The 111,063-nt window shown below is 71.6% G+C and carries 113 protein-coding genes and 1 pseudogene (2 of these 114 running past the window's edge); 48 read left to right on the forward strand and 66 right to left on the reverse strand.

Annotation, left to right across the window (positions count from 1 at the left end; all coding sequences use genetic code 11):
- Nucleotides 1–1,663, reverse strand: the 5' portion of a protein-coding gene (locus IF55_RS11450) for an ATP-dependent Clp protease ATP-binding subunit (RefSeq protein ID WP_030880440.1). The gene continues 863 nt to the left of window position 1, outside the view; 1,663 of the gene's 2,526 nt are visible here — the first part of the coding sequence; the start codon lies at nt 1,661–1,663; its stop codon lies off the left edge, out of view.
- A gap of 452 nt (nt 1,664–2,115) precedes the next feature.
- Here IF55_RS11450 and IF55_RS11455 point away from each other — a divergent pair, with 452 nt between their 5' ends.
- Nucleotides 2,116–2,727, forward strand: a complete 612-nt coding sequence (locus IF55_RS11455; protein ID WP_030880443.1) for an SCO3374 family protein — start codon at nt 2,116–2,118, stop codon at nt 2,725–2,727.
- On the opposite strand, the gene IF55_RS11460 is transcribed toward IF55_RS11455, so the two are convergent.
- From IF55_RS11460 to IF55_RS40020, 12 genes are all read right to left on the reverse strand, one after another.
- Nucleotides 2,706–3,041: a histone-like nucleoid-structuring protein Lsr2 gene (locus IF55_RS11460; protein ID WP_030880446.1), complete on the reverse strand. Its 336-nt coding sequence runs from the start codon at nt 3,039–3,041 to the stop codon at nt 2,706–2,708. The two genes, IF55_RS11455 and IF55_RS11460, sit on opposite strands and share 22 nt — an antisense overlap.
- Nucleotides 3,042–3,250: 209 nt before the next feature.
- A complete protein-coding gene (locus IF55_RS37055) occupies nt 3,251–3,925 on the reverse strand; it encodes an amino-acid N-acetyltransferase (protein ID WP_037964068.1) in 675 nt (224 codons plus the stop codon).
- A 9-nt stretch (nt 3,926–3,934) separates the two neighbouring features.
- Entirely contained in the window at nt 3,935–4,327 is a 393-nt protein-coding gene (locus IF55_RS11470) for a BlaI/MecI/CopY family transcriptional regulator (RefSeq protein WP_030880451.1), read from the reverse strand.
- Nucleotides 4,328–4,563: 236 nt separating this feature from the next.
- The gene (locus IF55_RS11475; protein WP_030880453.1) at nt 4,564–4,743 is read right to left on the reverse strand and encodes a hypothetical protein; all 180 of its coding nucleotides are present in this window, start codon (nt 4,741–4,743) and stop codon (nt 4,564–4,566) included.
- Between the two features lie 400 nt (nt 4,744–5,143).
- Entirely contained in the window at nt 5,144–5,935 is a 792-nt protein-coding gene (locus IF55_RS11480; protein ID WP_245661159.1) for a hypothetical protein, read from the reverse strand.
- Nucleotides 5,936–6,123: 188 nt separating this feature from the next.
- Complete coding sequence (locus tag IF55_RS39305) at nt 6,124–6,951, reverse strand: hypothetical protein (protein WP_030880459.1); 828 nt, start codon at nt 6,949–6,951, stop codon at nt 6,124–6,126.
- Nucleotides 6,952–7,068: 117 nt separating this feature from the next.
- Entirely contained in the window at nt 7,069–7,866 is a 798-nt protein-coding gene (locus IF55_RS11490; RefSeq protein ID WP_030880461.1) for a type III pantothenate kinase, read from the reverse strand.
- On the reverse strand, nt 7,866–8,984 hold the full coding sequence (nadC, locus tag IF55_RS11495; RefSeq protein WP_078644176.1) for a carboxylating nicotinate-nucleotide diphosphorylase: 1,119 nt from the start codon (nt 8,982–8,984) through the stop codon (nt 7,866–7,868). Before nadC ends, IF55_RS11490 begins: the two co-directional genes overlap by 1 nt.
- Entirely contained in the window at nt 8,981–10,930 is a 1,950-nt protein-coding gene (locus IF55_RS11500) for an L-aspartate oxidase (protein WP_030880465.1), read from the reverse strand. Before IF55_RS11500 ends, nadC begins: the two co-directional genes overlap by 4 nt.
- A complete protein-coding gene (gene panC / locus IF55_RS11505) occupies nt 10,927–12,102 on the reverse strand; it encodes a pantoate--beta-alanine ligase (protein ID WP_106980368.1) in 1,176 nt (391 codons plus the stop codon). The genes IF55_RS11500 and panC overlap by 4 nt, the downstream gene beginning before the upstream one ends.
- Before the next feature lie 116 nt (nt 12,103–12,218).
- Nucleotides 12,219–13,175: a Rossmann-like and DUF2520 domain-containing protein gene (locus IF55_RS11510; RefSeq protein ID WP_037964077.1), complete on the reverse strand. Its 957-nt coding sequence runs from the start codon at nt 13,173–13,175 to the stop codon at nt 12,219–12,221.
- Nucleotides 13,176–13,419: 244 nt separating this feature from the next.
- Complete coding sequence (locus tag IF55_RS40020; RefSeq protein WP_048831872.1) at nt 13,420–13,725, reverse strand: hypothetical protein; 306 nt, start codon at nt 13,723–13,725, stop codon at nt 13,420–13,422.
- 155 nt (nt 13,726–13,880) lie between these two features.
- On the opposite strand from IF55_RS40020, the gene IF55_RS11520 reads away from it, so the two are divergent.
- Together IF55_RS11520 and IF55_RS11525 are read left to right on the forward strand one after the other, a co-directional pair.
- The gene (locus tag IF55_RS11520; protein ID WP_030880476.1) at nt 13,881–14,963 is read left to right on the forward strand and encodes a DUF5937 family protein; all 1,083 of its coding nucleotides are present in this window, start codon (nt 13,881–13,883) and stop codon (nt 14,961–14,963) included.
- 85 nt (nt 14,964–15,048) lie between these two features.
- A complete protein-coding gene (locus IF55_RS11525) occupies nt 15,049–15,666 on the forward strand; it encodes a Uma2 family endonuclease (protein WP_030880480.1) in 618 nt (205 codons plus the stop codon).
- A gap of 26 nt (nt 15,667–15,692) precedes the next feature.
- Here IF55_RS11525 and IF55_RS11530 read toward each other — a convergent pair whose 3' ends face one another.
- Both IF55_RS11530 and IF55_RS11535 read right to left on the reverse strand, forming a co-directional pair.
- Entirely contained in the window at nt 15,693–16,367 is a 675-nt protein-coding gene (locus tag IF55_RS11530; RefSeq protein ID WP_030880483.1) for a response regulator transcription factor, read from the reverse strand.
- Between the two features lie 77 nt (nt 16,368–16,444).
- On the reverse strand, nt 16,445–17,641 hold the full coding sequence (locus IF55_RS11535) for a sensor histidine kinase (RefSeq protein ID WP_030880486.1): 1,197 nt from the start codon (nt 17,639–17,641) through the stop codon (nt 16,445–16,447).
- Nucleotides 17,642–17,897: 256 nt separating this feature from the next.
- Between IF55_RS11535 and IF55_RS11540 the strand changes: the two genes are divergently transcribed.
- Together IF55_RS11540 and IF55_RS11545 are read left to right on the forward strand one after the other, a co-directional pair.
- Nucleotides 17,898–18,938, forward strand: a complete 1,041-nt coding sequence (locus IF55_RS11540) for an SAM-dependent methyltransferase (RefSeq protein WP_030880489.1) — start codon at nt 17,898–17,900, stop codon at nt 18,936–18,938.
- 272 nt (nt 18,939–19,210) lie between these two features.
- Nucleotides 19,211–20,353 (forward strand): NADH-quinone oxidoreductase subunit D, encoded by a 1,143-nt coding sequence (locus IF55_RS11545; RefSeq protein ID WP_030880492.1) that lies wholly within the window; start codon nt 19,211–19,213, stop codon nt 20,351–20,353.
- Nucleotides 20,354–20,460: 107 nt separating this feature from the next.
- Here the strand turns inward: IF55_RS11545 and IF55_RS11550 are convergent, their stop codons facing one another.
- The 4 genes from IF55_RS11550 to IF55_RS11565 form a co-directional block, all read right to left on the reverse strand.
- The gene (locus tag IF55_RS11550; RefSeq protein ID WP_030880496.1) at nt 20,461–21,636 is read right to left on the reverse strand and encodes a hypothetical protein; all 1,176 of its coding nucleotides are present in this window, start codon (nt 21,634–21,636) and stop codon (nt 20,461–20,463) included.
- 74 nt (nt 21,637–21,710) lie between these two features.
- Nucleotides 21,711–22,679 carry an ABC transporter substrate-binding protein gene (locus IF55_RS11555; RefSeq protein WP_030880497.1) on the reverse strand — a complete coding sequence of 323 codons (969 nt, stop codon included), beginning with the start codon at nt 22,677–22,679 and terminating at the stop codon, nt 21,711–21,713.
- 193 nt (nt 22,680–22,872) lie between these two features.
- Complete coding sequence (locus IF55_RS11560; protein ID WP_030880500.1) at nt 22,873–23,616, reverse strand: ABC transporter permease; 744 nt, start codon at nt 23,614–23,616, stop codon at nt 22,873–22,875.
- Complete coding sequence (locus IF55_RS11565; RefSeq protein WP_030880503.1) at nt 23,616–24,299, reverse strand: ABC transporter permease; 684 nt, start codon at nt 24,297–24,299, stop codon at nt 23,616–23,618. Before IF55_RS11565 ends, IF55_RS11560 begins: the two co-directional genes overlap by 1 nt.
- A gap of 128 nt (nt 24,300–24,427) precedes the next feature.
- Between IF55_RS11565 and IF55_RS11570 the strand changes: the two genes are divergently transcribed.
- Complete coding sequence (locus IF55_RS11570; protein ID WP_030880505.1) at nt 24,428–25,597, forward strand: betaine/proline/choline family ABC transporter ATP-binding protein; 1,170 nt, start codon at nt 24,428–24,430, stop codon at nt 25,595–25,597.
- 310 nt (nt 25,598–25,907) lie between these two features.
- Here IF55_RS11570 and IF55_RS11575 read toward each other — a convergent pair whose 3' ends face one another.
- The 6 genes from IF55_RS11575 to IF55_RS11600 form a co-directional block, all read right to left on the reverse strand.
- A complete protein-coding gene (locus tag IF55_RS11575) occupies nt 25,908–26,399 on the reverse strand; it encodes a DUF3180 domain-containing protein (protein ID WP_030880507.1) in 492 nt (163 codons plus the stop codon).
- A gap of 110 nt (nt 26,400–26,509) precedes the next feature.
- Nucleotides 26,510–27,103 carry a 2-amino-4-hydroxy-6-hydroxymethyldihydropteridine diphosphokinase gene (gene folK, locus IF55_RS11580; RefSeq protein ID WP_030880509.1) on the reverse strand — a complete coding sequence of 198 codons (594 nt, stop codon included), beginning with the start codon at nt 27,101–27,103 and terminating at the stop codon, nt 26,510–26,512.
- Nucleotides 27,100–27,459, reverse strand: a complete 360-nt coding sequence (gene folB, locus IF55_RS11585) for a dihydroneopterin aldolase (RefSeq protein WP_030880511.1) — start codon at nt 27,457–27,459, stop codon at nt 27,100–27,102. The genes folK and folB overlap by 4 nt, the downstream gene beginning before the upstream one ends.
- Nucleotides 27,460–27,870: 411 nt before the next feature.
- Complete coding sequence (locus IF55_RS11590) at nt 27,871–28,419, reverse strand: nuclear transport factor 2 family protein (RefSeq protein ID WP_106980369.1); 549 nt, start codon at nt 28,417–28,419, stop codon at nt 27,871–27,873.
- Entirely contained in the window at nt 28,416–29,330 is a 915-nt protein-coding gene (folP, locus tag IF55_RS11595) for a dihydropteroate synthase (protein ID WP_078644185.1), read from the reverse strand. The genes IF55_RS11590 and folP overlap by 4 nt, the downstream gene beginning before the upstream one ends.
- A gap of 29 nt (nt 29,331–29,359) precedes the next feature.
- Nucleotides 29,360–31,231, reverse strand: a complete 1,872-nt coding sequence (locus tag IF55_RS11600; protein WP_030880515.1) for a phosphatidylglycerol lysyltransferase domain-containing protein — start codon at nt 31,229–31,231, stop codon at nt 29,360–29,362.
- Nucleotides 31,232–31,405: 174 nt separating this feature from the next.
- On the opposite strand from IF55_RS11600, the gene IF55_RS11605 reads away from it, so the two are divergent.
- Complete coding sequence (locus tag IF55_RS11605; protein WP_030880517.1) at nt 31,406–32,521, forward strand: alpha/beta hydrolase; 1,116 nt, start codon at nt 31,406–31,408, stop codon at nt 32,519–32,521.
- A gap of 99 nt (nt 32,522–32,620) precedes the next feature.
- Here IF55_RS11605 and folE read toward each other — a convergent pair whose 3' ends face one another.
- From folE to dacB, 6 genes are all read right to left on the reverse strand, one after another.
- On the reverse strand, nt 32,621–33,226 hold the full coding sequence (gene folE / locus IF55_RS11610; RefSeq protein ID WP_030880518.1) for a GTP cyclohydrolase I FolE: 606 nt from the start codon (nt 33,224–33,226) through the stop codon (nt 32,621–32,623).
- Between the two features lie 112 nt (nt 33,227–33,338).
- Nucleotides 33,339–35,336, reverse strand: coding sequence for an ATP-dependent zinc metalloprotease FtsH (gene ftsH, locus IF55_RS11615; protein ID WP_030880519.1), 1,998 nt, complete (start codon nt 35,334–35,336; stop codon nt 33,339–33,341).
- Between the two features lie 254 nt (nt 35,337–35,590).
- Nucleotides 35,591–36,130, reverse strand: a complete 540-nt coding sequence (gene hpt / locus IF55_RS11620; RefSeq protein WP_030880520.1) for a hypoxanthine phosphoribosyltransferase — start codon at nt 36,128–36,130, stop codon at nt 35,591–35,593.
- A 79-nt stretch (nt 36,131–36,209) separates the two neighbouring features.
- Nucleotides 36,210–37,352 carry a tRNA lysidine(34) synthetase TilS gene (gene tilS, locus IF55_RS11625; protein ID WP_030880521.1) on the reverse strand — a complete coding sequence of 381 codons (1,143 nt, stop codon included), beginning with the start codon at nt 37,350–37,352 and terminating at the stop codon, nt 36,210–36,212.
- A 185-nt stretch (nt 37,353–37,537) separates the two neighbouring features.
- A complete protein-coding gene (locus IF55_RS11630; protein ID WP_030880523.1) occupies nt 37,538–38,668 on the reverse strand; it encodes a zinc-dependent metalloprotease in 1,131 nt (376 codons plus the stop codon).
- Nucleotides 38,669–38,764: 96 nt separating this feature from the next.
- Nucleotides 38,765–40,234: a D-alanyl-D-alanine carboxypeptidase/D-alanyl-D-alanine endopeptidase gene (gene dacB / locus IF55_RS11635; protein ID WP_048831874.1), complete on the reverse strand. Its 1,470-nt coding sequence runs from the start codon at nt 40,232–40,234 to the stop codon at nt 38,765–38,767.
- An 86-nt stretch (nt 40,235–40,320) separates the two neighbouring features.
- Here dacB and IF55_RS11640 point away from each other — a divergent pair, with 86 nt between their 5' ends.
- Nucleotides 40,321–40,818: an inorganic diphosphatase gene (locus IF55_RS11640; RefSeq protein ID WP_030880529.1), complete on the forward strand. Its 498-nt coding sequence runs from the start codon at nt 40,321–40,323 to the stop codon at nt 40,816–40,818.
- A 328-nt stretch (nt 40,819–41,146) separates the two neighbouring features.
- Here the strand turns inward: IF55_RS11640 and IF55_RS11645 are convergent, their stop codons facing one another.
- Nucleotides 41,147–42,844, reverse strand: a complete 1,698-nt coding sequence (locus IF55_RS11645) for a threonine/serine exporter family protein (RefSeq protein WP_398243640.1) — start codon at nt 42,842–42,844, stop codon at nt 41,147–41,149.
- Nucleotides 42,845–43,147: 303 nt separating this feature from the next.
- Nucleotides 43,148–43,885 carry a DedA family protein gene (locus IF55_RS11650; protein WP_030880534.1) on the reverse strand — a complete coding sequence of 246 codons (738 nt, stop codon included), beginning with the start codon at nt 43,883–43,885 and terminating at the stop codon, nt 43,148–43,150.
- Between the two features lie 242 nt (nt 43,886–44,127).
- On the opposite strand from IF55_RS11650, the gene IF55_RS11655 reads away from it, so the two are divergent.
- From IF55_RS11655 to IF55_RS11670, 4 genes and pseudogenes are all read left to right on the forward strand, one after another.
- A complete protein-coding gene (locus IF55_RS11655) occupies nt 44,128–44,496 on the forward strand; it encodes a YbjQ family protein (protein WP_030880537.1) in 369 nt (122 codons plus the stop codon).
- Nucleotides 44,497–44,682: 186 nt separating this feature from the next.
- Nucleotides 44,683–45,639 (forward strand): NAD(P)/FAD-dependent oxidoreductase, encoded by a 957-nt coding sequence (locus tag IF55_RS11660; RefSeq protein ID WP_048831875.1) that lies wholly within the window; start codon nt 44,683–44,685, stop codon nt 45,637–45,639.
- Between the two features lie 200 nt (nt 45,640–45,839).
- Nucleotides 45,840–46,547 (forward strand): annotated as a pseudogene (locus IF55_RS11665) (pyridoxal-dependent decarboxylase); the annotation flags it as partial.
- 214 nt (nt 46,548–46,761) lie between these two features.
- Complete coding sequence (locus IF55_RS11670; RefSeq protein ID WP_245661160.1) at nt 46,762–47,388, forward strand: Uma2 family endonuclease; 627 nt, start codon at nt 46,762–46,764, stop codon at nt 47,386–47,388.
- Between the two features lie 16 nt (nt 47,389–47,404).
- On the opposite strand, the gene IF55_RS11675 is transcribed toward IF55_RS11670, so the two are convergent.
- The 5 genes from IF55_RS11675 to IF55_RS11695 all read right to left on the reverse strand — a co-directional run bounded on the left by IF55_RS11675 (nt 47,405) and on the right by IF55_RS11695 (nt 51,706).
- Nucleotides 47,405–48,190: an ABC transporter permease gene (locus tag IF55_RS11675; protein WP_030880547.1), complete on the reverse strand. Its 786-nt coding sequence runs from the start codon at nt 48,188–48,190 to the stop codon at nt 47,405–47,407.
- Nucleotides 48,187–49,158 carry a daunorubicin resistance protein DrrA family ABC transporter ATP-binding protein gene (locus IF55_RS11680; RefSeq protein WP_037964088.1) on the reverse strand — a complete coding sequence of 324 codons (972 nt, stop codon included), beginning with the start codon at nt 49,156–49,158 and terminating at the stop codon, nt 48,187–48,189. The genes IF55_RS11675 and IF55_RS11680 overlap by 4 nt, the downstream gene beginning before the upstream one ends.
- Before the next feature lie 134 nt (nt 49,159–49,292).
- Nucleotides 49,293–49,940, reverse strand: a complete 648-nt coding sequence (locus tag IF55_RS11685) for a PadR family transcriptional regulator (protein ID WP_048831876.1) — start codon at nt 49,938–49,940, stop codon at nt 49,293–49,295.
- A 175-nt stretch (nt 49,941–50,115) separates the two neighbouring features.
- On the reverse strand, nt 50,116–50,712 hold the full coding sequence (locus tag IF55_RS11690; protein ID WP_048831895.1) for a DinB family protein: 597 nt from the start codon (nt 50,710–50,712) through the stop codon (nt 50,116–50,118).
- A 100-nt stretch (nt 50,713–50,812) separates the two neighbouring features.
- Nucleotides 50,813–51,706 (reverse strand): ketopantoate reductase family protein, encoded by an 894-nt coding sequence (locus tag IF55_RS11695; protein WP_030880556.1) that lies wholly within the window; start codon nt 51,704–51,706, stop codon nt 50,813–50,815.
- Nucleotides 51,707–51,765: 59 nt separating this feature from the next.
- Between IF55_RS11695 and IF55_RS11700 the strand changes: the two genes are divergently transcribed.
- Nucleotides 51,766–52,560, forward strand: a complete 795-nt coding sequence (locus IF55_RS11700) for a TetR/AcrR family transcriptional regulator (protein WP_030880559.1) — start codon at nt 51,766–51,768, stop codon at nt 52,558–52,560.
- Nucleotides 52,561–52,664: 104 nt separating this feature from the next.
- On the opposite strand, the gene IF55_RS11705 is transcribed toward IF55_RS11700, so the two are convergent.
- Both IF55_RS11705 and IF55_RS11710 read right to left on the reverse strand, forming a co-directional pair.
- Nucleotides 52,665–54,131, reverse strand: coding sequence for an aldehyde dehydrogenase family protein (locus IF55_RS11705; RefSeq protein WP_030880562.1), 1,467 nt, complete (start codon nt 54,129–54,131; stop codon nt 52,665–52,667).
- Nucleotides 54,132–54,231: 100 nt separating this feature from the next.
- The gene (locus IF55_RS11710) at nt 54,232–55,095 is read right to left on the reverse strand and encodes a helix-turn-helix domain-containing protein (RefSeq protein WP_030880565.1); all 864 of its coding nucleotides are present in this window, start codon (nt 55,093–55,095) and stop codon (nt 54,232–54,234) included.
- Between the two features lie 289 nt (nt 55,096–55,384).
- Here IF55_RS11710 and IF55_RS11715 point away from each other — a divergent pair, with 289 nt between their 5' ends.
- On the forward strand, nt 55,385–55,903 hold the full coding sequence (locus tag IF55_RS11715; RefSeq protein WP_030880568.1) for an ATP-binding protein: 519 nt from the start codon (nt 55,385–55,387) through the stop codon (nt 55,901–55,903).
- 252 nt (nt 55,904–56,155) lie between these two features.
- On the opposite strand, the gene IF55_RS11720 is transcribed toward IF55_RS11715, so the two are convergent.
- The 7 genes from IF55_RS11720 to rpmG form a co-directional block, all read right to left on the reverse strand.
- A complete protein-coding gene (locus tag IF55_RS11720; protein ID WP_030880571.1) occupies nt 56,156–56,608 on the reverse strand; it encodes an SRPBCC family protein in 453 nt (150 codons plus the stop codon).
- 9 nt (nt 56,609–56,617) lie between these two features.
- Nucleotides 56,618–57,583, reverse strand: a complete 966-nt coding sequence (locus IF55_RS11725) for a helix-turn-helix domain-containing protein (protein ID WP_030880574.1) — start codon at nt 57,581–57,583, stop codon at nt 56,618–56,620.
- A gap of 84 nt (nt 57,584–57,667) precedes the next feature.
- Nucleotides 57,668–57,907, reverse strand: coding sequence for a DUF397 domain-containing protein (locus IF55_RS11730; RefSeq protein WP_030880580.1), 240 nt, complete (start codon nt 57,905–57,907; stop codon nt 57,668–57,670).
- Between the two features lie 110 nt (nt 57,908–58,017).
- Nucleotides 58,018–58,260, reverse strand: a complete 243-nt coding sequence (gene rpsR, locus IF55_RS37065; protein ID WP_078644228.1) for a 30S ribosomal protein S18 — start codon at nt 58,258–58,260, stop codon at nt 58,018–58,020.
- Nucleotides 58,261–58,340: 80 nt separating this feature from the next.
- Complete coding sequence (locus IF55_RS11735) at nt 58,341–59,495, reverse strand: CobW family GTP-binding protein (protein ID WP_030880584.1); 1,155 nt, start codon at nt 59,493–59,495, stop codon at nt 58,341–58,343.
- Nucleotides 59,496–59,515: 20 nt separating this feature from the next.
- Nucleotides 59,516–59,773 (reverse strand): type B 50S ribosomal protein L31, encoded by a 258-nt coding sequence (locus tag IF55_RS11740; protein ID WP_030880586.1) that lies wholly within the window; start codon nt 59,771–59,773, stop codon nt 59,516–59,518.
- Between the two features lie 5 nt (nt 59,774–59,778).
- Nucleotides 59,779–59,943, reverse strand: coding sequence for a 50S ribosomal protein L33 (gene rpmG / locus IF55_RS11745; RefSeq protein WP_030880589.1), 165 nt, complete (start codon nt 59,941–59,943; stop codon nt 59,779–59,781).
- Nucleotides 59,944–59,994: 51 nt separating this feature from the next.
- Here rpmG and rpmB point away from each other — a divergent pair, with 51 nt between their 5' ends.
- From rpmB to IF55_RS11775, 6 genes are all read left to right on the forward strand, one after another.
- On the forward strand, nt 59,995–60,231 hold the full coding sequence (gene rpmB / locus IF55_RS11750) for a 50S ribosomal protein L28 (RefSeq protein WP_030880592.1): 237 nt from the start codon (nt 59,995–59,997) through the stop codon (nt 60,229–60,231).
- The gene (gene rpsN, locus IF55_RS11755; protein ID WP_030880594.1) at nt 60,231–60,536 is read left to right on the forward strand and encodes a 30S ribosomal protein S14; all 306 of its coding nucleotides are present in this window, start codon (nt 60,231–60,233) and stop codon (nt 60,534–60,536) included. Before rpmB ends, rpsN begins: the two co-directional genes overlap by 1 nt.
- Before the next feature lie 307 nt (nt 60,537–60,843).
- Nucleotides 60,844–62,529 carry a bifunctional 3'-5' exonuclease/DNA polymerase gene (locus IF55_RS11760; protein ID WP_030880597.1) on the forward strand — a complete coding sequence of 562 codons (1,686 nt, stop codon included), beginning with the start codon at nt 60,844–60,846 and terminating at the stop codon, nt 62,527–62,529.
- Between the two features lie 161 nt (nt 62,530–62,690).
- A complete protein-coding gene (locus IF55_RS11765) occupies nt 62,691–63,110 on the forward strand; it encodes a hypothetical protein (RefSeq protein WP_048831877.1) in 420 nt (139 codons plus the stop codon).
- An 854-nt stretch (nt 63,111–63,964) separates the two neighbouring features.
- The gene (locus tag IF55_RS11770) at nt 63,965–64,996 is read left to right on the forward strand and encodes a rod shape-determining protein (RefSeq protein ID WP_030880603.1); all 1,032 of its coding nucleotides are present in this window, start codon (nt 63,965–63,967) and stop codon (nt 64,994–64,996) included.
- Between the two features lie 87 nt (nt 64,997–65,083).
- Nucleotides 65,084–65,539: a tellurite resistance TerB family protein gene (locus IF55_RS11775; protein ID WP_030880606.1), complete on the forward strand. Its 456-nt coding sequence runs from the start codon at nt 65,084–65,086 to the stop codon at nt 65,537–65,539.
- Between the two features lie 169 nt (nt 65,540–65,708).
- Here IF55_RS11775 and IF55_RS11780 read toward each other — a convergent pair whose 3' ends face one another.
- The 3 genes from IF55_RS11780 to IF55_RS11790 all read right to left on the reverse strand — a co-directional run bounded on the left by IF55_RS11780 (nt 65,709) and on the right by IF55_RS11790 (nt 68,355).
- The gene (locus IF55_RS11780) at nt 65,709–66,992 is read right to left on the reverse strand and encodes a hypothetical protein (protein ID WP_030880610.1); all 1,284 of its coding nucleotides are present in this window, start codon (nt 66,990–66,992) and stop codon (nt 65,709–65,711) included.
- A gap of 29 nt (nt 66,993–67,021) precedes the next feature.
- Nucleotides 67,022–67,531 (reverse strand): SigE family RNA polymerase sigma factor, encoded by a 510-nt coding sequence (locus IF55_RS11785; protein ID WP_030880612.1) that lies wholly within the window; start codon nt 67,529–67,531, stop codon nt 67,022–67,024.
- Nucleotides 67,532–67,731: 200 nt separating this feature from the next.
- Nucleotides 67,732–68,355 carry a TetR/AcrR family transcriptional regulator gene (locus tag IF55_RS11790; RefSeq protein WP_211269976.1) on the reverse strand — a complete coding sequence of 208 codons (624 nt, stop codon included), beginning with the start codon at nt 68,353–68,355 and terminating at the stop codon, nt 67,732–67,734.
- Nucleotides 68,356–68,579: 224 nt separating this feature from the next.
- Here IF55_RS11790 and IF55_RS11795 point away from each other — a divergent pair, with 224 nt between their 5' ends.
- The 5 genes from IF55_RS11795 (at nt 68,580) to IF55_RS11815 (ending at nt 75,412) form a co-directional block, all read left to right on the forward strand.
- Nucleotides 68,580–69,452 (forward strand): SDR family oxidoreductase, encoded by an 873-nt coding sequence (locus IF55_RS11795; protein ID WP_106980371.1) that lies wholly within the window; start codon nt 68,580–68,582, stop codon nt 69,450–69,452.
- Nucleotides 69,449–71,725, forward strand: coding sequence for an acetate--CoA ligase family protein (locus IF55_RS40510; protein WP_037964093.1), 2,277 nt, complete (start codon nt 69,449–69,451; stop codon nt 71,723–71,725). The genes IF55_RS11795 and IF55_RS40510 overlap by 4 nt, the downstream gene beginning before the upstream one ends.
- 64 nt (nt 71,726–71,789) lie before the next feature.
- Nucleotides 71,790–72,998, forward strand: a complete 1,209-nt coding sequence (locus IF55_RS11805) for an acyl-CoA dehydrogenase family protein (RefSeq protein ID WP_030880625.1) — start codon at nt 71,790–71,792, stop codon at nt 72,996–72,998.
- Nucleotides 72,999–73,736, forward strand: coding sequence for an enoyl-CoA hydratase/isomerase family protein (locus tag IF55_RS11810; RefSeq protein ID WP_030880628.1), 738 nt, complete (start codon nt 72,999–73,001; stop codon nt 73,734–73,736).
- Between the two features lie 173 nt (nt 73,737–73,909).
- Nucleotides 73,910–75,412 carry a purine-cytosine permease family protein gene (locus tag IF55_RS11815; RefSeq protein ID WP_078644193.1) on the forward strand — a complete coding sequence of 501 codons (1,503 nt, stop codon included), beginning with the start codon at nt 73,910–73,912 and terminating at the stop codon, nt 75,410–75,412.
- 102 nt (nt 75,413–75,514) lie between these two features.
- Here the strand turns inward: IF55_RS11815 and IF55_RS11820 are convergent, their stop codons facing one another.
- Nucleotides 75,515–76,411 carry an RNA polymerase sigma-70 factor gene (locus tag IF55_RS11820; protein WP_030880631.1) on the reverse strand — a complete coding sequence of 299 codons (897 nt, stop codon included), beginning with the start codon at nt 76,409–76,411 and terminating at the stop codon, nt 75,515–75,517.
- Between the two features lie 210 nt (nt 76,412–76,621).
- Between IF55_RS11820 and IF55_RS11825 the strand changes: the two genes are divergently transcribed.
- Together IF55_RS11825 and IF55_RS11830 are read left to right on the forward strand one after the other, a co-directional pair.
- On the forward strand, nt 76,622–77,098 hold the full coding sequence (locus IF55_RS11825; protein WP_030880633.1) for a carboxymuconolactone decarboxylase family protein: 477 nt from the start codon (nt 76,622–76,624) through the stop codon (nt 77,096–77,098).
- A 318-nt stretch (nt 77,099–77,416) separates the two neighbouring features.
- Nucleotides 77,417–77,917, forward strand: coding sequence for an STAS domain-containing protein (locus tag IF55_RS11830; RefSeq protein ID WP_048831878.1), 501 nt, complete (start codon nt 77,417–77,419; stop codon nt 77,915–77,917).
- Here the strand turns inward: IF55_RS11830 and IF55_RS11835 are convergent.
- A complete protein-coding gene (locus tag IF55_RS11835) occupies nt 77,827–78,546 on the reverse strand; it encodes a GAF and ANTAR domain-containing protein (protein ID WP_030880638.1) in 720 nt (239 codons plus the stop codon). The two genes, IF55_RS11830 and IF55_RS11835, sit on opposite strands and share 91 nt — an antisense overlap.
- Before the next feature lie 389 nt (nt 78,547–78,935).
- On the opposite strand from IF55_RS11835, the gene IF55_RS11840 reads away from it, so the two are divergent.
- Nucleotides 78,936–79,316: a VOC family protein gene (locus IF55_RS11840; RefSeq protein ID WP_030880640.1), complete on the forward strand. Its 381-nt coding sequence runs from the start codon at nt 78,936–78,938 to the stop codon at nt 79,314–79,316.
- A gap of 174 nt (nt 79,317–79,490) precedes the next feature.
- On the opposite strand, the gene IF55_RS11845 is transcribed toward IF55_RS11840, so the two are convergent.
- Nucleotides 79,491–80,045 (reverse strand): hemerythrin domain-containing protein, encoded by a 555-nt coding sequence (locus tag IF55_RS11845; protein WP_030880642.1) that lies wholly within the window; start codon nt 80,043–80,045, stop codon nt 79,491–79,493.
- A gap of 182 nt (nt 80,046–80,227) precedes the next feature.
- Nucleotides 80,228–81,331, reverse strand: a complete 1,104-nt coding sequence (locus tag IF55_RS11850; RefSeq protein WP_030880644.1) for an enolase C-terminal domain-like protein — start codon at nt 81,329–81,331, stop codon at nt 80,228–80,230.
- A 528-nt stretch (nt 81,332–81,859) separates the two neighbouring features.
- Here IF55_RS11850 and IF55_RS11855 point away from each other — a divergent pair.
- The 8 genes from IF55_RS11855 (at nt 81,860) to IF55_RS11890 (ending at nt 86,975) form a co-directional block, all read left to right on the forward strand.
- Nucleotides 81,860–82,303, forward strand: a complete 444-nt coding sequence (locus IF55_RS11855) for a gas vesicle structural protein GvpA (RefSeq protein ID WP_030880646.1) — start codon at nt 81,860–81,862, stop codon at nt 82,301–82,303.
- Nucleotides 82,300–83,016, forward strand: a complete 717-nt coding sequence (locus IF55_RS11860; RefSeq protein WP_030880648.1) for a GvpL/GvpF family gas vesicle protein — start codon at nt 82,300–82,302, stop codon at nt 83,014–83,016. The genes IF55_RS11855 and IF55_RS11860 overlap by 4 nt, the downstream gene beginning before the upstream one ends.
- A 4-nt stretch (nt 83,017–83,020) precedes the next feature.
- Nucleotides 83,021–83,263, forward strand: coding sequence for a gas vesicle protein GvpG (locus tag IF55_RS11865; RefSeq protein WP_030880651.1), 243 nt, complete (start codon nt 83,021–83,023; stop codon nt 83,261–83,263).
- A gap of 71 nt (nt 83,264–83,334) precedes the next feature.
- On the forward strand, nt 83,335–84,108 hold the full coding sequence (locus tag IF55_RS38450) for a hypothetical protein (RefSeq protein WP_106980372.1): 774 nt from the start codon (nt 83,335–83,337) through the stop codon (nt 84,106–84,108).
- A complete protein-coding gene (locus IF55_RS38455) occupies nt 84,101–85,429 on the forward strand; it encodes an SRPBCC family protein (RefSeq protein ID WP_245661161.1) in 1,329 nt (442 codons plus the stop codon). Before IF55_RS38450 ends, IF55_RS38455 begins: the two co-directional genes overlap by 8 nt.
- Nucleotides 85,426–85,746 (forward strand): gas vesicle protein, encoded by a 321-nt coding sequence (locus IF55_RS11880; RefSeq protein ID WP_030880660.1) that lies wholly within the window; start codon nt 85,426–85,428, stop codon nt 85,744–85,746. The genes IF55_RS38455 and IF55_RS11880 overlap by 4 nt, the downstream gene beginning before the upstream one ends.
- Before the next feature lie 15 nt (nt 85,747–85,761).
- Nucleotides 85,762–86,718, forward strand: coding sequence for a cation diffusion facilitator family transporter (locus IF55_RS11885; protein ID WP_030880664.1), 957 nt, complete (start codon nt 85,762–85,764; stop codon nt 86,716–86,718).
- Nucleotides 86,719–86,792: 74 nt separating this feature from the next.
- Entirely contained in the window at nt 86,793–86,975 is a 183-nt protein-coding gene (locus IF55_RS11890; protein ID WP_030880667.1) for a hypothetical protein, read from the forward strand.
- 9 nt (nt 86,976–86,984) lie between these two features.
- Here the strand turns inward: IF55_RS11890 and IF55_RS11895 are convergent, their stop codons facing one another.
- Nucleotides 86,985–87,497, reverse strand: coding sequence for an ATP-binding protein (locus tag IF55_RS11895; RefSeq protein ID WP_169767197.1), 513 nt, complete (start codon nt 87,495–87,497; stop codon nt 86,985–86,987).
- Nucleotides 87,498–87,737: 240 nt separating this feature from the next.
- Here IF55_RS11895 and IF55_RS11900 point away from each other — a divergent pair, with 240 nt between their 5' ends.
- From IF55_RS11900 to IF55_RS11925, 7 genes are all read left to right on the forward strand, one after another.
- Complete coding sequence (locus IF55_RS11900) at nt 87,738–88,592, forward strand: DUF5753 domain-containing protein (RefSeq protein ID WP_030880671.1); 855 nt, start codon at nt 87,738–87,740, stop codon at nt 88,590–88,592.
- An 11-nt stretch (nt 88,593–88,603) separates the two neighbouring features.
- A complete protein-coding gene (locus IF55_RS11905; protein ID WP_030880674.1) occupies nt 88,604–88,798 on the forward strand; it encodes a DUF397 domain-containing protein in 195 nt (64 codons plus the stop codon).
- A 684-nt stretch (nt 88,799–89,482) separates the two neighbouring features.
- The gene (locus IF55_RS11910) at nt 89,483–90,556 is read left to right on the forward strand and encodes a D-alanyl-D-alanine carboxypeptidase family protein (RefSeq protein ID WP_078644197.1); all 1,074 of its coding nucleotides are present in this window, start codon (nt 89,483–89,485) and stop codon (nt 90,554–90,556) included.
- Entirely contained in the window at nt 90,553–91,797 is a 1,245-nt protein-coding gene (gene alr / locus IF55_RS11915; protein ID WP_063763956.1) for an alanine racemase, read from the forward strand. Before IF55_RS11910 ends, alr begins: the two co-directional genes overlap by 4 nt.
- On the forward strand, nt 91,794–92,765 hold the full coding sequence (locus IF55_RS11920) for a D-alanine--D-alanine ligase family protein (RefSeq protein ID WP_030880685.1): 972 nt from the start codon (nt 91,794–91,796) through the stop codon (nt 92,763–92,765). Before alr ends, IF55_RS11920 begins: the two co-directional genes overlap by 4 nt.
- Before the next feature lie 160 nt (nt 92,766–92,925).
- Nucleotides 92,926–93,102: a hypothetical protein gene (locus IF55_RS39310; RefSeq protein ID WP_157854323.1), complete on the forward strand. Its 177-nt coding sequence runs from the start codon at nt 92,926–92,928 to the stop codon at nt 93,100–93,102.
- A gap of 34 nt (nt 93,103–93,136) precedes the next feature.
- Complete coding sequence (locus IF55_RS11925) at nt 93,137–94,693, forward strand: serine/threonine-protein kinase (protein WP_037964096.1); 1,557 nt, start codon at nt 93,137–93,139, stop codon at nt 94,691–94,693.
- A gap of 42 nt (nt 94,694–94,735) precedes the next feature.
- Here the strand turns inward: IF55_RS11925 and IF55_RS11930 are convergent, their stop codons facing one another.
- Both IF55_RS11930 and IF55_RS11935 read right to left on the reverse strand, forming a co-directional pair.
- Complete coding sequence (locus IF55_RS11930) at nt 94,736–94,945, reverse strand: hypothetical protein (protein WP_030880693.1); 210 nt, start codon at nt 94,943–94,945, stop codon at nt 94,736–94,738.
- Between the two features lie 391 nt (nt 94,946–95,336).
- The gene (locus IF55_RS11935; protein WP_157854325.1) at nt 95,337–96,104 is read right to left on the reverse strand and encodes a hypothetical protein; all 768 of its coding nucleotides are present in this window, start codon (nt 96,102–96,104) and stop codon (nt 95,337–95,339) included.
- Nucleotides 96,105–96,313: 209 nt separating this feature from the next.
- Here IF55_RS11935 and IF55_RS11940 point away from each other — a divergent pair, with 209 nt between their 5' ends.
- Nucleotides 96,314–96,577, forward strand: coding sequence for a hypothetical protein (locus IF55_RS11940; RefSeq protein ID WP_030880699.1), 264 nt, complete (start codon nt 96,314–96,316; stop codon nt 96,575–96,577).
- A 747-nt stretch (nt 96,578–97,324) separates the two neighbouring features.
- Here the strand turns inward: IF55_RS11940 and IF55_RS11950 are convergent.
- Nucleotides 97,325–98,164, reverse strand: a complete 840-nt coding sequence (locus IF55_RS11950; protein WP_030880706.1) for a GIY-YIG nuclease family protein — start codon at nt 98,162–98,164, stop codon at nt 97,325–97,327.
- Between the two features lie 116 nt (nt 98,165–98,280).
- Between IF55_RS11950 and IF55_RS11955 the strand changes: the two genes are divergently transcribed.
- From IF55_RS11955 to gltX, 4 genes are all read left to right on the forward strand, one after another.
- Nucleotides 98,281–99,600: a DNA cytosine methyltransferase gene (locus tag IF55_RS11955; RefSeq protein WP_030880709.1), complete on the forward strand. Its 1,320-nt coding sequence runs from the start codon at nt 98,281–98,283 to the stop codon at nt 99,598–99,600.
- Between the two features lie 395 nt (nt 99,601–99,995).
- Nucleotides 99,996–100,391 (forward strand): very short patch repair endonuclease, encoded by a 396-nt coding sequence (locus IF55_RS37075; protein WP_078644199.1) that lies wholly within the window; start codon nt 99,996–99,998, stop codon nt 100,389–100,391.
- 116 nt (nt 100,392–100,507) lie between these two features.
- On the forward strand, nt 100,508–101,359 hold the full coding sequence (locus tag IF55_RS37080) for an Eco29kI family restriction endonuclease (protein WP_078644201.1): 852 nt from the start codon (nt 100,508–100,510) through the stop codon (nt 101,357–101,359).
- A gap of 213 nt (nt 101,360–101,572) precedes the next feature.
- Nucleotides 101,573–102,949 (forward strand): glutamate--tRNA ligase, encoded by a 1,377-nt coding sequence (gene gltX / locus IF55_RS11960; RefSeq protein WP_030880711.1) that lies wholly within the window; start codon nt 101,573–101,575, stop codon nt 102,947–102,949.
- A gap of 7 nt (nt 102,950–102,956) precedes the next feature.
- On the opposite strand, the gene IF55_RS11965 is transcribed toward gltX, so the two are convergent.
- The 8 genes in view from IF55_RS11965 to IF55_RS12000 are tightly spaced (at most 23 nt apart) and all read right to left on the reverse strand, a layout consistent with a single transcriptional unit that may run on beyond the window.
- Complete coding sequence (locus IF55_RS11965) at nt 102,957–103,943, reverse strand: glycosyltransferase (RefSeq protein WP_030880715.1); 987 nt, start codon at nt 103,941–103,943, stop codon at nt 102,957–102,959.
- Nucleotides 103,940–104,554 (reverse strand): HD domain-containing protein, encoded by a 615-nt coding sequence (locus IF55_RS11970; protein ID WP_030880718.1) that lies wholly within the window; start codon nt 104,552–104,554, stop codon nt 103,940–103,942. The genes IF55_RS11965 and IF55_RS11970 overlap by 4 nt, the downstream gene beginning before the upstream one ends.
- 5 nt (nt 104,555–104,559) lie before the next feature.
- Complete coding sequence (locus IF55_RS11975; RefSeq protein ID WP_030880719.1) at nt 104,560–106,275, reverse strand: carbamoyltransferase C-terminal domain-containing protein; 1,716 nt, start codon at nt 106,273–106,275, stop codon at nt 104,560–104,562.
- Between the two features lie 23 nt (nt 106,276–106,298).
- Nucleotides 106,299–107,096 carry a radical SAM protein gene (locus IF55_RS11980; RefSeq protein ID WP_030880722.1) on the reverse strand — a complete coding sequence of 266 codons (798 nt, stop codon included), beginning with the start codon at nt 107,094–107,096 and terminating at the stop codon, nt 106,299–106,301.
- Nucleotides 107,097–107,112: 16 nt separating this feature from the next.
- Nucleotides 107,113–108,228, reverse strand: coding sequence for a hypothetical protein (locus IF55_RS11985; protein WP_030880726.1), 1,116 nt, complete (start codon nt 108,226–108,228; stop codon nt 107,113–107,115).
- On the reverse strand, nt 108,228–109,337 hold the full coding sequence (locus IF55_RS11990) for a radical SAM protein (protein ID WP_030880729.1): 1,110 nt from the start codon (nt 109,335–109,337) through the stop codon (nt 108,228–108,230). The genes IF55_RS11985 and IF55_RS11990 overlap by 1 nt, the downstream gene beginning before the upstream one ends.
- A gap of 3 nt (nt 109,338–109,340) precedes the next feature.
- Nucleotides 109,341–110,339 carry a D-2-hydroxyacid dehydrogenase gene (locus IF55_RS11995; protein ID WP_030880731.1) on the reverse strand — a complete coding sequence of 333 codons (999 nt, stop codon included), beginning with the start codon at nt 110,337–110,339 and terminating at the stop codon, nt 109,341–109,343.
- A protein-coding gene (locus tag IF55_RS12000; protein ID WP_030880734.1) for a glycosyltransferase crosses the window boundary here: on the reverse strand, nt 110,336–111,063 show its 3' portion. 583 nt of this gene lie beyond the right edge of the window; 728 of the gene's 1,311 nt are visible here — the last part of the coding sequence; the start codon falls outside the window, past its right edge; it ends in the stop codon at nt 110,336–110,338. Before IF55_RS12000 ends, IF55_RS11995 begins: the two co-directional genes overlap by 4 nt.

Raw genomic sequence — 111,063 nt, forward strand, 5'->3', positions numbered from 1 at the left:
TACCGACGCCGGACGGGCCCGCGAAGATGAACGAGCCGCCGGGGCGCTTCGGGTCCTTCAGGCCCGCACGCGTGCGCCGGATGGCCTGGGAGAGCGCCTTGATGGCGTCCTTCTGGCCGATGACGCGCTTGTGCAGCTCGTCCTCCATGCGCAGCAGCCGCGAGGACTCCTCCTCGGTCAGCTTGAAGACCGGGATGCCGGTGGCCGTGGCCAGGACCTCGGCGATCAGCTCGCCGTCGACCTCGGCGACGACGTCCATGTCGCCGGCCTTCCACTCCTTCTCCCGCTTCGCCTTGCCCGCGAGGAGCTGCTTCTCCTTGTCGCGCAGCGAGGCGGCCTTCTCGAAGTCCTGCGAGTCGATCGCGGACTCCTTGTCCCGGCGCACGTCGGCGATCTTCTCGTCGAACTCGCGGAGGTCCGGCGGAGCGGTCATCCGGCGGATGCGCATCCGGGAGCCGGCCTCGTCGATCAGGTCGATCGCCTTGTCCGGCAGGAAGCGGTCGGAGATGTACCGGTCGGCCAGGGTGGCGGCCTGGACCAGCGCCTCGTCCGTGATGGAGACCCGGTGGTGGGCCTCGTAACGGTCGCGCAGCCCCTTGAGGATCTCGATGGTGTGCGGCAGCGACGGCTCCGCGACCTGGATGGGCTGGAAGCGGCGCTCCAGGGCGGCGTCCTTCTCCAGGTGCTTGCGGTACTCGTCGAGCGTCGTGGCGCCGATCGTCTGGAGCTCACCCCGGGCCAGCATCGGCTTCAGGATGGAGGCCGCGTCGATCGCGCCCTCGGCGGCGCCCGCGCCCACGAGGGTGTGCAGCTCGTCGATGAACAGGATGATGTCGCCGCGGGTGCGGATCTCCTTGAGGACCTTCTTCAGGCGCTCCTCGAAGTCACCGCGGTAGCGGGAGCCGGCGACGAGCGCGCCGAGGTCCAGGGTGTAGAGGTGCTTGTCCTTGAGGGTCTCGGGCACCTCGCCCTTGACGATGGCCTGCGCCAGGCCCTCGACGACCGCCGTCTTGCCGACGCCGGGCTCGCCGATGAGGACCGGGTTGTTCTTGGTACGGCGGGACAGCACCTGCATGACCCGCTCGATCTCCTTCTCGCGCCCGATGACCGGGTCGAGCTTGGATTCGCGGGCGGCCTGGGTCAGGTTGCGGCCGAACTGGTCCAGGACGAGGGAGGTCGAGGGCGTGCCCTCGGCCGGGCCGCCTGCCGTGGCGGCCTCCTTGCCCTGGTAGCCGGAGAGCAACTGGATGACCTGCTGCCGCACCCGGTTCAGATCGGCGCCCAGCTTCACGAGGACCTGGGCGGCGACGCCCTCGCCCTCGCGGATCAGGCCGAGCAGGATGTGCTCCGTACCGATGTAGTTGTGGCCGAGCTGAAGGGCCTCGCGGAGCGACAGCTCCAGGACCTTCTTCGCACGGGGGGTGAAGGGGATGTGCCCGGACGGGGCCTGCTGGCCCTGCCCGATGATCTCCTCCACCTGCTGGCGGACCGCCTCGAGCGAAATCCCGAGGCTCTCCAGGGCCTTAGCGGCGACACCCTCACCCTCGTGGATCAGGCCCAGGAGGATGTGCTCGGTGCCGATGTAGTTGTGGTTGAGCATCCGGGCTTCTTCCTGAGCCAGGACGACAACCCGCCGCGCGCGGTCGGTGAACCTCTCGAACATCGTTAATCGCTCCTCAGAGCGGTCAGGCAGATCGGGGACGGTCCCCTCCCTGTCCTTCCGCATGCTAGTCCCGTAGGACGGGACAGCTCATTCCAACTGCCGACATCCGTCCGGATCACCCCCACCGCAGCGGGGAAACCAATTTGGCGAACAGCCGACATCTGCTCCAACCCGATGGTGCGAGACGATGTTCCCGCAGGCCAGGCATATACGCCCGTCACCAGTACGCCGATGGCGAACGCCGAGCCTCCTGACACGCGGACCGCCCCTCTCCACTAGGGATGTCTTACCCGTCAGCACTGACAGTCCATGCCGCGCGGGCGGATTCCATCCGCTACGGGCGAACACCCGCGCGCCCCCTCGAAGCCTCCGAACCCCCCTTGCCGATCACGGTTCGCTTCGGGGTATGGACCGAGCGTAACCTCTGTCGGTTCGCGCCAGTTGCAGCAGACATGACTCCCGCCGCCCCCGTGCCCCGCCCCCGGGCGCCGCTCGACGCCGTTCGGCGGTGGTACGAGCGCGAGCTGGGCTGGCCCGCCGCCGGCGGCACGGCCGGGGAGCCCGTACAGCTTCTCACCGGGGTGCGGTTCGACGTGCTGGAGCTGCCCTCGGACGCCGGGTTCGCGGTGCTGCGGCGGGTGGCGCGGACCGGTCCGGTCGCGTACGACCCTGCCGCGGGCGCCGTGCGGCTGCTGGTCGCCGCGGGCAGCGCGGACGAGCTGCCGGGGCTGCTCGACTGGCTGGAGTGGGGCGGCATCGCCCTCGATCTCACCGCGCTCGGAGCGGGCGGCCGGATCGCCGCGCCGACGCCGGACGCGGTCGCCGGTTCGCGGGAGGCCGTGCGGGTCGGCTCGCGGGAGACCGTGTGGGTACGGCCTCCCGAACCGGGGTGCGAGGTCGAGCCGACGCTGCCGGTCACCGGCCTCGGGGGCGGTGGGGGCGCCCCCGATCTCGTACGGCTCGTGGGCGCGGCGGCCACGGAGTGCCACCGGGCCCGGTTGCTGCGCGCCTCGCGGGCTCGCAGCGGTCGGCCCTCGGGGGTTCAGCCGTTGGCCTTCTCGTAAGCCTCACGCACCGTCGCGGGCACGCGGCCGCGGTCGTTCACCTCAAAGCCGTTCGCCTTCGCCCACGCGCGGATCTTCGCGGTGTCCTGGCTGCTGCCCGCGCCGGCGCGGGCCTTGCCGCGGCTGGCCGCGGCGCGACCGCCGGTGCGACGGCCACTCTTCGTGTACGGCTCAAGGAGGCCACGCAGCTTGTCGGCGTTGGCCGTGGTGAGGTCGATCTCGTAGGTCTTGCCGTCCAGCGCGAACGTGACGGTCTCGTCGGCCTCGCCACCGTCGAGGTCATCGACAAGAAGGACCTGAACCTTCTGTGCCACGGGGGATTCCTTTCACAGAAAAGGGGGTCTGGGGTCCACGGCGATAGCAGCGCATGTCGCTGCCCCAGTAATTACACTACGAGGGAATAGCAAACCGCCTTTCCCGGAAAAACACAAACCCCCGGGGAAGGTTCGCCTCGGCTTCCGCGTGGGAACCACGCGTTCCAGAGCCATGTGATAGGGGCGCGATTCGGACATAGGGCCCGCGATCACAGATGCAGAAGCATCCGGCTGTTGCCAAGGGTGTTCGGCTTCACCCGTTCGAGACCTAGGAACTCGGCAACGCCCTCGTCATAGGAACGCAGCAGCTCACTGTAGACATCACCATCGACCGGTGTCTCGCCGATCTCCACGAAGCCGTGCTTGGCGAAGAAGTCGACTTCGAAGGTGAGGCAGAAAATTCGGCGCACCCCCAGCCACCGAGCCGTCTCCAACAGCTTGTCCAGAACCAGATGACCGACGCCGAGCCCCTTGACGCTCTTGTCGACGGCGAGAGTACGCACCTCGGCCAGGTCTTCCCACATCACATGGAGCGCGCCGCAGCCGATGACCTCGGCGGGCGTCTCTTCGGCTCCAGTCGCTTCGCGGGCTTCGGCGACTTCGAGGGCTTCGCCGACATCGGCGACTTCGGCGACTCGGGCGACTTCGGCGGTCTCGGCTTCGATGGCCGTACGGGCTTCAGCGGCTTCGATGGCCGTAGTGGCTTCAGCGGCTTCGACGGCACGCTCGGCGACCCAGAACTCCTGGATGTCCTCGTAAAGCGTCACCATGGCTTTGTCGAGGAGGATGCCGTCGGGTACGTACGAGTCGATGAGCCGGCGGAGCGCCGGTACATCGCTGGTCCTGGCCCGGCGGACGGTGACGACATTCGATAGTGCGGCCATGGCCGGACGCTATCGCCCCGCCTCGTCGGAGCTGTCATCGGGCCTGAGTTGCACCACTCGCATCGCATCCCGCAGGGCGTCCCGCTCTTCGGCGGACATCATCCCGAAGAACGCCACCAGAGCGGCCGCCCGGTTGTCGCTGACGGACCACGCGTCGTTCATCAGTGCGGCCGAGTAGGCGGCTCGCGTGGAGACCGCGGCATATCTATAGGCGCGGCCTTCCACTTCCCGGCGTACCCAACCCTTCTGATACAGGTTGTCCATCACGGTTATGACTGTCGTGTAGGCGATGGAGCGTTCCCGCTGAAGGTCTTCCAGGACTTCTCGAACAGTGACGGGACGGTTCCACTCCCACACGCGCGTCATGACGGCGTCTTCCAGATCACCCAGTCGTCGAGGCACACGCGAATAATAGTGGGAGATGTCTCCAATGCCGGTTTATTTGAGCGACATAAAGAGGCGCGCGGGCCGCGATTTGTGATCGCGGCCCGCGCGCCTCCGCGTAACGAGGCCGCTGCCTTACTGGTCCCATAGCGGGGCGGTGGCGGCGGACGACGGGCGCCTACGGGATGCCGGAAGAAACTCTGGGCAGAACCTTGGCGAGTCTCGAAGGGGCCTTGAACGAGCCTTGGGCGAAATCAGGCCCCGGAACCCTTGGGCGTCTGCTGGGCGGATTCGACGCGGTTGAGCACGGCATCGACCGCGGCGTCTTCCTTGCTCTTGTTCGCGCCGCCCTGGCTTTTGACGATCGTCACGATCAGGGCGATGAAGGCCACCGCCATCACGAGGGGCGGGACCAGCGCGGAGACGTAGTCCATGGCCGTCGGCCTCCTTCTGCGGCTGCCGCCGCGATTGCTGCGCGAGACATCCAGATTAGCGACTCGCGCCCGGGGCGCTCGGGCCGGGTGGCGGAATCGGCGCGCGCCGCCCCGGCCCGCCCCCGTACGCCCGGCGCCTTACGACCGCGCGCGTTCGGCCGGTATCCGGCCGCGCGCTTCCGTCCGCGTCCGGCGGCGTGTGTTCGGTTCGCGTCCCCGGCGGCGCGTGTTGTTCGGTCCGTATCCGGCGGCGTGTGCTGTCCGGTCCGTATCCGGCGGCGCGTGTTGTTCGGTCCGTATCCGGCGGCGCGCGTTGTTCGCTCCGTCCCCGGCGGCGTGTGCTGTCCGGTCCGTATCCGGCGGCGTGTGCTGTCCGGTTCGTACGGGCCTCCTCGCCCGTTCAGGCCGTACGGGCCTCCTCGCCCGGACGCGGCGCGGGGGCCGGCGCCGAATTCGGGGCCGTATTCGGGGCCGTTCCCGGAACGGGGCCCGGAGAGGATTTCGGGGCCGTCGGCGGGCCGGGGCGGTGGCGGCGCGGCGGGAAGACCTCGGCCGGGGTGGGCGCGGGCCGTTTGGGCTGCGGCGCGCCGGGCTTCGCGGGAGCGGCGGGCCGGGGCGCCGGGCGGGGCGCGGGGCGCGGCTCGCCCCCGCCGGCCCCGTGGGCGGGCCGCGCGCCGCGCCCGCCGGGCAGGGCGAGGAGCTGCGCCCGCCGCGAGTTCGGCAGCAGGGGCGGCACCGGCTCGGCGGGGCGCTCCGCGAGGCGGGCCCGTACGGAGCGCTCGGCGATGCGTTCGCAGCGGTGCAGCAGGGCGCGGCGGCGGTCGGCCTCGGCGTCGCCGGCCGGGGCGGCGCAGAGCGAGCGGAGGGCGGTGAGGTCGTCCGGGCGGGGCAGATAGCCGGCCGCCAGGGCGCCCTGGAGCTGTTCCAGGTAGCCGGGGGCGGAGCCGGGGAGGGCGGCGCGGTAGCGGGCGAGGTCGGCGAGGAGGAAGGCCCGCAGCCGGCCTCCCTCGCGGACCGCCTCGTCCACGGCCTCGGCGAGCCGGAGGCAGTCCTGGACCTCCTCGGCCCGCGCGGGGCCGATCGGGGCGGGGACGGGGTGGGGCTGGAGGGCGATGGCGAGGGCGCGGCGGAGCACACGCAGCTCGTCCGCGCTGAACGCCATTCCGCCGCGGGGTCCATAGGGCGTGGGCATGGAGCGACTTTAAGTGCTTACCGGACAAAAATGGTTTAGGAGGTATGAGTCCGGCGTGGTCGAATGTCGCGGCGCTGTGGAAGAGAGGGCAGGGGGTGGGCGGCAGGCAGCGGCCGTGGGGCCCTCTGCTGGGGCCGGGGGAGGTGCCCTTGATCGCCGGGCAGGCCGCGCGCCGCCGAGCCCGGCGGCTACGGGTGAGGGTGGCGGCGGCGAGGCGGGATCGTGGTGGCGGTGATGCCGAGCGCCAGCGCGCCCGTCGCCAGCGCCAGGAGCAGCGGGGCGTTCCCCGGCCCTGTCTCGGCCAGGGTCGCCGCCGGGTGCGACGGCTTGGCGGTGACCGTCACGGCGTCGGCGCCCGGCGCGTCCGCCGGGTCCTCGATGTCCGTGCGGATCGGGGCCGCGTCGTTCTCCGGATGTGGATCGCGGGGCGCGTCCTCGCGGTCCAGGACGCGGATCTCCCCCTCCGCGCCCTCGACCTTCTTGTCGATACGGACGTCGAAGCGGAGCGTATCCGTGTCGCCGGGCCACAGCGGGGCTCCGATGGCGCATACGTACGTCCGCGCGCCCTTCACCCCGCAGGAACCGGCGCCGGAGGTGATGGTGGTGCCCTCCGGCGGCGTGACCTCGTACGCGTCCGCGCCGCGCCCCGTCCTGCCGTCGAGGCGCGCCACGCCCGGCCCGGCGTTTCTGACGCCCAGTTCGACGGGGACGGTCTGCCCGACCCGGCCCGCGACGACGTGCCCGACCGCCTGGTAGTCGACGGTCGCGTACGCGCCGGGGCCCCGTTCCGGCGGGCGGACACCGGGCGAACGGACGACGTCGTGAACGCGGGTGGCATCGGGGACGCGGACGGTGCCGGGGGCGTCCGCGATGTCGGGGGCGCCCGCGGCGTCGGTGGCGCCCGCGGCGTCGGTGGCGCCCGCGGCGTCGGCCTGGCCCATCGCCAGGACCGCTCCGGCCGCCGCCGTCGCCGCCACGGCCACCGCCGCGCGGCATAACTTCCGCTTCACGCCCATACGTCCCACGCTCCTCGCCCGCTCCCGCAACTCCCCCCGCCCGCAGGACCGTTCACGCGCCGAGCGGGTTGCCCGGCCGGGCCCGCCGGGGCCCGACCAAGATCGACGGGGACGATGTTAAGCGCGTGCGACGTTGCGTTCGTAGACGAGCCGCAGCCCGATGAGCGTGAGCCACGGTTCGTGCTCGTCGATGACCGACGACTCGCCGAGCACCATCGGCGAGAGGCCGCCCGTCGCGATGACGGTGACGTCCTCCGGGTCGTCGGCCAGCTCGGCCGCCATGCGCGTGACGACGCCGTCGACCTGGCCGGCGAAGCCGTAGAGGATGCCGGACTGCATCGCCTCGACGGTGTTCTTGCCGATGACGCTGCGCGGCCGGGCAAGTTCGATCTTGCGGAGCTGGGCGCCCTTGACGCCCAGCGCCTCCACGGAGATCTCGATGCCGGGCGCGATGACGCCGCCCGCGTACTCGCCGCGCGCGCTGACGGCGTCGAAGGTGGTGGCCGTGCCGAAGTCCACGACGACACAGGGCCCGCCGTACAGCTCGACGGCCGCGACCGCGTTGATGATGCGGTCGGCGCCGACCTCCTTCGGGTTGTCCATCAGGATCGGCACGCCCGTCTTGACGCCGGGCTCCACGAGGATCGCGGGCACGTCCCCGTAGTAGCGGCGGGTCACCTCGCGCAGTTCCTGGAGGACGGAGGGGACGGTGGAGCAGATGGCGATGCCCTCGATGCCGTCGCTCAGCTCCTCGCCGAGCAGCGGGTGCATGCCCATCAGGCCCTGGAGGAGCACGGCGAGTTCGTCGGCGGTGCGGCGGGCGTCCGTGGAGATCCGCCAGTGCTCGACGATCTCCTCGCCGTCGAAGAGGCCGAGGACGGTGTGGGTGTTTCCGACGTCGATGGTGAGCAGCATCAGGCCCGCCCGCCCTCGGTGGTGTCGGCGCCGCTCTGGTCGTCCCGGTCGCTCTGACCGCCGCTCCGACCGCTGAGGTCGCCCGCGTCATCCGCGTCGTCCTCCCGCAGGTCCAGGCCGATGTCCAGGATCGGGGAGGAGTGCGTGAGGCCGCCGACGGAGAGGTAGTCGACGCCGGCGTCCGCGTAGGCGCGGGCGTTGTCGAGGGTGAGGCGGCCGGAGGATTCGAGGGTGGCGCGGCCCGCGACGAGCCGCACGGCCTCGCGGGTCTGCTCGGGGGTGAAGTTGTCGAGCAGGATGAGGTCCGCGCCCTCGGCGAGGATCGGCGGGATCTGGTCCAGGGTGTCCACCTCGACCTCGATCGGCACGTCCGGGAACTCCGTCCGTACCGCCTTGAACGCCTCGGCCACCCCGCCCGCCGCGACGACGTGGTTGTCCTTGACGAGCGCCGCGTCGGACAGCGACATGCGGTGGTTGACGCCGCCGCCGCAGCGGACCGCGTACTTCTCCAGGGCGCGCAGGCCGGGCGTGGTCTTGCGGGTGTCGCGGACCTCGGCCCGCGTCCCGTCCAACGCGTCGGCCCAGGCGCGGGTCGCGGTCGCGATGCCGGAGAGGCGGCACAGGAGGTTGAGCGCGCTGCGCTCGCCGGTGAGCAGATCGCGGGTGCGGGCCCGTACGGACAGCAGTTTCTGACCGGCGCTCACCCGGTCGCCGTCCGCCACGTGCCGGTCCACCTCGAACGCGTCCCTGCACACCACGGACAGGACCGCCTCGGCGACGCGCAGCCCGGCGACGGTGCCGCTCTCGCGCGCGGTGAAGTCGCCGATGGCCACGGCTTCCTCGGGGACGGTGGCGACGGTCGTGACGTCCACGCCCTGGTCGAGGTCCTCCTCGATGGCCAGGTGCGCGATGTCCTCGACCTGGACGGGGTCGAGCCCCGCTTCCGCCAGCAGTTGGGCGAGGGCGGGGTCGAGGCCGCACTCCAGCGGGTCGGCGTCGTACGGCTCGCCGCCGCCACCGCAGCCGCACGCGTCACCGCAGCCGCCGCCGGAACCCGCGTCGACGGGCTCCTGGCCGGCGCGGCCGATCTGGAGCAGGGGGAGGTCGGGGGTGCTCACTGATACGACTCCGTCTCGGGGAGGGGTGCGATGGTCGCGGGGAAGGCGGGGGTGTCCGTCGTACGGACGCCGAGGGTGCGGTCCGGGCGCAGCGACACGAGGAGGTGGCGCCGCCAGGCCGCGTCGTCGCGCTCCGGGTGGTCCTCGCGCCAGTGGCAGCCGCGGGTCTCCGCACGGCGCTGGGCGGCGGCGACGAGCACGCGGGCGACGAGCAGGAGGTTGGTCGTCTCCCACGTCTCCACGGAGGGCTCGGCGGTCTTGCCCTCGCGCGCCAGCGCGTCGACCGCCCCACTGTGCAGCCGCGCCAGCCGCGCCGCCGCCTCCGCCAGGCTGGCGGCGGAACGCAGGACTCCGGCGCCGGTGGTCATCGCCCGCTGAATGGCGAACCGCGCCTCGGGGGCGACGAGGGCCGCTATGGCATCGGGGGCGGTGGCGGTCTCGGGGGCGGTGGCGGTCTCGGGGGCGGCCATGGCTTCGGGGGCGGGCGCGATGTCGGAGGCCGTCGCTGCGGTGTCGGGGGCGGGCGCGGCTTCGGGAGCCATCTCGGCCTCGGGGGCCGTCGCAGCTTCGGGAGCGGTCGTGGTCTCGGCGGCTGTCGCGGTCTCGGGGAGCGGCGGGGCCGCCGCGGCGTCCGTGGGCATGGGTGCCGCTGGGGCGTCGGGAGTCGCTGCGGCGTCAGGGGCCGCGCCGGGCGCCGCCGGGCACGATGTCACGTCGTCCGCGATGCGTTCCGCGAAGACCAGGCCCTCCAGGAGGGAGTTCGACGCCAGTCGATTGGCTCCGTGGACGCCGGTGCAGGCGACCTCGCCGCACGCGTAGAGGCCGGGCACCGTGGTGCGGCCGCGCAGGTCGGTCCGTACGCCGCCCGAGGCGTAGTGGGCGGCGGGGGCCACCGGGATCGGCTCGGTGACCGGGTCGATGCCGTGGGCGCGGCAGGCGGCGAGGATGGTCGGGAAGCGCGTCTCCCACATGCGGGCGCCGAAATGGCGGGCGTCGAGGTACATGTGCTCGGCGTCCCGCTCGCGCATCCGCCGCGTGATGGCCTTGGTGACGATGTCACGGGGCGCCAGCTCGGCGAGTTCGTGCTGCCCGAGCATGAAGCGGACGCCGTCCGCGTCGACGAGGTGGGCGCCCTCGCCCCGTACCGCCTCGGACACCAGGGGCTGCTGCCCCTCCGCGTCGGGTCCCAGCCACAGCACGGTGGGGTGGAACTGGACGAATTCGAGGTCGGAGACCTCCGCACCGGCGCGCAGCGCGAGCGCGACGCCGTCGCCCGTGGAGACGGGCGGGTTGGTGGTGGCGGAGAAGACCTGGCCCATGCCGCCGGTGGCCAGGACGACCGCCGGGGCGCGCACGGCTCCGACGCCGTCGCGCCGGCCCTCCCCCATGACGTGCAGGGTGACTCCCGCGGCGCGCCCGTCGGCGTCCTTGAGCAGGTCGAGGACGAGCGCGTTCTCGACGGTCTCGATGCCCGCCGCCCGTACCGCCGCGACCAGCGCGCGGGAGATCTCGGCGCCGGTCGCGTCGCCGCCCGCGTGGGCGATGCGGCGACGGTGGTGGCCGCCCTCGCGGGTCAGCAGGATCTCGCCGGTGTCGGCCGACGTGTCGAAGCGCGCGCCGGTCTCCATGAGCCGCCGGACCGCGGCGGGGCCCTCGGTGACCAGCGAGCGTACGGCCGCCTCGGCGCAGAGCCCCGCGCCCGCCACGAGGGTGTCGTCGAGGTGCTGGTCGGGCGTGTCGCCGTCGCCGAGCGCGGCCGCTATGCCGCCCTGCGCCCAGCGGGTGGAGCCGTCGTCGAGGCGCGCCTTGGTGACGACGGTGACCTTGACCCCGGCGGCGGCGCAGCGCAGGGCCGCGGTGAGCCCCGCGACGCCGGAGCCGATGACGACGACGTCGGCTTCGAGCGCCCAGCCGGGCGCGGGGGCGTGGAGGCGTATGGCGGTCATCGTTCCGCTCCGAACTCCAGGAGGACATTGTCGATCAGACGCGTCGTCCCGACCTTCGCGGCGACGGCCAGCACGGCCTCGCCCCTGTAGTCGTCGGGGACCTCGGTGAAGTCGGCGGGATCGACGAGAGCGAGGTAGTCGAGCACGAGCGACGGCCCGCCGCGCACCGCCGACGCGTCGGAAGCACCGGGGCCGTCCGGGGCGCCGGGATCGGCCGGAGCACCAGAGCCGTCCGGGGTGCCGGGGCCATCCGAGGCGCAGGGGCCGTCGGGACCACCGAAGCCGTCCGGGGTGCCGGTGCTGTCCGGAGTGCCGGGGGCATCGAGGTCGCTCGGGGCGCCGGGGCCACCGAGCGCACCGCCCGCGCTGCGAGCGGCTCGTGCGGCGAGGGTCTCGCGGGCCGCCTTGCGGGCGGCGGCCGGGCCGAGGGGGGCCGCCTCGCGGGCGGCGAACAGGGCCCGGGACAGCCCCAGCGCGGCAGCGCGATCGGCGGCGGAGAGGTAGCGGTTGCGGCTGGAGAGGGCGAGCCCGTCGGCCTCTCGTACGGTCTCCACGCCGACGATCTCGACGGGGAAGTCGAGGTCCCGGACCATGCGGCGGATCAGCGCCAACTGCTGGGCGTCCTTCTGCCCGTAGAGGGCGAGGTCCGGCGCGGTGAGGTGGAGGAGCTTGGCGACGACGGTGAGCATGCCGTCGAAGTGGCCGGGCCGGTGGGCGCCTTCCAGGCGCTCGCCCATGGGGCCGGCGGAGATGCGGACCTGGGGCTCGCCACCGGGGTAGACCTCCTCCGCGGCCGGGGCGAACACGGCGTCCGCGCCCGCCTCCCACGCGGTCTCCAGGTCCGCTTCGAGGGTGCGCGGATAGCGGTCGAGGTCCTCCCCCGCGCCGAACTGGAGCGGATTGACGAAGACCGTGACGACGACCTGCCCGTACGGCCCGACGCGATCCCGCGCGGCGCGGATGAGCGTCGCGTGCCCCTCGTGGAGCGCGCCCATGGTCATCACGACGGCGCGCCGCTCCCCCGGCGCCCGGGACAGGGCCCGCAGCTCGGCGGCCGTACGGAGCGGGGCCGCGGGGCCGTCGGCGGCCGCACGGGGCGGGGCCCCGAGCTCGTCGGCGCCCGTACGGACCGGGGTCGCGGAGGCCGGCGCCCCGGAAGCGTCGGCCGCCATCCGGAACGGGACCGCGGCACCAGGCCGTCCAGGCCCCGCCTCGTTCGAGGGCTCGGGCCCCGGCCCGCGCCCTGAGTTACTTGCGGGGACGTTCACCGGCGCGTTGTCGGATGCGCTCATCGGTCCGCCTCCCCGTCCCGGCGGGCTCCGCCGTCCGCGAGGACGCCGAGCAGGTCCTCCGCCAGCTCCGGTTTCAGCAGCCCGTGGGCGAGGGCGCGGTCGGCGGTCGTACGGGCCATCGCCAGGTAACCGGCGAGGGACTGCGGCGCGTGCGCGCGCAACTCGGCGACATGGGCGGCGACGGTGCCGGCGTCGCCGCGGGCCACGGGGCCCGTCAGCGCGTCGTCGCCGCTGCGCAGCGCGTTGTCGAGGGCCGCGCCGAGGAGGGGACCGAGCATCCGGTCGGGGGCCTCGACCCCGGCGGCGCGCAGCAGCTCCAGGGACTGGGCGACCAGGGTGACCAGGTGGTTCGCGCCGATGGCGAGGGCCGCGTGGTAGAGCGGGCGGGCGGCCTCCTCGACCCACTCGGGTTCGCCGCCCATCTCGATGACCAGGGCCTCGGCGGCGAGCCGGAGCTCGTCGGGGGCGGTGACGCCGAAGGAGCAGCCCGCGAGGCGCTGCACATCGACCGGCGTGCCGGTGAACGTCATCGCGGGGTGCAGGGCCAGCGGCAGCGCCCCGGCCCGGCGGGCGGGGTCGAGCACGGCCGTGCCGAACCGCCCGGAGGTGTGCACCAGGAGCTGCCCCGGGCGGACGGCGCCGGTTTCGACGATGCCCGCGACCAGGCCGGGCAGGGCGTCGTCGGGGACGGTGAGGAGCACGAGATCGGCGCGGGCGAGGACTTCGCCGGGCGGCACCAGCGGTACGTCCGGGAGCAGGGCGGCGGCGCGCCTGACGGAGGCGTCGGAGACTCCGGAGACGGCGACGGGGCGGTGCCCGGCGAGGCTCAGGGCGGCGGCGAGCGCGGGGCCGACGCGGCCCGCGCCGACGACGCCGACGGTGAGGCGGGCGGGTCGGTCCTTCGGGTTGGTCTGCTCCGAGGGGCCCGTGGGGTCGGGGTGGGGTGCGTTCACGCGGCGACGGCCTTCCGTTCCAGTCCGCGGGGGGTACCGGACGATTTCCCCGTCATGCTACGCGAGTACTTCCGGGCTGCGGCGGCACCGTCCACCGCCTGTGGATAACTTCACGGAAGCGCTGCTCACGACCGTATGTACCCGCCCGAAGCCCGGCCCGCACACGGCTCCCGCCCGTACCGTCCCGCAGCCGCGCACCCCGCCACCCGGCCCGCGCACGGCCCCCGCCCCTCGCGCTCCCCCCTCACGCCCGGCGCCCCGCTCTCGGCAGTCCGGAAGGAAGAAGCCGGTGGCCGACGCCCGAACGGGCCCGCCGCCCCGGCGCGCGTCCATCGGCCACGGCCCCCGCTCGCGGCCGCAGGAACCGCGTCAGCGCCGCGCGGCGGGCGCGCCGGGCCGCGGCCCGTTCGTCGACGACGGCCATGAACTCCCGCCACTGGCGCACTTCGCGCATCGCGCGCAGGTCCCCGGCGCCGGGGGCGGGCGGGGCGGCCTCGCCGCGGCGGGCGGCGCGGTAGGCGTCGAGCATGTGCTGCTGGAAGGCGTCCACGGTTCTCTCCTCGTGCGTCCTCGGAACGAGTGCTCGGCCGGTACGAGACCGGCCTGGAGGCCACCGTGCGCCGCGCCGTCGGCCCGCGGCGCGACGATTGACGAGGACCGTCAATCGACGCGCCGGTCGGCGCTCGCGACCGGCACGATAAACGTATGAGCGTGGACATCGACATCACGGGGCTGCCCCTGGAGCGCATCAGCTTCAGCCCGTCGCCGCTGGCCGAACTGGGGGCGATGCTGCACGCCCTCTCGGAGCCGGGGCACCACCCGGGCCTGCACGGCTGGGCCACCGCGACCGCCGCCTCGCTCAAGCCGGACCTGGCCGACCGGCTGACGGAGGCGGACTTCCTGTGGCGGTCGGCGCGCTCGGACATCCTGCTGCCGTCCGAACCGGGGGCGACGCTCGCCGAGGAACTGGACGCGCTCGACCGGATCGACGACGAGACGTTCGTCTCCGCGGCCTTCGAGATCACGTGCTCGACCACGTACGGGGCCGACGTGCCATCGCCGCTGGTCGACGCCGCTCAGCGGGCCCGGGTGCGCGAGCTGTCGGCCGCGCGCGGCCCCAGGCAGGCGAACTTCACGGACCGGATGCTGGAGGACCCGCTCGCGCTGCGGGCATGGCTGCGCCGGCTGCTGGAGGACTGCGAGCAGGCGTTCTTCGCGGACACCTGGGCGCGCGTGCAGGTCCAGTTGGCGGCCGACGCCCGCCATAAGGCGGACCTGCTCCAGCGCAAGGGCCTCACCGAGGCGCTTGCCGCGGTCTCACCGGCGGTGACGCTCTCCGAGGACGGCTCGCGGATCATGGTGGACAAGCTCGCCAGCTCCTGCTCCAGCGCGTACGGCAACTCCCTGACCTTCGTCCCGACCGCCTTCGGCTGGCCGCACCTCTTCGTGCTGCACCGCCCGGGCTGGGCCCCGGTCATCCAGTACCCGATCGCCTCCCCCGAGCTGCCGGAGGTGATGGCCCTCCAGGTGGTCCAGCGCCGCATGGAAGCCCTCGCCCACCCGACCCGCATGCGCCTGTGCCGCACCCTCGCCCGCGGCCCCCACACCACCGGCGAACTGGCCGCCGCCTACGGCCTGACCCCACCAGAGGTCTCCCGCCACATAGCCACCCTCAAAAAAGCCGGCCTCCTCTCCACCCGCCGCCGCGGCCGCTACGTCCTCCACCAACTCGACCTCACCACCGTGGCCCGCATCGGCAGCGACTTCCTCCAAACCATCCTCCGCTGACGGGCCGCACCGCGGGGGGCGAGGCAGGGGTAGCTGTCAGTGGGTGGGGCTACTCTGCGACTCCCCGGCACAAGGAGGCCGCCAAATGGCAGTCCTGGACGAGAGGCCACGGCCGCACCCCCAGATGCTGCCCGAACAGTTCGAAGCCCTCGCCGCCGCGGCGGCGAGGGAGGCCGACGGCCTGCGCCTGGAATTCATCGGGGGAAGGCTGTGGGTCAAGGCCGTGCCGGACGGGCTCCACCGGACGATCATCATGTGGCTGATACGGCAGTGCCTCCAGCAGGCACCCGCGCTGGACCTCCACACCGGCCAAGGGCTCAGGATCGAGACGTACCGCAAGGGCAGGGCACGCCCCGACGGCGCCCTCGCCCCGACGGCTCACTTCGTCCGGGCCGGGGAGTGGGCCGACCCCGCCGGCGTGCTCATGACCGTCGAAATCACCTCCCACGACCATGACACCAATCAGCGCGACCGGGTCGAGAAACCCCGCGCCTTCGCCGAGAGCGGCATCCCCGTCTACCTGCTGATCGACCGCGAAGCCGACGAGGTCACCGTCTACAGCGAACCGGCGGACGGCTCGTACCAAGAGCGCCACTCCGCCGCCTTCGGCAAGACCGTCGCCCTGCCGGACCCGGTGGGCATCACCCTCGACACCGAGCCGCTCAAGTCATGGAGCGCCACAGCCCAAGACGCCAGTGCGTAAAGCCGGGGCGTAAACGGAGCGGTCCTCTATTGAGCGCCGCCGCCCGCGCGTACCAGGCCTGATTCGTAGGCGAGGACGACGACCTGGACGCGGTCCCTGAGGCCCAGTTTGGTGAGGATGCGGCCCACGTGGGTCTTGACGGTGGCTTCGGAGAGAACGAGGCGGGCGGCGATCTCGCCGTTGGACATGCCTTGGGCGACGAGGAGCATGACCTCGCGTTCGCGGCCGGTCAGGCGGTCGAGTTCGGAGTTGGAGGGGTCCTTGGAGGTGCTGGGGAGCATCGGGGTGAAGCGGTCGAGGAGGCGGCGGGTGGTGCTGGGGGCGACCACGGCGTCGCCGCTGTGCACGGCGCGGATCGCGCCGAGGAGTTCCCCGGGCGGCACGTCCTTGAGCATGAATCCGCTGGCCCCGACCTTCAGCGCCGAGAAGGCGTACTCGTCGAGGTCGAAGGTGGTCAGTATCAGCACCTTCGGCGGGTCCGTCTGCGCGCAGATGCGACGGGTGGCCTCCACGCCGTCCAGTCTCGGCATGCGCACATCCATCAGCACCACGTCCACCGCTGTGGCGCGCAGCACCTCCAGCGCCTCCACGCCGTCCCCGGCCTCGGCGACGACCTCCATGTCGGGCTGGGCCGCCAGCACCATGCGGAAGCCCGTACGGAGCAGGACCTGATCGTCGACGAGCATGACCCGGATCGACATGCGGCGTTACCTTTCCTCAGCGGTTTCGTGAGCGTACGCGCCGGAAGCGCCCACCGGCGAACGTTGGGGCGGGGTTGTCAACGGCCGGCCTTCAGCGGCAGCAGCGCGCTGATCCGGAACCCGCCGCCCGGCCGCGGGCCCGCGTCCAGCGTCCCCCCGACCATGCCGACGCGCTCGCGCATGCCGATCAGGCCGTGCCCCATGCCGTCCGCGCCGCCCTCCTCGTACAGCTCGTGCTGCGCGCCCCGCCCGTCGTCCTCCACCAGCAGCCCCAGCCCGTCGTCGAAGAACGTGAGCCGGACGCTGGCGCCGACGTTCGGGCCGCCGTGCTTACGGGTATTGGTGAGCGCTTCCTGCACGATGCGGTAGGCCGTCAGCTCGACACCGCTCGGCAGCGGCCGCGGCGCCCCCTCGACCTGGAAGTCGACGGCCATCCCGGCGGTGCGCACCTGCTCCACGAGGTCGTTGATCTGCTCCACGTCCGGCTGCGGCACATACTCGCCGCCCTCGCCGCTCTCGTCCGTGCGCAGCACGCCCAGCAGCCGCCGCATCTCCGCGAGCGCCTGCCGCCCGGTCCCGGAGATCGTCTCCAGCGCCTGTTTGGCCTGCTCCGGAGAGCCGTCCAGGACGTACGCGGCGCCGTCGGCCTGCACCACCATCACCGACACGTTGTGCGCGACCACGTCGTGCAGCTCACGGGCGATGCGCGCCCGCTCCGCGGCCACCGCCATCCGCGCCTGCGCCTCGCGCTCCTTCTCCAGCCGGTCGGCGCGCTCCTGGAGCTGCGCCCAGTACGCGCGGCGGGTGCGCACGGAGTCGCCCAGCACCCAGGCGAGCGCGAACGGCACGGTGAGGAAGGCGACGCCGACCAGGTTCTGCCAGCCGCCGGTCGGATTCCCCGGCCAGCGCACGTTGTTGACCGTCGGCGCGAGCAGCCCGCAGGCCAGCGCCAGCCGGGACGCCCACCGCTTCCCGTCCGCGGCCACGGTGTAGATGATCACCAGCAGCGCGAAGTCCGCGGGGTTGATGTACACGTCCCCCGCGAGCTGGAGCACCCCGCACCCCAGCGCCACGAGCAGCATCTGCTCCGGCCACCGGCGGCGCAGCGCGACCACGGTGCAGAGCGCGACGACGGCCAGCGTCGCCAGGCCCTGCTGCACCGCGCCCTCCGGCGCCTGCAGGAGCCAGATCCCGCTGACCCCGAACAGCAGGAGAGCCCAGAAGCTGTCCACACCGGTCGGGTGCCTGCGGAAGAAGTCGTAGAGGCGCTGCACGTAACCCAGCGTAGGGACCGCAAGCACGTGCCGGGGTCAGCCGGACGATCGATCCATGCACCTCCGGTCTACTCCCCAAGGTGGATACGGGCTCGGCGCGAAGGAGACGCGAAGGAGACGCGAAGGAGAGGGGCACACTCTGAACGGGCCCCTCCGCCCCTCCGCTGTGCCGGCCCGGCCCCGCTCCCCGGCCCGCCCGCACCGAGTTATCCACAGGCCCGAACCGCCCGCGCCCCGCCTCGCATACCGTTCTCGCATGACGCGCACAGCGAGCGGAGCACGGACCTGGCGGGCGGCGACCGAGGCCGCGCTGTACGGGCCGCACGGCTTCTACCGCAGGCCCGGCGGCCCCGGCCCGGCGGGCCACTTCCGTACGTCCGTACACGCCTCCTCCCAGTACGCGGCGGCCGTCGCCGAGCTGCTGCGCCGCGTCGACGAAGCCCTCGCCCGCCCGCCGCACCTGGCGTTCGTCGACGTCGGCGCGGGACGCGGCGAGCTGACGGCGGGTGTCCTCGCGCGGGTCCCGGAGGACGTGGCCGCACGGCTGCGCCCGTACGCCGTCGAGCGCGCCCCCCGGCCCGCCGGCCTCGACCCGCGCGTCGAGTGGCTCGCCGGGCTCGACGCGGCCCCGGCCGGGCTGACGGGCCTGCTCTTCGCCAACGAATGGCTCGACAACGTGCCGGTCGATGTCGCCGAGACCGACGACGAGGGCACCGCCCGCCGCGTCCTCGTACGGGCCGACGGCGAGGAGGCGCCCGGCCCGCCCGTCGACGGCGCCGACGCCGCCTGGCTGGCCCGCTGGTGGCCGCTGGACGGCGCGCCGCCCGGCACCCGCGCCGAGATCGGACTGCCGCGCGACCTCGCGTGGGCGGGCGCCGTGCGCGCCCTCGGCGCGGGCCTCGCCGTCGCCGTCGACTACGCCCACGAGCACGGCGCCCGGCCGCCGCTGGGCACCTTGACGGGCTTCCGGGACGGCAGGGAAGTGCGGCCGGTGCCGGACGGCTCGTGCGACATCACGGCGCATGTGGCCCTCGACGCGTGCGCCGCGGCCGGATCGGGCGACGGCCCGGCCCCGGCCCCGCGCACCCAGCGCGAGGTCCTGCGAGCGCTCGGCGTCGACGGGCGGCGCCCGCCGGCCTCCCTCGCGTCGAGCGATCCGATCGGGTACATACGGGCCCTCGGCGCGGCCGGAGAGGCCGCCGAGCTGACCGACCCCGCCGGTCTGGGCGGCTTCGGCTGGCTCATCCAGCCCGTCGGCCCCGCCTGCGCCGGCCTCCCGGCGGCCCTCGCCACCTGACGGCCTGTGCCGTGCCGCCGACCGCCCTCGCCAACTGACCGGCTGACCGGCTGACCGGCCGGCCAGGTCCGAGCGGTCGGCCGACCGGGCCGAGCAGCCCTACGCCCGTACCGCCGCCCCACCGTCCAGCCCCCAGCCCCGCACCCGCACCCGCACCCGCACCCGCACCCGCACCGGAAGGATCACGGCGTACGGGCCAAGGCCCCGTCCCGTTCCCCTCGGGCGTCCCCACGCCCGTACCGCCGTCCACGCGAGCTGAGAGACTACCCACCATGACGGAGACGACAGTCGGCATCGGCGGCGCGGCGGAGAGCACCGACATGGTGCTCAACATCGGCCCGCAGCACCCGTCCACGCACGGAGTGCTGCGCCTGCGCCTGGTCCTCGACGGCGAGCGCGTCCAGCACGCCGAGCCCGTCATCGGCTATATGCACCGCGGCGCGGAGAAGCTGTTCGAGGCGCGCGACTACCGCCAGATCATCATGCTCGCCAACCGGCACGACTGGCTCTCCGCCTTCTCCAACGAGCTCGGCGTCGTGCTGGCCGTCGAGCGGATGCTCGGCATGGAGGTCCCCGAGCGCGCCGTGTGGACGCGCACGCTCCTCGCCGAGCTCAACCGGGTGCTGAACCACCTGATGTTCCTCGGCTCGTACCCGCTGGAACTGGGCGGCATCACGCCCGTCTTCCACGCCTTCCGGGAGCGCGAGGAGCTCCAGGCCGTGATGGAGGAGGTCTCCGGCGGCCGGATGCACTACATGTTCAATCGGGTCGGCGGCCTCAAGGAGGACCTGCCGGCGGGCTGGCTCGGCCGGGCCCGGCACGCGGTCGCCGATGTGCGCTCGCGCATGGACGTGTACGACCGGCTCGTGCTCGGCAACGAGATCTTCCGGGGCCGTACGCGCGGCGTCGGCGTGCTCTCCCGCGAGGCCGTGCACGGCTACGGCGTCTCGGGGCCGATCGCCCGCGCCTCCGGCGTCGACTTCGACCTGCGCCGCGACGAGCCGTACCTCGCGTACGGCGAGCTCCAGAACACCCTCAAGGTCGTCACCCGCGCCGAGGGCGACTGCCTGGCCCGGTTCGAGTGTCTGCTGGAGCAGACCCACAACGCGCTGGATCTGGCCGACGCGTGCCTCGACCGGATCGCGGAGCTCGCGCCGGGGCCGATCAACCAGCGGCTCCCGAAGGTGCTCAAGGCCCCCGAGGGCGCCACCTACGCCTGGACCGAGAACCCGCTGGGCGTCAACGGCTACTACCTCGTCTCCAAGGGCGAGAAGACGCCGTACCGCCTCAAGCTCCGCTCCGCCTCGTTCAACAACATCCAGGCGCTGACGGAGCTGCTGCCCGGGACGCTCGTCGCGGACATGGTCGCGATCCTGGGCTCGCTGTTCTTCGTCGTCGGCGACATCGACAAGTAGCCCGGAAACAGCCCGGCGGGCGGCGGGCAGGCGGCGGACGCCGCCGCCTGAGCCCCTACGAAGCCGCCCTGCGAAACCGCCCTGCGAAACCGCCCTACCAGAACGCTCTACGAGATAGCCGTGCGCAGTTCCGCGACGTCGATCTGCTCGGTCTCGTCGTGCGCGGTCAGGTCGATGACCTCGCCCGAGTCGCCCTTGCGGAGCTCCTGCTCGGCGACCGCCTCGTCGCCGACGACGTCCGCGAGGTCCGCCCCGGCCAGTTCGTCGTCGTCCGGCTTCCCGGCCGCCGGCGGAGCCGCGATAGCCTTCGGCGCACTCGCGCCCGCCCCGGCGGCCGAGCCGCCCTTCGCGAAGACGGAACCCGCGCCCGTACCGGAGCCCGAGCCCGCGCCCGTACCAGAACCCGTGCCCGTACCCGTGCCGAAGAAGTCGAAGCCGCCCTGCGCGCGGGACGCGGCCCGGCGGGCGGCCGGGAGCTGCGGCACGACGGCCGCGGCGGCGGGCACGGTGTGGTGCTCGCGAGCCTCGCGGACCAGGCCCCCGCCCGCGGCGGCCGTACGGGCGTCGCCCGCCGGCTTGGCCGGCCCTCCCGAGCCGGCCGTGCCGTCGGCCGTGCCGTCCCGGTCCAGCCGCGCGGCGGCCTCCCTGCGGCGGGCCTCGTCGACGGTGCGCTTGATCTCCTGGCGCGCCGCGTTGCGCACGAGGTCGCGCAGGGCCGCGTCCGCCTTGCGGTAGTCGGCGGAGGTGGGCCGCCGCGCGTCCGTACGGGCCTCCGTACGGTCCTCCGGGCCGGCGGCCGCCCCCGCGAGGGCCTTGGCGGCCGGGTCCGCGGCCTCCAGGGAGAGCTTGCGGCGGACCTCCAGGGCGCTGGCCCGCTCGGTCTCGGCGGTGGCGTAGCGGCGCAGCAGGTCGGCGTGTTCGGTGCGCAGCCGGGCCAGCTCGGCGCGCTTGGCGCGCAGCTTCGTGTCGAGGGCGGCGCGCTTCTCGCGCGCTTCCTCGGCCTCGTTCTCCAGCTCCGCTACGCGCTCGTCGGTCTTCCACTCCTCACGGGCGAGGGCGGTGGTGAGCTCGGTGACCCGCTTGCCGGCGCCCCGGTCCCAGTGGCGCATGAGGAACGCGCCGACGACCGCGGCGGCCCCGGCCGCGGCGGCCAGCGAGCGGATCACCAGTGTTTCGCCCACCACCCAAGAACCGGCGGCGCAGACGACTGATGTCGCGGCGACCGTCGTCGGAGCGAGCAGCTTGTGCAGGGGTTGCGAATGACGGTGGCGTCCACGTGGCATGGCCTGAAACTTACCGTGCGTCGTGCGCCGAGTGGGACCCCACCGCCCAAACTGTTCCACCGCGGTTACTTCTCCTACTTCGTCAGCAGCCCCTTCTCCTTCAGATACCGCTCCGCGACGTCCGCCGGCTTCAGTCGTTCGGCGTCCACTTTTTTGTTGAGTTCGGTCAGATCAGCGGTGGTCAGCACCCTGGTGATCTTGTTGAGAGCGTCCGTGATCTTCTTCGAACCGGCCTTCTTCGCATTCACCACCGGCAGCACGTTGTCGGAGTTCTGGAGCTTCTTGTCGTCCTCCAACAGCGCCAGGCCGAACTGATCGAGCGTCGCGTCGGTGGTCGTGGTGAGGACCATCTGGTCCTTGCCGTCCTTGACCGCCTGCTTCGCCTGGACGCTGCCGACGTCGAGCGGGTCTATGCCCGTGATGTCGATGCCGTAGGTCTTCTCCAGGCCGGGCTGGCAGAAGGGCCGGTCCGGGCATTCGTCGCCGGCCGCGAGCTTGACCTTCTGCTTCGACTTTCCAAGATCGGAAAGCGTCTTGAGGTGGTGCTTGTCGGCGAACTCCTTGGTCACCGCGAACGCGTTCTGGTCGACGGCCTTGCCGGGGTCGAGGACCTTCAGCCCGCGCGGCTCGGCGAGCTTGCGCAGCGCTTTGACCGTGGCATCGGCGTCGGGCGAGGCGACCGTGGGCGCGTTCTTCCCGTTCGCCTTCTTGTTGAGGAATTCGGCGAGCGTCGCCGCGTACTCCGGTACGACGTCCATCTGGCCCTGTTCGAGGGCGGGTTCATAAAGCTCACGGGCGTCGACCGTCTTGATCGACGTCGAATAGCCGGCGTCCGACAGGACCCGCGCGTACATCTCGGCGAGCACCTTGGACTCGGTGAACGACGCCGACCCGACCACCAGCGAGCCCGCGCCCCCGCCCGGCTCGGTGGAGGCGTCGCCGCCCTTGGTCTTCTCCAGGCTGTCGCCCCCGCAGGCGGCCAGGCTCGCCGCGAGCGCGACGGCGGCGGCCGCCGCGCCGGCCGTCCGGTAGATCCTGTTCATGGTGTCCCCATCCGTCGTCGTACGTGGTTGTTCTTCATCGGCCGTCCGCCGGCCGCGAGTCCGCGGGAGGCCGCGCGCCCACCCGCACGGCGCACAGCTCGGGCCAGGTCGGCTCGGGCCAGGTCGGCTCGGGTCGGCCCCGGCCCGGTCAGGCCGGCTCAGGCCCGGTCGGTTAAGGCCCGGCCAGGTCCAGTCAGGTCAGTTCGAGGCTCTTCGGGGCGGTCGGCGCCTGGTCCGCCGGCGGCCGCTCCGCCGGGCCCCGGGCGCGCCCGCCGCGCCGCCGCATCGGGTCCAGGGCCTTCGTCAGCACCACGAACACGCCCTCGACCAGCAGCGCCAGGGCCGCCACGAGCACCGCGCCGGCCACCACCTGCGGGGTGTCGGTCAGCCGGAACCCGGCCGTGATGATCCGGCCCAGCCCGCCGCCGCCGGGCAGCGCGGCGAGCGTCGCCGTGGCCACCACCTGCACGGCCGCGGTCCGTACGCCCGTCATGATCAGCGGAAAGGCGAGCGGCAGCTCCACTCGGCCGACAAGCTGACGCCCCGACATGCCCATGCCGCGGGCCGCCTCGACCACATCGCGGTCCACCTCGCGCATGCCCACGTACGCGTTGGTCAGCAGCGGCGGGATGGCGAACAGCACCAAGGCGATGATCGTCGGCCAGGAGCCGTGCGTGCCCAGCGGGCTGAGCAGCAGCAGGACCAGCACGGCGAAGGTGGGCACCGCGCGCCCCGCGTTGGAGATGTTCACCGCGAGGGCGCCGCCGCGGCCCAGGTGCCCCAGCACCAGGGCGATGGGCAGCGCGATGGCGCACGAGATCACCAGGCAGGCCGCGGTCAGGAAGAGGTGCTGGCCGAGCCGGTGCCACACGCCGTCCGCGCCGCTCCAGTGCTCCCCGGTGACGAGCCAGGTCCACGCGTCCCCGATGACGCCCATCAGGTCTTCACCTTCCGCCGCTTACGCGTCCAGGGGGTCAGCAGCCGCTGCGCTCCGAGCAGCGTGAGATCGGCCACGATCGCGAGCGCCACGCACAGCACGGACGCGGTGAGCACCTGCGCCTTGAAGAAGCTGCGCATGCCTTCGTAAATGAGATTTCCGAGGCCGCCGTATCCGATGATGGCGCCGACCGTGGTCAGCGAGACGGTGGAAACCGTGGTGATCCGCAGCCCCGCCATCACCGCGGGAAGTGCGAGGGGCAGTTCCACTTCGAAGAGCAACCGCGCCGGCCCGTAACCCATGCCGCGGGCCGCTTCCCGCGCCTCTTCCGGCACCGAGGCCAGCCCGGCCAATATGTTGCGGACGAGAATCGTCAGGGAATACAGCACAAGCCCCGTCACCACGACCGCCACGGATACCCCGAAAACGGGCAGCAACAGCGAGAACATCGCCAATGACGGCACCGTATACAAAATCGTGGTCAGCCCGAGCACCGGCCCCGCCACCGCCCGCCACCTGCGCGCCAGCAGTGCCAGCGGAAATGCCAGGAGCAGCCCGATGGCCACCGATCCGAGCGTGATGCCGATGTGCTGGAGCGTCGCGTCCGTCAGCTCCGCCCCGCGTGTCCGTACATATTCCCCGCAGATCCACTCATTGGCGATAAGGCAGTTCTGGTCGGCCATGCGCTCTCACCCCCTCTGGCCGTCGGCCATCGATTCCTGGCGACCCTATCCCCGAGCACTGACAATCGCCTCCGGCCGCCACACAACGGCAACAATGTCTGTCAGGAGTACGGACACAATGGGGAGCCATGATCCGATTCGAGCACGTCACCAAGCGCTATGCCGACGGCACGACCGCCGTGGACGATCTGTCCTTCGAGGTCGCGGAGGGCGAGCTGGTCACGCTCGTCGGGCCGTCCGGCTGTGGCAAGACCACCACCATGAAAATGGTCAACCGCCTCATCGAGCCGACCAGTGGCCAGATCTATCTGGACGGCAGCGACATCTCGACGGTCGACCCCGTCGAACTGCGCCGCCGCATCGGATATGTCATCCAGCAGGTCGGCCTCTTCCCCCACAAGACGGTCCTCGACAACACCGCGACCGTGCCGCACCTGCTGGGCTGGCAGCGGAAGAAGGCGCGGGCCCGCGCCGCCGAGCTGCTGGACCTCGTCGGCCTCGACCCGTCCGTATTCGGCGACCGCTATCCGGACCAGCTCTCCGGCGGCCAGCGGCAGCGCGTCGGCGTGGCCCGCGCGCTCGCCGCCGACCCGCCCGTCCTGCTGATGGACGAGCCCTTCGGCGCGGTCGACCCGGTCGTCCGCGAGCACCTGCAGAACGAGTTCCTGCGGCTCCAGTCCCAGGTGCACAAGACCGTGTTGTTCGTCACCCATGACATCGAGGAGGCGGTGCGGCTCGGCGACCGCATCGCCGTGTACGGGGAGGGGCGCATCGAGCAGTTCGACCCGCCGACGGCGGTGCTGGGGGCGCCCGCGACGCCGTACGTGGCCGACTTCGTCGGCGCGGACCGCGGCCTCAAGCGGCTGTCCGTCACCCCGATCGAGCCCGGCGACCTCGTGCAGCCGCCGATCGTCCACCTGGACGACCCGCTGCCGGACGCCGCGGCCCGGCTCGCCGTCGACGACCCGGAGGCCCGCTGGGCGGTCGTCCTGGACGACGCGGAGCACCTGCACGGCTGGGTCTCCGCGGACGCCCTCGCCGGCGGCGGCACGGTCCGCGACCACTCCCGCCGGATGGCCGCCTGGCTGCCGGTGGGCGCGTCCCTGAAGCAGGCGTTCAGCACGATGCTCCAGCACGACGCGGGCTGGATCGCCGTCCTCGACGGCGAGCACGCCGACCACTTCCTGGGCGTCCTCACCCCGGCCCGCCTCCACGAGGCCCTGCGCCGCTCCATCGACGCGGACGCCAAGGGGGGCGCCCGGGAGGACGTGGAACTGGAGACGGTCTCGGAGGCGTAGCGGTACGGGCGCACGCGCGGCTGTACGGGCGTCCGTGCCGCGCGGCCGTGCGGGGGCCGCCCCCGCAGGCCCCGCCGCGTCCCCGTACGGGCCAGAGCGGCTCTCCGTACGCCCGCCGCCGCGTGACCGTGGCCGTACGGTCGCGGAGCCGCGCGCACCGCGTGGCCGCGAGCGTACGGGCCTGCTGGCTGTACGTCCGTGCCGCGGGCCGTACAGGGGCCGCCCCGCAGGGCGCGCGTACGCCGCGCCCGTGACCGTACGGAGGGGACCAGGACGGCCGTGACCGTACGGAGGGCCGGGGCGGGCGTTCCTACGCTCGGGCCGTCCCGCCGCCCTCGTCGTCGTCATCGTCGTCCGGGAGGCGGCACACCCGCTCCAGGAAGAACGCCGCCGCCACCACGCAGAGCCCGGCCACCACCGAGGCACCGGCGTAGATCGCCTGGTCGCGGCGGGCCGTCACGTCCAGACCATCCATCCACAAGAACACGCCCGTGCCGCCGTACATCCCCGCGACCAGGGCCGCCACCAGCGCGCTCGCCTGGCCGAAGACGACCGCCCGGGCGGCCACCAGCGGGTCGACGCCCTTGGCGCCGGCGCGCCGCTCGCGCTGGGCGCGCAGCCGCGCGCGGAGCGACAGGGCCGTCGCCGCCAGCACCACGGCGATCACCGCGAGCACGATCGGCGCCGCCACCGGCACCTTCGGCAGCGTCCCGACCGAGTCCCACAACCGGGCGCCGGCCCACGACAGCACTCCGGCCGCGGCGAACAGCCCGACCAGCACACTCACCCGTAGTTGCTTCACCGAGCGGTCGACCCCTCATGTCCTCTTGCGTACGTACGTCAGCGCGCGGAGCCTCCGGAGCGCCGGCGGCCGCCGCCCCTCGCCCCCCGCGCCTCACAACCGGCCAACGCCTACTCCGGCAGCCTGAGTTCCAGGTCCGCCCGGGGCTCGACGCCGGCCCGGCCGACCTCGGCCAGCAGCTCCGCCACCGCGCCACGGCCCGGAACAACCGCCTCCGGATCCACGTCGTACCACGGCACCAGCACGAACGCCCGCTCGTGCGCGCGCGGGTGGGGCAGCGTCAGCAGCGGATCGTCCGAGACGACCTCCTGATACGACACGATGTCCACATCGATCGTCCGCGGCCCCCACCGCTCGTCGCGCACCCGCTCGAAGGCCTCTTCGATGGCGTGCCCGCGCTCCAACAGCGACGAGGGCGGCAGCGTCGTCTTGATCAGCACGACCGCGTTGTAATACGAGGACTGCGTGCCCGGCTCGACGCCCCACGGCTCGGTCTCGTACACCGGGGAGACGGCCTTGACCCGCAGGCCCGGCGTGTCCCCCAGCGCGTCGACGGCGCCCTGCAGCGTCTCCAGGCGGTTGCCCAGATTGCTGCCCAGCGAGACCACGGCCCATTTGGGATTGCTCAACGTCACATCGGCGGCGTCCACCCGCTCCACCACGGAGGTGGGCACCGGCTGCACCGTCGGATCGCTCTTGCTCATACTCGGCTCCGGGAGATCGTGATCGTCACGTCGTCGAACGGCACGGTGATCGGGGCGTCCGGCTTGTGGACGACTACCTCCACCTCCCGCACCACGTCGTGCTTGAGGCACTGCTGGGCGATGCGCTCGGCGAGCGTCTCGATGAGGTCGACCGGGTCGCCCTCGACGACCGCCACGACCTCCTCCGCCACCACGCCGTAGTGCACGGTCTTCGTCAGGTCGTCGTCGGCCGCGGCGGGCCGGGTGTCCAGGCTCAGCACCAGGTCCACGATGAAGGTCTGCCCCTCCTCGCGCTCCCGGGGGAACACCCCGTGGTGCCCGCGGGCCTTCAAGCCGCGCAGCGCGACACGATCCACACGAATCACTCCTGCTGGTCGTCGGTATGCGGGCGGCGGACCGGCTGCCGCCGACCCGCTCCCACCGTTCGAATCTACCTGCGAGCACTGACAGCACCCGCCCGCGGGTGCTATGGACAGGCGGCCCCCACGCTGCTAGCGCCCCTGACCTACAAGGCTCCCGCCGCGCTTACCCCAGTGCCCCGAATCCCACCCCTACCCCGCCGCCAAGCACCTCGAACGAGTGGCCACAGCACCCTCACACTGACGCGCCACGCTGACCGGTCACACCGGCTCCCACCTGGCCGAACAGGGGACGGCGCCAGCGGTGGAACCAGGCCGGGCGGACGTACCCGGGGACGGAACCAGGTCGGGCCGACGTACCCGAAGACGGAACCAGGCGGGGCAGGCAGCCCCCAGGACGGGCCCGCATCAGGCAGACGGCCGAGCCGGCCCCCCAGGCCCCCCAGGGCCCCCAAGTCCTCCAGAGCCCCCGGGCCCGTCCGACTCGCCGTCCCCGGCCCCGGCCCCTTCGTCGTTCTCGTCCTCCCCGCTCCCCGCCAGCACCGGCGAGCCGTGGTGCGACCAGACCTTCCAGCCGTCGGCGGCGCGTCTGAAGACATTCGTCGCCACGACCAACTGCCCCACCAGCGGCCCCAGCGCCCCGTCCTCCTCCGCCGGCCCGCCGCTGAGGATGTTCTCCGTGCACGTCACCAGCGCCGTATCGCCGGCCACCTGCACATCGACGTCCGTGAGGAAGAACTGGATGTACTCGGTGCTCGCCATGATCAGCGCGTACGAGCGGAGCACCTCGCCCCGCCCCCGCAGCACCGGCCACCCCGGATGCACGCACACCACGTCGAAGTACTCGTCGTCCAGCCACAGCCGCTCCATGGCCGCCTGGTCGCCGCGCTCCATCGCCTCGTACAGGGCGGTGTTCGCCAGCTCGACCAGCTCGCTGTCCGTAGGCGCGGACGTCACACGGCCCCCTCGGCCCCGCGGGCCCCAGTCACATCGGCCCCGGCCGCACCGGCCCCGGCGCCCTCCACCGCGCGCGCCACCCGCACCGCGTCCGCGCTCGCCCGTACCTCGTGCACCCGCACCGCCCAGGCGCCCTCACGCGCCGCGAGCGCCGTGACCGCGGCCGTCGCCGCGTCCCGCTCCCGGGCCGGCGGCGGGCTGCCCGCGCGCCCGGCCAGTACGCGCCCCAGGAACCGTTTACGGGACGCCGCCACCAGCATCGGGCGGCCCAGCTCCGCGCGGAGCCGCGCCAGGCCCGCCACCAACTGGAGGTCGTGGTCGGCCGCCTTGGCGAAGCCCAGCCCCGGGTCGACCACCAGCCGGTCCGGGTCGATACCGCCCGCGACCACCGCGTCCATCCGCTCGGCCAGCTCCGCGAGCACCTCGCCGACCACGTCCGCGTACACGGCCCGGCGGTTCATGTCCTCGCTGAAGCCGCGCCAGTGCATCACCACGAACGGCACCCCGGCCGTCGCCACCACCGGCACCATCGCCGGGTCCGCGAGGCCGCCGCTCACATCGTTGACGAGCACCGCCCCGGCGGCGACCGCGGCCTCGGCGACGGAGGCCCGCATGGTGTCCACGGACACCACCACGCCCTCGGCCGCCAGCCCGCGCACCACCGGGACGACCCGGCGCAGCTCCTCGTCCTCCGGCACCCGCGTGGCACCCGGCCGGGTGGACTCGCCGCCCACGTCGACGAGGTCCGCGCCCTCCACGACCAGGTCCAGGCCGCGCTTGACGGCCGCGTCGGTGTCGAACCAGCGGCCTCCGTCCGAGAACGAGTCGGGCGTCACATTCACCACGCCCATCACCGCACACCGGTCCCACCGCGGCAGACCGACCGGACCACGCCCTCGCAACGTACTCATGCCTCCAGCCTAGGCCGGACGGCACGGCCTCACGCCGCGCGATGGGCCTCCGCGGGGCCCCCGACGGCCTCCAGGCCGTGCTGACACGGCTGCTCCTTCGCCGCCGCCGCGCTCCCGCGCCGCCAGGGCCGCGGCAGCGCCAGCGTCACGAACCCCTCCGCCTGCATCATCGCGAAGCCGATGCGCGGCAGGTCCCGGTTGTTCGGGAAGACCACGAAGCGCGGCTCCCAGCGCGGCCGGAACTTCTCGTTGAACTTGTACAGCGACTCGATCTGGAACCAGCGCGAGAGGAACACCAGGACCCCGCGCTGCACCCGCGCCACCGGCCCCGCGCCCAGCTTCCCGCCGCGCTCCAGGGCGGCGCGGAAGAACGCGAAGTTCAGCGACACCCGCTCGATCTTCAGCTCGGGCGCGGCCTGCAGGGAGGCCACGATGAGCAGCTCGTTCATGCCCGGGTCCGCACCGCGGTCGCGGCGCATCAGCTCCAGGGACATGCCGTCCGGGCCCCACGGCACGAAGTGCTGCATGGCCTTGAGGTCCCCGTGCGGGCCCGGCTCCTCGCCCTCCTCGGGGGCCTTGTGAGCGGTGGCGATGATCGCGTCGAGGTCCTTGGGGTCGCCGAGGCGGCCCAGCGCCATGGAGAAGCCGCGCTCGGTCTCGGTGTCGCGCCACGCGTCGGCCGCGCGCTGCACGGTCGCCAGCTCCTCGGCGGACAGGTCCGCGACCCGGCGCACCTTGGTGGTGTAGCCGTTGCGCTCGATGCGCTTGACCATCTGGCGCACGTTGCGCATGGAACGGCCGGTAAGTGTGAAATCCGCCACGTCGACGATCGCTTCGTCGCCCATCTCCAGGGCGTCCAGGCCCGTCTCACGGGTCCAGACCTCGCCGCCGGTCTCGCTGCAGCCGGCGACCGCGGGCGTCCAGGAATGGCGCCTGGCCAGCTCCATGAACTGCTCGATGGCGCCGGGCCACGCCTCGACGTCGCCGATCGGGTCGCCGCTGGCGAGCATCACGCCGGAGACCACGCGGTAGGAGACGGCGGCCTTGCCGGTGGGCGAGAAGACGACGCTCTTGTCGCGACGCAGCGCGAAGTGGCCGAGGGAGTCGCGGGCGCCGTGCTTGGCGAGCAGCTCGCGCAGCCGGTCCTCGTCCTCCTCGGTGAGGTGGGCGGTCGGGCGCTCCGGGCGGAAGGCCAGGTAGGCGGTGGTGGCGGCGGTGAGCAGACCGAGCGCGCCCAGCGAGTAGCCCACGGTGTAGTCGACGCCGCCGCTGTAGTGGATCGGCCCCTCGAACCCGCACAGCCCCCACAGCACGTGTTCGAGCTGCGCGGTCAGCGAGGGCCGGCCGACGACGTGGTCGGGGTGCGAGCCGACGATCACGAAGCCGAGGACCAGGCTGACGCCGCCGACGATGACGAAGTTGGCCAGCGCCTTCCAGCGGCTGCGCGGGTCGGGCAGCGCCTCGAAGGAGCCGCGGTGGCGTACGAGGTAGGCGAAGAGCAGCAGCGAGAGGACGGCGCCGATCCCCGAGTGGCGGTAGATCACCTGCGCCGCGGCGCCGATGGGCAGCAGCACCACGGCGGCGATCCAGACCCGCCGCTTGGATCGCTTCAGGCCGTGCGCCAGCATCAGCAGCACCACGCCGACGACGATCGACGCGGCGGCGGCGAGCTGGTTCACCGCGCCCGGCAGCACCTCGGCGAGCGCGTGCATCCGGCTGTGCCGGAAGCGGGGGAAGACCCCCGCGGCGACGTCCAGCAGTCCGATGAGGGCGGCTATGGTGCCGACGACCGTCGGTACGCGCTCCGGGCTCGGCCCCCTCACCAGCCTCTTCAGTCCCGTGAGCCGCTGGGGCTCCGACGGAACCTCGCTGGACTTTTTGCCATCTACCCTGACAGACATCTCTTCCCGTCGCCCTGTCGAGAGGATCTGCGCCTGTACGGCCGCAGCGCCCGGACTTTTTGCGCTCTGTAGGACGTCGGTTTCGGGGCCGAGGTTCCAGCCGTGAACGGGCCCCGGAGGAGAAGTAACCATTCCGCACCCGGGTGACCGGTGCGCCCGGCAGAAAGCACCTCGATGGGTCTCACCAGCAAGAAAGTTCTGCTGCTGGCCGTGATAGCGGCAGTAGTGCTCTTCGCCCTGACGATATGGCTGTGGCCGCGTCTGTCGAAGCGGAGCGTGCCCTCCGTTCTCGCGCGCATCGGCATGCTGCTGGCCACCCAGATCACGATGATCGCCGCGCTCGGACTCTTCGCCAACTACTCCTTCGGCTTCTACGCCTCCTGGGCCGACCTCTTCGGCCAGGAGCAGGAGCCGGGCGTGGTCGTCGACCACGACAACAAGGCGAGCGGCAAGACCGTGCAGGTCGTCGGTACTCAGCAGGTGAGCGTGCCCCGTGGCTCCGTACCGCGCGTGGCCGGCCGCATAGAGAAGGTCAACGTCCAAGGGGTGCAGTCGAAGATCGCGAGCCCCGCGTTCGTCTATTTGCCGCCGGAGTACTTTCAAACCCAGTACGCCAAGCGCCAGTTTCCCGCGTCCGTCGTCCTCACCGGCTACCCCGGCACCGCCGAGGCGCTGATCAAGGGCCTGCACTACCCGCAGACCGCGCACAAACTGGCCAAAGAGGGCAAGATGCAGCCCACGATCCTGGTCATGATGCGCCCGACGGTCGCCCCGCCGCGGGACACCGAGTGCATGGACATACCGCACGGCCCGCAGACCGAGACCTTCTTCACCAAGGATCTCCGCAAGGCCCTCGCCGACCAGTACCGCATCGGTACGAAGGGCGAGAACTGGGGCATCATCGGCGACTCGACCGGCGGCTACTGCGCCCTCAAGTTCGCCATGCGCCACCCCGAGGCGTACGGCACCGGCGCCGCCCTCTCCGGCTACTACAAGGCCCCCATCGACGCCACCACCGGCGACCTCTTCGGCGGCAGCAAGAAGCTCGCCGACGAGAACAACCTGCTCTGGCGCCTCAAGCACAAGGGCATGCCCAAGGCCAACCTACTCGTCACCAGCAGCAAGCAGGGCGAGCACAACTACAAGGACACCCTCAAGTTCATCGACGGCGTCAAGGCCCCGGCCCGCGTCTCGTCCATGATCCTGGGCACCGGCGGCCACAACTTCAACACCTGGCGCCGCGAGATCCCCGGCGTCCTCCAGTGGGTCGGCAGCCGCCTCACCGCCTGAGCGGCGCTCATCCGCCGCGGTGGTGGATCACCCGCCGGTGGTAAGGCTCATCGGCCCGGCGGATCACCGACCGGTGATGAGACTCATCGGTCCGGCTGGTCACCGGCCGATGATGAGGCTCATCGCCTCGGACCGGGTCGCGGGGTCGCGGAGCTGGCCCCGCACCGCGGAGGTCAGCGTCTTGGCCCCGGGCTTGCGGATTCCCCGCATCGACATGCACATGTGCTCGCACTCGATCACCACGATCGCGCCGCGCGGCTCCAGGATCTCCATCATCGAGTCCGCTATCTGCGTGGTCAGCCGCTCCTGGACCTGCGGGCGGCGGGCGAAGACGTCGACGAGCCGGGCCAGCTTCGACAGCCCCGTGATCTTCCCGCTGGTCGCCGGGATGTAGCCGACGTGCGCCACGCCATGGAATGGGACCAAATGGTGCTCACAGGTTGAAAACACCTCAATATCCCGCACCAGCACCATTTCATCGTGCCCGAGATCGAACGTCGTCGTCAGCACGTCCTGCGGCTCCTGCCGCAGCCCCGCGAATATCTCCTTGTACGAGCGCGCCACCCGCGCCGGCGTCTCCCGCAGCCCTTCCCGGTCCGGGTCCTCGCCGACCGCGATGAGCAGTTCCCGGACGGCGTTCTCCGCTCGCTTCTCGTCGAATTCGCCGACGGAGCGCTCCCCGTCCAACGTCACCGGGTCGGTCATAGTGCTGCCTCGTTCCTTGTCCGTCAGCCTGGGCACACAAGCGGGATGCCGCGCCCCCAGGCTAAAACCCTGGTGACGCGGCATCCATTCCGGGCCCCGTGGGGCGGCCGGGTCAGTTGTCCGGGCGCGTGTCCTCGGTGGGGAGGTCGGCGTTCTCGACCGGCTGGGCGCCGTTGGAGGGGGCCAGCTCCTTCGGGGAGAGGACCGGCGGGCGGGTCGAGGGGGTGCGGCGCGAGGAGCCGGTCCACGCGGGGCGGCTCGGGCGCTTCACGACGTGCTTGAAGACCTCGGCCAGCTCCTCCTTGTTCAGCGTCTCCTTCTCCAGGAGCGTCAGAACCAGGTTGTCGAGCACGTCGCGGTTCTCGACCAGGATCTCCCACGCCTCATTGTGCGCGGTCTCGATCAGCTTCTTGACTTCCTCGTCGACCAGCGCGGCGACCTCCTCGGAGTAGTCGCGCTGGTGCCCCATCTCACGGCCCAGGAAGGGCTCGGAGTTGTCGGAGCCGAACTTGATCGCGCCGAGCCGCTCGGTCATGCCGTACTGCGTGACCATCGCGCGCGCGGTGGCCGTGGCCTTCTCGATGTCGTTCGCGGCGCCCGTGGTCGGGTCGTGGAAGACGAGCTCCTCCGCGGCGCGCCCGCCCAGCATGTACGCGAGCTGGTCGAGCATCTCGTTGCGCGTGGTGGAGTACTTGTCCTCCTCCGGCAGCACCATGGTGTAGCCGAGCGCCCGGCCGCGCGACAAGATGGTGATCTTGTGCACCGGGTCGGAGTTGGGCGAGGCCGCCGCGACCAGGGCGTGGCCGCCCTCGTGGTACGCGGTGATCTTCTTTTCCTTGTCCGACATGATCCGGGTCCGCTTCTGCGGTCCGGCCACGACGCGGTCGATCGCCTCGTCCAGCGAGTTGTTGTCGATCAGCTTCTTGTCGCTGCGGGCCGTCAGCAGCGCGGCCTCGTTCAGCACGTTGGAGAGATCGGCGCCGGTGAAGCCGGGGGTGCGCCGGGCGACGGCCGACAGGTCGACGTCCGGGGCGACCGGCTTGCCCTTCTGGTGGACCTTGAGGATCTCCACGCGGCCCTGCATGTCCGGGCGGTCGACGGCGATCTGCCGGTCGAAGCGGCCGGGGCGCAGCAGCGCCGGGTCGAGGATGTCCGGCCGGTTCGTGGCGGCGATCAGGATGACGCCGCCCTTCACGTCGAAGCCGTCCATCTCCACGAGGAGCTGGTTCAGGGTCTGCTCGCGCTCGTCGTGGCCGCCGCCGAGGCCCGCGCCGCGGTGCCGTCCGACGGCGTCGATCTCGTCGACGAAGACGATGGCGGGGGCGTTCGCCTTGGCCTGCTCGAACAGGTCGCGGACGCGCGAGGCGCCGACGCCGACGAACATCTCCACGAAGTCGGAGCCCGAGATCGAGTAGAAGGGGACGCCCGCCTCGCCCGCGACGGCGCGCGCGAGCAGGGTCTTGCCCGTACCGGGCGGGCCGTAGAGCAGCACACCCTTGGGGATCTTGGCGCCGACGGCCTGGAACTTCGCCGGCTCCTGGAGGAACTCCTTGATCTCGTGGAGCTCCTCGACCGCCTCGTCCGACCCGGCGACGTCCGAGAACGTCGTCTTGGGGGTGTCCTTGGTGATGAGCTTCGCCTTCGACTTCCCGAAGTTCATGACCCGGGAGCCGCCGCCCTGCATCTGATTCATCAGGAACAGGAACACGACGACGATGAGGACGAAGGGAAGCAGCGAGAGCAGCACGCCGATGAACGGGTTCTGCTTCGATGTCGAGATGTTGTAGCCGTCCGAGATGCTGTTCGCCTCGGACTTGGACTGCAGCGTCTTGGCGAGGTCGACGCCCTGGTCGCCGATGTAGTTCGCCTGGATCTTGTCGCTGCCCTTGACCTTCTGGCCGTCCTTGAGCTGGACCTTGATCTTGTTCTCGTCACCGGTCGTCAGCTCGGCCGATTTCACCTGGTCCTTGTCGATCGCCTGCACGACCTGGCTGGTGTCCACCGACTTGTAGCCGCCGGACGAGCCGACGACCTGCATCAACACGACCACGGCGAGGACGGCCAGCACGATCCACATGACCGGCCCACGGAAGTAGCGCTTCACGTCCATCCATACGGGGCGCGAGCGCCCCGTCCCTCCTGCCACAGTGAGGCACGGCTGCCCCTACACGGGGGCGCCAGTGCGTGCGGTGATAGCTCGACCTTAGAAAAAGCTCGACCTTTGGAAATGACTGACCTTCGGACGGTACCCCAGCATTGTCACCCGACGCCGCCTCAGCCAGTCAACAAACCCGCCTTCCCATGCTCCAACGGCGGGATGCGGCGATGCGTTCCCGCGCGCCGGTACGGACCGGCGGGGCGTGCTCAGCCGCCGTATACGTGCGGTGCGAGCGTGCCGACGAACGGCAGGTTGCGGTACTTCTCGTCGAAGTCGAGGCCGTAGCCGACCACGAACTCGTTGGGGATGTCGAATCCCACCCACTTCACGTCGATGGCGACCTTGGCCGCCTCCGGCTTGCGCAGCAGGGTGACGACGTTCAGCGACGCCGGCTCGCGCGAGCCGAGGTTCGACAGCAGCCAGGACAGCGTCAGGCCGGAGTCGATGATGTCCTCGACGATCAGTACGTGCTTGCCCTTGATGTCGGTGTCGAGGTCCTTGAGGATCCGTACGACGCCCGAGGACTGGGTGCCCGCGCCGTACGAGGACACCGCCATCCAGTCCATCGTGACCGGGGAGGACAGCGTACGCGCCAGGTCCGCCATGACCATGACGGCGCCCTTGAGGACGCCGACGATCAACAGGTCCTTGCCCGCGTACTCCGCGTCGATCTTCGCCGCCAGCTCCGCCAGCTTCGCGTCGATCTCTTCCTTGGTGATGAGCACCGACTTGAGGTCGGTGCCCATGTCCTTGTCGTCCACCCGCGCCACTCTCGTTCGATTCAGGCTCGTCCGGCTTGCCGAGGCCCGTTCGCGCACACGCGAATCAGCCCTGCCGGATAACCAGTCTGCCACCCTGCCTCCGGACGACGACGCGGCCGGGGAGGTTGATGGCTCCCTGGCCCCGCCAGCCGGTGATCAGCCGGTCGACTTCCTCGATGTGCCGGGCGAAGAGCGAGCCCGCCGGGGAGCCCGCCGAGATGGCCGCGCGGCGCAGCACCCGGCGGCGCACGGCGGGCGGCAGGCAGTAGAGCCGGGCGGTGTCGAGGTCGCCGCCGTCGGTGCGGACGGCCTTCTCGGCGTCGGCGGCCCAGTCGTCCAGCGCGTCCGCGTCGTCGCGGGAGAGCTGGGCGGTACGGGCCAGCGCCTCGACGACGCCCTTGCCGAGCGCCTTCTCCAGGACGGGCAGCGCCTCGTGCCGGACCCGGGAGCGGGTGAAGGCCGGGTCGGCGTTCTGCGGGTCGTCCCATACCGGCAGCGACTGGGCCAGGCAGGCGCGGCGGGCCGTCTGGCGGTCCAGGCTCAGGAAGGGGCGGCGGTAGCGGCGGTCGGCGCCGGAGGCGACGGCCATGCCGGACAGCGAGCGGGTGCCGGAGCCGCGGGCGAGGCCGAGGAGGACCGTCTCGGCCTGGTCGTCGCGGGTGTGGCCGAGCAGGATCGCCGCGGCGCCGTGGCGCTCCGCGACGGCGTTCAGCGCGGCGTAGCGGGCGTCGCGGGCGGCGGCCTCGGGGCCGCCGTCCCGGCCGACGGTGACGGTGACGGACTCGACGGGGTCGAGTCCGATGGCGGTGAGGCGGGAGACGACTTCGGCGGCGCGGATGTCGGAGCCGTACTGGAGGCCGTGGTCGACGGTGACGCCGCCGGCCCGGATGCCGAGTTTGGGGGCCTCGAAGGCCAGAGCGGAGGCGAGTGCCATGGAGTCGGCGCCGCCGGAGCAGGCGACGAGGACGAGCGGCCGGCGGTCGGGGTCGGCCGTGGCGGGGCCGGCGGCCGTCGTGGGACCGGCGGCCGGCGCGGGGCCGGTCGTCGCGGGGCCGGCGGCCGGGGAGCCGGGGCCCTGTGGTGTCAGGGATGCGCGGGGCGCAGGGGAAGCCGGCGACGCGGTGTGACCCGTGAGGTCGTTGAGGACGTCGTGGAGTACGCGGCGGACCGCCAGGCGTATCGCGGCGACCGCGGGATGGGGACCCATGTCCGTTTCCAATCGTTCAATTGGAGATGCCTCGGAGCGGATGAGCTTCGAGCCTCAGTCACGCTGAGTGTGTAGATGGTGACAGAGACGAGCTGCTCTCCGAGCATCGCACGCCCGCCCACCGCTCACGGTCCCTCGGACGGGTGATTGCAGGGGGCGTTCTTCCGCCGGGAGGCATCTCCGGTTCACGACTCTGCTCTACGGTGCACCCTCGCGACCCAGTCCGCCGGTTTGGCGATCTCCGCCTTGGTCGGGAGTGTGTTCGGGGAGGTCCAGACCCGGTTGAAGCCGTCCATGCCGACCTCGTCCACCACGGCCCGTACGAACCGCTCCCCGTCCCGGTACTGCCGGAGCTTGGCGTCGAGGCCCAGCAGCTTGCGCAGCGCCGCGTCGAGCCGGCCGGCGCCGCTGGCGCGCCGCCGCTGGAACTTCTCGCGGATCTCGGCGACGGAGGGCACCACCTCCGGTCCGACCCCGTCCATCACGTAGTCGGCGTGCCCCTCCAGCAGGGACATCACCGCGGTGAGCCGGGCGAGGATCTCGCGCTGGGCCGGGGTCTGGACCAGCTCCACGATGGAGCGCGAGCCGCCTTCCGCGCCGTCGTCGGGACGGTTGCCGGTGAGCGACTGGACGGCCTCGCGGAAACGTTCCAGGAGCGTCGCCGGGTCGACCTCGGTCTCGCCGAGGAACGCCTGGATCTCGCCCTCGATGTGGTCGCGCAGCCAGGGGACGGCCGTGAACTGCGTGCGGTGGGTCTCCTCGTGCAGGCAGACCCAGAGCCGGAAGTCGTGCGGGTCCACGTCCAGCTCGCGCTCGACGTGCACGATGTTCGGCGCGACCAGCAGCAGCCGGCCGCCGCCCGTGAGCGACCCGGGCAGATCGCGGGTGGCCGGCGCGAACGTCTCGTACTGGCCGAGCACCCGGGAGGCGAGGAAGGACAGCAGCATGCCCAGCTCCACGCCGGTCACCTTGCCGCCGACGGCGCCGAGCACGGCCCCGCCGGGCACGTTGCCGCGCCGCTCCTGCATCTTGTCCAGCAGCGGCCGCAGCACCGCGCGGAACCCGGCCACGTTCGCCCGGATCCAGCCCGCCCGGTCCACGACCAGGACCGGGGTGTCGCCCCCGTCGTCGCCCGCCGCGGTCATCCGGGTGAAGGCCCGTACGTGCGCCTCGGAGGACTTGGCGTGCCGGCGCAGCTCCGCGACGATGGCCCGTGCCTCGTCGCGGCTCACCTCGGGTCCCGGCCTCACCAGCCGGGTCGCGGTCGCCACCGCGAGATTCCAGTCGACCATCTCCGCACCACCGATGCTCGTCATGGCTTCACCGTACGTGGCCGTCCGGCGGGGGGACAGCGAATGGGGGCCTTCGACCGCACGGCCCCCGGGGCGGGCGCGTGCGGCCCGCCCGCCGGCTCATCGGCAGCCGCAGTTGGCCACCGCCGACGCGAGGCGGTCCAGAGAGTGCTGGGCGGCGTCCCCGGAGGCCGCGCCGCGGGTCATGAAGGCGAAGGCCATGAGCCGCCCGTCGGCGTCCACGGCCAGACCGGCGAGCGTGTTCACGCCGGTCAGGGTGCCGGTCTTGGCCCGTACGAAGCCCCGGCCGGGCGAGTCGCGGTCGTAGCGGTCGCGCAGGGTGCCGCTGAAGCCGGCGATGGGCAGGCCGGTCAGAACGGGGCGCAGCTCCGGGCGGCGCGGGTCGGCGGCGCGTACGAGCACCTGGGCGAGGAGCGCCGGGGAGGCCTTGTCGTCGCGGTCGAGACCGCTGCCGTCGGCGATGTGGACGCCGTCGAGCGGCAGCCCGAGCGCCCGCAGCCGCGCGGTGACGGCCTCGGCGGCGCCCGCGAAGCTCGCGGGGCGGCCCTCGGCGAGGGCGGTCTGCCGGGCGAGCGCCTCGGCGATGTCGTTGTCGCTGTTGGTCAGGGCCCGCTCGACCAGGGCGGACAGCGGCATGGAGTGGACGACGGCCACCTGTTCCGCCGCGCTGTCGGCCTTGGCGGCGGCCGGGTCGCCATCGATGTCGATGCCGCGGTCGCGGAGCATCGAGGCGAAGGTGGTGGCGGCGGCGCGGGCGGGGTCGGCGACGCGGTCGGCGGGGCCGTGGTCGGAGCCGTCCTTCCGGCCCTCGTCGGCCATCAGGGGGGTGACGAGGGCGACGTTCTCGTTGAGCCCTATGGGGTGCCGGCCGGGGCCGGAGTAACGCGAGGTGTCATAGCCGAGCCGGACCTCACGGGTGCCCTGGGCCTTGAGCGCGCGGGCCGTGTCGTCGGCCAGTTTCCGCAGGCTGGCGGGGGTGTGGCTGCCGAGCCCGGGTTTCACGGCGCGGGCGGTCAGGGTGGGGTCGCCGCCGCCGACGAGCACGATGCCGTCCTTGCCGCGTACGACGGTGGTGGGGATGCGGTGGTCGGGGCCGAGCGCGGAGAGGGCGGCGACGGCGACGGCGGGCTTGATGGTGGAGGCGGGGGTGGACACCTGGCCCTGGCCGGAACCGAACAGTTGCCGTCCGGTGGCCACGTCCACGACGGAGGCGGACGGCTTCGAGCCCAGCGCGTCGTCCTTGAGCAGCGGTTCGAGGGCGTCGGCGAGGCCGGTGCCGGTGGGCGGCGGTACGGCGTCGGGGCCGCCGTTCCCGCCGAGCGCGGCGAGGACGGGGGGCGCGCCGGCCGGGTGCTCGGAGTGATTCTCGCCACCCGCGGCCGGCCCGGCGGCGGCGTGCGCGCGCTCGGCCGTGCGCTGCCCGGAGTCCCAGGGGCCGGCGAGCGCCACCGCCCCGCCCGCGGCGAACAGGCCGACCACAGCGGCCGCGGCCGTGTACCGCCATGTCGCCCGCTGCGCCTTGGTGGCCTCCTGCCACCGCCTGATCTGCCACGATCTGGCCTCGACCACCTCGGACCAGCCCCTTTCGCCACCACACACCTGCGTGGGGGACACTTAATCACCAGACGTATGTGTTGATCATGGAGGAGCCACCCGTGGAGTTCGACGTCACCATCGAGATCCCGAAGGGTTCGCGGAACAAGTACGAGGTGGACCACGAGACCGGTCGCATCCGCCTCGACCGTCGACTCTTCACCTCGACCAGCTACCCGGCCGACTACGGCTTCGTGGAGAACACGCTCGGTGAGGACGGCGACCCGCTGGACGCGCTGGTCATCCTCGACGAGCCGACGTTCCCGGGCTGCCTCATCAAGTGCCGCGCCATCGGCATGTTCCGGATGACGGACGAGGCCGGCGGCGACGACAAGCTGCTGTGCGTCCCGGCGTCCGACCCGCGCGTGGAGCACCTGCGGGACATCCACCACGTCTCGGAGTTCGACCGCCTGGAGATCCAGCACTTCTTCGAGGTCTACAAGGACCTGGAGCCCGGCAAGTCCGTCGAGGGCGCCGACTGGGTCGGCCGCTCCGAGGCCGAGGCCGAGATCGAGGCGTCCTACAAGCGCCTTGAGGCCGCGGGCGGCTCGCACCACTGATCTGGTCACGGTCGCACGGTGAGCCGGTTCCTCTCGCACCACTGAGCCGGTCGCCGCGACGGTTTTTCGCATGATCCGCGCGGGGCGCGGCGCTCTTCGGAGGGCGCCGCGCCCCGCGCGCGTTCGGCGGTACGCGCGTTCGCCCGTACGCGCCGGTGTACGGCCGTCCGTACGCGCCGGGGCACGGGAACGGCGGCCGGAGCCCGGGCACGGGGCCGAGCGCGCGGACGCCGGAGCGGGTGCGCGGAAACCGGAGTGGGCGCGCGGACGCCGGAGCGGGCGCGCGGACGCCCGTACGCACCTGGTCGGGGTTTAAAACGTGAGTGGCTCAGAAGCCGCGAGTGCGCTTCGCGGCGCGGCGGCCCGCGCCGACCGCCTCCACTCCGGGCGCGCGCAGGAACAGCCGGGCCACCTCGCTGCCCAGGTTCACGCCGACGGCGATGGCCAGCGCCAGCGACGCGGCCTTGATCAGGGAGGCGACGCCGGGGCCCAGGTCGCCCCGGGCGAAGTTCAGCAGCCCGAAGTAGGTGGCGCTACCGGGCAGCAGCGGGCCGATGGCGGCCGTGACGTACGGGAGCGCGGACGCGTAGCGGTAGCGGGAGAGCAACTGGCCGAAGAGGCCGACGACGCCGGCCGCGATGGTGGTGGCGGCGACGGGGTTGAGCTTCGGGTCGGCGACGTTGGCGAGCGAGCCGTAGACGATCCAGGCGATGCCGCCGTTGAAGGTCGCGAACAGCACGGTGTGGCGTTCCTGCTGGAGCAGGACGCAGAAGGACAGCGCCAGCAGCATGGAGGCCAGGATCTGCACCGTGGGCGCGTCGTACTGGCGCAGCGCCTGTTCGGGGTTGAGCCGCGGGCTGAACTGGAGCCCGCAGTAGAGCACGGTGAGCACTCCTATGACGATGCCGACGATCAGGTACATGACCTCCAGGAGGCGGGCGGAAGCGGTGATGTAATAGCCCGTCAGCCCGTCCTGTACGCCCGCGACCAGCGCTCTTCCGGGGATCAGCGCGAAGAGCCCACCGGTGATGACGGCGGACGCCTGGACGTTCGCGTGCGCGATGCTCAGCGCCATGCCCATCGCGGCGGGCGGCATGGCCGCGACCACGAACTGGTAGAACTCGGGCAGCCCGCGCCCCGACGCCAGCCACGCCAGCCGGTCACCGAGCATCGCGCCGACGGCCGCCGCGACGAAGACGAGGACGTTGCCGCCGACGAGCGTGCTCGCCGCTCCCGCGAGCGTCCCGGAGGCGATGGTGAGCGCCCAGCCGGGGTACGGGTGGCGGTTGCGGCGTATCTCGGCCAGCCCCCGGTACGCCTCCTCCAGGGTGAGCCCCCGCGAGGTGATGGCCGCGACGAGGCGGTAGACGGCGGACAGCCGGGTGTAGTCCACACCGCGCCGGCGCACGGTCCGGCTGGCCGTCAGCGGGTCGTCGACCAGCGAGGGCTGGTACGAGATCGACAGCAGCGTGAAGGTGACGGTGGGCTCGATGCGTTCGAGCCCGTAGGCGTGCGCGACGCCGAACATGGCCGCTTCCACGTCCTCGGCGCCCTCGCCGCCCGCGAGCAGGATCTCGCCGATGCGCAGGGTGAGGTCGAGCACGCGCGGGATGGCGGGCCCGGACTCGTCCTGCTTGTCGACGCGCTCTGGCACGGGCCGCTCGCTGACCGGCATCCGCAGCATGGTGCGCATCCGGTCCTGCCAGGGGACCTCCTTGGTCAGTTGGACCATGGGGATGCCGTGCGGCGGGGTGAAGGCGGGGAAGAGCGTGCCCTGGGTCGTACTGGCGCTGGGCGCGGTGCCGGCCGGGGGCGCGAAGGCGGACCCCTCGGGCTCGGGCTCCGACTCCACCGCGAGGCCCTTGGGGATGGCGAACTCGGAGGTGGGGTGCTCGTCCTCGGGCGGCGGCGGTATCGGGATGCCGAGCGGCGACGTGAACGCGCTGCCCGCCTCGTCCGACTGCGGCTTGCGGTCCTCGGGTGCCTCGGCCTCCGAGCCGCTGTCGCCACGCTGCCGTTCCGCCACCACTCGCTCCTCGCCCGCCTCCTGACTGCTTTCAGGGACACGATGCCTGATCCCGGGCTTGTTTTCCTCACTCGGGGCCGTGGTCCGGGGAGACAGAGGCGTACGAAACGGGGGATGTCAGGCGGTGCGGCGGGGACGGGCCGGGGCCGGCGGCTTCCGGTCGGGCGTCAGCGCTTGGCGTGTCGCCCGTAATGGCCTGCCGGCCTGCGACAGCGCGTGGCGCGTCGTCCGGGACGGGCTTCCGGCCGGGCCGGCGTCAGCGCATGGCGCGTCGCCCGTAACGGGCTTCCGCCCGGGCCGGCGTCAGCGCTTGGCGTGTCGTCCGCGCTGGGTGGACGGCGGGGCGGCCGGCGGCTGGGCGTCCGGGAAGCCGGGCCGCGGCGCGGCCGTCGAGGCGGCGACGCCCGCGGCGGCGGCCTTCTTCGCCTTGGAGCGGGCCCGCAGGAACTCGATCGCGATCGGCACCACGGAGATCAGCACGATGAGGACGAGCATCGCCTCGATGTTCTTGTGGACGATCTCGATGCCGCCGAGCGCGGCGCCGAGCAGCGTGACGCCCACGCCCCACAGGGTGCCGCCGATGACGTTGAAGACGATGAACGAGCGGTAGTTCATCCGGCTCACGCCCGCGATGATCGGGGTGAACGTCCGGACGATCGGCACGAATCGGGCGAGCACCAGCGACTTCGGGCCGTACTTCTCGAAGAATTCGTGAGCCTTCTCCACGTTCTCCTGTTTGAAGAGCTTGGAGTCGGGCCGCTTGAAGAGCGCCGGGCCCACCTTCCGGCCGAAGAGATAGCCGGCCTGGTCGCCGAGGACGGCCGCGATGGCGACCAGCAGGCAGACCACCCACAGCGGGGTGGACAGCTTGCCCGTGGTCACCAGCAGCCCGGCGGTGAACAGCAGCGAGTCCCCCGGCAGGAAGAAGCCGATGAGCAGGCCGGACTCGGCGAAGACGATGACCAGGAGGCCGATCAGACCGACCTTGTCGATCAGAAAGTCCGGGTCCAGCCACTGAGGGCCGAGCGCGAGAGTCATCACGGGTGAAGGGCTCCTGGGTCGAGGGCTCAGGCTCGTGCGAGGCCCGGCCACAGGGGAAGGGGGCATGGACTGGTGTGCAGTGTGCGGCCCAAAGCTATCAACGCCCATCGGACCGCCTTGGTTCCAGCTTGGTACCGGCCGGCTTCCGGCGCGCTTCCGTCTGATCCGTCCGGCGCCCGGCCGGACGCGGGGGTGCGGGAACGGCACAGTGCGGCGAGCATGTCCGGCAGGAGGTGGATGCGATGGGCATCGAGGAGTTCGGCGGCGGTCAGCAGCAGAAGTCCGACGTACTGGTGGTGACCACGAACGACGTCCCCGGCTACCACGTCGAGCGGGTCATCGGGGAGGTCTTCGGGCTGACGGTGCGCTCCCGCCACCTGGGCAGCCAGATCGGCGCGGGCCTCAAGTCGCTGGTCGGCGGGGAGCTGCGCGGGCTGACGAAGACCCTGGTGGAGACCCGCAACCAGGCCATGGACCGGCTCGTGGAGCAGGCGAAGGCGCGGGGCGCGAACGCGGTGCTGATGTTCCGGTTCGATGTGACGGAGGCGGCTGATGTCGGCACGGAGGTGTGCGCGTACGGCACGGCCGTGGTGATCACACCGAGGCAGTGAGCGGGCGCGGCAGCCGGGAGGAGCCGGCCGCCGCACAGGACCGCCTCCTGGCCGGGGACCTGCGGGAATTCCACGGAACGATCCGCTCCCCTTTTGCCGTAACGGCAACAGGGTTTGCCGCGGATCGCGCTGTGGGCGCATGGTCCCCATGGAAAGAAGGAGGTGGTCACGGTGACCGATCCATTGATGGACAGCTACGACGTGGTGGTGATCGGCGGCGGCGCCGCCGGACTGAGCGGGGCGCTGATGCTGGCCCGGGCCCGGCGGTCGGTGCTGGTGATCGACGGGGGCGAGCCGCGCAACGCGCCGGCCGCCGGTGTGCACGGACTGCTGGGCCTGGAGGGCACCCCGCCCGCCGAGCTGCTGGAGCGCGGCCGGGCGGAGGCCCGCCGCTACGGAGCGCACGTGGTGACCGGCGAGGTCACGGACGCGAAGCGCGAGGGACATGGTGACAACGCCGATTTCGAGGTGACGACGGCCGACGGTCGTACGGTCCGGGCGCGCCGGCTGCTGGTCGCCACCGGCCTGACCGACGAGCTGCCGGATGTGGCGGGGCTGCGCGAGCGGTGGGGCCGGGACGTGCTGCACTGCCCGTACTGCCACGGCTGGGAGGTCCGCGACCAGGCGATCGGCGTCCTGGCGAGCGGGCCGATGGCGATGCACCAGGTGCTGCTGATCCGGCAGTGGAGCGAGGACGTCACGTTCTTCACCCACACCAATCCGGAGCCGTCCGAGGAGGAGGCGGAGCAGTTGGCCGCCCGCGGCATCAGGGTGGTGACCGGCGAGGTGGCCGCCCTGGAGGTCAAGGAGGACCGCCTCACGGGGGTGCGGCTGGCCGACGGCATGGTCGTCGACCGCGAGGCGCTGGTGGTCGGCCCCCGGATGGCGGCCCGCGCCGGCTTCCTGAGCGGACTCGGGCTGCGGCCGACGGAGCACCCGGCCGGTATCGGCGTGTACCTGGCCACGGAGGCGGGCGGCCGTACCGAGGTGCCGGGGGTCTGGGCCGCGGGCAACGTCATCGATCCGTCCGCGCAGGTCGGAGCCTCCGCGGCGGCGGGCGCGGCCTCGGCGGCGCAGATCAACGCCGATCTGGTCGCCGAGGACACCAGGCTGGCCGTGGAGGCTTACCGGGCGACCCGCTGACCCCGTTCGCCGCGGGGCCCGGCCCGCGCATGACACCCGACCCCCGCGGCGAACGCGCTGAACCTCGCGGATGCCCGTATTGTCGCGAACGTGCAGGAACGCGCCGCCGGTCGCGTACGAGCGGGCCCGAGCAGGTACGAGCGGCACGGCCGGCGAGGGCGCACCAGGGAGAGCAGAGCAGGCCCGCAGGGGGCAAGCGCATGGCACTCCACAGAGGAACGGGCGACTCCCGCGGCGCGCACGAGAGGCGCGGCTACGCGGTCAACCCCTTCTACGGCGAGGCGGACCCCGTGGGCGGCATGGCGGGGACACCGCCCACCCACCGGCTGCCGGACGGCCCGGTCACGCCGTCCACCGCATACCAGTTCGTCCGCGACGAGCTGATGCTCGACGGCAACTCCCGGCTGAACCTGGCGACGTTCGTCACCACCTGGATGGAGCCGCAGGCGGGCGTTCTGATGGCCGAGTGCCGCGACAAGAACATGATCGACAAGGACGAGTACCCGCGCACCACCGAGCTGGAGCAGCGCTGCGTGGCGATCCTCGCCGACCTGTGGCACGCCCCCGACCCGCGCTCCGCCGTGGGCTGCTCGACGACCGGCTCCAGCGAGGCGTGCATGCTGGCCGGGATGGCCTTCAAGCGCCGCTGGGCACGCCGGAACGCCGACCGTTACCCGACGACGGCGCGCCCCAACCTCGGGATGGGCGCGAACGTCCAGGCCTGCTGGGAGAAGTTCTGCGACTTCTGGGAGGTCGAGGCGCGCCAGGTCCCGATGGAGGGCGACCGCTACCACCTCGACCCGGCCGCCGCGGCGGAGCTGTGCGACGAGAACACCATCGGCGTCGTCGCCGTCCTCGGCTCCACCTTCGACGGTTCGTACGAGCCCGTGGCCGGCGCCTGCGCCGCACATTGTCTGCCACAACAGCTTCACCCATGACCGCGGCGACCTCTTCCTCCCCCACCTCCTCCCCGAACTCCGCCACCAGCCCGGCCCGTTGGAGCGGCCGGAGAGGGGGCTACAGCGTTCCATCACTGAGCGCGTTGAGACCCGTTCACTCGGGAGGGTGGCGCTACGGTCATATCCAGGACATGTGTCCATGAACTCGCACACAATCCGGCCCATGGGAGCAGTGATGGCCGCAGAAGCCAGGCATGAGCAGTGGGAGCGGGCCACCCCGGAGAACTGGATGGACCCGCCGTCGAACGGTTGGACCTACGACCAGGTGAAGGAGCTGTCCCTGCAGTTCGACTGGGAACTTGTGGATGGGACGATCATGGTTCGTGGCATGACGGTTCAATGGCATGACATGGTGCGCGACGGGATCCTGGTCGCGTTGCGCCACACTCGACGCCCGCCCTATGCGATCAACTCCGAGCGCTGCGTCATGCTCGACGAGAAGACCGTCGTGAAGCCCGACGTCGTGGTCTTCGACAAGCGGGGCCTGGACCCCTTCGCCATGGAGTGTGTCCCCGTTGAGACAGTGGCCCTGGCAGTGGAGGTGGTCTCCCCTGGCTCCCGGGCAGAGGACCGCTTCCTCAAGCCCGGTTTGTTCGCTGAGTCCGAAATCCCCCACTTCTGGCGTGTGGAGCGCGGCGACGACGACCTTCCTGTAGTCCACGAATTCCGGCGCGACCGCGAGACGGGCGCATTTCTTCCCGCCCCTGAGCGCCCCGTCCACACCGGCACGCTGTCCGTCGAATCCCCCTTCCCGGTAGAGCTCGACCTACGGAGCCTGGTCGAGCTCTGACCGGTGGGCCGCGGGGTCAGTGGGAGAGCCCCCGGTACCTGCGCACCGCCAGGGGGCCGAAGACGGCGAGGAGGGCCACCGGCCAGGCTACGGCGAGGAGTTGGGCGTGGGTGGCGGCCCAGGTGGTGCCGTTCCAGCCGGGGTTGCCGAAGAGTTCGCGGACGGCGGTGGCGGTGGCGGACATGGGGTTCCATTCGGCTATGGCGCCGAGCCAGCCCGGCATGGACTCGGCGGAGGTGAAGACGTTGGAGAGGAAGCCGATGGGCCAGATCAGGATCTGGACGGCCTGTACGAGCTCCGGCTTGCCCGCGACCATGCCGAGGTAGATGCCGATCCACAGCATCGCGAACCTCAGGAGAAGCAGCAGCCCCAGTGCGTACAGCGCCTCGCCGAAGCCGTTGTGCCAGCGCCAGCCCATCAGCAGGCCGACGCCCACCATCGCGAGGAGGCTGGCCGCCGATTCCAGCATGTCGTCGACGCTGCGGCCGACGAGCACCGCCGAGGGCGCCATCGGCATGGCGCGGAAGCGGTCGATGACGCCGCGGTTCAGGTCCTGGGTGAGGGCGACCATGGTGGATTCGAGGCCGAAGGCCATGGTCAGGGCGAGCATGCCGGGGATGAGGAAGTCCTTGTAGTCGCCGCCGCCCGCGACGCGCATGCCGCCGCCGAGGAAGTAGGCGAAGATCAGGACCATCATCACCGGGAAGGCGAGCCCGACGAACATCTGCCCGGGGCGGCGGGCGCGGTGCGCGAGGCCGCGGCGGGTCATGGTCCAGGAGTCGGTGAGCACCCAGTTCGTCATACGGTCGCGTCCTCCTTGGCGGTCGCTCCGGCGCCCGTGAGGCGCAGGAAGACCTCGTCGAGCGTCGGGCGGCGCAGCGCGATGTCCTCGACCTCGATGCCGGCCGCGCCGAGCGCCCGTAGCGTCTCGGTGAGCGCGGCGACCCGGTCGGCGACGGGCGCGCCGGTCCGCCGCCCGTCGGGGTCGGTCGTCGCGTCGGCCCCTACCGCGGCGGTCACCACGGCGGCCGCGGCGTCGAGTTGGTCGGCGTGGCGCACGACGACGTCGACGCGGTCGCCGCCGATGCGGGCCTTCAGCTCGTCGGGCGTGCCCTCGGCGGCGACGCGGCCCGCGTCGAGGAGGGAGATCCGGTCGGCGAGCTGGTCTGCCTCCTCCAGGTACTGGGTGGTCAGCAGTACGGTCGTACCGCCGCCGACCAGCGAACGCACCGCGTTCCAGACCTCGGTGCGGCCCCGCGGGTCGAGTCCGGTGGTCGGTTCGTCCAGGAAGAGCACCTCCGGGGCGAGCACCAGGCTGGCCGCGAGGTCGAGCCGGCGGCGCATCCCGCCGCTGTACTGCCGCACCGCCTTGCGCCCGGTGTCGGCGAGGCCGAAGCGGTCCAGCAGTTCGGCGGCGCGGGCAGCGGCACCCCGCGCTCCGAGGTGGTAGAGGCGGCCGAACATCTCCAGGTTCTGCCGGCCGCTCAACTCCTCGTCCAAGGCGGCGTGCTGGCCGAGCAGCCCGATCCGGTGGCGTACGGCGTCGGCGTCGCGCCGCACGTCGAAGCCGGCCACCTCGGCCCGGCCGCCGTCCTGCCGCAGCAGGGTGGCGAGGATTCGTACGACCGTGGTCTTGCCCGCCCCGTTGGGGCCGAGCAGTCCGTGGACGGTGCCGCGCGCCACGGTCAGGTCGACGCCGTCCAGCGCGGGCTTGTCTCCATAGGTCTTGCGCAGCCCTTCGACGACGATCACGTGATCGGTGTCGGTCAAGGAACTCTCCTCCGAGGGATGATCGAGGAGTAATCAAGTTTGACTACTGGCTGGCGAAGGTGGCTCCTCCCTCGCCGCTAGTCAAACTTGATTACGTTGCTGTCTTGGTCAGTTGGACGCCATCGCCTGTTGAGCTACGAGGAGCGCGCCTCCGAGCCGGTGCCGCCGCTGCCCGCGTCCACCGCCCCGCCCTCGCCCTCGCCGCGGAAGCCCTCCCACTGGTCGCCCTCGCCGGCCATCACATACGCGCCGGCCTCCAGCCGCTCGATCAGGCCGCGCGTCCACCGCGCGCCGCTGTCGGCGGTGTGCACCCACATGCCCATGATCTCGCCGATGTGGCCCCAGTCCTCGTCGGCGCCGGGGCTCCAGTGCCGCGCCACCTCCGCGCGCCACTGCTCCATCGCCGCGACCCGCTCCTTCAGCAGCGCTACGGCCTCGGCCCGCGGCAGGTCCACGATGAAGCCGATACCCGCGCTCAACACGTCGACCTTGGCGTCATGCGCGGTCAGCGCCTCGCGCAGCAGCTTGAAGTACTCCGCCTCGCCCGCCTCCGTCACCTCGTACTCGGTGCGCGGCGGGCCGCCGACGGTGCTCGGGGCGATGTCGTGCGCGAGCAGCAGTCCTTGCTTGGCCATCTGTTTCAGCGCGTGGTAGATCGAGCCCGGCTTGGCGTTGGACCACTCGTGGACGCCCCAGCTTTCGAGGTCGTTGCGGACCTGGTAGCCGTGCGCGCGGCCGTGCAGACGGACGGCGCCCAGGACCAACAGCCGGATCGCGGACATCGACTCCTCATTCAACCTGTCGCAGGCTGCCCTGCACCCGCGGACCAGGTTAGACGGAGCCGCCCACCGCCTCTGATCAGGACCGGGCATGAGGCGGGGCCGGACGTCAAGCCCCGCCCCACGGCCGCCACCCGGTCCCGGCCCAGCGCCGCACCCGGCCCCGCCGGCCGATGCGTCACCCGGCCGCGCCCGCCCCCTCGCCCTGGGCCTTCCCCTCACCCTGGGCCTCCCCCTCGCCCTGCGCCTCCGCCGCCACCAGCTCGAACGCCGTCTTCCCGTCCAGGGACTCGCGGATGATGTCCGCGTGGCCCGCGTGCCGGCCGGTCTCCTCGATCAGGTGGAGCAGCAGCCAGCGCACCGAGTGCCGGGTGTTCGGCGGGAACCAAGGGGCCGCCGGGAGCGGGAAGGTGACGTCGAGGTCGGGTACGGAGCGTACGTACGCCTCGGTCTCGGCGGCGACCTTGTCCCAGAAGGCCAGCACGCTCTCGACGGTCTCGGCGCCCTCCAACTGGAAGCCCAGGTGCCAGTTGGACTCGTCGCGCTGGATCGAGTTCTGTGCCTCCTTGGCGTTCTCCACCCAGGTCAGCTCGGTCTCCGCGACATGCTTGAGCAGCCCGGACAGGGAGAGCCCGCTGGCGCTCGGCCGCTGGGCCGCCTGCTCGTCGCTCAGCCCGAGGAGCGCGCGGCGGAGCCCGCCGCGCTGGGCCTCCAGGAAGGCGAGGAGAGTGCCGCGCTCGTCGCTGAAGTCGTTCTCGATCACGTGGGTGGGCATGGGGGCCGCCTTTCGGTGCTGTCGTGCGATGCCCACACCGTAGAACCCCATACGGCCAGATCCTGACCTAATTCACACCGGCGGCCTGTCCGACCGGGGCCTACGGCCCGCCGACCTGCCGGGCCTCCGCGAGGCCGCGCATTTGCTCCGTCAGTCGCTCCAGTTCGCCCGCCGTCGCAGCGGAGGCGTCGGCGAGCCCGCTGCGCGCGGCGGTCGGGCTGCGCAGGAAGCGCCGGAGCAGGGCCACGATCAGCCCCGCCGGCAGGGTCCGCAGCGCGCCGAACGCGCGCGGGACCGGCGGCGCCGGCAGGGCGGCCAGGTTCCGCCGCATGAGGTGGAGCATGCCGCGGACGGCGTCCGGGTCCTCGGCCAGCGCCGCCGGGCCGCCCGCCGCGCGCGCCGCCTGCCCGAGCGGCACTTCGAAGGCCGCGTGGGTCTTGAGCCAGGCGTCCATCCGGGGCTCGGCCTTGGCGTTGATTCCGGCGGTGCGGAACTCGCGGACGACCCGTTCCAGGCGCGGGGTCGTACGCCCGTCGGGTTCGCCGATCGGCATCGGGACCCGGCGGGTCAGGAGGCCGCCCGCGCGGTAGCGGACCACGTCGCCGTCCATGGTGCCGCCGGCCAGGGCCGGGGGGAACCCGAGCAGTACGCGCTCGTGGCCGATCACCGCTCCCAGCGGCCGCGCGCCGGCCGCCCAGTTGAGGAGGGACAGCACGTGGCCGTCGACCTCCGCCAGCGACTCCAGCACCGCGTCCACCTGGTGGGTGCGGACGGTGACGGCGATGAGGTCGTAACCGCCCGCCGGGTGCTCGACCACCGGTACGGGCACCTGCCGGACGGCGGGGCTGTCCTCCTCGGCGAGCCGCACGCCGTGCCGGCGCAGATCGGCCAGGCGCCGGCCTCTGGCGAGAAGCGAGACGTCGAGCCCGGCCTCGTGCAGGTGGGCGGCGAGCAGGCTGCCGCACACCCCGGCCCCGTAGACGAGCAGTTTCATGTGATCACACCATGTCAGTCAAACGTTCGTTTAAGACGGTCGTTTGTACACTACGGCACATGGCGCTGCCCGATACCCGGACCAAGGTCCTCGATGCCGCCGAACGCCTCTTCGCCGAGCACGGCTACCGCGGCACCTCGGTCCGCGCGATCACCAGCCTGGCCGGAGCGAACCTGGCCGCCGTGGCCTATCACTTCGGGTCGAAGGCGGAACTCATGGCCGCGGTCGCCCGCCGCGTGGTCGAGCCCATCACCACCGCCCAGCGGGCCCGGCTGGACGAGCTTCTGGCGAGGACCGAGGAGCCGGCGGTCGCCGACCTCGTGGAAGCCTTCGCGGGCCCGCTGTTCGATCACATGCCCACCGGCGACGACAGCGGGGCCCGTACGTCCCGGCTGATCGTGACGATCCTCAGCGACCCGGCCGAGGAGGCCCGCGGCTGGGCCGGCCCGGCCGAGGCCGCCGTCCGCGAGCGCTACCTGGCGGCCTTCGCCCGCGCACTGCCCGGCCTCGCCCCGCAGGAGCTGCGGTTCCGGATGCGGGGCATCCTCGCCGTGACGGCCGTGGACCGCGTCGAGGTCTACAACCAGCCCACCCCGGGCTGCTCGACGGCGGCGGACGAGACGGCTACGGCGAGCGAGACGACAGCGGCGGACGCGACGACAGCGGCGAGCGAGACGACTGTGGCGGGCGAAACGGCTACGGCCAGCGAGACGACAGCGACGGACGAGACGACAGCGACGGACGAGACGGCTACGGCGGGCGAGACGGCAGCGGCGGGCGACGAGGCCCGGCACTGGGCGATCACGTTCCTGACGGCGGCGATGAGCGCCCCGGCGACGAAGCCCCCGCGATAGCCCGCGCCCACCGCCTCCCTCAGCCCGGCCCCGCCCTCGGCCCGCCCGCGACCGCGGCCACGATCACCCCGCGACCGCGGTCACGACCGCCGCCCCCTCAGCACTCAGAACGGGAAGCGGCTCCGCCCGTGCTGGATCGAGATCCACTTGGTGGTGGTGAAGGCGTCCACCATGGAGTCGCCGTTCAGCCGGCCGACCCCGGAGTGCTTCTCGCCGCCGAAGGGGACGATCGCCTCGTCGTGGACCGTGCCGTCGTTGACGTGGATCATGCCGGTGTCGACGCGCTTGGCGACCCGTACGCCCCGCTCGACATCCCCCGTGTGCACGGCGCCGCTGAGCCCGTACGGCGTCGCGTTGGCGATGCGTACGGCCTCGTCCTCGCCGTCGAAGGGGATGAGCAGCGCGACCGGCCCGAAGATCTCCTGGCCCAGTACGGGCGAGTCCTCGGCCAGCCCGGTCAGCACGGAGGGGCCGACGAGGGTGCCCTCGGCCGTGCCGCGCACCAGCGCGGTCGCGCCGTCGGCGATGGTCTGCTCGACGATCGAGGCGACGGCCTCGGCCTGGCCGGCGTTGATCAGCGGGCCGATGTGGGTGGCCGGGTCGCCGGGGTCGCCGACCTTGAGGGTCTTCACCTTCGCGACGAACTTCTCGGTGAACTCGCGCTCCACCCGGCGGTCGACGAGCACCCGGTTGGCGGCCATGCAGACCTGCCCCTGGTGGATGAAGCGGCTGAAGACGGCGGCGTCGACGGCGTAGTCGAGGTCGGCGTCGTCCAGGACGATCAGGGCGCTGTTGCCGCCGAGTTCGAGGATGGTGCGCTTGAAGTTCGCGGCCGCGACGGTCGCCACATGGCGGCCGACCTTGTCGGAGCCGGTGAAGGAGATGACCTTCGGCACCGGGTGCTCGATGAGCGCGTCGCCGATCTCGGCGATGTCCGTGATGACGACGTTGAGCACGCCGGGGGGCAGCCCGGCCTCCTCGAAGACCTTGGCGACCAGGCCGCCGCCGCACACCGGGGTGTTCTGGTGCGGCTTGAGGACGACGGAGTTGCCGAGAGCGAGCGCCGGGGCCACCGACTTGACGGAGAGCAGGAAGGGGAAGTTGAACGGGCTGATGACACCGACGACGCCGACCGGGAGCCGGTAGAGCCGGTTCTCCTTTCCGTCGTCCGGGGACGGCAGAATGCGCCCCTCCGCGCGGAGCGCGAGATGGATGGCCTCCCGCAGGAATTCCCGTACCAGGTGCAGCTCGAATCCGGCCTTCACGGCGGTGCCGCCGCACTCCGCGGTGATCGCCGCGGCCAGCTCGGCCTCGCGGTCGTCGATGACGCGCAGCGCGCGCTCGAAGACGAGCCGCCGGCGGTAGGGGTTGGTGGCGCCCCAGGCCGGCTGTGCGCGCTCGGCCGCGCGATAGGCCCGGTCGATCTCCTCGACCGTCGCGACGGTAATGGAGGCGAGCTTCTCCCCGTCGTACGGATTGAAGTCGACGATGTCCCAGGAACCGCTGCCGGCCCGCCATTCACCATCGATGTACTGGTAGGCCAACTCATCAAAGTAGGAGTAGTCGGACATGCCATCCCTATCTGAGGTACGGGAAGTACGGGGAAGTTCGCGCGGCCCGCGCGGCCACCGCCGACGCGGGTCCCTGATGGGCTGTCATCCTACTTATGGCTTAGCCCAGTTGGACCAGGTGCCGCAACAACTCCCGGGTTCCTTCCGGCGAAAGGCTGTCGGCCCGCAGCCGGTCCATTACCCGCTCGTACTGCGCGACTTCTTCCCGCTTGTCGACATAGAGCGCGCTGGTGAGCTGCTCCAGATAGACGATGTCCGAGAGATCCGACTCCGGGAAGCTCAGCATGGTGAACGCGCCGCTCTCCCCCGCGTGCCCGCCGTGCGCGAAAGGCATCACCTGAAGCGTCACATTGGGCTGTTCGGAGATGTCGATGAGGTGCTGCAACTGGCCGCGCATGACCTCGGCGTCGCCGTACGGGCGGTGCAGCGCGGCCTCGTCGAGCACTGCGTGGAACTGCGGCGCGCGCTCGGAGACGAGGAGTTTCTGCCGCTCCAAGCGGAGCGAGACGCGGCGCTCGACCTCGTCGGCGACGGCGCCCGGCTGGCCGCGCACGACGACGGCGTGCGCGTACCCCTCGGTCTGGAGCAGCCCGTGGACGAACTGCACCTCGTAGATGGAGATGTGGGACGCGGCGCCCTCCAGACCGACGTACGTCTGGAACCAGCCGGGCAGCACATCGCCGTAACTGTGCCACCAGCCCGCGACGTTGGCCTCGCGGGCGAGCCCGAGCAGCGCCTCGCGCTCGGCCTCGTCGGCCACTCCGTACAGCGTCAGCAGGTCCTCGACATCGCGCGCCTTGAAGCTCACCCGGCCCAACTCCATGCGGCTGATCTTCGATTCGGATGCGCGGATCGAATACCCGGCGGCCTCGCGGGTGATCCCCCGCGACTCCCGCAACTTCCTGAGCTGTGACCCCAGGAGGATACGGCGCACCACTGAGCCGCTCGACTCACTTGTGGTCATTTCTGTGACCTTCCTGTCCGTTCCACACCCTTCTGAGGGCGACCCCCGCTCCCCCGGCGCCGAAGTCTGCCACCTTCGGGCTCCGTTGAGTGCGCGCGCGGTTACACAGACAAGAGACAAGCCACCTGCTTACGCAAGAGGGCGTAGGAAGAATTGCCGGTATTCCTGTGCGAATGCTGTCAAAGCGGCTGCGTGCACGTGCATCTGCCCTTGCATCTGCCGTACGCATTCGGAACGATGGGGCATGCACACGTGCACGTCACGTCCACGATCGCCAGGAGTGCCTCGCATGGGTACCGAAGGATCGACTCTGCTCGCGCCGTTATGGCGGGGCCTCCCACCGATCGAGCCGTCCGGCGTCGCCAACTCGGTCTCCTGCGCCCTCCCCGCCCGCTTCGAGGCGGTGCGGGCGGCCAGGAGGTTCACGAGATCCACCCTCCAGCAGTGGGACCTGACCGACCTCTTCGACGACCTGGCGCTGACCGTCTCCGAGCTGGTCACCAACGCCCTGCGGCACGGCGTCCCCGCCCCGCGCCCCGCGCCCGCCGCCGCGAACGTCGTCCGCCTCGCCCGGGAGTACGAGCCGCCCGTCCGGCTGCATCTGATGCGCTGGACCTCCAGGCTGGTGTGCGCCGTACGGGACCCGAGCGAGGAGAGCCCGGTCGAGGCCGAGGCCGGCACGGGCGAGGAGTGCGGCCGCGGCCTCTTCCTCGTCGACTCCCTCAGCGATAGCTGGGGGTGGCATCCGCTCGCGGGACATCTGCGCGGCAAGGTCGTCTGGGCGCTCTTCCGGCTCCCACGCGACTGACGGCCGCCGACCCCACCCAAGCCACCTGGCGAGCGGGGGACCGGCTCCGGGGGCCGGTGCCGGAGCGGGGGCCGGTGCCGTACCCCGGAGCCCGGGCCGTGAGCCGGACCGGGCCCGGAGGGTCCAGAGGGGCTCGGAGAGCCCAGAGGCCCGGAGAGTCCAGAGGCTCCGGAGGCCCGGAGGGGCTGGAGGGCCCAGAGAGCCCGGAGCCCCGTGCCGCCATGGCCGCACGGATGACCCGCCAGGCAGTCCCTAATCCCGCTGCCGGTCCTGGGGCGCGGCGGCGTACGCGGCCAGCCCCTCCACCATCGGCCGCATATAGCGGGTCAGGTACCACCGCCACAGCGGCCCCGAGAGCGGCAGCTTCGGCTCGAACGTCACCGACCAGACGATGTCCGTGCCACCCCGCGGCGACTCGGCGAGCTCGACGGCGCCCCGGTAGGACCGGAACGGACCGGCGACGTTCTCGTAGCCGAACCGCTTGTCGGCGACCAGCTCGACGACGCGTTCGCGGGACACCGCCCGGCCGGTGCGGAAGACGCGCGTCTCGCCGACCTCCTGCCGGGCTTCGGGGTCCGCGCCGCCCTCGACCTCGGCGGAGTCGATCGACGACCACGCGGGCCAGGTCGCCGCACGGACGAGTGCGCCGAAGACGGCGTCGGGTGTGGCCCGCGAATGCGCGGAGAGGGTGAAGCTGTATGGCATTCCGCCAGGCTAGGGCGGCCCGTCCGCCTCGGGACATGCGCCGGATTGCGCATCTGTCGACGCGATCTGGCGGTAGACCGACGGACGGACGCCGACGTGAGCCAGGAACGCCGAGGACAGCCCGCCGGGGCCGGCGAAACCGCAGCGCTCGGCGATCCGCTCGATAGTCAGGCCGGTGGTGTCGAGCAGCCGCCGCGCCCGCTCGATCCGCAGCCGGGTGAGGAACCGGTGCGGCGTCTCGCCGGTGTCCTCGCGGAAGACCCGGACGAAGTGGTACACGCTCAAGTGCGCTTCGGCGGCGATGTCGGCGAGCGTCAGCGGGTCGGCCAGGCGCTCCCGCATGACCGCGATGGCCCGGCGGACCGCCGCGCGCTCCGGCCCGGGCACCCGGTGGTCCCGGCCGCCGAGCAGCAGATGCGTCGCGAGGAAGGCCGCCGCCGACTCCGCGTACGCGTCGTTCGCACCGTTCACGCTGTACGTGCCGTACGTGCCGTCCGCGGCCCCGGCGGCCGGCAGGGCCCGTACGACGTGCTCGACGACCGGATCACCCGACGCCAGAGATGCGGAGAGCGCTTCGAAGTCCGGCTCGGGGCCGCCGAGTTCGGCCGCGGCCCGCTCGACGGCCGCCCGCGGGAGGTGCACCTGGACGGTGCGTACCGTCGACGTCGCGCGGTAGTCGCGGACCGTCGGGAGGCCGGGAACCATGAGTTCCAGACGGCCGGGGGCCCAGCGCCGCCTGGTCGCCCGGCCTGCGCCGCGCGTCCGCATCACCGCGTCCCCGCCGGTGCAGAGCACGAGATGCAGATCGGCCACCCCGGGCAGCGGAAAGGACTCGGCCTCCCGCGCGTGGGTGAAGCACTGCACGAGCAGCGACCGCCAGCCCGCCTCCTGCCAGCTACAGTAGGTCCGCCGCACGTACGCGTCCATGTCGATCCCCGCGTACGGCGCCAAGTCGAAGTCGGACGAGTCGAACACCCGGACCACCCTAGCGGGCGGCCTCGGCGGTGGTCACCGGGCGCGCCCTGGTGCCGCGACGGGCAAAGCTCGCGAGGACGCGCCCTAGTCCCGTATCAGGTAGTCGAATTCCCCGTCCTTGATGCCGAGCAGCATGGCCTCGATCTCGGCCGGGGTGTAGACGAGGGCCGGACCGTCGGGGTGCCGCGAGTTGCGCACGGCGACGCCGCCGCCCGGCAGTTTGGCGAACTCCACGCAGGAACCCTGGGAGTTGGAGTGACGGCTCTTGTGCCACGCGACCTCTTGAAGGTCCGATGCAGCCATGCCGTTGTACGCGTGGGGCACAGGACTCTCCCGGAAAATTGCAGCTATCAACTATCAACTGCTCCGGATCATAGCCGCGTTCATGTGCCATTGCATGAGCGGATGCACGTGCACGGAGGGTGTTCCGGCCACTACTTCCCGGTAGAGGAATACGGCAACAATGCCATCTCCCGAGCATTCTTGATCGCCCGGGCCAGCCGTCGCTGCTGCTGAGCGGTGACGCGCGTCACTCGGCGACTTCGGATCTTCCCGCGGTCGGAAATGAACCGGCGCAGCAAATCCGTGTCCTTGTAGTCGATATAGGAGACACCGGCCACGTCCAGAGGGTTGGGCCGGGGCTTGCGCGACTTGGCCGCATCACCGCGTCGGGGCATGAACAAAAGCCTTTCTCACACAGGGGGTTGGCTACCCGGATCTCACAGAGCGGAGCGGGTCACCCGGAAAACACGGAAAGTCACAGAACCGGATCGAGGAGTTCATCAAATGCGGGCGACAGCCGCCGCCAGCCCGCCGGCCCGGCCGCGTACTCGGCGTCGTCCAGCAGACACGAGTCCAGGAGCGCCCGCAGCCCCTCCTCGTCCAGCCCCGGCGAGGTGAAGGCCAGGTGCTGGCCGCGGTCGCCGTGCTCGGGGTGCCAGTCCATGGCGGCGGCGACCCGGCGGGCCGGATCGACCATCTCCCACGCCGCGTCCGGGAGCGCCGCCAGCCAGGGCCCGGCGTTCTCCACGCACAGCGCGCCGCCCGCCGCGTCCCACGACAGCAGCGCGTCGGGCCGGTCCGCGAGCCAGAACCGGCCCCGGCTGCGCGCCGCGGCACAGGTCAGCTCCTCCAGCGCCGCGTACAGCCGGCCCGGGTGGAACGGCCGGCGCCGCCGCCATACGAGCGTGGCGACGCCGTCCGCGTCGGCGGCCTGCGGCAGCAGGGCGCAGGCCGGGTGGAGCCGCGCGGCGGCGGCCGCCACGTCGAAGCCGGCCAGGGCCGCCGCGGCCAGCCCGCCGGAGTCCGCACCGATCTGCCGGGCGGCGGGGGTGAGCTGGTCGAGCAGCGCGAAAGCGGTGGGGTCAGCGGGATCGACGCCGGCTTCCGGCGCCATATCGGCCAGGGCCAGCACCGAGGCGTACTCCAGTTGCCGGGCGAAGGTGTCGCCGACCGTGCGCTGATCGCCGGGGGCCGCCGCGAGCCCGGCCTCGGCGAGATCGTCCCCGCACGCCAGGCAGGGCACGACCAGCGCCGGGTCCACGGCCGTGAACACGGCGGTGAGCCGCAGCCCCGGACCGCCGTGCGCGGCCACGACCTCGGCCATGGCCTTCGGCTCGACGGAGTCCCACAGCTCCACGACGGCGAGCCGGCAGCCCCCGCCGCCGGCCAGCCGCTCCAGCTCCGGCACCAGGTCCTCGCGGAGCGCGCAGCAGGCGCAGTCGTTCACGAGCGGCGCCTCGCCGGTGTCGAGCAGGCGGGAGCGGTCGCGTACGGTCCGGCGGACCGTCCCTCGCGCGGCCGTCGCCAGATCATGGTGGAGCGCGACGCTCCCCGGCACGTCGCGCAGCAGCCGGTCGACGACCGCGCGACGCGCCTCGGAGTGCAGCCCGCCGACGATCGCGACGGGCATCCGGTCGAGGGGGCCTGCCGTCACCGGCCGGCCCCGCGTCCGCCGTAACGGCGCTCGAACCGCTCGACGCGCCCGGCGGTGTCCAGCACGCGCGCCGTGCCCGTGTAGAAGGGGTGGCTCGCCGAGGAGATCTCGACGTCGATGACGGGGTAGGTGTTGCCGTCCTCCCACTCGACGGTCTTCTCGCCGGTGGCGGTGGACCGGGTGAGGAAGGCGTAGCCGGCGGCCCGGTCGCGGAAGACGACGGGCTCGTAGGCCGGGTGGATTCCGTTCTTCATGGCGCTCAGCGCTCCTCTCGGAAGGTGACGTGACGGCCGGCGACCGGGTCGTACTTGCGCAGTTCCATCCGGTCGGGGTCGTTCCGGCGGTTCTTGCGGGTGACGTAGGTGAATCCGGTCCCGGCGGTGGACCGGAGCTTGATGACGGGGCGTGTCTCGTTGCGAGCCATAACCGCTACTATACGAAAACGATTCCCGTTTTCAAGAGGAGGCAACGCACCTTGTCAGCCCACTGCCAGCTCACCGGCCGCAAGCCAGGCTTCGGCAACGCCATCTCCCACTCCCACCGGCGCACCCCGCGCCGCTTCGACCCGAACATCCAGCGCAAGCGCTACTGGCTGGCGAGCGAGGGCCGGCACATCCGGCTCACCCTGAGCGCCAAGGGGATCAAGACGGTCGACGCGATCGGCGTCGAGGCCGCCGTGGCCCGCATCCGGGCCCGAGGGGGGAAGGTCTGATGGCGAAGAAGAGCAAGATCGCGAAGCACGAGAGGCGGCGCGCCACGGTCGCCCGCTACGCCGCCCGCCGGGCCCTCCTCAAAGCGATCGCCCGCGACCCGCGCTCCTCCGAGGAGGAACGGCTCGCCGCCCGACGCGAACTGAGCCGCCAGCCGCGCGACGCCAGCGCCACGCGCGTACGCAACCGCGACAGCGTCGACGGCCGCCCACGCGGCTACCTGCGCGCCTTCGGCCTCTCCCGCGTGAACCTGCGCGAGCAGGCACACGCCGGCCACCTGCCGGGGGTGCGCAAGTCGAGCTGGTGACGGGGTCTGCCGACGGCCCGTCCCGGGGGCCTCCAGCGGGCGCGCCCCCCGGGGGCTGCCGGCGGGCTGGTCCTGTGGAAACCCCGCAGCTCGTCGGCGGACCGTTCCCGTCAGGTCCCGTAGCCCGTCGGCGGCCGTGCCAGTCAGGCCCCGCAGCGCGTCGGCGGGGGTCGTTCCTGTGAGTGCTCGCGCCCGCGTCGGGGGGTGCGTGCCCGCGTTTCGGGCGCACACCCGCGCGGGGCGCCGCGCCCAGCCCCGTGGCGCGCACACCGGCCCCATTGTCAGACCCCCCTGCCAGACTCCTTCCATGAGGTGGGCGGCGGCAGAGGCGAGCGACGGGGGTGTCCGTCTCTGCCCGCTCACGCCCGACGGGCGCCCTGCCGGGCCCGTCCGTACGGCGGGGAGCCTGGCCGAGGCGGTGCGGTCGCGGCCGGATGCCGACCGCTGGGTCTGGCGGTGCAGCGCCGAGGCGTATCCGCGCCTCCTGGAGGCCGGGGTCCGCGTGGAGCGGTGCTATGACGTGGAGGCGGCGGAAGCGCTCCTCATCGGCCATGAGGAGGGACAGGCGGGCCAGCCGCGCTCCCTGGCGGCGGCCTGGGCGCGGCTGCGGGGGCTGCCGGTGCCCGAGGACGCGCCCGTACGGGCCGCGGACACGCAGCCGTCCCTGTTCGCGCCGGGCCCGGTGCCGCTGCCGCCCGGCGTCGACCCGCTCGACGCGCTCCTGGAGGTGTACGCGGGACAGCTCGCCCGGATGGACGCCGCCGAACACCCCGGCCGGCTGCGGCTGCTGACGGCCGCCGAGTCCGCCGGCACGCTCGTGGCGGCGGAGCTGAACCGCGCCGGGGTGCCCTGGCGGGCCGACGTGCACCGGGAGCTGCTGGCCGAGCTGCTCGGCGAGCGCTACCCCGGCGGGCTGGAGCCGCAGCGCCTAGCGGAGCTGGCAGAGCGGGTCTCGGCGGCGTTCGGCGGGATGCGGGTCCGGCCGGACCTGCCGGCCGACATCATCAAGGCGTTCGCCAGGGACGGCATCGCGCTGACGTCGACGCGGGCGTGGGAGCTGAAGGAGGTCGACCACCCGGCCGTGGCGCCGCTGCTCCAGTACAAGAAGCTCTACCGGCTGTATACGGCGCACGGCTGGTCGTGGCTCCAGTCGTGGGTGCGCGACGGCCGGTTCCACGCCGAGTACGTGCCAGGCGGCGCCGTCTCCGGCCGCTGGACCACCAACGGCGGCGGGGCGCTGCAGATCCCGAAGATCGTCCGGCGGGCGGTGGTCGCCGATCCGGGCTGGCGGCTGGTGGTGGCCGACGCGGACCAGATGGAGCCGCGCGTGCTCGCCGCCGTCTCCCGCGACCCCGGGCTGATGGCGGCGGCCGACAGCGACCGCGATCTGTACGCGGCCCTGGCGGAGCGGGCCTTCGGGGGCAACCGCGACCGCGCCAAGATCGGAATGCTCGGCGCGATCTACGGCCAGACCTCCGGCGACGCTCTCAAGCACATGGCGGACCTGCGCCGCCGCTACCCCGCCGCCGTCGCGTACGTGGACGACGCGGCCCGCGCCGGGGAGGAGGGGCGGCTCGTACGGACCTGGCTCGGCCGCACGTGCCCGCCGGCGTCCCTGGCAGCGGCGGCGGACGAGGCGGGGCTTCCACAGGAGGCGACCCCGCCTTCGGACGGGTACGGGTACGGTTCGACGCCCGCCGCCCGCGCCCGCGGCCGGTTCACCCGGAACTTCGTGGTGCAGGGCAGCGCGGCGGACTGGGCGGTGCTGATGCTGGCCGCGCTGCGCCAGGACCTGGCGGGGCTCAGCGCGGAACTGGTCTTCTTCCAGCACGACGAGGTGATCGTGCACTGCCCGGCGGAGGAGACCGACGCCGTGGTCGAGGCGGTCCGCGCGGCGGGCGACCGCGCCGGGCGCGTGGCCTTCGGCGAGACGCCGGTGCGGTTCGCGTTCAGCACGGCGGTCGTCGAGTGCTACGCGGACGCCAAGGCGTAACGATTCGCCGCGGGGCGCGTCAGCGGCGGATGGCAACCCGCCAACCGGGCGTCACGCGATCGGCTCTTTCACCGAAGTTTCGCCGGAATTGGGGCGCTTGGCGCGCGTACCTTCAATTTGCGTCATTCGCGGCAAGGATCGCCAAGAGTCAGGAGAACCCCATGTCCATGACCGCCCCTCTCGTCACTCTGGTCACCCGCGGCAAGAAGGCCGCGGCGGGCGCCGGCGTCCTCGCCACGGCCGCCGCCCTCGGGGCCACGCTGCTCGCCGCGGCCCCCGCCCAGGCCGCCCCCGCCCGGCCGTACGGCACCGTCACCAGCTCCTCCGGCCTCTTCGAGCGCCAATACCCCAGCACCGACTCCGCGGTGCGCGGCAGCCTCAAGCACGGCGCCCAGGTCGGCCTCCGCTGCAAGGTCCGCGCCCAGAACATCGGCGGGAACACCATCTGGTACCTGCTGCGCGACCGCGCCACCTGGGTCACGGCGAAGTACGTCGACAACACCGGTGACGTGAAGTACTGCAAGGACGTACAGCGCAGCAAGGTCGTCCACTACCCGGCAGCAAAGCGCCCCAGGGGCTGACGGGGCCTTGCCGGCCGGGCGCTGACGGCGGCCTGACCGGCCGGGGGCTGGCGGGGGCCTAGCCGGCCGAGGCTGACGACGGCCTAGCCGGTCGGGCGCTAGCGGGCGGCCTGAAACGGGGCCGAGTAAGGGACCAGGGCCACCCCCACCCGGGCCGCCCGCATGCAAGGCCCCCGCGCCGCCCGCCCACCCACCGTTCGAGGGCGCCGAGACGGGAGAGGGACCGGGGCTGCCCACCCACCGTTCGAGACGGACGAGAGGGAAGGGGTTGCCACCCACCCACCGTTCGAGGGACGACGAGAGCGGAGGCGCCGGGGCTGCCCACCCACCACTCGACGGCGACGAGAGGGAAGAGGCCAGGGTGGCCACCCACTCACCGTTCGAGGGCGACGAGAGAGGAGGGGCTGGGGGTTGCCCCCACCCTCCCCCGCCCACCCGGGGCGGGCAGCGAGCAAAGGGGGCCCACCCACCCACCGTTCGAGAGCGACGAGAGAGGAGGGGCCGGGGCCGTAGGGGTGGGGTCCGGAACGCTGACGTGTATTTGTGGGCCGGAGTGCCGGATGAGATGACGGTTCCGGGTTTGCGGCCCGTAAATATGCGGTGGAGGGCCCCACCCCGTAGGCCCCGGCCCCGCACCCAACCCCGTAGGCCCCGACCCCGCACCCAACCCCATAGGCCCCGGCCCCGCACCCAACACGCCGACGGCCCGGCCCCGCCACTGTGCGGTGCCGGGCCGTTGTCGTAGGCGGGGCCCGGGCCTACGGGCAGCCGAGGGCTGACGGTTCGTCACCGGCCTTACCCCGAGCGGCGCATCCCGACATGCGGGCCGGTCCAGGCGCCCACACGATGGGGGCATGACTCTCAGCCTCGATCAACTGCGCCGTTGCCATGTAGCCGTCGACCTCGGAGCGGCCCGTACCCGCGTCTACCTCAAACATCAGGGCCTGATCGTGGACGAGCCGAGCGTGGCCTCCGTCAACACCAACACCGGCGCCCTGATCGCGGTGGGCACGCTCGCCGAGCGCATGGCGGGCCGCACGCCCGAGCACATCCGCGTGGTGCGCCCGGTCTCCGGCGGCACCGTCGTCGACATCGACATGGCCCAGCGCATGCTGCGCTACCTCGTCGGCGACAAGGTCCGCAGGGCGTGGCGGCGCAAGCCGACGCTGCGAGCGGCGGTCTGCGTGCCGCACGAGGCGGAGCCGCTGGCGCTGCGAGCCGCCGTCGAGACGATGACCGGCCTCGGCGCGCGCCGCGTCGAGTTGGTCGACACGCTCATCGCGGCGGCGGTCGGCTGCGGACTGCCCGTGGAACAGGCCGAGGCGACGATGATCGTGGTGTGCGGAGCGGCGACCACGCAGGTCGCCGTGTTGTCGCTGGGCGCGATCGTGGCCGCCGAGAAGGTCCCGCTCGGCGGGGACGCGATCGACCACGCGGTCGTACAGCACCTGCGCAACACCCACGAACTGGTGCTGCCTAGCCAGGGCGTGCGCCCCCTGCACCTGGCCCTGAACGCGAGCGGCCCGGACGGCTGGGAGGGCACGGAGGTGCACGGCCGGGACGTGTCGACCGGGTGCGCCCGTTCCGTACGCGTCGACGGCCGCGAGGTGCGGGACGCCATCCACACCCCGCTCACGGCCGTACTCGACTCCATCGGCCGGGTGCTGCGGCTCTGCCCGCCCGACCTCGTGGCGGACCTCGGGGACCGCGGCGTCATGCTGGCCGGCGGCAGCGCGCGGCTGCCAGGGCTGGACAAGATGCTCAGGTCGGCTACGGGGATGCCGGTGCACGTCGCACGCAACGCGGACGTGTGCGCGGTCGAGGGGCTCGGCTCGATGCTGGAGGGCCGGCTCAAGCCGCTGGTCCTGGAGCCGGTCACGACCTGAGGAACGCGTCCGGCGCTCTTGGGAACTTCTTTACCCCTGCCGCAGTTCTGCCTGTGCACCCCTATTTGCACGAGGAGAGAAACGCACATGGCGCTGTGGGACAAGCTCAAGGATTCCGCGACGGCGATGCAGGGCCAGTTGGTGGCGAAGAAGAACGACCTCAAGAGCGGGGCGTTCCGTGACGCGAGCATGGCGATGTGTGCGCTGGTGGCGGCCGCCGACGGGTCCATCGACGCCTCGGAGCGGCAGCGCGTCGCCTCGCTGATCGCCACCAACGAAGTCCTCCAGAACTTCCCCGCCGACGACCTCCAGGCCCGCTTCAACGACTACTGCCAGAAGCTGACCGTCGACTTCGACTTCGGCAAGGTCAGCGTTCTGCAGACCATCGGCAAGGTGCAGAAGAAGCCGACCGAGGCGCGGGCCGTCATCCAGATCGGCATCGTCATCGGCGGCGCCGACGGCGACTTCGACAAAACGGAGCAGGCCGTCGTCCGCGAGGCGTGCTACGCGGTGGGCATCGACCCGAACGAGTTCGACCTCTAGTCGATCGAAGAGTCAAAACAGTCGAACTCTCGCCGGCCCCTTCGGTCGGCGGCTGAGAGAGCGCGGTCCGCCGAGCGCGGTCCGCGCTCTCGCGCGTACGAGCGGTCGCTCGCCCGTCGCGTACGGCCGTACGAGCCCCACCCTGGCAACCGTAGGCCCCGACCCGCCGCTACCGGCCCCGCCGCCAGTCCTCCGCCAGCGCGACCGCCTTGAGCTGGGCGATCGTCAGCGCGGGCGTGGCGCGGGTGGCGGGTGACAACTGGCTGCCCGAGTTGGTGGCGGAGACCACGACGCGCAGCCCGTCGGTCCGGATCGTGTCGACCGTCCACACCACCACCCCCGCCCCGCCCTTCTCCCCGGGCCCCTTGCTCACCGCGAATTTCGTGCCGTCCGGCAGGGTCGTGACGTCGAGGCTCCGGAATATGTCGGACTCGACGTCCAGCATGTTCGGCTGCACATTGATCTCGACGAGGCTCGCGCCCTTCCCGTCGTCCGCCGTCACATGGGCGTAAACGCCCTCCTGCGCGGTCACCTCCCCGTACGTCGGCCCCTTGGGCAGCAGCCGCCGGAAGGTGGCCTTGATGTCCGCCGCGGTCGGGCCGGTCGGCGTGGGCGTCGGTCCGGCGGGCGGCACGGCGGCGAGCACGGGCGCCCATCGGGCGTCCCGGACCAGGTCGGTCATGCGTGCCAGGTCCAGCGGCGGGTCGTCGCGCGTGATCGGCTCGCCCTTCTCGACGGGCGCGTTCCACTCGGACGCGGTGACGTAGCGGCCGTCCTTGGTGGCGAGGGTGGCCTCCCACAGCTTGATGCCGTCGCGCCGGTCCGGGTACTCGTACCCCTGGGAGCTCACCAGTACGGCGCCGTCGCTCAGCGGTGTGCTCGTGCACCGGGTGTACGGGGCCAGCGCCGGGTCCGGGCATTCCCGGTCCCCGTCCGTGCCGATCCTGACGTCGATCGCCCCCGCGCCCTGCCCGTCGTCGTACACCACATGCGCGTAGGCCATCTTGGCCGCGCCCTTCGGGCCGAGACCTCGGCCCTGCGCACCGGAGACCCTGCCGCCCGGTAGGGCCGATGTGAGCAGTTCGATCATCTCCTTGCCGGTGACGGTCCGGCCCCCGCCGTCGGCGGTCTTCTTCGACGCGCCGCGGTCGGCCACGGTGCCCTTCTCCCCTGCCTTCTCCCCTCCCTTCGCCCCTCCCCCGCCGATCGCTCCGCCGAGGACCGCGCCGCCGACGACGACCGCGGCGAGCGCCAGCGCGCCGCCCGCGACGGCCGCCGCACGCCGCCGCTTGCGGGCGCGTCCGCGCGCGAGACCGCCGTCGGCCAGGGCCTGGGCGTCGGCCGAGAAGGCGTCGCCGGCTCGGCGCAGCGCACCGCCGAGTTCGCCCTCGAAGGAAGCGGCGGAGGAGCCTTGGGGCTCGTCGGCCTTCGAGGGGGCACGGTCGGAATCCATGAGCAACCACCGTCTCTCGTCCGGGTACTTCAGTGCGCGGCGTATTCGGCGAGGCTGCCGCCCAGCAGGTCGCGCAGCCTGCCCAGGGCCCGTACGGACCGGGTCCGCACCGCGCCGGAGCTGACGCGCATCGCCTCGGCGGTCTCCTCGATGCTGCGGTCCTCCCAGTAGCGCAGCACCACCACCGCCCGGTCCTTGGCCGACAACTGCCCGAGGGCGCCGAGCAGCGCGAGCCGCAGCGCCATGTCGTCGCAGTCCGCGGCGTGCGGTTCGGGCAGTTCGTCCGTGGGGCGCTCGTGGCTGCTGCGCCGTCTGCGGTGGGTGAGGAAGGCCCGTACGAGCACGGTCTGGGCGTACCCGGCGGGGTTGCCGATCGAGGAGACGCGGCGCCAGGCGACATACATCCGGCCGAGGGTCTCCTGCACCAGATCCTCGGCGAGGTGAGTGTCCCCGCTGGTCAGCAGGCATGCGGAGCGGAAGAGATGCCCGCTCCGGCCGGCCGCGAACTCCAGAAAGCCGTCCACGTCGGACGCTCTCATCCCCACCCCGATCGTCACTCACGCACCGTCAGCGCCTCGCCTACACCTCACTGACGCGCCGGGCGCACCGAAATGTTTCAGGCGAATTCAAGCCAAAGGGGAACAGGGGTAGCGGGGGTGCGGAGTAGGCAGGGGGGTGCGCCGGGAAACGTACGAGTCGGCGGGGCAGTCGTGCGCCGGGATACGTACGACCCCGAGGGTCAGCCGCGTGCCGTTACGGACTCGGGAGCGGCCAGTTCGCGGGAGACGAAGTCCACCAGGAGCTCGCGCATCACGGTGATCGTCATGCCCGGCGCGCCCGTCAGGACCTGGATGGCCGCGCCGTCGGTGAGGGCGGTCAGCCGCAGGGCCACGTTCTCGGGGTCGGCGTCGGGGCGGAAGACGCCTTGGCGCACGCCGCGCCGCACGGTCCGTACGACGGCGTCGTGCCAGCGGGCGTAGAACTCGTTGTGCGCGGGGCGGAATTCGGGGCGTACGACCGCTTCGGCCCAGTACTGGAGCCAGATCGACCACTCGTCGCGGACCCTGCCGACTCTCGGGACCTGCATGTCGATGAGCTTGAGCAGCCGTTCATGGGCGTTGTCGATGGCCTTCAGCTCGACGCTCTGCCGGTTGAACGCCTGCTCCACGCAGTACTTGAGGGCCGCGGTGAGGACGTCGTTCTTGCCCGGGAAGTAGTAGTGCACGGTGCCGGTGCTGGTGCCGCAGACCTTGGCGATGTCCGCGATCCGCACGGCGTGGAATCCGCGCTCGGCGATCAACTGCCAGGTGGCCTCCAGGATGGCCGCCCGGCGGTCCTCGTCGCTGCGGGGCCTGTCCGCCATCTCCGCCGTCTCCCCCATCGGTTCATCGGTCCATCGGTTCCGGTCGTCGCTCCCTGCGGCGCCCCAGTCTACTGACGCGGAAGTCAAAGGCAAGGACCGGGGCGTCCAGCATTAACACCCTCTGCTGCCATGGCAATTCTGTGTTTTCTCTTGACATCCCCTCTACCCAAGGAGCTAACTGACGCATCAGTCAGATACTCCGGTCGAACCGAGGAGGAGACTCCGTGCGGAGCACAGAACACGCCGGAAAGGTCGCGCTGATCACCGGCGGCGGCACCGGCATCGGCCGGGCGGCGGCGCGGGACTTCGCCGCCGGCGGAGCCAAGGTCGTCGTCTGCGGACGCCGCCCCGAACCGCTCGAAGAGGTACGCGCCGAGCTCGCCGCCGCCGGGGCCGACTGCCTCGCCCTGCCCGCCGACATCCGCGACGAGGAGCAGGTGGCCGGGGTGGTGGAGCGGACCGTCGAGGCGTACGGCCGGATCGACGTGCTGGTCAACAACGCGGGCGGGCAGTTCACCGCGCCCGCCGAGGAGATCACGCCCAAGGGCTGGCGCGCCGTGCACCGCCTCGCGGTCGACGCCGCCTGGGACGTCACCCGCCAGGTCGCGCTCCGCGCGATGCTCCCGCAACGCTCCGGCGTCGTCTTCTTCATCGCCTTCTCGCCGCGCCGCGGCATCCCCGGCATGGTGCACGCCACGGCCGCCCGCGCCGCCGTGGAGAACCTCGCCGCGGGGCTCTGCCTGGAGTGGAGCCGCTACGGCATCCGCACGGTCTGCGTCGCGCCCGGCACCATCGCCACCGACGGCCTCGACGAGGCGTACTCGGCCGCCGAACGCGCCCAGTGGGAGCAGGCCGTGCCACTCGGCCGGCTCGGCCGCCCCGAGGACGTCTCCGGCGTCATCTCCTTCCTCGCCTCGCCCGGCGGCGCGTACGTCTCCGGCACCACCGTCGTCGTCGACGGCGGCGCCGACGCCTGGGGCACCGGCCACCCCGTCCCCGCGCCCGCGCCCCTCCCGGAAGCCCGCACCCACACCCGGGACGCCGGCCGATCCGCCCCTGCGCCCGCCCCCGCGCCCCTCCCGGAGGTCCCCCGATGACGCTCGCCACCACGGCCCGTACCGGCCCCGCCGCGCCCGGCCGCGGGCTCGACGCGCTCTTCGCGCCCCGGGCCGTCGCCGTCGTCGGGGCCAGCGACGACCAGTCCAAGTACGGGAACTGGATCAGCGTGCAGGCGCTGCGGATGAGCGGCGAACGCCCCGTCCACCTCGTCAACCGGCGCGGCGGGCCGGTGCTGGGCCGCCCCGCGTACCGCTCGCTCGCCGAGGTGCCCGGCCCCGTCGACCTCGTCGTGATCGCGGTGCCCGCCGCCGGGTTCGAGGCCGCCGTCGAGGAGGCGCTGGCCGCGGGGGCGCGGGCGATCGTCGGCATCACGGCGGGCTTCGGGGAGCTGGGCGCGGACGGCAAGGCGCGCGAGGCGGCGCTCGCCGAGCGCGTGCGCCGGGCGGGCGCCGTGCTGCTCGGCCCCAACTGCCTCGGCGTCCTGGACAGTACGAGCGGGCTGTACCTCGCCTCCAACCCGCTGCCGGCCGGGCCGGTCGGGCTGATCTCCCAGAGCGGCAACATGGCCCTGGAGCTCAGCGCGTTCCTCACCGGCCGCGGCCTCGGCTTCTCCCGCTTCGCCTCGCTCGGCAACCAGGCCGACCTGAACGCCGCCGATCTCGTACGGGCCTACGCCGCCCACGACGGCACCGAGCTGATCGCCGTCTACTGCGAGGACTTCGGCGACGGGCGGGCGTTCGTCGCCGCCGCCTCGGGCGCCGTGGCCGCGGGCAAGCCCGTCGTCCTCCTCACGGTCGGCTCCAGCGCCGCGTCCGTACGCGGCGCGAAGTCCCACACCGGGGCGCTGACCAGCGACACCTCCGTGATCGACGCGGCCTGCCGGGCCGCCGGCGTGGACCGCGTGCACAGCCCGCGCGAGATGGCGGACCTGCTGGCCGCGCTGCACCGCTACGGGCCCGCGCCCGCCCGCCGGGTCGCGGTGCTCGCGGACGGCGGCGGCCACGCCTCCGTCGCCTGCGACGTCGCGGAGGCGTGCGGGCTGTCGGTGCCGGAGTTCGCGCCCGCCACGGCGGACGCGCTGCGCGCCGGGCTGCCGCCGTCGGCGGGCGTCGGCAACCCCGTGGACCTCGCGGGCGCGGGCGAGCAGGACATCGCCTCCTTCACCCGCACCCTCGACACGCTGCTCGCCGACCCCGGCACCGACTCCGTGCTGGTCACCGGCTACTTCGGCGGCTACGGCAGGTACGGCGAGGAGCTGGCCGCGCGCGAGATCGCCACCGCCCGCGACATGGGCGCGTCCGTGCGGCGGCACGGCAGGCCCGTCGTGGTGCACACGATGTGCGCGGACAGCCCGGCCGCCGACGAGCTGCGCGCCCAGGGCGTACCGGTGTTCGCCGCGGTCGAGGACGCGGCCCGCACGCTGGGCATGCTCGCCCGCCGCACGGCCGCCGGGGTGGACGCGCCTCGGCCAATAGGCGCCGCGGCTCCCGTGGACACATCCCAGCCGACACCCGCCGCCCCGGCGGGCGAGCCCCAGCCAGGAACAGACGCCCCCCGACCCGTACCCGCCGCCGCCACAGACGCCCCCCGGCCCGCACCCGCCGCCGCCACAGACGCCCCCCGGCCCGCACCCGCCGCCGCCACAGACACCCCCCGACCCGCACCCGCCGCGCCCCCGGTGACCGACGACGGCTACTGGTCGGCGCGCGAGCTGATCCGGAGCGCCGGGGTCGCGTTCCCGCCCGCCCATCTGGTCCGTACCGCGGCGGAGGCCGCTGCCGCCGCCCGGGCCATCGGCGGGCCCGTCGTCCTCAAGGCGCTCGGGCTGCTGCACAAGTCCGACTCGGGCGGCGTGGCGCTCGGCCTGCGCGACGAGGACGCCGTACGCGCCGCCCACGCCGACATGGCGCGCCGGCTGGACCCGCCGGGGTTCTGCGTCGAGGCGATGGCGGACCTCGGCGGCGGCGTGGAGCTGATCGTCGGCGTGCGGCGCGACGCCCGCTTCGGGCCGGTGGCGATGGTCGGGCTCGGCGGGGTGGCCACCGAGGTGCTGCGCGACGTGGTGTTCGCGCTGGCCCCCGTCGCCCCCGCGCACGCCCGCACCATCCTCGGCGAGCTGCGCGCCGCCGCCCTGCTGCGCGGGGTGCGCGGCAGGCCGGCCGTGGACCTCGACGCGCTCGCGGCGGCCGTCGCGACGGTCACCGAGGTCGCCGCCGCCCACCCGGAGATCGCCGAGCTGGAGGTCAACCCCCTGCTCGCGACGGCCGACGGCTGCCTGGGCCTCGACGCCCGGATCGTCCTGGAGCACTGAACACCCCCGCCCCGACCCGTATCCGTATCCGTATCTGTATCCGTAGGCATTAGGAGCAGCACACATGGAGTTCGCCCTCACCCCCCGGCTCGCCGAGCTGAAGCGGCGCGCCGCCGGACTGGCCGAGAAGATCATGCCGTACGAGGACGCCTGCGAGGCCGACAACGGCCTGCCGCCCGAAGCGCTCGCCGCGATCCGCGAGGAGGTGCTGGCCAGCGGCCTGCAAGCGATCAACATGCCCGCCGAGTGGGGCGGCGCGGGCCTCAGCGTCCTCGAACAGGCAGTGGTCCAGGACGAGCTGGGCAAGCTCACCAACGCCCTGTGGGACACCGTCTGGCGCCCCGCCAACTGCCTGCGCGCCGCCACCCCCGAGCAGCGCGAGCGCTATCTCCTCCCCGGCATCCAGGGCCGCTGCCGGGACGCCGTCGCCATCACCGAGGCCGACGCGGGCTCCGACCCGTCCGGCATCGCCACCACCGCCGAGCCGGACGGCGACGGCTACGTCATCAACGGCGAGAAGTGGTTCGTGACGGTCGGCGACGCGGCGGACTTCCTGATCGTGCTGGCCAACGTGCGGACCGGGGCCGGCGAGGAGGCGGGCGGCGAAGGCGCACCGACGCTGTTCATCATCGACAAGGACCACCCGGGCGTCACCCTCAAGCGCACCCCGCGTTACACGCACACCTTCGTCTACGAGCACCCCGAGTTCGTCTTCGAGGACGTACGGGTCGGCGCGGACGCCGTGCTCGGCGGCGTCGGCCAGGGGTACGAGCTGACCCGCGACTGGTTCACCGAGGAGCGGCTGATGATCGGCGCCCGCACCATCGGCGCCGCCGAGCGGGCCCTGTCGCTGGCCACCGAGTGGGCCCGCGGCCGGACGCAGGGCGGCGAGCCGCTGATCAACCGTCAGCTCATCCAGGGCATGCTCGCCGACTCCGTCGTCGACATCGCCACCAACCGGGCCCTCACCCACCAGGTGGCCTGGGAGTTCGACCAGGCCGACGGGAGCGAGAGGGGCCGCAAGCTGCTCCACGCCAAGGCCGCCACCGTCAAGCTCGCCGCCTCCGAGGCGTCCAACCGGGTCGCCGACCGCGCCCAGCAGATCTTCGGCGGCCGCGGCTACATGCGCGACTACCCCGTCGAGCGGATCTGGCGCGAGCTGCGCGTGGACCGCATCTGGGAGGGCACCTCGGAGATCCAGCGCCTCGTCATCGCCAACGAGATCGACAAGCGCGGGCTGCCCGGCCTGCTCTCCTTCCGGACGGAGGCGTAAGTGGGCGCCGACGCCGACACCGACGCCCGAGGGACGGTCCACACCGAACGCCACGGCGCGGTGGCCGTGCTCACCCTGCGCCGGGAGGCCAAGCTCAACGCCCTCTCCACCCACCTGGAGGCCGAACTCCTCGCGGCGGTGCGCTCGGAGCCCGTACGGACCAGCCGCGCCGTGGTGATCACCGGCGGCGCGACGGTGTTCTCCGCCGGGGCGGACGTCGGCGAGCTGCGCGAGATGACGCCGGAGGCGATCGCCGCCTACTACCGGGCCTCCGGCGCGGTCTACGAAGCGGTCGCGGACCTGGAGCAGCCCGTGGTCGCGGCCATCGCCGGGCACTGCCTGGGCGGCGGCCTGGAACTGGCGCTCGCCGCCGACATCCGCGTCGCCGACGCCACGGCCCGCCTCGGCCTGCCGGAGGTGGGCCTGGGCATCCTGCCCAGCTCCGGCGGCATCACCCGGCTGGTACGGGCGGTGGGCCCGGCCCGCACCCGTGACCTGGTGCTGCGCGCCCGCCGGATGCCGGTCGCCGAGGCGCGCGAGTGGGGCCTGCTCACCGAGGTCACGCCCGAAGGGGCCCACCTGGAACGGGCGTTGGAGATCGCCGGCGAACTGGCCGAGCACCCGCCGCTCGCCGTCTCCGTCACCAAGCAGGTCATCACCGCCGCGACCGACGCGCCCCGCGAATCCGCGCTCCTGCTGGAACGGCTCGCCTACGCGGCGCTCAACAGAACGGGGTAGCGCGCGAAGGGGCTCCATACGCCCGTACGAGTCCCCGTGCGCGTACGCGTCCACGTGCCCGTACGGGCGTAAGGGCGCCGGCGGGCACCACCGGCGATCAGCACACCGGAAGCGATCAGCAGCGAGCAACGGCGATAAGCAGCGAGCATCGAGCAGCAGCGAGGAGACGTGACATGGCAGTCGGCACCTCTGGCTCACCCGGCACCACGGGTGCCGACGGCCCGGCGCGCTCGGGGGCGGCGGCGCCGCCCCCAGCCGGCGGGGGGCGGAAGCCGGTCATCGAGGCGCGGTCCATCGACTACGTGCCGCTGGCCGAGCGGCACGGCAAGGTCTGGCACCTGTTCCCCGTGTGGTTCGCCGGCGACGCCCATCTGGCCACCGTCGCGACCGGCGCGATCGGCGTCGGGCTCGGCGGGAACCTCGTCTGGACGGCCATCGCGGTCGTGCTCGGCTGCGCGCTCGGCACGTTCTTCATGGCCTTCCACTCCACCCAGGGCCCGCAGCTCGGGCTGCCCCAAATGGTGCAGTCCCGGCCGCAGTTCGGGTTCATCGGGGCGCTGCTGGTATGGCTGGTCGCGCTGACGACGTACATCGGCTACAACGCGTTCAACCAGATCCTGGTCGGCTCCACCCTGGACCACCTGGCCGACGTGCCGACCGGTGCGAGCTACGTCGGCTACGCGGTGATCGCGATCGTGCTGGCCGTGGTCGGCTACGACATCATCCACAAGGCGTCCCGCTGGCTGACGTACGTGGTGCTGGTGGCGCTGGCGCTCTTCACGGTCTGCGTGATCGTCGTCCACCCCTTCACCCACGCCCAGCTCGACCTGGGGTCCTTCGCGCTCACCCCGTTCCTGATCCAGCTCTTCACCGCCGCCGTCTACCAGCTCTCCTGGTCCATCTACGTCTCGGACTACTCCCGCTATCTGCCGCCGTCGGTCGGTGTGCGCTCGTCGTTCTGGTGGACGTATCTCGGCGCGGGCGTCGGCGGCGCGTGGATGATGCTGGTCGGCACGGTGGCGGCGGGGCTGTTCCCCGGGAAGAGCCTGGTGGAGTCGGTGATCTCCGCGGGCGACCGGGCGCTCGGCGGCTTCGGGGTGGCGCTGCTGGTCATCACGGTGCTGCCGCTGCTGACGATGGGCGCGCTGAACGTGTACGGCGGCAGCCTCACCCTCCTCTCCAGCCTCGACTCGCTCGGCCGGTTCCGGCTGACCGTCGCCCGGCGGATCGGCGCGCTGTGCGTGGTGGCCGTGGTCTCGACGGCGATCGCGTTCGGCGCGAGCGAGAACTTCGTCGAGGAGTTCGGGCACTTCCTCTCCGTCCTGGGCACCCTGTTCACCCCCTGGACGGCCGTCAACCTCGCCGACTTCTACCTGGTGCGCCGGGGCCGGTACTCGATCCGGGAGATCTTCAACCCGCGCGGGATCTACCGCCGCTGGAACTGGCGCGGGCTCCTCGCGTACGGGACCGGCTTCGTGGTGATGCTGCCGTTCTCGGTGATCGGCGACGCCGAGGGCCCGATGGCGCGGCTCCTGGGCGGACTGGACGTCTCCATGCCGGTGGGCCTGTTCGTCGCCGCGGGCGTCTACCTGCTCGTCTGCCGTTCGCTGGACCTCTCGGCGGAACGGCTCGCGGTCGCGGCGGCGGACGCCGGGCTGGAGCCGGAAGGGACCTGACCGCGCCTTCGGCGTCGGGGTGGTCGAGCATCGGCGGAGGGAACGAACCTCACCGCCCGGCCCCTCCAGCGTCGGGGCGGTCCAGCACCGACGTACGGGCCCTCAGCGGCGCAGTGCGGTCTCCCGCTCCAGGCGCGACAGCTTCTCGGGGTTGCGCACGGCGTAGAGCCCGGTGACGAGGCCGTCGTCGACGCGCAGCGCGAGAACGGTGTCGATCTCGCCTCCCAGCCGGACGATCAGCGCCGGATCGCCGTTCACCCGTGTCGGCTCCAGCGTCATCGCGGTGGCGATCCTCCCCAGCACGCGGGCCACCTGGTCGGCCCCCACGACCGGCGCCAGCGCGGCCCGTACGACGCCGCCGCCGTCGGTCAGCAGCACGACATCCGGCGCGAGCACGTCGAGCAGACGGCGCAGGTCGCCCGTCTCGACCGCCTGCTGGAACGCCTCGACGGTGCGGCGGGGCTCGGCGGCGGACGTGGCCCCGCGCGGCCGGCGCGCGGCGACGTGGCCCCGGGCCCGGTGCGCGATCTGGCGCACGGCGGCCGGGCTCTTGTCGACGGCCTCGGCGATCTCGTCGTACCCGAGGTCGAACACCTCGCGCAGCACGAACACCGCCCGCTCGGTCGGTCCGAGCGTCTCCAGCACCAGCAGCATCGCCATCGAGACGCTGTCGGCCAGCTCGACGTCCTCGGCCACGTCGGGCGCGGTCAGCAGCGGCTCGGGGAGCCACGGGCCGACGTAGGACTCCTTGCGCCGGCCGAGCGTGCGCAGGTGGCTCAGCGCCTGCCGGGTGGTGATCCGGACCAGGTACGCGCGCCGGTCCCGTACGGCGCCGTGATCGACGCCCGCCCATCGCAGCCAGGTCTCCTGGAGGACGTCCTCGGCGTCGGCGGCCGAGCCGAGCATCTCGTAGGCGACGGTGAACAGCAGGTTGCGGTGGGCGACGAACGCCTGGGTGGCGCTGTCCATGTCCGCGCCCGCGCCCTCTTTCCTGGCCATTTCCCTGTCCGTTCCCCTGTTCGCATCCACCTTCGCAGTCACGTGCACCAGACGCCGGTCCGCGGCGTTTTGTGACACCCGCGGCCGGTGACGGAGGCCACATCACCGTGGCGTCACAAGAAGCGGGCCGTCGGCATCTTGTGGTCATCCAATGCGGCGGCGCACGACACCCGCACCGCACCGCACCACACGACGAGTGAGGACGACGTCATGGAACCTCGTTTCAACCTGTTCGACAGCCCGACCGCCGCGAAGGTCGCCAAGCGGTTCTACAACACCTCGCTGGCCCTGGACGGGACGCTGTCGAAGTCCCTGCGGGAGCTGGTGGAGCTGCGGGTCGGCCAGCTCAACGGCTGCGGCTTCTGCGTGGACGTCCACACCAAGGAGGCGGCGGCCGTCGGGGAAACCGCGCTGCGCCTGAACCTGGTCGCCGCGTGGCGGCACACCACCGTCTTCACCGAGGCCGAGCGGGCCGCGCTGGCGCTCGCCGAGGAGGGCACCCGGCTCGGCGACCGCGGCGTGACCGACGAGACCTGGGCCGCGGTGCGCGAGCACTACGACGACGACCAGGTCGGCGCCCTGGTCTGCCTGGTCTCCCTCATCAACGCGGCCACCCGGATGAACGTCATCGTGCACAACCCGGGCGGCTCGTACCAGCCCGGCGCGTTCGCCGGCATGGAGAACTGACCGGAAGGCGGAGCGCCGACCGCTTATCGCGCGTATCGCGTCCCCCGCCCCCGTCCCGCGTCCTGCTCACAGGTGAGGGCGCGGGAGGTGCGTACGGGCGGGGGCGCGGGCGGCGCGTACGCCGGGCCGTACCGAAGGCGGGGCGGGCCGCTCCGCGCGCACGCCGGGGCTGTACGCGCGTATGCCGGGGCTGTACGCGCGTATGCCGGACGACTGTGCGCGGGGCGCTTCTCGCCGGGTACCGGCGGGGCTACGCTGAGTGGTGCGCCCCGGCCCCCGGCGACCCGCGAACCGCTCCGTCCCGAGGAGGCGCGCGTCATGAGCGTAGGTCTCGAACCCTCCCGCACCGCCCCGCCCGCGGCCCCCGTCACCTCGGTGATCGAAGTCGGCGGCGCCCTCGACCTCACGACCGTGCCGCGGCTGCGCGAACTCCTGCGCGGGGCGCAGGGCCCCGGCGTCCGGCTCGTCCTCGACCTGTCGGGCGTCACCCACTGCGACGCGCTCGCCCTCGGCGTGCTCGTCGCCACCGCCCGCCGGGCCCGCGGCCACGGCGGCGAACTGCGCGTCCTCGCGCCGTCGCCCGCCGTCTCCCGGGCACTCGGAGCGGCCGGGCTCCGCCGTCGTCTGTCGGTCTTCGCGGAGGACGGGGCCGCCGCGGTTCCCGGGGCGCGGCGGCCGGCCGGGCGCGGCTTCGGAGTGGTGGACGGCCAGGCCGCGGAAGCGGCCCGCTACTTCTCCTCCGGAGGGGGCGGCGACGAGCGGCCGGCGATGACCTCGCGGGCCACGTCGGACAGCCGGCGGTTGTGCGAGCGGGCGTAGCCGCGCAGCGAGAGGAACGCGCGCTCCATGTCGGTGCCGTAGCGCTCGGCGAGCTTCCCCTTGGCCTGTTCGATCACGATCCGGCTGTCGAGGGCGGTCTGCAATTGCCCGGTGAGCCGTTCGCTGCGCCGCGCGGAGCGCTGCCGCACGAGGCTGATGGTCGCGATGTCGGCCATGGCCTGGGCGATGGGCGAACCGAACGGCTCGATGTGCCGGGCGTCGGCGACGAAGAGGTTCAGGGCGCCGACGACCTCACTGCGGCAGCGCATGGGGAGGGCCTGTACGGCCGCGAAGCCGCGCCGCCGGGCCTGCGGTACGAACCGGGGCCAGCGCTCCGCCTCCATGCTCACGTCGAGGACGGCCACGGCGGTACCGCGCCGGAAGCAGTCCAGGCAGGGCCCCTCCTCCTCCAGTACCTCGAAGAGTTCCAGGTGCCGTACCTGCTCGCAGGAGGCGGCCGCCACCCGCAGTTCCCCGGAGAGGTCCGCGAGCAGCACCCCGGCGGCGTTCACGCCGAGCACGTCCACACAGCGGTCGGCCAGCAGGCGGAGCAGCGCGGGCTGATCGGAAGCCGCACCCCCGTTGTCCGCCAGTTCCACGAATGTCTTGGCCACGACGTTCTCGTCCATGGTCTCCGTCCACTGCCGCGAAGCACACTCCCCGCCCTCTCCACCTGCCCTCTCAGCCCAATTCAGAACTAACTCCCTGCGTAAAGGTGGAAATTCACCAGGGGGACCGACATATATGAAGGGTCGACGGCCGACTGTTTGGGTGTGACCGGGCGGGGGACCCGGAATCCGGCCCTTCTTCGGCCGAACGCGTTTTCCAGGCCAACTCGGCCTATTTCAGCCTGACTCGGCCCCCGGTCGGTTACCCGGAACGGAACGGAACGGAACGGGCCGGACCTGACCTGACCGGACCGGGCCGGGCCGGGCCGGAACAGACGGGCCGGGCCGGGCCAGAACAGACCGGACCAGGCCAGACCAGGCCAGACCAGGCCAGACCAGAGAGGAAGCCGATGACCGTAGAGAAGACCACTGTCCTCGTCCTGGACTCCGCGGAGCCCGAACAGCTCGCCGAGTTCTACGCCGGCCTGCTGGGCGGGGAGAGCCGGCTGGGCGAGGACCCCGACTTCGTCGAGGTCACCGGCCGCCACGGCGTCTTCCTGGCCATCCACCGCGACCACGGCTACGCGCCCCCGAGCTGGCCGCGCCCCGAGGACTCCCAGCAGGCGCACCTGCGGATCGTGGTCGCCCGTGAGGACATGGACGAGGCGGAGCGCGAGGCGGTGAACCTGGGCGCGCGCCCCATCGACACCAAGGAGAACAACGGGCCGCGGGACGTCCGCACCTACTCCGACCCGGCCGGCCACTCCTTCACCCTGGCGACGGTGCCCTGACGGCCGCCCGCCGCCTCTCTGAGAGGGCGCGTACGCACGTACCGAAACGCACGCACGTAGTCGATACGTAGCCGAAAGGCACGTACCCGAGAAGCGCGAAAAACGTGCCCCGCCCGGGCAGCAGACCGGGCGGGGCACGCGACCAGGGGTCGCCCGTGCCAGGGGCCACCCATGTCAGGGGTTGCCCATGGCCTTCCGTACGACGTCACGGGTGCGGTCGACCACACCGGCCACCGGGCCCGCCATGAGGTTCTTCAGCGCCGTGTCCGTGCCCGGGTGCGGGCGGGTCGGGGCAAGGGCCTCGGCAGCCCTGACCGCGGCGGCCAGACGCTCCAGCCGGTCCCGGTCGGCCGCCGCCCGCAGATGCGCGAACTCGTAGCGCTCCTCGGCGTCGGCGTGCGCCGTCACGTCCTGGCGCAGCGCCGCGAACAGGTCCAGGAACTCCGGGGAGTCGGGGTCCATGTCCTCCAGCCGGCCGAGCGCCCGCTTGGCGCCTTCCTCCTCCTCGATCCGGTCCTTGACGACCTGTTCGCCGCCGTCGATGTGCTTGCGCGCGAACGGGTGGACGACCTCCTCCTCCGCGGTCTCGTGCACCGCGAGCAGGTGGATCAACTCGCGGAAGGAGCGAGTCCGTTCGTCCCCCTTGGCATCGGCGACCTCCTCGAAGAGGCCGCGGATCCTGGTGTGCTGCTGTTGCAGCAGCTCGACGACATCCTGCTTCTCGGGCATGTGCGGTTGCCTCCTTGGGGCGTGGCCCGGCTCGTCTCTCCGCCGGGCCGCCCGAGTACCCGCGCCGCCGGAGCGGGAACCTCCGGGAGGGCGCCGGAACGGACGATGGCTCGTGGGAGGTGGGGAAGTGGGGGGTGACAGAAGTGGGGGTGACAGAAGTGGGGGTAGGAGCGGCGAAGTAGTCAGGCGATGCGGTACGGCTCCATGTCCTCGCGGCGCAGCGTCAGACCGTGGCCCGGGGCCGGGCCGGGGGTCAGGCGGCCGCCCGAGGGGTCGAGGGCGCCGTCGAACAGGGTCGACTCGATGCGTACGTGGTCGTGGAACCACTCGATGTGCCGGAGGTTGGGGATGGCCGCCGCCGCATGGACGTGGACGTGCGGGGCGCAGTGCGCCGAGATCTCCAGGCCGTGGGCCTGCGCCAGCGCCGCGGCCCGGAGGAATTCCGTGATGCCGCCGCAGCGCGTGGCGTCCGCCTGGAGGCAGTCGACCGCGCCCGCGCTCACCATGCGCGCGAAGTACGGCAGGCCGTAGCCGAACTTGCCGGCCGCCACGTCGCAGACGAGGGTGTCGCGGATGAGCCGCAGGCCGTTCAGGTCGTCGGCGGAGACCGGTTCCTCCAGCCAGCCGACGCCGTACTCCGCGAGCGCGCCGCCGACGCGCACGGCCTGCTTGCGGTTGTAGCCGCCGCCCGCGTCCACGTACAGCTCGGCCTTGTCGCCGATGACCTGGCGGGCCTGGCGGACGCGGGACAGGTCGCGGGCGACCGCGCGGCCCCGGCACTCGCCGATCTTGATCTTCACCCGCGGTATGCCCTGACCGTGCACCCAGCCACTGAGCTGCGAGGCGAGATGCGTGTCGTGGTACGTGGTGAAGCCGCCGCTGCCGTACACGGGCACGGTCTCGCGGGCCGCGCCGAGCAGCCCGACCAGCGGCACCTCGAACTGCCGGGCCTTGAGGTCCCACAGGGCGAGGTCCACGGCCGAGATCGCGCACGAGGCGATGCCGGGGCGGCCGGAGTCGCGCACCGCCCTGCACATCGCGTCGTGCAGCCGGGGCACGTCGAGGGCCGAGCGGCCCAGCGTCGCGGGCGCGAGCTGCTCGTCGACGAACAGCCCGGCCGCGGCGGGCGCGTACGTCCAGCCCGTTCCGTACACCGTCCCGGCACGGGCCTCGACGACCACCACGGTCGTCGCGTCCCAGTCGAGGGTGGCGTCGGCCTCGGGAGCGTCGGTGGGGACGGAGTACGCGGACACCGCCAGTTGTTCCAGAGGTAGTTGGGGTTTCACCTGCTCTTGTTTCCTCCCCGCAGGCGCTAGCGGACCGCTCCGCACCCGCGATCAGCCGCCGGGCATCCGCGCTCGGCGGGCCGGGGGCGGGGCCGGGCCCCGGCCCGCCGGGATGCCCCGTACCAGGTCGTGTGGGGGGTCCGGGTATCCCGCGAGGCGGACGGAAAACCCGCCGCGGGGCCGGTCGTGGTGGGGGGTGGCGACGGCTTGAGAGCTGTTGGCGGGCGGCTTGAGGGCGATCGGCAGGTGGTCCGAGGGCGACTGGCGGGCGGCTTGGGGGCGGTTTGGGGGCGGCGGCGGTGTTTGGTCCCGCCCGCCGGGGCTACTCCGAACCGGAAGCGGCCCGGCGGGCGCGGCGGCTCCTGGCTCGTGGCTCGGGGCTCGGGGTTCGTGGCTCCGGCCCGTACGGCTCCGGCCCGTAGCGACGGCTCGTGGCCCGTGGCCCCATAGGGCGCGCCGTGGAACGCGCCGCCCCCGAGGCCGCGAACGACCCCGAAACCCACCCCCACGAGAGGAAGGCACCACGCGATGACTGTTGTCCCGGCACAACAAGGCGGGGGCGCGGGCGGCACCAGTGGCCTCTACGACGTCCTGGAACTCGTACTCGACCGGGGGCTCGTGATCGACGCGTTCGTCCGTGTCTCGCTCGTAGGCATCGAGATTCTGAAGATCGACGTACGTGTCGTCGTCGCGAGCGTCGACACGTACCTGCGGTTCGCCGAGGCGTGCAACCGGCTCGACCTGGAGGCCGGCCCGCACAAGAACCCCGGCCTGCCGGACCTGGTCGGCGAGATGACCGAGTCCGGCGCCCGCGGCAAGTCCAAGGGCGCCCTGTCCGGCGCGGCCGAGACCGTGTCGAACGCCTTCAACCAGGCCCGTGAGGAGAGCCGGGACAGCAGGGAGGCCCAGAGCGAGTCCCGGCCGCGGGCCAAGCGGACGGCGTCGCGGAGCCGGAAGGAGGAGCAGGAGTGAGCACGTACGTCTACGGCATCACTCGCGACTCGCACCCGCCCCTCCCCGAGGAGACCGTCGGCGTCGGAGATCCGCCGCGGCCCGTGCGCGTCGTCGCGGCGGGGCCGCTGGCGGCCCTGGTGAGCGACGCGCCGCCGGACCTCAAGCCCAAGCGGCGCGAACTCCTCGCGCACCAGAACGTGCTCGCCGAGGCCAGCTCCGCCGGGCCCGTGCTGCCGATGCGGTTCGGCGGCGTCTCGCCCGACGACGACGCGGTCACCACCGCGCTCGCCGCGCACGAGGAGCACTACCTCGAACGGCTGCGCGCCCTCGACGGCAAGGCCGAGTACAACGTCAAGGCCACCCACGACGAGGAGGCCGTCCTCCACCGGGTGCTCACCGACGCCCCCGGACTGCGGGAGCTGCACGAGGCCAACAAGGCGGCCGGCGGCGGCAGCCACGAGGACCGGCTGCGCCTCGGCGAACTCGTCGCGACGGCCGTACAGCAGCGCGAGCCGCAGGACGCGGCGCTGCTGCGGCAGGCGCTCGAAGACGCCGCGGAGGACACCTGCCCCGGCCCGCCCAGCGGGGGCTGGCTGGCGAACATCTCGTTCCTGGTGGACCGCGAGCACGGCGAGGAGTTCGTGGCCGCCGTGGCGGCGCTGCGCCGCGAGAACCCCCATCTCGTGCTGCGCGTCAACGGCCCCCTGCCGCCGTACAGCTTCGTGGAGTGACGCCGTGGGCCTCCTGAGAGAGCTGCTGCTCCTGCCCGTCGCCCCGCTGCGCGGCACCGGCTGGGTGCTGGGCCAGGTGCTGACCGAAGCCGAGCGGCAGTACTACGACCCGGCGGCCGTCCAGCGCGAACTGGCCGACCTGTCACGGCGGCTCGACGCGGGCGAGATCGACGAGGAGGAGTTCGACCGGCGCGAAGACGAACTGCTCGACCGGCTCCAGGCGCCGCAAGCACAACAGACGCAGTAGGCGCAGCAGGCGCAGTAGGCGCAAAAGCAGCAACGGACTCAACCGACTCAACGGACAAGAACGGGAGAGGCATGAACAGCCGGCTGGCAATAGGGCTCGCCGTGGGCGCTGGATATGTGCTCGGGCGGACGAAGAAGGCGAAGCTCGCCTTCGGCATCGGGACGCTGGTGATGGGCAAGCGCCTCCAGTTGAACCCGAAGTCGATCGCGGATTTCGCCGCCGCGCGACTGGCGGACAACCCTCAGTTCAAGGAGATCGGCGACCAACTGCGGGACGACCTGCGCGGCGTCGGCAAGGCCGCGACCGGCGCGCTCGTCAACCGGCAGTTGGAGGGCCTGGCGGACCGGCTGCACGACCGTACGGCCGGGGTGCAGGACCGGTTGTCGGGGGTGGTGCCGGGCGCTTCCGCCGAGGACGAGGACGAGGGTGAGGACCGGGACGAGAACGGGAGCGGGAGCGGCTCCAACGCGAAGGCCGACACGGACAGCGATACGGACGGCGATACGGACGGCGACGCGGAGGAATCCGCCACCGCGAGCGGTCAGAGCCGGCGGAAGCCCGCGGCGCGCAGGTCCGCGTCGGGCAGGTCCGCGTCGGGCAGGTCCGCGTCGGCCGGTGCCGGGAAGGCCGCCGGCGCCGCGAAGTCCGCTCAGCGCACGGCGTCCAAGAGGGCGCCCGCCAAGAAGACCGCCGCCAAGGAGACCGCCGGCAAGGCGGGCAGCAGGGCGGGCGGCAAGACCGGCGGCGCGTCGGGCGGTACGTCGGGCGGTACGTCGGGCGGTACGTCGGGCGGCAGGAAGCCGTCCGGAACGCGGACCACGAAGGCGGGTGGCGACCGTGGCTGAGTCCCTGAAGCCCCAGCAGCCCCTGAAGACCCTGGCCGACAACCCGGCGGTGGACCGCCTCAAGACGGAGCTCCAGAACTACGCGCTCGCCCAGGCCGAACGGCTGCTCACCGGCGCGGGCCGCAAGCTCGGCGAGAGCACCGTGAAACTGACCGACATCGCCGAGGGCCGCAGCCCCGGCTTCGCGAAGCTGGCGCTCGACAGCGGCCGCAAGATCGCCGAGGGCAAGGGCCCGGTGCGCAGCGCCCTGGAGGCCGGCGCCTCCCACCTCAAGGACAACGTGGTGGAGACGGCCAAGGGGCTGGGCGGCGGTGGCAAGCGCAAGAAGGGCGGCGGGGGCCGGAAGCCGACCGTCATCGTGGAGTCCGTGGACGTCGGTGTCCCGGTGCGCGAGGCGTACGACCAGTGGACCCAGTACCAGGAGTTCGCCACCTTCGCCAAGGGCGTCAGGAGCGCCGACTCCGCCGACGACACCACCTCGGACTGGAAGCTCAAGATCTTCTGGTCGACGCGCAGTTGGAAGGCGCGCACCACGGAACAGGTCCCGGACGCCCGCATCGTATGGACCTCGGAGGGCGCCAAGGGCACCACGAAGGGCGTCGTCACCTTCCACGCGCTGGCCGAGAACCTCACGCGAGTGCTGCTGCTCATCGAGTACTACCCGAAGGGCCTCTTCGAGCGGACCGGCAACATCTGGCGCGCCCAGGGCCGCCGCGCCCGGCTCGACCTCAAGAACTTCGCACAGCACATCTCGCTGCGCGGCGAGGCCCAGGACGGCTGGCGCGGCGAGATCCGCGACGGCGAGGTCGTGGTCAGCCACGAGGACGCGGTCGAGGAGGAGGAACGGGGGGACGAGCGCGAGGGAGACCGCGAGGAGGACCGTACGGAAGGCCGCAGGGATGGCCGTACGGACCGGGCGGAGGAGCCCGAAGAAGACGCGCCCGAGGACGAAGCCGCGTACGACGAAGGGGACGAGGCCGAGGACGAGGAGCGGGCCGAGGACGAGGAGCGGGCCGAGGACGAGGAGCGGGCCGAGGACGAGTTGTACGAAGAAGAACCCGGTGACGAGGCCGACGAGGCCGAATACGTGGACGTCGAGAACGACGAGGACGAGGTGGACACGGGAGCCGCCGATTCCGGCGAAGAGGCGGAAGAGGCCGAGTACGCCGAAGACGACGAGGGCCCGGAGGACACCGAGGACTCTGCGGACATCGAGGAGGACGCGGATATCGAGGACGACGCGGACACAGAGGACGCCGAGGACACGGATGCGCGCAAGCGACGGGAGTACGCGCACGCCGGGAACCGTGGCCGCCGATGACGACCGCGAGCCGCCTCCCCGGTACGTACGGCCCCGAGAGCGGGGCAAACCTGGCCGACATCCTGGAACGCGTACTCGACAAGGGCGTCGTCATCGCGGGCGACATCCGGATCAACCTGCTCGACATCGAGTTGCTGACCATCAAGCTGCGGCTGATCGTCGCCTCCGTCGACAAGGCCAAGGAGATGGGCATCGACTGGTGGGAGGACGATCCGTCGCTCTCCTCCGGCGCCCGGCACCGCGAACTCGCCGAGGAGAACGAGCGGTTGCAGCACCGCCTGGCGGAGCTGGAACGCCGTGCCGCCGACACTGCCTGATCGGCGGCCCACAAGGTGACCGAGACCCCGGCAGAAAGCCCAACGGGCGGCCCGAATCAGGCTCGTACCGCAGACCGAAAGACCCGGGTGACGGTTCTGGTAGCGCTGGCCGCCAACCTGGTCATCGCCGCGGCGAAGGCGGCCGGCGGCCTGGCCACCGGTTCCCCCGCGCTGCTCTCCGAGGCCGCGCACTCCGTCGCGGACAGCATGAACGAGGTCTTCCTGCTGGCGGCCCTGCGCCGCTGCCGCCGCCCCGCCGACGGCCGGCACCCCTTCGGCTACGGCAAGGAACGGTACTTCTGGTCGCTGCTCGCCGCCGTCGGGATCTTCGTCATGGGCGGCTGCTTCTCCTTCCTCCAGGGCGTCGAGGCGCTGCGCTCGCACGAGCGGGAGACGACCGGCGGGTACGTGACCGGGCTCGCGGTCCTGGGTGTGGCGCTGGCGGCAGAGGGCGCCTCGTTGCTGCGCGCACTGCACCAGGTGCGCGAACAGCCCGGCAAGGGCCTGGGCGGGGACCCGGCGCTGCGTACCGTGGTCGCGGAGGACGGCACCGCCGTGCTCGGCGTCCTGCTGGCGATCGGCGAGATGGCCCTGCACATGGTGACGGGAGAGGTGTTCTGGGAGGCCGCCGCCTCGCTCTCCATCGGGCTGCTGCTCGTGTACGTGGCCTACCGCCTCGGCAAGGACGCCCGGGACCAGCTCATCGGCGAGGCCGTCGACCCCGAGCTGCGCGGCCGGATACGGGCCCTGCTCGACGCCCAGCCCGAGATCGACAGCGTGGCCACGCTGCTCACCATGCGGCTGGGCCTCGACTCCACGCTCGTGGCGGCCCGTATCGACCTGGCGCCCGGCCTCGACAGCGAGGACGTCGAGACGGTCTCCGAACGCATCAAACGCTCGGTCGCCGAGACCTGGCCCCAGGCCGACCAGGTGTTCCTCGACGTGACGGAGGCGCCCCCGAAGACGTCGTGAGAGCCGCCCGCCGGGCGGGGTTTGCGCGGGCGGCGCCGGGTGACCCGGACGCTGTTCTCACGGAAGGACAGGCCATGGCAGCGCTCGCCATACTCATCGCCTTACTGATCCCGCCCGCGGCCCTCGGCATGATGCTCGCGCTCGGCCGCTACGAGGAAGTGATGCTCCCCCCGAGGGAGCCGGGACCTTTCGAGGTGACGGCGACGCCCACGCCGCCTCCCGTACGAGCCGCGGCGCACGAAGCCGCCCGGAGGTGACGGGGCGGCTCACACCATAGGGGGCGCCCCCGAGCCGGCACCGGTGGCGAAGGCTGCGCCCCCTTCCCTGTCGCCCTTGTCGCCCCTGCCATCGTGGTCGAGCGCGAACCACACGTGTTTGGCGATGGATTGCTCGTTCCGACGGGGCCACGTCACGCCCCAGTGCGACGCGAGCGCGTGCACGAGGTGCAGCCCCCGCCCCCGCTCGTCGGCATCCCGCTCTTCGCGCAACTGCGGCCGTACGTAGGGCGCGTCGTCCCACACCGCCACCCGGACCCGCGCGAACCGCACGGCCACATCGATGTGCACGACGGGCGTGCCGGTGTGCATGTGCACGTTGGTGACGATCTCGCTGACGAGCAGTCGGGCGGGGTCGGCGAGACAGCCGTGATCGGTCAGGACCAGCAGGTCGGCTACGAGCGTACGAGCGATCCTCGGGGCCATGACCCCGCTCGGCAGGCTCACGCGGAACGACTGGCGCCGCGGAATTTCTGGGTGGCGATTGCGGGGTACAAGGCTCATGGCTACGTCTCCCAACGCGTCGGTAGCACGCGCTGCTTGCCGTCGTGGCTTCGTCTCTCCGGACACACCTGTTGGGCATGCCCGAGCGGCTGCACTGCGGTCTTACTGGCATGGGGCGCTGTGCTGCCTGAAAGCTAGTGGCATACATGCTACGTAGCAAGTAGGCGGGTGCTGCTCGTGCGAACGGGTGGACCATGGCACGGTTACGCGGGACACTCTGACCAGACAGGGGAAGGTGACATGCCAGCGAGGGACAACCCGACCGCACGTCAGGCGCGCTTGGGTGCCGAGCTGCGGAAACTGCGCGAGCGCGCGGGCCGGGCAGCGCGCGAGGCGGCCGGTTTGCTGTCGACCGATCAGGCGAAGATCAGCCACACCGAATCCGGCAGGATCGGTGTTTCCGAGGAACGCATCCGGCGGTTGGCCACCTTTTACTCGTGTGATGACACCGAATTGATTGACGCACTCTGCGCCATAGCGCGCGAGCATCGCGGCCAATTCTGGTGGGACGAGTACCGCGGGCTGCTCGCTCCGGGCTTCCTTGACATCGCGGAACTCGAACACCACGCGACCTTCATGCGCTCCATGCAATCCGTCACCATGCCCGGCATCTTCCAGACCGAGGAATACGCCCGCGCCATCTATGCCGGCCACGTACCCACCCTCCCCTCCGACGAGGCGGACGTACGCGTCGAACACCGGATGCGACGCCGGAGCATCTTCGAGCGACAGGACCCGCCACGGTTCGAGGCGGTCATCCACGAGGCCGCGCTGCGCATGCGCTTCGGCGGCCGCAAGGTGGCGAGGGCGCAGCTCGAATACCTCATGGAGGTCTCGGAGTGGCCCAGTGTCACCGTCCGCGTCATCCCCTTCACGTGCGAGAGCTTCATCGAGGCCACGCAACCGGTCCTGTACGCCGGCGGCGTCGTTCCGCAACTGGACACCGTCCAGATCGACAGCGCATCGGGGGGCCGATTCCTGGACGCCGACGCCGAACTCAAGAAGTACCGGGCGCTGCTCGACACGGCAGAAGCGGCAGCACTTGACGCAACAGAATCACGGCAGCTCATCCACCACATCGCGCGAGAACTGTGAGAAACCCAAGCATGGAACTGAAGTGGCAGAAGTCTTCCTACTCCGGCGCAGGGGGCGAGAACTGCGTCGAGATCGCGGAGCGGGGCGACACCATAATGATCCGCGAGAGTGACGCCCCGAACGTGCGCACGAGCACGAGCCGTAGCAATTTTGCCGTCCTCATCAAGGGGGTTCAGGCCGGAAGGTTCGACCACTTCGCCACCTGACGCGCGACCTACCAGCATCGGAGCCCCTCAGCCCCCAGCGGCGAGGGGCTCTTGCAGTGTTCCTCTCGACATCTCTGCCACGTAGCACTCTTGCCACGCAAGGCCGATGACGCTACGTTCACCGTGCGTCGCCAAGCGGCGGGCAGCCAAAGGCACCGCCGTACCTGGGCGCGACGCAATGCCCCCTACGAATCGGCCAGTTAGGGCCAAGCCATCGGCAACATCGGCCCTGCCCCTGACCTCGGCCCGGGCCAGTAAAGAGGCGACGACATGCCGGCGAAGGACGCCACCACCTGCAACTACTGCCAGTCCCTGAGGGACAAGCTCGCAAGGGCGGAACAAGAGCGCGACGCGAGCGCGGCACTGGACTGCCGCGTACTCCTGACACGCCACGAAGGGCAAGGCCACCCCCTGGCCCCACAGACGGAGTCCTGAGGCCAATAAGGGCCACTAAGGCCACTTGGGAGCAAGCCCCGTCGTGCGACCGCGCACGACGCCGGCGAGCCGAACGCCGCCGGGCTCCGGAGCGTTGGTCATGATCTCGGGACGAGCCTGTCACTCACTCGGCACAAAACCGCGCGCTGGTGGATACACGGCCATGATCGACCGGATACAGGGCCCGCCCAGGCTGTGTGCGGCGCACGAGGACTCGTGCGACGACTGGGGTTGGAGAGGCGGGTTCCGATGGGTGTGTGGCGTGCGACGGCGGTCCGGGGGCCCCGGAGGCGCGCGGTCTGCGGCGCACTGGCGCTGGCCGCGGTGCTCGGCGGAGGTACGTACGCGGGGGGCGAATTCTTCGGGGGCAGCCCGTCCGCTGTCGCCTCCTCCCACCGCTCCCTCACCGAGCGTGCGGAGATCGCCGACAAGGTCGACCTGCCGTGGCCGGGAGAGGGCCAGACCAGTATCGCGGTCGACGGATTGGGCTCGCTCGGGAGCAAGGGCGGGGCCACGCCGGTGCCGATCGCGAGTGTGACCAAGGTGATGACCGCGCACGTGATCCTCAAGGAGCACCCGCTCAAGGACGGCGAAGAGGGCCCGCGGATCGATGTGGACCCGCCGGCCGCCCAGGAGTCGAAGTCCCTGAGCGAGTCCACCGTGCCGCTGCGCGAGGGGCAGCGCTTCACCCAGCGCCAGCTCCTGGAACTGCTCATGCTGCCGTCCGGCAACAACGCCGCCCGGCTGCTCGCCCGCTGGGACTCCGGGTCGGAGGGGAAGTTCGTCGAGAAGATGAACCGGGCCGCGCGGCACCTCGGGATGGCCCACACCACGTACACGGGGGCCAGTGGCTTCGAGGAGAGCACCCGCAGCACCGCCGACGACCAGTTGAGACTGGCGCAGGCGGCCATGGAGCAGCCGGCCCTGCGCAGCATCGTCGCCCTGCGCGAGACCACCGTGCCGGGCATACCCGGCACGGTCACCAATACCAACGACCTGCTGGACAGGGCCGGCGTCGTCGGCCTCAAGACCGGATCGACCACCCCCGCGGGCGGCAACCTGATGTGGGCCGCCAGGGTGCGGGCCGGCGGCGAGCAGCGCCTCGTACTCGGCGTCACCCTGGCCCAGCGGGCGAACACCACGCCCACCGAGGGCCTGTCCGCCGCCTTGGACCGCAGCGGCCGGCTCATCGAGGCGTTGCGCACGCAGCTTCCCGCCGCGTTTGACGGCGAGAAGAGCGGCGACAGGAGGGGCGCAAGGAGCGGCGAAGGGAGGGGCGAGAGAACCGGCGACACGGACGGCGGCGAGGGGGCCGGGTCGTGACCGCGCCGAACGCGGCGGCGACGCCGGGCCGCGCGGCCGAAGAACAGCGGCAGCCCATGCTGCGTATCGATCTGGCCGCGGTGGCCTCCAATACCCGGCGCCTGCGGGCCCGTTGTCCGCGGTCCGCGTTCATGGCGGTCGTCAAGGCCGACGCGTTCGGGCACGGCATGAGCGATGTGGCCCGCACCGTGCGGGCGCACGGCGCCGACCGGCTGGGCGTGGCCACCCTCGGTGAGGCACACGCGCTGCGCCGTGCCGGGCTGACCGGACCGGTACTGGCCTGGCTGACCGCCCCGCACAGCGACTTCGAGGCCGCCCTCCAGGACGACGTCGAGGTGGCCGTGGCGGGGGTCGAGCACCTGCGTGCCGTTGCCGGCGCCGCCCTGTCCACCGGCCGCACCGCACGCGTCCACCTGCACGCCGACGTCGGTATGGCCCGTGACGGCGCGTCTCCCGAACAGTGGGCGGAGTTGTGCGGCGCGGCCCTCCGTCTGGAGGCCGCGGGGGTGCTGCGCGTGGTCGGGGTGATGGGGCATCTCGGCTGCGCGGACGACCCGGACGACCCCCACAACCGGCAGGGCCGCGAGGCATTCGACGTCGCCGTGCGGCAGGCCCGCCGTGTGGGGCTGCGGCCGCGCCACCGTCATCTCGCCGCCACCGCCGCCCTGCTCAACGACCCGCGCAGCCACTACGACCTGGTCCGGGTGGGAGCGGGCCTGTACGGCATCGACCCGACCCGCCGGGCCGGGCTGCGCCAGGCGATGACGCTGACCGCACCGGTCGCCGCGGTACGCGACGTGGCGGCCGGCACCCCCGTCGGCTATGGGCACGCCTTCCGCACCGACCGGCCCACACGCCTCGCGCTGCTGCCCCTCGGCTACGGCGACGGGCTGCCGCGCCAGGCATCGCACCGGGCACAGGTGCTCCTGCGCGGCCGACGCCGCAGCGTGGTCGGCCTGTTCTCGATGGACCAGATCGTCATCGACGCGGGCGACGACCCCGTCACACCCGGCGAAACGGTCACCGTCCTGGGGCCCGGTGACGCCGGAGAGCCCACGGTCGAGGACTGGGCCCGCTGGGCCGGGACGCTGCCCCACCACCTCCTCACCACGCTGGGCGGGCAGCCTCGGCTGGCCCGCCGCACCCTGCCCGCTCCCCCGCCGAGCCCCTCCGCCTCCCGCCCCTCCGCCTCCCGCCACCCCGCCTCCCGCCACCCGGCCGACCTGGAGATTCCCGCATGACCAGCACCGCGCCCCGCCCCGTACGCATCGCGATCATCGGCGGCGGCCAGAACTGCGAACACGACGTCTCCCTGGCCACCGCCCACGCCATCGCCACCGCCCTGCCCGACGGCTACGAGCCCCTCGGCCTGACCATCGGCCGCGACGGCACCTGGCTCGGCCCGGACCACCACCCCCTGGCCGACGGACTCGCCGGCGCCCTGCGCCTGCTCCGTACCTGTGACGTCGTCTTCCCCGCCGTCCACGGCCCGCGCGGCGAGGACGGCACCCTGGCCGCCCTGTGCGACCTGGCCCAACTGCCCTACGTCGGCTCCGGAGTCCGCGCCGGCGCACTGGCCATGGACAAGGCCACCACCAAACTCATCGCCCGGGACCTGGGCATCCCCGTGGCCCGCTCCGCCCTCGCCACCACGGCCGACGGCACGCCACCGCTCCCGTTGCCCCTGGTCGTGAAGCCCGTCTCGGCCGGTTCCAGCCACGGCGTCGCCCGCGTCGACACCCCCGACGCCTACCGGCCGGCTCTCGCCGCCGCGCTCGCCCTCGACCGCCGCGCCCTCGTCGAGGAAGTACTCGAAGGACGCGAGATCGACATCGCCGTGCTGCAACGCGCCGACCAGACCCTCATCACCAGTCCGGCCCTGGAGATCCTCACCGCCGGCCGCCTCTTCGACACGACTCTCAAGTACGACGGCACGGCCGCCTTCCGTATCCCCGCCCCTCTCACCAGCCAGGAGCAGAGCACCCTCGCCCGCCATGCCACCCGGCTCTTCCGCGCCCTCGACTGCGCGGGCACGGCGCGCTTCGACTTCTTCCTCACCTCACGCGGCTTCGTGCTCAACGAGGTCAACACCGCCCCCGGCCTGACCGAGCACTCCCAGGTCCCCAAGATGTTCGCCGCCGCCGGCAGCCCCTACCCACGACTGCTCACCGAACTCATCGACAGCGCCCTCGCCACGCACCGACGATGACCCATCCCGACGCGTCAGTCCGCGGCGTCGCCTCGTTCGGCGAAGCTCTCGGCCACAAGGGTCGGGCGATCGAGGCGTTCCGTAGCCGCGGGGAGGATACGCTGAACGAGTTCGCGAGGGCCGAACTCTTCTCCGCTCACTCGGGGTTCGGGGCTCGCCCTTGAACGCGTCGACGGTGCCGCCGTACGGGCCCGCCGGGTGGGACGTACGGCCGGATGGCCCGTACGACCGTGTGGGAGGTACGGCCGTACCCGACCCGGGCGGCTGGCCGGCCCGCCTCGCGGAGGAGGGCGACGCGCTGAACTGGGACGCGCGGCGGAACCGGCCGGGCTGGTGACCGTTCTGGGGGCACGGTGGGCACGGTGGGACGAGTGATCGACGGCCGGTTCGAGCTGCTGGACCGGCTCGGCGGCGGTGGCATGGGGACGGTCTGGCGCGCCCGCGACCTGGTCCTCCACCGCGAGGTGGCCCTGAAAGAGGTACGCCCGCCGGACCCCGCGTACGCGGACCACGACCCGGAGGGCGCTCGTACGCTACGGGCCCGGGTACTGCGCGAGGCCCGGGCGCTCGCGCGGATCGACCACCCCAATGTGGTGACCATCCACCACATCGTGGACACCGGCGAGGACACCTACCCCTGGCTCGTCATGGAACTGGTCCCCGGCGGCTCGCTCCAGCACCGCCTGGACCGTGGCCCCATGCCCCCCTCCGAAGCCGCCCGGCTCGGCCGCGGCGTACTGGCCGCGCTGCGCGCCGCCCACGCGGGCGGCGTCGAACACCGCGACGTGAAACCCGCCAACGTCCTGCTGCGCCCGGACGGCCGCCCGGTCCTCACGGACTTCGGCATCGCCGCGCTCCGCGAGTCCACCAGCCTCACCGCGACCGGCTCCGTCATCGGCTCACCCGACTACATGGCCCCCGAACGCGTACGGGGCCAGACCGCCGGCCCCGCCGGCGACCTCTGGTCGCTCGCCCTGATGCTGTACGTAGCGGTAGAGGGCTACCACCCACTGCGCAGGGAGAACACCCTCGCCACCCTGGCCGCCGTACTGGACGCCGAGATCCCGCCGCCCCGCCAGGCGGGGGCGCTCACGGACGCGCTGGTGTCCGTACTGGTCCGCGACCCGGCGGCACGGCCGGACGCGGAGACGCTGGACACCATGCTGGCGACGGCGAGCGGTGAGGGGACCGGCCCCTCGGACCACCTACCACCCCCCACCCCGTCGGCCACCCCTCCGAACGAAACGCAGCGGCAACTGCGCGCGTCCCGCAGAAAACTCACGGCACTGACCATCGCGGGCGCGACGCTGACCGGAATCATGGTGTGGGTGGTGGTGCCCAAGTCGAACGGCGAGCCGGCCGGAAGGACGACACCACAGAGAGCGACGGCGACAGCGACGGCCACGACCCCGGCTAAAGCGGCCCCCACAAACCCCCCAAATCCCGAGAAGACAGCAGATCGCCCGACCGAGTCGCCGACCCTCCTGACGCCGGACGGAATCCGTAGGGCGATCCAGAAACTGAAGCCGGTCATGGGCGGCACAAAGGTCACCCGGTTCGTCGTGTACCCCGAGCATGTGAGCGCCGAAGCCCTGGTCAAGGGCAGCAAGAAGCGCTACGACCGCTTCACCTACCGAGGCGGCGACACCGCCACCCGCGAAGGCCCAGGCGGCACCCTCACCACCGACGACGCCCCAACCGACCTGACCGCCTTCAACTGGGACGCCCTACCGAACCTCCTGCGCACCGCCCACCAAGACCTGGGAATCGACCACCCCACCACCCTCTACCTAGTCGTCTCCCCAGCCTCAAAGCCCCTCAACAACGGCCCCGACATGAGCATCTACCTCTCCGACCCCTACGGCTCCGCCTACCTGAAGGCAGACACCGCCGGAAAGGTAATAGCAAAGCACCCACCCGAAAAGTGACACACCAACCCCCGCCCCCAGAGTCGACCTACGTCGCCGCCCCTAATGGCCCCACTGCGAGACACTCTGCGCAAACTGGCCCGTAGCGTCCAAAAGACTCCGGCCGAAATCGGTCGGAGCGATCAGAACCCCCAGCAGTACGGCCATGAACACGGTCAGCCCCTGATCGAACCGGGTTCGAGCCTGTACGCGCCGGCGCAGTCGCCAGATGACGATGACCGCGATCAGCAGCGCCACATTGATGGTCAGCACCGGCCAGCCCTCCCGTCAGGCGACAACTCCCCCCTTCTCTAGCCCGCCCCAGCCCACCCCGCAGGCAAGTTGCCAACGACTGACGACATCTCTCCGCATTCAGACCGAAACCCACACCCAGTCCCCTGCTCAGCCCCCGGGACGGCGCCCCACCCGCGACCGCCGAACGCAAACGCAAAAACCCCGACTCAGAATCATCCGAGCCGGGGCCTCACTGGAGCCGCCTTCGGGATTCGAACCCGAGACCCACGCATTACGAGGGCCTGCGAGATCATCCCGGGTGGTGCCAGGCGGTGTCACAGGATCCCGTTTCCCAAGGTCAGAGACCTAGGCCCCGCAACCCACGTGTTGCCCAATCCACCCTGTCCCACCCAGTCGGCTCACGCACCGCTCACGCAATTCCGTCGCCCCGGGCAGTCGGGCTGAGCTGCTTCTGGAGCTCCTCGATCCGGCTGCTCGTAGCAGCAGCACGCTGCTGCTGGCGGCGGAGCTGCTGCCCTGCCTTGGTCAGCTCGGCAACGACACGTGCCTGCTCCGCCTCGCCCCGGGCTACCTCCACGCCATCGCCGGTGTATGCGGGTCCGAGCCGCTTGCTCTCCACAACCCCGCGCCGCGTCTGACACTCCGGGCAGTCGACCACTCGCCGGACGTAGGTGTTCTCCCGGTGCTGGATGAAGGTGGTCACGTGACCGCAGGTGAGGATCAGCTCCCAGGCGTCCAGGTCCTTCTTGCGCTCCTCGGCAGAGGGGAAGGTCTGAAAGAGTCGCGTGAGCTTCTCGATCTGCGCCGGCCCCATCGGTGGCGGCGGACAGCACAGACAGCAGTGGCTCACACGCGACCCACCTATACTCCAGCGGCCGCTCTTACAGTCTGGGTGCAGCTCCCGGAACCGCTCTTCCATGACCTCGTAGTCGCGCTTCTCCTCTTCGGTGAGGTACATGAGCCCCGGCCAGCTCCCCAAGCCGTCATACATGGGTTCGCCACATCCTCGACATGGCACCCCGGCCTTGTACTCGTCCCAGGTGAGCCGTGTCCCTTCACGCGCCCATGTTTCACGCCGCTCCGTGTCCCGGCGATCCTCCTCCTCGGCGGCAAGAGCCTTGCGGCGCGCTCGCGCAGCCGCACGCTTCGCCTTCTGCTCATCAGTGAGCTTGGCCATCGATCCCCCTCGGAGGACCTGACGCGTACGGGGGCCTACAAAGCTAGTGCGTCTGCGCGGCCGACGGGGAAGTTACAGGATCGAAGGCTCAACCCGGGACGCAGCGGTTGGCCCTTCACCCTAAAGCGTGCTCTGACTGCCCATCGGGCCCGGCCAGCGTCCTCACAGAGAACCATCCACCAGAGAACATCGGTCAAGGAGGCCCAACGGTGGACCCCACGGAACGCTCGCTGCGCAGTCGCCCCGCTGCCCACCTCAGCTGGGCAAACACGGCGGACCGCCCCGCCCGTACCGAAGCGGCACGCAAGGCGAGCGAGTCCCGCTTTCTGAGCGAGGCTCGGAAACTCCACCCCTCGGGTACGTCAAAGCAGATCGAGGACGCCGCCCAGTCGCTGCGCAAGGCGCACTACGCGAGGCTCGCCCTCCTGTCCGCGCAGGCCAGGCGTGCCAGGAAGGCGAGCAATGGGAAGTAAAACGGAAGCGGACGTGCCGGAACGCGGCCCGAAGCGGCGGTACACCTATCCCGAGGCTGCCGAGGTCCTCCGCGTCAGGGAACGGTGGCTCCGCGACAACATCAGGCGCCTACCTCACTCGAGGAAGGGCGTCACTGTGACCTTCTCTGAGGCCGATCTGGACGCGATCGACACCATGTTCCACCACCCTGCCATACCCGTTAGCCCTGCCCAGGCGTATGGCACCAACCCACTGGCCGCCATCAAGCCCAGCGGGCCCCGAAGACGCAAGCCATAGCTGCGTCTTCGATGCTGACTGCCCACGACTCCATGCGGCCTTGGGACTGCCACACGATCGGGTGACACAGCAGCCTGGTCAGGAGCTACCCCATAGGCGCCGCACCCAGCCCGACCGGTCCACACATGCTCTCCAGCCCTTCACAGCGAGCCGTTCTGTAGAAGGTCGCGGATGGCGTCCTCGTGCCGTCTCACAACGATGCGTCCGTCCCCGTCGCTGTGGATGAGGACCGGGGTCCCTGGAGACAGGCCGGCCTCGGCAAGCACTCCCAGCGGGATGTTCACGACTCCGGCCTCAGACACGATGGCTTCGGCGGGTTCCCTAATCATGTCGCCAGTGCGTCACCGACTGGCACCGCCAGTCCGACTGACCGCGACGGAACCGCACGGCGACCATCTCCGCAAGGTCTGCGTCGTTGACGGCGACCCCCTTGGTCTTACCAAACGTCGGAGCGGTGCCACCGGCTCAGATCATTCGCCCAGATCTGACGGATCGCCTTCGACATCTCCAGCCGGTTCAGCCTCCGGAACGGCGCCGATCGGCTGGCCATTGCGGTAGTACCGCCATGCACTCTTGTACTCAATCGGACTGTCGTCGTACATGATCACATAACCCATCAGGGCTGTGATCTGCCACTTCGTCGGTATCTCGGCGGAAATCAGGCGGAAAACCTCATCAGCGGTCATCCCATCCGCTGGCACGTGAACTCGCCGGGTCTTGAACTCCGCCGCCTTTCCGTACCTGAAGTTGTACGGGAGCCCCGTCTTGATCGATTCCAGGAGGGTATGGAGCGTGGTTTCGCCGGCCTGCAGGCCCTCAACAGGTCGGTCTAGGTCGATGGGAAACAGGACGTCGAAATGGTTCCGCTTCAGCACGGTGCTGTCCCGCTGGCGACCCGGATCCTTGTTACCGAAGCCGTTGTTGTTCCAGGGGATGTCGCCCTGACCCTTGTGGTGCGTGATGAGCAGCTGCTCCGGGGCGAGGGCGGAGAAGTCCTCCGCTACATACAGGCACGAGAAGGCCATCTCCTCCAGGGAGATGTTGCGGCGCCCCGAGATCTTGCGCAGGTGGTTACGAAGGCGGGCCGGCAACGACTTGTCCGCCTTGCCGACGTAGACGAACTCGTCGTTCAAGTAGAGCTGGTAGACCCCAGGTTTCTCCTTGAGCCGCGCCAGATTCTCCTCGGCGAGGGGGGCCCGATCCAGCCCCTTCAGGGCCTTCGCCAGTTGGTCGCCGAGCGCCTTGGTGATGCTCAGGGTGAAGTCCTTGTGGTACTGCGTCCCGTCGTCGGAGCCCACCACCGGCGCCATCTGTCCACTCCCTCGGTCGACATGATCCCCGAGAGCCTATCGGTGACCTGTGCGCACGAACGAACCTTCCGATCGAAACGGCTTGAAGATCCACAACTCCGCGGTATGCTTTTGGAATGGCTGAACTGCAAGAAGGATCAAAGAAGGACCGCACGGGCGTCGAGCTCTTCGCCGGCGCTGGTGGGCTGGCTATGGCCGTCCACCGTGCTGGCTTCCGCCCCCTGCTCTTCAATGAGTTCGCCAAGCGGGCATGCGAGACCCTGGAGGCGAACGGGGCTCAGCGACTGCCCGCCGGCCAGAAGCCGACCCGAGCCCCCGGGCCCGACGAGAAGGTGCCCCTGGTCGCGGGCGACGTCCAAGAGCTCGACATGGACTACCTGGCTGGCAAGGTTGATGTGCTCGCCGGCGGCCCTCCCTGCCAGCCGTTCAGCCTCGGCGGCGTCGCCAAGGGCGACGAGGATAAGCGGAACATGTTCCCGCAGATGTTCAAGGCCGTCCGGCAGATCCAGCCGAAGGCCGTAATCTGCGAAAACGTTCGCGGCCTGCTCAGGCCCTCATTTCGCCGTTACTTCGACTACATTCAGCGCGAGCTGGAACTACCCTTCGAGGAACGAGCCAAGGACACTAATTGGGAGCAGCACTACCAGTACCTGTTGGATCGGCGCGAGCAGGAGCCGGACGATCCCAGGAAACGGTACGACACTGTCATGATGCCGGTGAACGCCGCCGACTACGGGGTGCCGCAAATCCGCAACCGTGTGATCATCGTCGCCTTTCGTCGCGACCTTAACGTGGACATCGAGCTGTTCAAAAGGCTCGTTCAGCCGACGCACTCCGAAACCGCCCTCATCCGTTCCATGGTGGAAAACGGGGACTACTGGAAGCGGCACTCGAATGTGCCTGACCATGTACGTGAATGGGTCATGGCCCGGCTCCCTAAGGGCGTGCCGATGGACGATGGCCTGCTTCCTTGGCACACCCTGCGCGACGCGCTCGCCGGTATCGGCGACAACAAACCGCTGCCGGAGGTGCCGGACGAGTGGCTGGACCGCACCGAGCACTTCCTCGGCGGGTTCACGGAACACATCGGCTGGCCCGGTGCCCGAATCTACGACGGCCATACCCCCAATGAGCTCGACCGCCCAGCGAAGACCGTGAAGGCTGGAGTGCACGGTGTACCCGGCGGGGAGTCGGTCATGCTCCTGGACGAGTTGGTGACCGACAAGGCCGCTCAAGGCGGCGTTCGGTACAAGCACCGGTACATGACGGTCCGCGAAACCGCTCGCGTCATGACCTTCCCTGACACGTGGGAACTCAAAGGGCCCCGAGGGGAGAAGATGCGTCAGTTGGGCAACGCAGTGCCGGTTGCCCTTGGCGAGGTTTTCGCCAAGGCGGTCGCCACCGTCCTGGATGAGGCGGAGGGGCGTCAGAAGTGACTGGGCCCACCAGCAAGGCGCAGAGCGGCTGGAAGCACGACTCGCCGCCGGACCGAGCGTGGAAAGGGCGGCCCGGTAGAACCCGGGCCACCATCGCGGCCGAACAGGACCGAGCCGCTGGTGGTCGCCACAGGCGCTCGGTGGATCTTGGCGAGGGACGGTTCGCCCGAGCGTCCGTGGAGCTGAAGGTACTTCCCGACACACGACGCATTCGCGCGTACCTGCGTTGGTCCGACAGGGGCAAGTCCCCGGCTCGCTACCTGGGGCAGGTCGGGTGTGAGACGCGTGCCGCGAACCTTGCCGAGGGTTGGAAGATGGCCTGGGAGAAGGGCCTTGTCACCGAGGAACCGCCGACAGAAGGATCCTGGGCTTCGTCGCCGTCGGTTCGCGCCGTCATGCGGGCAAACCGCAGCAGAGATACCCGACCCGAGGTGAGGCTTCGATCCTTGCTGCACAAGCAGGGACTTCGCTACCGCGTGGCGGCTCGCCCCCTCCCTGAACTGCGTCGCACAGCTGACCTGGTCTTCACCAAACCCAAGGTTGCGGTTTTCGTCGACGGTTGCTTCTGGCACGGCTGCTCGGAGCACCTTCGGGCGTCACACAAGAACGTCGAGTTCTGGCGAAACAAGATCGAAGGCAACCAGGCCCGGGACGCGGACACAGATCGCCTCTTGCGAGAGGCTGGCTGGCGGGTCGTTCGCGTCTGGGAGCACGAGGCCCCCGACGTAGCTGCGGCGCGGGTGATGTCAGTCGTGCGAGCCTCGCCACCAGACCGACATGAATCCGAATAATCGGCGTAAATCATGGAGAGGTAGCTACACTCGCCGACTCTCGGCACATGCGCCCGGGACTGATTAGCACATCGGGCTGAAGGTCGGCACCGGTGTCGGTAGGTAGGATCCCGCCCATGCCTACCAGCCCTGATGACGCGACATCTTCGTTGTTTGACCCGTTGGGCCTTGACTTGCTCGGCCGTAATCTCCGAGAGGAGATGAACGGGCGTCCACGTGTTCCTCTGGACAAGGTGAAGCCGTTTCCGGGCGCAGGACTATATGCGCTCTACTACAAAGGCGACCTTTCGGTTTACAAGGACCTGAAGGGTCTCGATATCCCTATCTATGTAGGGAAGGCGTCGGCCAGCGACAGCAGCTACGGAGACCCGCCGAACATGACGGAGCGAAAACTGTTCGGCCGAATAAGAGACCACCGCAACAGCATCAAGCAGGCGGACAATCTCGACCCGACCCATTTCGACGTAAGATTTCTAAACCTAGACGACCTCTGGATCGTTTTGGGTGAACGGGCTCTTCTGCGGGCTTATAGTCCAGTTCTCTGGAATACCGTGATGACTGGATTCGGCGGCAACTCGCCGGGCAGAGGGAGAAGGAACGCTCGCTCGGTTTGGGATTCAATCCATCCGGGACGAAAGCGAGCCGCACCGCTGCTCTGCAATCGTAATTACAGTTATGCGGAGATGAAAAAGCTCATCTCGGATGGCATCGACATCTCCCTAATGGAAGCGGGAGAGGGACGCGACAAGAAGTTGAAGGAGTTTCGCAACCGGCCTGCGCAGATCATTTGGGAGGAAGCTCAAGGTTCCGGACCAGGACCGAAACCTGTCCTCGTCTTCCGAGAGAATGCGTTCGTAGAGGAGAACAGTCGATTCGGATTCGACTTGAGCAGTCTCGAATGGAAGTTGGCTGACGCTCCAAAGCAGACGACGGCGGAAGCGGCCGCACTCGACGCTGCCGAGGCATGACAAACCGACGAGACCGCTTTACCGACGTTCGGAGGGTCGGCGGTTCCCACGACAACGGGGCTGACGCGCTGAGGCGCCTTCTCTGCGGACAGACCATGATGATCCAGAGGTGAGGTCGGCTCAGTTTGTCCGAAGGCGGTGCCCGGCGTCGGTACTCTGGAGGGCATGTCTACTGCCCCGGTTCGTGTTCGTTTCGCCCCGTCCCCGACCGGCATGTTCCATGTCGGTGGTGCACGGTCCGCTCTCTACAACTGGGCCGTGGCACGACAGTCCGGTGGCACGTTCGTTCTGCGGATCGAGGACACCGATGCGGCCCGGAACAAGCCGGAGTGGATCGACGGGATCATCAGCGCGCTCGCGGCGATCGGCATCCACAGTGAGGACGCAGCCTTCGAGGGGCCGTACTTCCAGTCGCACAACGCAGACCGGCACCGGGAAGCGGGTCTGCAGCTCTTCGCGGCCGGTCGGGCGTACTACTGCGACTGCAGTCGGGAGCAGCTGAAGGAGCGCACGGGCTCGGATCACCTGGGTTACGACGGGTTCTGCCGGGACCGGGGACTGGCTTTCGAGGAGGGACGGGCGCTGCGGTTCCGGACGCCTGACGAGGGCGAGACCGTCGTGGTCGACCTGGTCCGCGGGGAGCCAGCGTTCCCGAACAACGCGATCGAGGACTTCGTCATTGCCCGGGGTGACGGGTCCCCGGTCTTCCTGATCGCCAACGTGGTCGACGACCTGGACGAGGGCATCACGCAGGTCATTCGCGGTGAGGAGCACCTGTCGAACACGCCGAAGCAGCAGTTGCTGTGGGAGGCGCTCGGCGCCAAGCCGCCGGCGTGGGCGCACCTGCCGGTGATCGTGAACGAGAAGCGGCAGAAGCTGTCCAAGCGCCGTGACAAGGTCGCGCTGGAGGACTACCTCGCCGAGGGCTTCCTCCCCGAGGCGATGGTGAACTACCTCATGCTCTTGGGCTGGGGGCCCGGTGACGACCGGGAGATCATGCCGCACGAAGAGCTGGAGCAGCTCTTCCGGATCGAGGACGTCAACACGGCGCCTGCCTTCTTCGACGTGAAGAAGCTGACGGCGTTCAACGGCGACTACATCCGCGCGCTCTCGCCGGAGCAGTTCGCCAACGCCTGTGCGCCATGGCTCGTCGCCCCGTACGCGCCGTGGGCCCCGGAGGCGTTCGACAGGAACCTCTTCGAGGCGGCGGCCCCGCTGGCCCAGACCCGACTGGCGCTTCTGTCGGAGATCACCAGCTACGTGGACTTCCTGTTCCTCGACGAGCCGGTCGAGGACGAGGCGTCGTGGAACAAGGCGATGAAGGCCGGCGCCGGCGACATCCTGACCGACACCCGTGCCGAACTGGCCACTGTCGCGGACTGGAAGGCGGACGACCTGAAGGCCGTCCTGCTCGCCGTCGGCGAGAAGCACGGCCTCAAACTGGGCAAGGCCCAGGCGCCCATCCGGGTAGCGGTCACCGGCCGGACGATCGGACTCCCTCTGTTCGAGTCCATGGAGCTGCTCGGCCGGGACCGCGTGCTTGCCCGTCTGGACGCCGCGGCCAAGAAGCTGGCCGCTACGCAGGCATAGTCGTTGGTCAGGCGACCTGCGCCAGCAGGTCGCCCCAGGCGTTGCCGAAGTAGTTCAGATCGAACCGGGCCAGGGCCTCGTATGCGGCCTTGGCCTCGGCCTGACGCGTTGCTGCGCGTTCCCGGACCTGCGTCGCCAGGCGGTCGAGGTCCGGGGCCGGCTGACCGGTCAGGGTAGCGAGGTCGCCCAGGCCGGCCACCGGGCGGATCAGGCAGGGCAGGCCGAGCAGCAGGGCCTCGGCCGCGCAGCGACTCCAGCCCTCCCGCATCCGGGGAAGGAAGACACCGACGTCGCACGCGCACAGAAGCCGCAGGTAGCGCTCGCGTTCCACGTCGTAGTGGGCACCGTCGAAGCCGATGGTGTTGCTGCCGCTGGTGATCACCCGCAGCCTGGGGCCGCCGGCCAGAGCCGCCGAGACCTCCTCGATGCCCTTCCAGTGCACGGCCTTGCCCGCGTACACGCCTATCGCGTCCGGGGGCAGGTCGAACTCGGCGCGGCATTCGGCGCGGTCGAAGCCGCGTGCCCTCTCGACCTCCGTCATGTCGAAGGCGTTGTAGATCACCTGCACGTTGCGGACGCCTCGGGCCCGGAGGAAGTCCGCCCAGTACGGGGCGACGCAGACCACGGCGGCGCATTGCGGCAGCATCCGGAACAGGTGCTCCCAGAGCATGGTCTCGACGGGTGCGGAGTCGTGCTGCAGCGGCTCGTAGTGGTGGAGGAGGAACACCGTGCGGGCCCTCATCTCCGGGGTGAAGAGCAGCAGGCTCAGGTCGTCCCACACGAAGGTGCCGGTGGTGCCGTGCAGCGCCCGTATGGAAGGGGCCAGGCGGGCAAGGTGGCGGAGCTTGCGCCAGCGGCGGACGCGGTAGGTGCGCTTGTGGTCCGGGACCGTGCGCCACTCCACGTCGTCGGCCGTCGCCTCGTGGAGCATCCGCAGGTAGACCCGGCCGCCGGTCCGGCCGACCGGCTCCATCGAGTAGACGATCCGCTTCACGGACGTACCTCCTGTTGGTGTCGGTCGTACTCGGCGTGGAGCAGCGCGTGCATGGCCGCCAGGTGGAGGCTGAGGCCGCGGGCGGCGTCGGCAATCGGGAGGTAGAAGTCCTCCAGGCTCCGGAGGAACCGCCGGCGCCGGTCAAGGTTGGGCGAGAGGGCAAGGTCGCGCAGGTTGTGAAGGCGGTCGGCGAACCGGACGAGGAGGTCCTCGGATGGGAGCGCGGCCTGCTTGAAGCGCCAGTTGGTTTCGTCGCCGACGGCCTTGGGACGCTGTTCGAGGCGGTGGTCGGCGGTCATGGCGCGCAGGCGGGCGGTGAACCGGGCTCCAAGGTGCTGGACGAGCAGCGCCTCAGCTTCGGGAGCCACTTCCAGGGCGTCGTGGAGAAGGGCGAGGACGAGGGTCTCGGGGTGGCTGACCCTGATTTCGGCGCGCAAGAGCGTGACGACGGCCAACGGGTGCTCCAGGTACGGGGTGCCCTGGTCGCGGGTGTGGCCGTCGTAGACGGAGAGGGCCAGGGTGCCGGCGACTTCGGCGAAGGACTGCTCGTCTGTGCTCCACAGGGCGGTGCCGAGCACGGTGAGGACGTGGTCCAGGTCGGTGGGGTTCATCCGCCTCACCTCGTGAGGAGAGCCGTGGCACGGGGGTCGGACACGTGGTCGGCGAGCAGGAGAGTGTCCCCGACAGCCAGGGCGTCGAGGCCGAGGTCAGCCGCCGCTGCCACGGCCTGCTCGGCGGTCCGCAGGATCGGGGTGCCCTTTCGGTTGAACGAGGTATTCAGCAGCAGCGGTAGTCCGGTGCGCTCGTGGAACTGCTCCAGGAGTTCGCGCAGGCCCTGATGGTGGGGGTCGACGGCCTGGACGCGAGCGGTGCCGTCATGGTGGGTGACGGCGGGGATGCGGGTGGCCTGGCACCGTCGGACGTGAGCGACCCGGTTCATGAAAGGGTCGCCCTCTGACATGAACCACTCCGTGGCGTGTTCGGCCAGGACAGCCGGGGCGAAGGGACGGTACGTCGCTCGCTTCTTGATCGCGTTGAGTCGATCACGCGTGGCGGTGTGGCCGGGGTGAGCGAGGATCGAGCGATGACCGAGGGCACGCGGCCCAAATTCGAGCGGTCCCCGCACCCAGCCGACGATGTGTTGCTCCGCGAGCAGCGCGGCCACGGTTGGCTCCAGTCCCCGTCCGAGGCCGGTCAGGGCGCGGTACCCAGTCGGCACCGCCGGCGTTGGCACGGCACCCGGGTGCGGGCCCCAGGCCGCGTCTGTCGGCACTGGGAGGCGCTCCTGCCCGAGCTGGTAGTGCCAGCCGTAGAGCGCGGCGCCCACGGCAGTGCCCGCGTCGTGCGGGGCCGGTGCCACGAAGAGGGTGTCGAAGCCGCTGTCGGCGGCCAGCTGACCGTTGAGGTGGGAGTTCAGGGCGCACCCGCCCGAGAACACCAACGTCGAGGATCCGGTGAGACGTTGCAGGTGTCGGGCGACGTGGACGACCGATTCGGCGAAGACCTCTTGAACGGCGGCGGCCAGGTCGGCCCGTTGGTGTTCTGGCTGCTCCGCGACATTGGCAGCGGTCCAGGCGCGGCCACCGAGCAGCAGCGGGGTGCCGCTGTCCGCCGAGCCCCAGGGGTACTCGATGCGCACCTCGCCGTCGTCTCCGAGCCGTACGAGATCCCGGAGCTGAGCTGCGTAGCGCTGAGGGTCGCCGAAGGCCGCGAGCGCCATCATGCTGCCCTCGGGCTCGTCGCCGGGAGGGATCACTCGTCGGGCGAGGTTCCGGTAGAAGTGCCCGAGGGATGAGTGGATGCGCCGGGGCCCGGCCGGGCTTCGGACAACGGTCGGCATGCCCTGGTGGAGGCGGTCGATGCGATCGGGTCGCAGGCCGTACCCGGTGATGCGCTCCCGGCCCGGACCGAAGTCGGACCCGAGGGAGGAGCCGCCGGCGTCGATGACGAGGCCCGCTGCGTACTCGTGGCCGGAGAGCAGGTAGCCGGAGAGCACGTGGGCCGTGTGGTGGGAGAGGAGGCGGAGGTGTTCGCCGAGCGGGGCGGGCAGGAGGGCGGCGAGTTCGTCGCGCTCCTCGGCCAGCCACCAGCCGGCGGCGGGGTTGGGGCGCATGGAGGCGGCCCAGACGACGTCGATGTCCTGCGGTTCGAGGTCGGCGGCCTCCAGGCACCACTGGAGCGCGCGGGTTGGGGTGGTGAGAGTGCCCTTGCGGGTGGGGTGGTTGTGCTTGACGCCGCTCCAGCGTTCCTCTTCGGCCGCGTAGAGGCGGCCGTCGACGACTAAGGCGGCGCTGGTGTCGTGGTGGAAGTTCAGTCCGAGCACTGCGGGCATGGTCGTGTACCTCCGGTCTGGGGTCAGACGGTGAGGGCCGGGGCGGGGAGGAGGGCTGCGCCGGAGTCGGTGTACTCGTGGCAGCGCAGGCAGAATCGGAAGTGGTGGCCTCGGGGCGCGAAGACCTTCGCCGCGAAGTCCTCGTCCCAGATGCTGAACTCGCTGTCGTCCTTCGCCATGGCGTTGAAGCAGCGGTAACAGGACCCGTCCATCTCGATCATCAGGTGCTGGTCGAGATAGCGGTCGCAGAGGCCACGCAGCTCGTTCGCCGGCTGGCCGACGTCGACGTGGTGCACGTGGTTGGTGACGTGGATGGCGCCGTATGTGTCGCAGAGCCTCGCGAGATGCGTGAGGCGGGCGGCACTGATGCCTTCCAAGACGCTGTTGATGACCACGGTCTTGCCGGCCTCGCGGAGGCGGGGCACCACAGCGTGGACCTCGTCGTAGTTCTGGTGCTCGTCGTCGCAACCGAGGAGGACCTGGTCGTAGGAGCGGAGGGTGGCGTCCATAATCCGCTTGTTACGGGCCAGAGTGATGGCGTTCGTGCCCAGGACCATGACCTTGTCGGGCAGGCGGGTGCGGGCCGCGTCGCTGAGGGCGGGGAAGTCCCGGTGCACGGTTGGCTCGCCGCCGTTGATGTGCAGTTGCCGGAACGGAATGGTGCCCAGCCTGGCCAGGATGGTGGAGAACAGCTCCATGGACATGTTCTCGCCCTGGGCGCCGTCGGCGAAGATGCAGAAGTCGCAGGACCGGTTGCATTTGGTCGTGATCTTGACCTTGGCCGTCTTCAGGGTACGGGGCAGGGGTGCACGCGCGGGCATGGCGGGACTCCTTGTGCTAGGGGTGGACGTCACCGGGGGTGTGGCTGAGGAAGTCCTGCACGGTGGGCCTCTGCTGGTGCCAGAGCGCGAGGGTCGCGCGCAGGGTGCCGGCGGTGGTCGGGCCGGTGGGGATCAGCCTCGCCATTCGGGCGGCCAGCCGCTGGGCGGGAGTGGTCTCGTCGGCCGCGAGCGCGTTCAAGGTCCCTGCGGCGGATCGGAGTTCCTTCGCTTCGCGCCGGATCAGATACTCGGTCGCGACACCCGGCGGCGGGTCGAGGTAGTACAGCCAGCGGGCGACGCGTACGCGGAGCATCCCGGCTGTCATCACCCAGTCGGTGTCGGCGTGAAAGCCGCACTCACCGACAGTGCTGGGCGCGTCGGGAACGCGGCGCATCGCCGCCTCCAGAGCGACATGGGCCGTGCGAAGCAGGTGGCGCGGGCCCCGAGGGCGAGCGTCGGACCGGTCGTCGGCATGCCCGAGAAACAGTTCGGCGTACCCGTCCAGCCCGTCCGGCCGCCACTGCGTGAGGGCGGCCGTCTTGCCGGGGCAGCGGGTCCGTGTCGCGAGAGCGGCTGCGGCGAACCAGCACGGGGCGAGGTAGTGCCAGGCCACGCAGTGGCGCCGGTACGCGGCAACGTTCTCCACCACGTTGTCGATGCTGTCCGCCGCCAGCTGGTACCGGCCGCCCAGCCGGGCTTGGAGGATTCCCCGGTAGAACCGCTCGTCGACCTCGCGCCACGGCGCCATCTGGGCCCGCGACTTCCAGCGTTGGAAGTCACGGACGCTCCCGCTGATCAGCGACCAGGTCGCCAGCTCGGGCGCGGAGACAAATCGTCCGTCGGCCTCGACCATGGTGAACGCGAAGCCGGGCGGGTGCTCCAAGAGACGCTTGTGAGAGATGTCCCTGCCGACCGCGGCCGTGTGAGCGGCGGCCAGGCGGTGGTTCCACTCCTCCCAGTCCGTCGGTGCCTCTGGGATGAGAATCCGTACGTCGATGTCGGAGTGGGGCGCCAGCAGGTCGGCCGGCTGCCACTTGTGGGTGAGCATCGCCGCGCCGACGCCGTGAGCATCCAGCTCGCGCTCGTACAGCGCCCCGAGCCCTGGGTACAGAGGCGCCTCAACCATGACCATCACCGCTCCTCGGTGGATGCGCAGGCGCAGGAGAGCCGGGCCGTTTCCGTGGTCAAGAGAGGGAGAAGCGGCAGGACCGGGGTGCCTTCGGGACGCTCCATCCGGTCCCAGCGCAGGTCGTAGTCGACGTAGTGGAAGCCCTGCCAGGCGTCGTTGGCGTTGCGGTCGAGCATGGCCTGGAAGAGGTGGGCGAAGGCGTTGCCGAGGGTGCCGTCGGCGAGATGGGGCTTCAGAGGGATGTCGCGGTTGTGGAGGATGCAGGGGCGGGCCACGCCCGTGGGCGTGATCTTGATGCGGTTGGCGTCGGAGCAGGTGGCGCAGCTGGAGTTCGAGATGAAGCCGATCGAGCCCGCCCAGCCTTCCGGGCGAAGATACTGCCCGGGGCTGCGGACCCCGAGCTCGTCCCTGCGCACCTCGCCGGCGTTCACGAACCACTCGTGGAGACGGTCTCGAACCTCCGCCTCACTGATGAACTCGGTGTCGAAGAGCGCTTGGGCGGGGCCAATGTTCTGGAGTTCGATCAGCCGGACGGCGATGGGCAGGTCGCGGGCGAGCTCGGCGACGGCGAAGGCGTCATCCAGGTAGGTGCGCTGCAGAACGCAGTTGATCTTCACGCGCAGGCCGAGGGCGAGCGCGGTGTCGAGGGTGCGCCGGGTGACGCGCGGGTCGCCGCCGCCCATGATCTCGGCGGACCGGTCGGGGTCGAGGCTGTGGAGGCTGAGATTGAGGTACGTCAGACCGGCGCGGTGGAGTTTCTCGACGCTCAGGCCGCGGCGCAGGTTGCCGTGGCTGGTCATGCCGATCGCGGCGTCGGACCCGAGGCCGTCCGCCAGGCCCGCGATCACGTCGACGATGTCCGCTCGGAGGGTCGGCTCGCCGCCGGAGCAGTGCGCTTTCTTGATCTGCCAGGCGCCGGCCTCGGCGGCGATGGCCGCGTAGTCGGAGGCGGTCAGGGGTCGGTCCTTGTGCCCGTAGTCCGGCATGCAGCGCGGCTTGCAGAACACGCAGTCCAGGTTGCAGAGCGAGTTCAGGGTGAAGGCCAGGTAGGGGTGGTTGCGGCTGGTCTCCGTGAAAGCGGCAACCAGGTCGCGGTGGCGTGTGGTCGGCATTGGTCAGCCTCCTACGAGGGGAGAGCGAGCAGCGGGCACCTCGGCCAGGCCGTTGAGCGGCTGGTCGGTGAGGTAGCGGCGCAGGTTGTCGGCGAAGAACGCGACCGCCTCGTCCATGTACGTGCGGCTGAGCGTGGAGCTCTTCGGCGTGAGGACGACCCGCGGGTGGAGCCGCAGTGGATGGCGGACCGGCAGCGGTTTCGGGGCGAAGACGTCCAAGGCTGCGCCGCGAAGGTGGTCAGCGTTGAGAGCGGCCAGCAGAGCCGACTGGTCGACGGTCATCGCACGGCCGAGATTGAGGAAGAGGGACTTCGGCTTGAACGCCGTGAAGAGGTCGTGGTCGAAGAAGCGGTCAGTGGCCCGCGTGGCGGGCAGCAGATCGACCACCACGTCGGCGACGGCGACCGCTTGGTGCACTGCCGACGCGTGCATCCACGTGATCCCGCCCTCGACGGCCACCGGCGGCGTGCGCCGTACGCCGACGACGTCCATTCCGAAGGAGCGGGCCGCGCGAGCGAGGTGCTCGCCGATGCTGCCACAGCCGACGATGGTCATCGTCGCCCCCGCCAGGTCGAAGAACTCCTCAGCCAGGTCGTTCTTCCACCAGGACCGGTTCCGCTGGACCCGCTGACTCATGAACAGGCCACGTGAGAATCCCAGGACCATCCCCATGGCGTGCTCCGCCATGGGCCTGCCGTGGAACCCGTACGAGCGGGTCAGAGCGACTCCGACGGAGTGGGCCTCGGCGACGGGCAGATGGTCGGTGCCGGCTGCCGGGGAGGCGATCCACCTCAGGTGAGGGGCGCCGAACAGCCACGACGGCTTGAACGTCCAGCCGAAATAGACGTGCGCTTCGGCCAGCTGGTGCGGCACGGACTCCTCAGTCGCCGTACGGAACTCGACTCCGGGGAAGGCGGCTGACAGCGCCCGCTCGTGCTCGGCGGACAGCCGCCAGAAGCGGTGCGGGGACTCCAGGCTGACCAACACAACCGGCCGGTTCATCGTGATCGTCCTTCCGCGCTTGACGCGGGTTCCAGGGCCCAAGGGGCGATGCGCCCGATGACGGAAGCGATGCTGGCTTCGTAGTCGTGACGCGAGCGCACCAAGGCCGCCCCGGCGCTACGGAGCCGGTCACGTTCCCTGGGCAGGACGGTCAGGGCGCGGTGGAGCGCGGAGGCCAGAGACTTGGCGTCCCGTGGTGCGGCGGTGAAGCCGGTCTCGCCTTCGACGACCGTCTGGGCGAGTCCGCCGGCCGTGGTCGCCACCACTGGGCCGGCTCCGGCCGCGAACGCCTCCAGGGGGATGCGCCCGAAGGGCTCCTCGCGTGAGGGAACGATGACTGCGCGCAGGGCCGGGTTGTACAGCCATGCGCGGATCGCCGGGGTGAAGCGCGTGATCAGGGTCGCGTCCAGGCCGTGTGCGTGGATGTGCGCCGCCAGGTCCTCCTGGTATGAGGTGGGGCGCTCGTGTTCGCCCGAGGTCACGGCCGCCAGGACCAAGTGCGGAGCGCGAACCCCACGCTGCTTGAGGAGGAGCAGCGCCTCCAGAAGGTCATCGAAGCCCTTCGTCGGCACGGCACGGCCCATGGCGAGAAGGAATCCGGCGCGGGCCTTGAAGGGCAGAGGCAGCACGATGGTCGGCCTGGCCATCTCCTCCCGTATCAGCCCGTTCGGGATGCTCACGATGCTTCCCCGAGGGACGGCGTAGTTGACGAGGAGATGGCCCC

The organism is Streptomyces varsoviensis, from assembly GCF_000718635.1.
Lineage (GTDB): Bacteria > Actinomycetota > Actinomycetes > Streptomycetales > Streptomycetaceae > Streptomyces > Streptomyces varsoviensis.

Bases quoted from the DNA above. Each gene is read 5' to 3' on its own strand.
- IF55_RS11455 (WP_030880443.1), top strand. From the start codon at position 2,116: ATGACTCCCGCCGCCCCCGTGCCCCGCCCCCGGGCGCCGCTCGACGCC.
- IF55_RS37055 (WP_037964068.1), bottom strand. From the start codon at position 3,925: ATGGCCGCACTATCGAATGTCGTCACCGTCCGCCGGGCCAGGACCAGC.
- IF55_RS11475 (WP_030880453.1), bottom strand. From the start codon at position 4,743: ATGGACTACGTCTCCGCGCTGGTCCCGCCCCTCGTGATGGCGGTGGCC.
- IF55_RS11480 (WP_245661159.1), bottom strand. From the start codon at position 5,935: ATGCCCACGCCCTATGGACCCCGCGGCGGAATGGCGTTCAGCGCGGAC.
- IF55_RS39305 (WP_030880459.1), bottom strand. From the start codon at position 6,951: ATGGGCGTGAAGCGGAAGTTATGCCGCGCGGCGGTGGCCGTGGCGGCG.
- IF55_RS11490 (WP_030880461.1), bottom strand. From the start codon at position 7,866: ATGCTGCTCACCATCGACGTCGGAAACACCCACACCGTCCTCGGCCTC.
- IF55_RS11500 (WP_030880465.1), bottom strand. From the start codon at position 10,930: ATGACCGCCATACGCCTCCACGCCCCCGCGCCCGGCTGGGCGCTCGAA.
- panC (WP_106980368.1), bottom strand. From the start codon at position 12,102: ATGGCGGCCGACGCTTCCGGGGCGCCGGCCTCCGCGACCCCGGTCCGT.
- IF55_RS11520 (WP_030880476.1), top strand. From the start codon at position 13,881: ATGAGCGTGGACATCGACATCACGGGGCTGCCCCTGGAGCGCATCAGC.
- IF55_RS11525 (WP_030880480.1), top strand. From the start codon at position 15,049: ATGGCAGTCCTGGACGAGAGGCCACGGCCGCACCCCCAGATGCTGCCC.
- IF55_RS11530 (WP_030880483.1), bottom strand. From the start codon at position 16,367: ATGTCGATCCGGGTCATGCTCGTCGACGATCAGGTCCTGCTCCGTACG.
- IF55_RS11540 (WP_030880489.1), top strand. From the start codon at position 17,898: ATGACGCGCACAGCGAGCGGAGCACGGACCTGGCGGGCGGCGACCGAG.
- IF55_RS11545 (WP_030880492.1), top strand. From the start codon at position 19,211: ATGACGGAGACGACAGTCGGCATCGGCGGCGCGGCGGAGAGCACCGAC.
- IF55_RS11550 (WP_030880496.1), bottom strand. From the start codon at position 21,636: ATGCCACGTGGACGCCACCGTCATTCGCAACCCCTGCACAAGCTGCTC.
- IF55_RS11555 (WP_030880497.1), bottom strand. From the start codon at position 22,679: ATGAACAGGATCTACCGGACGGCCGGCGCGGCGGCCGCCGCCGTCGCG.
- IF55_RS11560 (WP_030880500.1), bottom strand. From the start codon at position 23,616: ATGGGCGTCATCGGGGACGCGTGGACCTGGCTCGTCACCGGGGAGCAC.
- IF55_RS11565 (WP_030880503.1), bottom strand. From the start codon at position 24,299: ATGGCCGACCAGAACTGCCTTATCGCCAATGAGTGGATCTGCGGGGAA.
- IF55_RS11570 (WP_030880505.1), top strand. From the start codon at position 24,428: ATGATCCGATTCGAGCACGTCACCAAGCGCTATGCCGACGGCACGACC.
- folK (WP_030880509.1), bottom strand. From the start codon at position 27,103: ATGAGCAAGAGCGATCCGACGGTGCAGCCGGTGCCCACCTCCGTGGTG.
- folP (WP_078644185.1), bottom strand. From the start codon at position 29,330: ATGAGTACGTTGCGAGGGCGTGGTCCGGTCGGTCTGCCGCGGTGGGAC.
- IF55_RS11600 (WP_030880515.1), bottom strand. From the start codon at position 31,231: ATGTCTGTCAGGGTAGATGGCAAAAAGTCCAGCGAGGTTCCGTCGGAG.
- IF55_RS11605 (WP_030880517.1), top strand. From the start codon at position 31,406: ATGGGTCTCACCAGCAAGAAAGTTCTGCTGCTGGCCGTGATAGCGGCA.
- folE (WP_030880518.1), bottom strand. From the start codon at position 33,226: ATGACCGACCCGGTGACGTTGGACGGGGAGCGCTCCGTCGGCGAATTC.
- ftsH (WP_030880519.1), bottom strand. From the start codon at position 35,336: ATGGACGTGAAGCGCTACTTCCGTGGGCCGGTCATGTGGATCGTGCTG.
- hpt (WP_030880520.1), bottom strand. From the start codon at position 36,130: ATGGGCACCGACCTCAAGTCGGTGCTCATCACCAAGGAAGAGATCGAC.
- tilS (WP_030880521.1), bottom strand. From the start codon at position 37,352: ATGGGTCCCCATCCCGCGGTCGCCGCGATACGCCTGGCGGTCCGCCGC.
- IF55_RS11630 (WP_030880523.1), bottom strand. From the start codon at position 38,668: ATGACGAGCATCGGTGGTGCGGAGATGGTCGACTGGAATCTCGCGGTG.
- IF55_RS11655 (WP_030880537.1), top strand. From the start codon at position 44,128: ATGGGCATCGAGGAGTTCGGCGGCGGTCAGCAGCAGAAGTCCGACGTA.
- IF55_RS11660 (WP_048831875.1), top strand. From the start codon at position 44,683: ATGGACAGCTACGACGTGGTGGTGATCGGCGGCGGCGCCGCCGGACTG.
- IF55_RS11670 (WP_245661160.1), top strand. From the start codon at position 46,762: ATGGGAGCAGTGATGGCCGCAGAAGCCAGGCATGAGCAGTGGGAGCGG.
- IF55_RS11675 (WP_030880547.1), bottom strand. From the start codon at position 48,190: ATGACGAACTGGGTGCTCACCGACTCCTGGACCATGACCCGCCGCGGC.
- IF55_RS11685 (WP_048831876.1), bottom strand. From the start codon at position 49,940: ATGTCCGCGATCCGGCTGTTGGTCCTGGGCGCCGTCCGTCTGCACGGC.
- IF55_RS11690 (WP_048831895.1), bottom strand. From the start codon at position 50,712: ATGCCCACCCACGTGATCGAGAACGACTTCAGCGACGAGCGCGGCACT.
- IF55_RS11695 (WP_030880556.1), bottom strand. From the start codon at position 51,706: ATGAAACTGCTCGTCTACGGGGCCGGGGTGTGCGGCAGCCTGCTCGCC.
- IF55_RS11700 (WP_030880559.1), top strand. From the start codon at position 51,766: ATGGCGCTGCCCGATACCCGGACCAAGGTCCTCGATGCCGCCGAACGC.
- IF55_RS11705 (WP_030880562.1), bottom strand. From the start codon at position 54,131: ATGTCCGACTACTCCTACTTTGATGAGTTGGCCTACCAGTACATCGAT.
- IF55_RS11710 (WP_030880565.1), bottom strand. From the start codon at position 55,095: ATGACCACAAGTGAGTCGAGCGGCTCAGTGGTGCGCCGTATCCTCCTG.
- IF55_RS11715 (WP_030880568.1), top strand. From the start codon at position 55,385: ATGGGTACCGAAGGATCGACTCTGCTCGCGCCGTTATGGCGGGGCCTC.
- IF55_RS11720 (WP_030880571.1), bottom strand. From the start codon at position 56,608: ATGCCATACAGCTTCACCCTCTCCGCGCATTCGCGGGCCACACCCGAC.
- rpsR (WP_078644228.1), bottom strand. From the start codon at position 58,260: ATGCCCCGACGCGGTGATGCGGCCAAGTCGCGCAAGCCCCGGCCCAAC.
- IF55_RS11735 (WP_030880584.1), bottom strand. From the start codon at position 59,495: ATGCCCGTCGCGATCGTCGGCGGGCTGCACTCCGAGGCGCGTCGCGCG.
- IF55_RS11740 (WP_030880586.1), bottom strand. From the start codon at position 59,773: ATGAAGAACGGAATCCACCCGGCCTACGAGCCCGTCGTCTTCCGCGAC.
- rpmG (WP_030880589.1), bottom strand. From the start codon at position 59,943: ATGGCTCGCAACGAGACACGCCCCGTCATCAAGCTCCGGTCCACCGCC.
- rpsN (WP_030880594.1), top strand. From the start codon at position 60,231: ATGGCGAAGAAGAGCAAGATCGCGAAGCACGAGAGGCGGCGCGCCACG.
- IF55_RS11760 (WP_030880597.1), top strand. From the start codon at position 60,844: ATGAGGTGGGCGGCGGCAGAGGCGAGCGACGGGGGTGTCCGTCTCTGC.
- IF55_RS11765 (WP_048831877.1), top strand. From the start codon at position 62,691: ATGTCCATGACCGCCCCTCTCGTCACTCTGGTCACCCGCGGCAAGAAG.
- IF55_RS11770 (WP_030880603.1), top strand. From the start codon at position 63,965: ATGACTCTCAGCCTCGATCAACTGCGCCGTTGCCATGTAGCCGTCGAC.
- IF55_RS11775 (WP_030880606.1), top strand. From the start codon at position 65,084: ATGGCGCTGTGGGACAAGCTCAAGGATTCCGCGACGGCGATGCAGGGC.
- IF55_RS11780 (WP_030880610.1), bottom strand. From the start codon at position 66,992: ATGGATTCCGACCGTGCCCCCTCGAAGGCCGACGAGCCCCAAGGCTCC.
- IF55_RS11785 (WP_030880612.1), bottom strand. From the start codon at position 67,531: ATGAGAGCGTCCGACGTGGACGGCTTTCTGGAGTTCGCGGCCGGCCGG.
- IF55_RS11790 (WP_211269976.1), bottom strand. From the start codon at position 68,355: ATGGCGGACAGGCCCCGCAGCGACGAGGACCGCCGGGCGGCCATCCTG.
- IF55_RS40510 (WP_037964093.1), top strand. From the start codon at position 69,449: ATGACGCTCGCCACCACGGCCCGTACCGGCCCCGCCGCGCCCGGCCGC.
- IF55_RS11805 (WP_030880625.1), top strand. From the start codon at position 71,790: ATGGAGTTCGCCCTCACCCCCCGGCTCGCCGAGCTGAAGCGGCGCGCC.
- IF55_RS11815 (WP_078644193.1), top strand. From the start codon at position 73,910: ATGGCAGTCGGCACCTCTGGCTCACCCGGCACCACGGGTGCCGACGGC.
- IF55_RS11820 (WP_030880631.1), bottom strand. From the start codon at position 76,411: ATGGCCAGGAAAGAGGGCGCGGGCGCGGACATGGACAGCGCCACCCAG.
- IF55_RS11825 (WP_030880633.1), top strand. From the start codon at position 76,622: ATGGAACCTCGTTTCAACCTGTTCGACAGCCCGACCGCCGCGAAGGTC.
- IF55_RS11830 (WP_048831878.1), top strand. From the start codon at position 77,417: ATGAGCGTAGGTCTCGAACCCTCCCGCACCGCCCCGCCCGCGGCCCCC.
- IF55_RS11835 (WP_030880638.1), bottom strand. From the start codon at position 78,546: ATGGACGAGAACGTCGTGGCCAAGACATTCGTGGAACTGGCGGACAAC.
- IF55_RS11840 (WP_030880640.1), top strand. From the start codon at position 78,936: ATGACCGTAGAGAAGACCACTGTCCTCGTCCTGGACTCCGCGGAGCCC.
- IF55_RS11845 (WP_030880642.1), bottom strand. From the start codon at position 80,045: ATGCCCGAGAAGCAGGATGTCGTCGAGCTGCTGCAACAGCAGCACACC.
- IF55_RS11855 (WP_030880646.1), top strand. From the start codon at position 81,860: ATGACTGTTGTCCCGGCACAACAAGGCGGGGGCGCGGGCGGCACCAGT.
- IF55_RS38450 (WP_106980372.1), top strand. From the start codon at position 83,335: ATGAACAGCCGGCTGGCAATAGGGCTCGCCGTGGGCGCTGGATATGTG.
- IF55_RS11880 (WP_030880660.1), top strand. From the start codon at position 85,426: ATGACGACCGCGAGCCGCCTCCCCGGTACGTACGGCCCCGAGAGCGGG.
- IF55_RS11890 (WP_030880667.1), top strand. From the start codon at position 86,793: ATGGCAGCGCTCGCCATACTCATCGCCTTACTGATCCCGCCCGCGGCC.
- IF55_RS11895 (WP_169767197.1), bottom strand. From the start codon at position 87,497: ATGAGCCTTGTACCCCGCAATCGCCACCCAGAAATTCCGCGGCGCCAG.
- IF55_RS11900 (WP_030880671.1), top strand. From the start codon at position 87,738: ATGCCAGCGAGGGACAACCCGACCGCACGTCAGGCGCGCTTGGGTGCC.
- IF55_RS11905 (WP_030880674.1), top strand. From the start codon at position 88,604: ATGGAACTGAAGTGGCAGAAGTCTTCCTACTCCGGCGCAGGGGGCGAG.
- IF55_RS11910 (WP_078644197.1), top strand. From the start codon at position 89,483: ATGGGTGTGTGGCGTGCGACGGCGGTCCGGGGGCCCCGGAGGCGCGCG.
- IF55_RS11920 (WP_030880685.1), top strand. From the start codon at position 91,794: ATGACCAGCACCGCGCCCCGCCCCGTACGCATCGCGATCATCGGCGGC.
- IF55_RS11935 (WP_157854325.1), bottom strand. From the start codon at position 96,104: ATGGCCAAGCTCACTGATGAGCAGAAGGCGAAGCGTGCGGCTGCGCGA.
- IF55_RS11950 (WP_030880706.1), bottom strand. From the start codon at position 98,164: ATGGCGCCGGTGGTGGGCTCCGACGACGGGACGCAGTACCACAAGGAC.
- IF55_RS11955 (WP_030880709.1), top strand. From the start codon at position 98,281: ATGGCTGAACTGCAAGAAGGATCAAAGAAGGACCGCACGGGCGTCGAG.
- IF55_RS37075 (WP_078644199.1), top strand. From the start codon at position 99,996: ATGCGGGCAAACCGCAGCAGAGATACCCGACCCGAGGTGAGGCTTCGA.
- IF55_RS37080 (WP_078644201.1), top strand. From the start codon at position 100,508: ATGCCTACCAGCCCTGATGACGCGACATCTTCGTTGTTTGACCCGTTG.
- gltX (WP_030880711.1), top strand. From the start codon at position 101,573: ATGTTCCATGTCGGTGGTGCACGGTCCGCTCTCTACAACTGGGCCGTG.
- IF55_RS11970 (WP_030880718.1), bottom strand. From the start codon at position 104,554: ATGAACCCCACCGACCTGGACCACGTCCTCACCGTGCTCGGCACCGCC.
- IF55_RS11975 (WP_030880719.1), bottom strand. From the start codon at position 106,275: ATGCCCGCAGTGCTCGGACTGAACTTCCACCACGACACCAGCGCCGCC.
- IF55_RS11980 (WP_030880722.1), bottom strand. From the start codon at position 107,096: ATGCCCGCGCGTGCACCCCTGCCCCGTACCCTGAAGACGGCCAAGGTC.
- IF55_RS11985 (WP_030880726.1), bottom strand. From the start codon at position 108,228: ATGGTCATGGTTGAGGCGCCTCTGTACCCAGGGCTCGGGGCGCTGTAC.
- IF55_RS11990 (WP_030880729.1), bottom strand. From the start codon at position 109,337: ATGCCGACCACACGCCACCGCGACCTGGTTGCCGCTTTCACGGAGACC.
- IF55_RS11995 (WP_030880731.1), bottom strand. From the start codon at position 110,339: ATGAACCGGCCGGTTGTGTTGGTCAGCCTGGAGTCCCCGCACCGCTTC.